The following is a 114,650-nucleotide window of genomic DNA, read 5'->3' as shown; positions in this document are numbered from 1 at the left end:
ATCAAGGCCGAGTCGGACCTCGTGGAGGTGGCGCGAGCCAAGGGGGGCCTGCCGGCCGCCTCGGAGACGTCCGGGGTGCAGTTCCGCTCCGGGCTGCTGGCGCTGGGCCGCAGGGTGCTGGCGGCGACGAAGTTCCACCGGATCATGCAGCCGATCGAGTTGTCGCTGCTCGCGCTGCTGGCCGCCGTCGCCGACGTTTTCATCGGCGACGTGCTGGCCACGAGGGTGCTGCTCATCGCCTGCTTCGTCGCGGCCTGTCTACAGGTTGTCCTGCATTTGGTCAGCATTCTCGCATCGAGGCGGCTGGCGTGATCTCATGTCGGAACCGGAGGCGCTCCCCGTCCGTCGTATTGATCGGACGTCCGCCGTTCGGTGGGGGTTCACCCCTGGTTCCGATACGCTTAGCTCCACCAATATCGATCAATAAGCAGACCAGCAGACTCGGTGATCATGAAAGAATGCTCCGCCCGTGCTCTCAACGCGTCAGGACGATGATTCGTTGAAGATCTCGTGCGTCATCCTCACCATGGGTAACCGGGTCGCGGAGCTGGACCGGGCAGTCGAGTCCGCCCTTCACCAGATCGACGGCGACGTCGAGGTGGTGATCGTGGGCAACGGAGCCGACGTGCCCGAGTTGACGGCGACGCCACCCGAGGGGTCGTCCGCGATCGTGAAAACGATCCGGCTCGACCAGAACACGGGCATTCCCGCCGGCCGCAATCGCGGCGTGGAGGAGTGCTCGGGTGACGTCGTGCTGTTCCTCGATGACGACGGCTGGTACGCCAACCAGAAGGTCGTCGCGCACGTGCGCGACCGTTTCGCCACCGAGCCGGACCTCGCGGTGATCTCCTTCCGGGTGATGGACCCCGAGGGCGGCATCGGCCAGCGGCGCCACGTCCCCCGCCTGCGGGCGGGCGATCCGCAGCGCTCCTCGCCGGTCACGACGTTCCTGGGTGGGGCGTCGGCCATCAGGCGGTCGGCGTTCCTCCAGGTCGGGGGCCTTCCCGAGCGGTTCTTCTACGCTCACGAGGAGACCGACCTGGCCTGGCGGCTGCTGGGCGAGGGCTACCGGATCGAGTACGACGCCGAGACGGTGATGTATCACCCGCAGGTGCCGCCGACGCGGCACGCCGAGTTCTACCGGCTCAACGCGCGCAACCGGGTCTGGCTGGCGCGCCGCAACCTGCCGTGGCCGCTGGCCGCCCTCTACCTGACCAACTGGGTCGTGCTCACCCTCCTGCGCGAGCGCGGGTCCGGGGTGGCGCTCAGGTCGTGGTTCACCGGGTTCTTCGAGGGGCTGCGCAACCCGGCGGGCGAGCGGCGGCCGATGGCCTGGCGGACGGCCTGGCGCATGGTCAAACTCGGCCGCCCGCCCATCGTCTGACCTCGCCCGGCGGGGTCAGACCTCCGCTGCCTCGCCGAAGATCATGGCGGCGTGCGCGACCGTTGAGCTGAACATGGCCCGCTTGGGCAGCCCCAGCTCGCTCAATTCCTTGGCCACGGGGTGGTTGCCCAGGCGGATCAGCGCGCCGCCGGGCCTGACCCGCGCGCCACGGGCGCGGACGGACCACGGGACGCGCCGCGTGATCCCGTCGCGATGCGTGTAGGCGTCCAGCGGCGCCATGGCCGTGGCGCCCGGCACGGGCACGCCCGGTTTGATCAGCATGTCGAGCACGAGCCGGCCGTCCTTGCGGAGAATGCACCGCTTATACGGCGAGCCGAGCCGCAGCTCGATGTCCGCCAGCTCCTTCGGGAACCCCCACAGCGTCCTGCCCGCCTCCAGCGTGAAGCGCTGGTCCACGGGCAGCCAGTGCACGAACACGCCCGCCTGCCGCAGATCCCCGAGCCCGGCCGCGCCGCAGACGCCAGGAGGGCGCACCAGGAAGGCCATGCCGAACTCGTGGTAGGCGTCGAGGTCGCCGTCGCGGTAGTCGACGAACAGCAGCACGCAGACGGCCTTGCCGGGCAGCGCCTCGGCCACGTCGAGGCCGGAGTAGGCGATGACGGCCCGGGCGGCGTCGGCACGCACCGCGTAGAAGGCGCTGCAGATCTCGGCGTCCCTCACCCGGACAGGCATGTTCACCATCCGGCCCTGGATCAGATGCGATGCCATGCTCCCAGTACATCAACCTCGAAGCCGTGTGACCATTCCGGCCCGGGTGTCGTCTAGGGGTGATGTGACAATCTCGACGACACGGGGGGCGCCATCATCGAGGAGCTGTATCGCGAGCATTGGCCGCTCGTGTGCGGGTTCCTCCTGCGCAGGACCCGTGACCCCCATCTGGCGGAGGACCTGGCTCAGGAGACCTTCGTCAAGGCGACCAGGGCGCTGCTGGGCTGGCGCGGCGAGAACCCGGCGGCCTGGCTGCTCACCATCGCCCGCAACGTCCTCATCGACCACGTCCGCCGCCGCCGCGCCGAATTCGCTTTACCTGACCCCGACGAGCTGGGCGTGCCCCCGCTCCACGTGGACTCCCTCGACGTGCGCGACGCCCTGGACCGGCTCCCCGAGCGGCACCGCAGGCTGCTCACGCTGGTCTACCTCGAAGGCTTCTCACTGGTCGAGGTGGCCGCGATGACCGGTGCGAAGCCCAGCACGATCAAGACCGCCGTGTGGCGGGCCAGGAACGCGTTCGCCGACCTCTACGGAGCCCAGCATGACCGATGATTTTCCCGAAATGCCGGACTTTGACCCGAAACTGACCAAGAAGGCCGTCCGGCGCGGCGTGCTCAGAACGGCCGCGATCGTGCTGGCCGTGCTCGCCCTCCTCGCGGTCGCGGTCACCGGCGGCTCGCACCTGGTGCAGACGCGCGGCGACCGGGAACAGCGCATGGCGGCCGTGCTCGGCACCGCGTTCAAGATGTACAGCCCGGCGTACCGGGTGTCGTTGGGCACCTGCTGCCAGACCACTCCCACCTCGATGTTCATGGAGGTGACCGCCGCCCCGCTGCGCCCCGTCGGCGCCGAATGGCCCGTCGGCGCCAACCGCTACACGATCGAGCAGAACCTCTTCGGCCGGGTGGGCCACCTGCCGCTGGGCAGCACGGCCAACACCAGGCTCTCCCAGTCCCTGTACGACGTCGGCACCAGCCTCGCCCGCAAGGACGCGGTCCGCAAGGTGCTCGCCCGGCTGCCCGGGGATCTCACGGCCCTGGCGGTCGTGGAGTTCGCGGAGCCGCTCCCCGAGGCCGAGTTGAAGGCCTTCATCACGACGCACAACACCTGCGTCGAACGGGTCTCCTACGAGCGCAGGCCGGGCTCGCTGTCGATCACATGGGGCTCCGACTTCTGGAGCGACGGGCTCTCTCCCGACCAGGCGAGGAAGATGATGGAGATGGACGGGTGTCACGGCGGGCTGCCGGAGTTCCGCGCGTGGGTCGGGCAGCTCCGCGACCACGACGAAGCCAACCTGCGCTCCTTCACCCTGTCCCTGGACCGGCTGCGCAAGGCGGCCGGTGACGGTCTCGCCTACGCCTACGTCGATCAGCTCAGCTCGGTCGAGAAGCTGCGCAAGGTCCTCGAGGACCCGCGCGTGCGCACGATCCGCCTCGCCGACGTCGCCTTCAACCTGGACAAGCCTTAGACGGCCAGGGCGTGCGCGGGCACCCCGGCCCACGATTCGGCGCGACTGACGAAGGCCGCCGCGTGGTCCGGCCAGTGGTGGCGCGTCCTGGCCTGCGCGTGGCCCAGCTCGCCCAGCCGGACCCGCCGCTCCGGGTTCTCCTTCAGGTCCAGTACGGCGTTCAGCACCGCGTCCACGTCCAGGGGCACCACGAGCCCGCACCCGGCGTTCTCGACCAGTGAGGCGCCCTGCGGGGTGGTGACGACCGGCAGCCCACGGCCCATGTAGTCCATGATCTTCGTGGGCAGGGTGCGCACGGTGTCGTCGGCCAGGGACAGGCCCGCCAGCGCGCCCTCGGCCATGCGCAGCGCGTGCCGGTTGGGCACGTAGCCGAACCAGTCGAGCAGCCCGACCCGCTGCGCGTCGCGCAGCAGCGGCCGCACGTCGGGGGCCGCGGCGCCGATCAGGTCCATCCTGACGCCGTGCGGGACCAGGCGCTCGGCCAGCCCGATCAGCTCGGACACGCCGCGCTCGCCCGACAGGCGGCCGATGTGCACGACCCTGGTGTCGCCGGGAGGAGGCGGGCTGGGCGAGACCAGGGTCGCCTCGGGCACCACCGCGGACGTGACCACCTGGTGGCGTCTTCCCGCCCGCGCGAACTGCCTGGGACTGACCTGCTCGCGCACGTCCCAGACGACCGGAGGGCGTCGGTAGGGCAGCGCGTGCAGCAACCGGTGGTCGTGCACGATGAGCAGGTCCGCGTCCCTCACGCCGCGTCTGAGCGCTCCGCGCGCCCTGCCGAGAGAGGCGCGGTGCGCCACGTCCACCGCCGCGATCCCCATGGCTGGGGTCACGTTGAAGTGGGTGAACGGCGCGACGTAAGTGACCTCGTGGCCCGCGTCGATCAGCGCCCTGATCTGCCGGTGCATGATCCGGGCGTCCTCGGGATGATGGACGGTCGTGGCGACACATGCGCGCATGTGTCGATGCTCCGCGCCTACCAGGTCAAAGGCGTTAATACGGGTAGAACGGCTGCTTAACTTCGCGAGGGGCGGCGATAGAGCCACGTCAGGCGCGGCTCCAGCACCCACTTGAAGACCTTGCGGGTTTCCGGCAGGCACAGCACGATGGCCAGCGCGAAACAGGTCGAACTGATCGCCAGCACGCCCAGCGGCCCGAACAGCCACGGGAACTCCAGCCAGCCCATCTCCTTGGCGATCAGCACGGGCACGCCGTGGAGCAGGTAGCAGTAGAGCGTTCGGGTACCGAGGTCGGTGAACCACGTCTCGCGCCTCGGCACCAGCGCCAGCACCGCGAAGCTCAGGGCCAGCGCGCACACCAGCAGGGCGGTGCGCAGGCCGAGGCCCATGTACCAGGACAGATCGAGGTCCTGGTAGCTGTTCTTGTAGTAGAAGGGGCCGAGCTTGGCCATGGGGGCGACGTAGATGGCCACCGCCGCCGCGGCGAGGATCGTGAACACCGAGGCGATCTTGATCCAGCGCCGGTTGAGCAGCTCGAAGTGCTCCGGCTGCATCACCAGGCCGATCACGAAGAACGGCATGAGACCGAAGAAGCGGTCCATGCTGAAGTCACCCGAGATCTGCGAGAACCCGGCGAACAGGTAGATCGCGATCGCCACCGGCACCGGGTACTTCATCCGCTTCCACACCGGTGTGGACAGCCGCCAGAACAGCAGCGCCAGCAGATACCAGTTGAGCCAGGCCGGATCGATGATCGTCAGGCTCCACTTCTGCCCGAGGGCGGTGCGGAGCGCGGCGTAGCCGACCTCGACGATCACGTACGGCACGACGAACGTGTCGACGAGCTTGTTGGTCTTGGCGTTGGAGTTCCAGAAATTTCTGGACAGGTAGCCGCTGATCAGCACGAACGCCGGCATGTGGAAGGTGTAGATGAAGATGTAGAGCGCTCGGGACGAATCGGCGGCCAGCGTCGGCACCAGCGCGTGCCCGGTCGGCACCAGCGCGATCAGGACGAACTTGACGTTGTCAAGGTACGGATCGCGCTTGCGCTGCTTGGGCGGCTCGGGCTCCTTCTTCGGCTCAGGGCGCTCGTCGCGCCGGTCGGCGGGCACCGCCGGAACCGGCTCTGTGCGCTCTCCCGGCGCCACCCCGTGGGGGTCGGCCGCCTCGCTCCAGAAGGCCTCCTCTGGCAGCGGCCAGCGGGCTCCGGTGTCGGCGGGGCCGTCACCTTCGGGGCTCCGCGGGGTCGTGACCGGTCGGGAGGATCTGGTGTCAGACACAGGGGGAAGTCGCTCAGCTTCGTTCGGGGCCGGGGAACACGACGAGAACGCGACGTGAATTCCACCTTACGGTGAGCTGTCGCGCTGCGTCGCCGACCCGCAACAGACTATCCCGCTCCTGAGGTTCCTGTCCCTCGTAGAGGTCAGAACGGCTGATTCCACAGGGAACTTGGAGCCTCAGGTGCAGGCGTTCTTCTGCTCGGACGCGGTGATCGTGCTCTGCTCGACGCTGTCGGGCAGCTTGGTCACCTTGACCCCGGCGAAGTCCTCGCCCACGACGAGCTGGATCACCGGAGTGCCCTTGGGTGCGGCTGCCGCCGTGGCGGGGGCGGCGGCGGTGTACGGCTGCGGGTTGGTGGCCGCGACCTTGCCCGCCGAGGGAGCGGGCTTGGGCGAGACGGCTCCGGCCAGCGTGCCGGCGTGGTCGGGGGCCTCGGCGATCGCCTTGGCGTAGTGGACCTCGCTCTTGGCCAGGCTCTGGCCGCCCGCGGCCTCGTAGTTGCCCAGGCCCACGACGTTGAAGCCCTGCTCGGCGAGCTGGTCGGCGACCTCGCGGGCCTTGCCCACGCTCTTGGTGCCGTTGAGCACCTGGACCTTCACCTGCTCGGGCTTGAGCGCGACCTTGGGCTTGGCGCTCGCGCTCGCGCTGGCCGACGGGGACGGGGCGGTCACCTCGGTGTCGGTCCTGATCGAGTTGAACAGCTGGCCGGCTTCGGGCTGCTTCCAGACCACCCGGTTTTCGTCAGCGGGGTCCGGAATCCACGGGATCGTGGTGAACTTGACCCCGCTGGCCGTCAACTGCCGCGCGCTCATCGCGATCTCGATCAGCTGCTGGGTGTCGTTGGCCAGGTCGGGGTCCATGGTGACCGAGGAGGCCGCGGCCGAGATGAAGTCCGTCAGCTTGCCCACGTCGGTGAGCAACTCGCTGCTGGTGGCCTTGCCGACGACCTTGCTCAGGAAGATCTGCTGACGCTTGATGCGCTGGATGTCGCTGCCGTCGCCGTACTTGCGCAGGCGCACGTAGCCCAGCGCTTTCTCGCCGTTGAGCAGGCTCTTGCCCGGCGGCAGGACGAGCTTGGACGCCTTGTCGTTGACGCCGGACTTCAGGCAGATCTCGATGCCGCCGAGCGCGTCGACGATGTTCTTGAAGCCGCTGAAGTCGACCTCGACGAAGTGGTCGATGCGGATGCCCGTGAGGGTTTCGAGCGTGGACATCGTGCAGGCGATGCCGCCGGAGCTGTACGCCGAGTTGATCATGTCTCGGCGCGGGGCCATCTCCTGCTTGGTGGTCTCGTTCTTGCACCGGGGGATCTGCACCATGGAGTCGCGCGGGAAGCTGATCAGGCGTGCCTTGTCCCTGTCGGGCGACAGGTGCAGCAGGATGATCGTGTCGGTGCGCTTGCCGCCCGCGTCGGCCGTCCTGGCGAGCTGCTGGCCGTACCTGGCGTTGCCGTCGCCCGCACGGGTGTCGGAGCCGACGAGCAGCACGTTGAGCGCACCGGTCTCGGGTGGGCGCGGGTTGATGATGTCGTTGTTGACGCTCTTCTGCTTGATATTGCCGAAGGCGTCGCGGTAGACGGTGTAGGCGGTCAGCGAGCCCGCGACCATGACCGCGGTCAGGCCGATGCTGACCCAGGCCAGCACCCGCATCTTGTTCTGGCCGCCGCCGTCGCCGCGGTGGCTGCGTGGCGGCCGGTCATCGGGTGGCGGAGGGGGAGTGGGCGGCCCGGCGGCCGCGGCTCTGCGAGCCATCCTGCTGCCCGGCTGCGTGGGGGCGGTTCTGTAATCGTGCTGCATGGAATGGGCTGTCGGCGCGCTCCTGTAGTCGCTCATACGCCCCCTAGCCTCACCTCTCGCGCCTGACGCGCCGGCTTGGTCGCTCCGCGCCACGAGACTAGGTCACGTATGGCGTTCCGGATGCCATGATCGTGAGTAACGGTCGTGATCCGGGTGTGATGTTTCCGCGGCAAAGCATACTCAGAGCCGGACATTGGGTGGAATATCATCGCCAAACTCTTTCTAGCTTCCGGACTGTTTCAGCACCCCAGGTCTGATGCTGAGAGCAGCCGCCAAACAGGCCAGGGGAACGGCCGGCAACACGTACCGATAGTCGAACTCGGCTGCCGCGGCTGGTGTGATCAGCAGTACCAGAGCCGCCGTCCAGGGCACCAGCCAGGCTGGAGATCCCGCGAGACGTACTGCGTCACGCCTGCGTACGACGGCCGCCACCGGGGGCACCAGGAGAATCACCAGCAGCACCGGACCGGGCAGCCGCGCCATGCTCTGGTAAGCCCTCAGCCACCCGGCATAAGGCTCGACGATCTGTGTACCAATCGCACCCTGCTCGTACAGCTTGGCATAGTCGGCACCCGTCTGGGCTGGATAGCGGCCGGGCGGCCCCGGAGGATTCACAGGAAACTCGTAGTACCCGTAGACCTCGGCATCGGGGTAGACCGGGCGGTCCCAGCGGAACGTTCTGGCCAGCTCGGTCAGCGTCGAAGCCGCGTAGTCGAGCGGCTGCTTGGTGATCGCCAGCGTCGCGAACCTGGCCGCCAGGTCGTCGTTCTGCTTCGTGAACGTGATCCCCGGCAGCAGCACCAGCGGCGAGTCCTGCGCCCAGATGTACTCCTGAGAGGGCGGGCGCTGCTCGGGAGGCCGAGGGTCGCACAGGACCCGCAGGTCCTGCGGCGGGTCCATCTTGGCGCAGTCGGCGAACGACATCGTGCGGGCGTACATGAAGACGCCGTTGGCGCCCACCAGGCCGACGCGCTGGTAGGTGGCGTAGAACCAGGCGCCGTAGGCGAGGATCGGCACCAGAGCCGCCGCGACCAGCACCCCGGCCAGCCCGACGCGCCTGCGCAGCACGAACCAGCCCGCCAGCACCACGATCAGCGGCTGCCCGACCGTCCTGGTGAGCGTCGCGGCCGCCAGCAGCAGGCCGATGGCCACGACCGTCGAGGGCCTGCTCGTCGTGCACAGCGCCACCGCCGCGGCCACCAGGAACATGAACAGCGTGTCGGAGACCAGCAGGTGCTCCAGCTCGATCTGGTACGCGTCGAGCAGCACCGGCACCGTGGCCAGCGTCGCCGCCCACCTGGGGGCGCGGGCGCGGCGGGCGACCCGGTAGATCAGCACGCCCGTCGCCAGTCCCAGCAGGTGTTGCGCTGCCGTCACCGCCCCGAAGCTGTGCAACGGCTCCAGGAGCTTCATGAACATCGAGTAGCCCGCCGGCCTGACCAGGTCGGGGCGGGGCCTGAAGACGGTGACGATGTAGGTGTAGGAGTCGGGGAACCACAGGGCGGGGCGGTAGCCGAGCATCGCCAGGGCGCGCAGGGCCGTGCCCAGGGCCAGGACCGCGAGGAACCAGCCGTGCCGCCTGGCCGCCGACCGGCTCAGGACGCCCATCCCCGCGCCGCGCGGCAGGCGGCGCCTGCCGCGGCCGGTCTTCGCGGGCTCGTACGCGCGAGCCTCCGACATCACCCGCACGTCCTCCCGGTTCCTCCGTCGCCCTCCGGCCACGTCGCGTACGCTACCCGCGTTTCCACCCACCCCATGCCTCAGCCTGTGGTCGAGGGGCGGCGCGGGTGGCCGGCGTTGGATACGCTCGCTCACCGATGGGACTCGATCGATCTGGCCGCGTGCTGGCCGCGCTCTCGGTGTTGCCCGCACTGGTCGTGGCGGGCTGGCTGCTGGCCGGGCTGCCGCTGCTGCTGTTCGGCTGGTTCGCGCCGCTGCCCGCCTTTCTGCTCGGGCTGCCCGTCATCGTGCTGCTGTGCCGGGCCGGGATGCCACGCCCAGACGGGGACGCGACCGGCCAGGTCGCAGAGCCGGCCACGTTCCGGCAGGTCGCCGGGGTGGTGGCGGTAGCGGTGACGGCGGGCGTGTTCAACGTGATCATGCACTCCGAGCAGCTCATCGTCCGGCGCGACCCCGCCACCTACGCCCAGTACGCCGCCTGGATCGCCCGCCACGGCTCGCTTCCGATCCCCGACCAGGCGGAGGCGTTCGGCGGCCAGGACCCGTGGCTGTTCTTCGACAGCGTCGGCTTCTACCGGGCCGACGGGTCGGTGGTGCCGCAGTTCATGCCGGGTCCGCCGATGTTGTTCGCGGTCGGCGACTGGCTCGGCGTGCCGTTCGCGGTGCCCGCCGTGCTGGGCGCGCTGGCGGTGCTGACGTTGGCCGGTGTCGTGGCGCGGCTGGCCGGGCCGAGGTGGGCGGTGACGGCGGCGGCGGTGTTCGCGGTGAGCATGCCGATCATCTACACCTCGCGCACCACGTTCAGCGAGATCCCGTCCTTGATCCTGCTGTTCGGCGGGCTGGCGCTGACGCACGACGCGCTCGCACGGCCTGGACGGCGGCCATGGCGGCACGGACTGCTGGCAGGGCTGGTGTTCGGGCTGGCCGTGCTGGTCCGGGTGGACGGGCTGCGCGACGTGCTGCCGGTGCTGGCGTTCGCCGGCCTGCTGATCGCGATGCGGCGCTTCGACAAGCCGCAGGGCAGGCTCGGGTTCCCGCTGCTGGCGGGGCTGGCGGCGGGCGTCGGCCTCGGGATGCTGGGGGCGTACCTGCTGGCCAAGCCGTACCTGAACTACCTGTCGGGCTCGGTCAGGCCGCTGCTGCTCATCTGCGCCGGCGTGCTCGTGCTCACGGCGATCGGCACGGCCGCCGCACCCGCGCTGTCCAGGATCAGGCTCCCCACGTGGGCGCCGGCGGCGGGGGCCGGGCTGGTCGTGCTGCTGATGGCCGCCCTGTACGTCCGCCCGTGGGTGCAGCACGTCACCCGGATCCCCACGAACGACGACGACCGGCGTACGGCCGCCATGATCGAGCAGACCCAGCAGGCGAACCGCCTGCCGATCGACGGCACCCGGCTCTACACCGAGGACTCCCTGCACTGGGTGATCTGGTACGTCGGCCTCGCCGTGGTCGTGCTGGCCACGATCGCCGCCGCGCTGCTCCTCCGCCGCCTGCTGCGTGACGGCACCCCCTTCGCCTGGCTGCTGCCGCTCGCGGTCGTCGGCTGGACGACCGTGACCACGCTGCTGCGGCCCGAGATCACCCCCGATCACCCGTGGGCCGCCCGCCGCCTGGTACCCATCGTGATCCCGGGGATGATCCTGCTCGCCGCGTACGGGCTGGCCTGGCTGCGGCGCAGGAGCGACCGGCGCTGGGTGACGGCGGTGGCCGTCGTGCTCGTGCTGGTGCCGCCGACCGTGACCTCGATCGGCACCGCGTTCACGCCGGTCGAGCGGGGCGAGGCGGCGGCGGTGGCGGCCATGTGCGCGAAGATCCCGGCGAACGCGTCCGTGCTGATCGTGGAGCGGGTCACAGGAGATCGTTACACCCAGGTCGTCCGTGGCATGTGCGACCGGCCGACGGCGCAGGTGAACCGCGAGAACGCCCAGACCGCGCCCGAGACGCAGGTGCGCCGGCTGATCGAGCGGGTGCGCGCTGCGGGCCGGGTGCCGGTCGTGCTGGCGGCCGAGGCCGGGCAGGTCTCGCCGTACGGCCCGGCCTCGCAGGTCGTGGGGCTGGTCACCCGGCAGGACGAGCGCTCGCTCGTCGAGGCCCCGAACGGCACCTGGTTCCTGCGTTCCAACGTTTGGATGGCCGTCGCCTGATTCCCATGTATGGGAGGGGCGGGCGAGGAGGTTCAGGTAAAAGATGGTCAAGTGTTGTCGTCGGTACGCTGGGCGACCCCTCCGAGACGCCCGGTGAGCCTGGTTGACAGGGGCGGACGGGGTTCGGCGGGCTGGCCGTTGAATGGGTCAGACTGGTGAAATCAACCCCAAATCAGGAGCTCCCGGTGGGGTGATGTGGACCCGGCTCTCAGTTGGGCAGAGTAACCTCGACCCCCGTGAGCACGCTTGAGACCCCCAAGAGTGGACCTGCCGTGGAAGAAGCGCCGTACGTCACCATCGTCCTCCCCTGCTACAACGAGCAGGATCACGTCATCGACGAAGTCGAGCGCATCACCAAGGCCATGGACTCGAGCGGCTACACCTACGAGCTCGTGGCCGTCGACGACTGCTCGACCGACGACACGCTGGCCAGGCTGAAGGAGGCCGCGCCCGACTACCCCCACCTGCGCGTGCGCGCCTTCCACCGCAACGGCGGCGCCGGCACCGTGCGGCGCATCGGCACCCAGGAGGCCAGGGGCGAGATCGTCGTCTGGACCGACGCCGACATGACCTACCCCAACGAGCGCATCCCCGAGCTGGTGCAGGTCCTGGAGAAGGACGAGGCGATCGATCAGGTGGTCGGCGCGCGCACCAGCGAGGAGGGCTCGCACAAGTTCCTGCGGGTGCCGGCCAAGTGGGTGATCCGCAAGGTGGCCGAGAAGCTGGCGGGCCAGCGCATCCCCGACCTCAACTCCGGGCTGCGGGCCTTCCGCAGGTCGGTGGCCAAGCCCTATCTGCGGCTGCTGCCCCCCGGGTTCTCGTGTGTGACGACGATCACGCTGTCGTTCCTGTCCAACCAGCACGACGTCTACTACCTGCCGATCGGGTACGCCAAGCGGGCGGGCAAGTCGAAGTTCAGCTTCGTGTCCGACGCCTACCGCTACATCCTGCAGGTGCTGCGGATGATCATGTACTTCAACCCGCTCAAGGTGCTCATGCCGCCCGCGCTGTGGCTGGTGGCGATCGGGGTCGTCAAGGGCGTGTGGGACATGGTCCAGCACCCGTTCTACTTCCCTGCCAACACCGTGATGATCTTCCTGTCCGGGTTGCTGATCGGGTCCGTGGCGCTGCTGGCCGACCTGATCGTGCGTTCGCGGGGAGAGTGAGCGTTGCGGATCGCGATCGTCGGCCCGACCTATCCGTACAAGGGGGGCGGGGCGCAGCACACCACCGAGCTGGCGCACCGGCTCAGCGCCCAGGGGCACGACGTGGTGATCGAGTCGTGGCGGGCGCAGTATCCATCCTTCCTCTATCCGGGGCAGCAGACGATCTCCACGCCTGAGGGGACGCCCTATCTGAACACCGTGCGCAAGCTCGACTGGCGTCGGCCCGACGGGTGGGTGGCGGCGGGGCGGCGGATGCGGTCGGCGGACGTGGTGGTGCTGGCGGTGCTGAGTCCGGTGCAGGTCCCGCCATATTTGGGGATTTTGGCCGGGATAGGGCGAAGAATCAGGACGATTGCTCTCTGCCACAACGTGCTGCCGCACGAGCGCAAACCGTACGACGAGCCCCTGATGAAAGCCCTGCTCAAGCGGGTCGACGGCGTGCTGACCCACTCCGAACAGCAGGCCGATCTGGCCAGAGGGCTGACGGACAAGCCGGTCGGCGTGGCCGCGATGCCGCCCCACCTGCCCTCCACCACGGCCGAGCGCTCCTCCCAGGTGCACAGGCGGCTGTTGTTCTTCGGCATCGTACGGCCGTACAAGGGGCTGGACCTGCTGCTGCGGGCGCTGCCCGACGGGGTCTTGCTGACCGTGGCGGGCGAGTTCTGGGGCGGGCTCGACGAGACGAAGGCGCTGATCAGTGAGCTGGGCCTGGACGAGCGGGTGGAGCTGCGCCCCGGCTACGTGGCCGCCGAGGACGTGCCAAGGCTGTTCGCCTCCTGCGACGCGCTCGTGCTGCCCTACCGCAGCGCCACCGCCAGCCAGAACGTCTGGCTCGGCCACGAGCACGGCGTGCCGGTGATCGCCACCCGCGTCGGCGCGCTGGCCGACCACGTCACCGACGGCGTCGACGGGCTGCTCGTCGAGCCGGACGACGCCGACGCGCTCCGCCGCACGATCGAGCGGTTCTACGCCTCCGGCGAGCCCGAGAGGTTGCGGTCGGGCGTCAAGGCGGTCGACCCCGAGCCGTTCTGGTCGGCGTACGCGGGGGCGCTGCTGGCCGTCTGACGGCGGCCCAGCAGGAACGCGATGCCTGCGGCCGCCGCGTCGGCCAGCGTGAACGCCAGCCGCGACACGATCGCCACCGCCAGCGCCACCGGCGTGCCGACGATCGGTCCGAGCACCAGCACCAGCGCGCCCTCCCTGACCCCGACGCCCGCCGGGACCACGACGGTGAGGATCCCGGTGGCCCACGCGAAGGCGTAGGCGCCGGTGGCGACGAGGTAGAGGTCCCATCGGCCGGCGACGAGCCAGATGTGCAGGCCGTAGACGAACCAGCCGAGCGCCGTCCACGCCACCGCGACGACGACCGTGCGGCCGGGCAGCACGCTCTCCAGCGGCTCCTTGCGGGCGATGCGCAGCGCCAGGTTGAGGCCCCAGGTCAGAACCTTCGGGTGCAGGCACACGATGATCACCGGCACGAGCAGCACGAGGTACCAGGCCTGCCGCACCGCCTCCAGCGAGCCCAGCGTCGCCGCGGCGATCGAGATGCCGACCCCGAGGTTGATCACCAGGCCCAGCGAGATCGTCGCGAACGTGCGCCGCGGCGGGCTGCCGTGGTCGCGCCCGAGGTCCATCATCGCCGCGTACGCCCACACGGCCCCGGGGATGTACTTGCCGAGCTGCCCCACGAACATGATCCGCCCGGCGATCCGCAGCGGCACCCGCGTGCCGAGCCCCGCCAGGATCTCGCGCCAGGCCACCAGCATGAAGAACTGGCCGGTCAGCACGGCGGCGAACGCCCCGAGCACCGCCCACGGCGACATGGCGGCCACGGCCCGCGTGGTCTCGTCCCAGTTTCTGGCCAGGCCGTAGCCCAGGAATGCGATCGCGACCAGGGCGAGGACGACGCGCAGCAGGCGGCGGAGCATTCGCTCAGGCTATGGGTTCTTCGACAGGTAAAGCCAGACGACAGACGAGACGAGTGCGATCGCGATCAGCGCGGCGATCGTGATCTTGAGTGCGCTGAACGGCCGATCGCCCTGGACCTCCCCGGTCACTCCGTTGATCAGCACCTGGTACGTCTTGCCGCCGAACACGTAGGTGCCGATCCACACCGGCAGCAGCACCAGCTTGAAGGCGACATCGGCGTACTGGGTGTCCACCCGGTGCACCCGCTGCACGTCACCGCCGATGTCCCGGCGGCAGTCGCTCTCGATGACCTGGTACATGACCGCCTTGGCCAGCTCCATGCCGCCCTGCGGCTCGATGTCGTGGCGCAGGCTGTGGTGTCCCGCCAGCCAGTTGGGGTCGAAAGGGACCGCCCGCTCCAGCGGCCACGGCTTCAGCTTGTCGAGCTGCTCGGGCGAGACGCGCGTCGTGGCCCGTACCAGGACGTCGTCGAAGAAACGCGACACGGTGCCGCTCGCGGGCCGCCAGATGGTCTTGCGCACGTTCCTGGTGGCGTTGTGCCCGTTGTGATTGACGTAGCTCTCTTTCGTCCAGTGGTGCCTGCCGCGTTGGCCGACGTAGTGGGAGACGGTGCCCGCGTCGAACGTCCAGTGCGGCAGGTACGTGCTCTTCATCGCCTCCGCCTCGGTCACCCGCTTGAGGCGGGTGGGGGCGAACCAGCGCGAGCGCACCCAGGCGCGCAGGGAACTGCGCGCGCCGTTGCGGTTCAGGCCGAAGGGCAGCACGGCCTCGGGGGCGATCTGGGCCCCGCCCGAGGTGTCGGCCACCAGCGGGGTGCCGCAGAACTGGCAGGCCCTGGACAGCGCGTCGCTCTCGGTGCGGGCGCCGCAGCCCGGACAGGTGAACTGGTGGGGCGCGAGGGTCTGGACGCGGGGCTTGGCCAGGAAGGCGTCGAAGGAGTGCTCGCGGATCTGGCGGGTGGGCGCGGCGATGCGCTGCTCGTAGCCGCAGTACGGGCAGCGCAGTACGGCGGTGCCGGGGGCGAACGCCACGCTCGCTCCGCAGCCCGCGCAGGGGTGGGCGGGGGTCTGGGTGGGGGAGGTCACGTCAGGTCCTTCCGACCGGCGCGGTTGTCTTTCAGGAGGGCGGGAGCGGGGGCGGCGTGTCGCGCAGGAGCGTGGCCAGTTCGGGGACGTCGCGCGCGGGCAGCCATTGGGGCATGCCGGAGCGCCACACCAGCGTGTCGGGGGTGAGACCGGCGGCGGGCAGGTCGGCGTCGTCGAACGGGCCGCGCTGCTCGCCGTCTACGCCGAGGAACCACCGGTCGGGCTGCGGCAGCGGCGGCGGTCCGCCCTGCCCGCCCCCAGGGTGTTGCGGTTGCGGGGCGCTCGGGCCGTGGGGGTGTTGCGGTTGTGGGGCCGGTTGGCCGTGGGGCTGCTGGGGTGGGGCGGGCTGGGCGTGGGGCTGCTGTGGTTGTGGGGTGGGCTGGGCGTGAGGAGGTTGTGGGGCGAGGGCGGCGGCCATGTGCTGGCCGGCGGCGATGCCCATGCCCAGCCCCATTCCCTCACCGGCCCCGTCCGCGTTCTCCAGGGCGTTGGCCGCCTGGAACCGCGCGTACTCCCCGAGATCCCCCACGATCCCCATCTGCGAGCGTTTGTCCAGCGCCTGCTCCACCTCGGGCGGCAGCGAGATGTTCTCGATCGTGAACGTGGGGATCGCCAGCCCGACCTTGGCCAGGTCGGCCGTCAGCACCTGCGCCAGCCGCTGCCCCATCTCGTGCTGGCCCGCGGCCAGGTCGAGCAGCGGCACCCCGGCCGTGGCCAGGGCGTGGGCGAGCCGGCCGACGACCAGTTGCCGCAGGTAGCCCTCGACCTCCTCGGTGCGGAAGCGCGGGTCCGTCCCGGCCAGCTCGCGCAGCAGGGCGGGAGCGTCGATCACCCTGGCCGCGTACGCGCCGAACGCCCGCAGCCGCACCGGCCCGAACTCCGGGTCGCGCACCATGACGGGGTTCTGCGTGCCCCACTTGAAGTCGGCGAACTGGCGGGTGCTGACGAAGTACACCTCGGCCTTGAAGGGGGAGTGGAAGCCGTACTTCCAGCCCTGCAGCGTCGACAGGATGGGCAGGTTCCTGGTCTCCAGCGTGTACGTCCCCGGGGGGAACGCGTCGGCGATCTGGCCCTCGTTGACGAAGACCGCGACCTGCGACTCCCGCACCACGAGCTGGGCGCCCATCTTGATCTCGTTCTCGTAGCGGGGGAAGCGCCATACCAGGGTGTCGCGACTGTCGTCGAGCCATTCGACGATGTCGATGAATTCGCCCCGGATCTTGTCGAACAGCTCCACTTGGCCCCCGATCGTCAGCTTTTGGCCAGGTGGGCCACCGTACCAAAGCCGATTGACGTCGCATTGGCGTAGAGGTCGGTACTGTGGGGACTCGTGGGTAAGCAACGCGTAGCGCAGCTCGAATACTCGGAGTTCCAGTCCGCCATGCTCGACGAGCAGAAGCGGAGACGGAAGGCTGCGAAGATCATCGCGGTGCTTGAGCACTTCCACGGGTCGCTCGGCGGGCTGACCGTGGGCGACGTGGGCTGTTCTGCGGGGTTCATCGCCGACGAGCTCGCGCAGGCCGGGGCCAAGCACACACTGGGCATCGACATCGACGTCCCCGGGCTTCGCAAGGCCGCCGACCGGTTCGGCGAGCGGGTGGCGTTCGTCTGCGGCGACGGTACGGCGCTGCCCTTCCCCGACGGATCGATCGACGTGCTGGTGTTCAACCACATCTACGAGCACGTGATCGACCCCGACGCGGTGGTGGCCGAGATGCACCGGGTGCTGTCCGACGACGGCGTGCTCTACCTGGGGCTGGGCAACCGGCTCGGGGTCATGGAGCCGCACTACAAGCTGCCGTTCCTGTCCTACCTGCCGCCCGCGCTGGCCGACCGCTACGTGCGGGCGTTCGGGCGGGCCGATCACTACTACGAGCGGTTCAGGACGCGGCGCGGGCTGCGCAGGATGTTGCGGGCCTTCCACGTGTGGGACTACACCTTCCCCGTGCTGGCCACGCCGACCAAGTTCGCGGGCGGCGAGTTGTTCCCCGGGCTGCCGGGGAAGGTGGTGAGGGCGGTGCTGGCCAAGACGCCGCGCGAGGTGCTCAGGCTGCTGCTGCCCGTGGTGCCGACGTATCTGTGGGTGGCCACCAAGACGCCCAGACCCCCGGCGGGGGCCGCGCTCCCGCAGCCGCCCGAGCGGGTCCGTCCGCTGTGACCGAGGTGGAGCAGCGCGAGGGCGCCGAAGCCGTGCCGCGCAGGTCGCCGCTCAGAAAGCTGCTGCGGTTCGGGTTCCTGGCCGTCGCACTCGGGTTCGGCGCCTACTTCGTGATCAAGCAGTGGGACGCCGTCGTCGCCGGGTTCGCGGAGCTGTCGTGGACCGCGCTGGCCGGGTCGCTGCTCGCCGTGATCGCGGCGCTGCTCGGCGCCATGCTCACCTGGCGTACCTTGCTGGCCGACCTGGGCTCGCCGCTGCCGCTGCGGGCCGGCGCGAAGGTGTTCTTCGTGGGTCAGCTCGGCAAGTACATCCCTGGCGCGCTCTGGCCCGTGCTCGCCCAGATGGAGATGGGCCGCGAGCTCGGCGTGCCGCGTTCGCGGAGCGCGGCGGCGTTCTTCCTGATGATGCCCGTCCAGCTCGCCACCGGCCTGCTCGTCACGGTGGTCACGCTGGGCTGGGACCGCTACGGCTGGCTGCTGCTGTTCATCCCGCTGCTGCTGGTCCTGCTCGAACCCAAGGTCATCAACACCGTCATCGGGTACGCCCTGCGCCGCCTCAAGCGCGAGCCGCTCGACCGTCCCCTCACCCGGCGCGGCATGCTGACCGCCTTCGCCTGGGCGCTGGCCGGCTGGGCCTGCTACGGCGCGCACCTCTACTTCATCGCCCCGCAGGGCGGCCCGCTGTTCGCGATCGGCGCCTTCGCGCTGTCGTGGTGCCTGGGCATCATGACCTTCGTCGTCCCGGCGGGCGCGGGCGTGCGGGAACTCGCGATGGTCACGGCTCTGGCGCCTCATCTGGACTCCGGCGCCGCGATCGCGGTGGCCCTTTCATCAAGGATTGTCATCGTCGCAGGGGACCTGATCTGCGCAGGCTTGGCGGGAATTGCGGCGCGCCGCGACTCGGTGTGATTTGGCCCACGATTTAGGGGACGCTGGTCATAAGCTGAAGTTCAGAGGGGGACACCAGATCCCACGTTGATCTTGAGGGGAGAAGATCTACGTAATGCCTCGTGTGCTCGTCGACGCCGCGGCGGTCCCCGCGGACCGCGGCGCGTTGATCAGATATGTGGACGGGCTCGTGGCCGCGCTCGACCGGGCCGGCGCCGACCTGGCCGTGGTCTGCCAGCGGGCGGAAGCGGAACGCTACCGGCTCCTTGCGCCGTCCGCGACGATCATTCCGGGCCCTGTGGCCATCACCAACAGGGCCGCCCGTCTCGCGTGGGAGCAGACCGGTCTGCCGCTGCTCGCCCGTCAGGCCGAAGCCGACGTGATCCACGCTCCTTACTACTCCATCCCGCTCAGCTCGGGCCTGCCGACCGTCGTGACGGTGCACGACGCCACCTGGTTCACCGAGCCCGACCAGCACAGCCCGAGGGCGTCGTTCTTCCGCTCGGCCACCCGCATGGCCGTACGCCACGCCCGGCGGGTGATCGTGCCGTCCAAGGCGACCAGGGACGAGCTGGTACGGGTGCTGGCCGCCGATCCGACCAGGATCGACGTGGCCTACCACGGCGTCGACCTGGCGCAGTTCCACCCGCCGAGCGAGGAGGAGATCCGCAGGGCCGCCATGAGATGCGGCCTGCACGGCCAGCCCTATGTGGCGTTCCTGGGCGCGCTCGACCCGCGCAAGAACGTTCCCAACCTGATCAGAGGCTTCGCCACGGCGGTGAAGACGCTGGAGAAGCCGCCGGCGCTGGTGATCGGCGGCGGCGTGCACGAGGACGACGTCGACGCCGCCTGCCGCGAGGTCGAGGCCACGGTGAAGGTCGTGCGGCCCGGGTACCTGCACGCGCCCGACCTGCCGGGGTTCCTCGGCGGCGCGCTCGTGGTGGCCTTCCCCTCGCGCGGCGAGGGGTTCGGGCTGCCGGTGCTGGAGGCCATGGCCTGCGGCGCGCCGGTCCTGACGACCCACCGCACCTCGCTGCCCGAGGTGGGCGGAGACGCGGTCGCCTACACTGAGCCCGACGCCGACAGCATCGCCCTGGCGCTCGGGCAGTTGCTCTCCTCCTCCGCGAGACGGGCGCAGTTGCAGGAGGCGGGGCTGGCCAGAGCACGTGAGTTCACGTGGGACGCCTCGGCGGAGGCGCACCTCAGCTCCTATCAACGCGCGATCGAATAGTTCGGTAACCTCACGGAGTGATGGAGAGCTCTTTGCCAGACCTCGAGGCGATCCTCCTGGTCGGGGGGCAGGGCACGCGCCTGCGTCCGCTGACACTGGGCACGCCCAAGCCGCTGCTGCAGACCGCCGGTGTACCTTTCCTGGCCCACCAACTGGCCCGCGCGCGATCGTTCGGCGTGCGCCGGATCGTCTTCGCGACCTCCTACAAGGCGGCGATGTTCGAGCCCGCCTTCGGTGACGGCGCGGCGCTCGGGCTCTCGCTCGAATACATCACGGAAGAGACGCCGCTCGGCACCGGCGGCGCGATCCGCAACGCCGCGGAGGCGCTCACGTCGGGGCCCTCCGATCCGGTGCTCATCCTGAACGGCGACATCCTTTCCGGTCACGACATCGGAGATCAGGTGCGCACCCATCTCGCGCGCCAGGCCGCTGTAACGCTCCATTTGACCGAAGTGGACGATCCGACCAGGTTCGGGTGCGTGCCGACCGACGAGGAGGGCCGGGTGACGGCTTTCCTGGAGAAGACGCCCAACCCGGTCACCAACCGCATCAACGCCGGGTGCTACGTCTTCACCCGCTCGGTGATCGACTCCATCCCGCGCGACGAGGTCGTGTCGGTGGAGCGGGAGACCTTCCCCGGGCTGATCGAGTCGGGCGAGCTGGTGCTCGGTTACGCCGACCGCACGTACTGGCTCGACGTGGGCACACCCACCGCCTACGTCCAGGGCTCGCGCGACCTGGTGCTCGGCCGGCTGGCCTCGCCCGCGCTGCCGGGGCCGACCGGCGAATACCTGGCGCTCGAAGGGGCCAGGGTGTCCCCGGAGGCCAAGGTCAGGGGCGGCACGGCGGTCGGCGCCAGAGCCGTGGTCGAGGCGGGCGCCTCGGTGGTCGGGTCGGTGCTGAGCGACGACTGCGTCGTCGAGGCGGGCGCGTCCGTGACCGACTCCGTGGTGGGGCAGGGCGCGCGGGTCTGCGCGGGCACGGTGGTGCGCGATGCGTTGATCGGCGACGGCGCCATCGTGGGGCCGGGCAACGAGCTGCAGAACGGCGTGCGGGTCTGGCCCGGCGTCGAGTTGCCGGAGAAGGCGCTGCGTTACTCCAGCGACGTCTGAAGGGTCTGACCTGCTGCCGGAGCGCGGCACACTGGATGGGTGAGGGAGCGTTGGTGGGCGCCTGACGGGCCGCTTGACGTGGGGCTGGCGTTGCAGCCGCACAAGCGCGGCGGCGGTGACCCCACCTGGCGCCAGAGCGGTGACGGCGCCGTGTGGCGCACGTCCAGGACGCCCGACGGGCCGTGCACACTCAGGGTGAGCGTCGAGGCCGGTCGTGTGCACGGGCAGGCGTGGGGGCCCGGGGCGGAGTGGGCGTTGGAGGCGCTGCCGGGGCTGCTCGGGGGCCTGGACAACATTTCCGGATTTATCGTCAAACACGAGGTCTTGGCGGAGGCCGTTCGGAAAAATCCTGGCTTGCGGATCGGGCGGACGGGCCGGGTCATGGAGGCCCTCGTCCCGGCCGTCCTTGAGCAGAAGGTCGTCGGACGCGAGGCGTGGCGCGCCTGGCGCTGGCTGCTCGACCGGTACGGGGAGCCCGCTCCCGGACCCGCGCCCGAAGGGATGCGGGTGATCCCCGAGGCCGCGGTGTGGCGGCAGATCCCGAGCTGGCACTGGCATCGGGCCGGGGCCGAGGCCGTCCGCGCCAGGACCATCGCGAACGCCGCCTGGCACGCCGGCAAGCTGGAGGCCGCGGCCACCACGGAAGAACTCGACCGGCTGCTGCGGGCGCTGCCGGGGATCGGGGTGTGGACGTCGGCCGAGGTGCGCCAGCGCGCCCTGGGCGACCCCGACGCCGTCAGCGTCGGCGACTTCCACCTGGCCAAGCTCGTCGGCTACGCCCTGACAGGGGAGAAGACCGACGATGAGGGGATGTTGCGGCTGCTGGAGCCGTATTTGGGGCATCGGCATCGCGCGACGCTGCTCGTGTGGCTCACGGGCCTGCGCCCGCCCGCGCGGGGGCCGAGAATGGCAGTACGCGACTACAGGTCCTTCTGACACACCGGTCTTCGGCCAGTGGTGCCTGCTGACACGCCTGCCCTGGGTGCGGGTGGCGAACTCAGCCCGTCGTACTGTGCCGTTATGAGTCTTGTCAGTGATACCGCTGTTCGCCGTGCTCTGGCCCGTGCCCGCGACGGCAAGGCCCTCGACGTCACCGAGGCCACCGTGCTGCTGCACGCCCGGGGCGAGCACCTCGACACGCTGCTCGAACACGCCTCGCGCGTCCGCGACGCCGGCCTGCGGGCGGTGGGCCGCGAAGGTGTCATCACCTACAGCAGGAAAGTGTTCATCCCGTTGACGAGGTTGTGCCGGGATCGCTGTGGTTACTGCACGTTCGCGACCGCGCCGCACAAGCTGCCCGCGCCGTTCCTGAGCCCCGACGAGGTGTTGGAGATCGCCAGGCAGGGCGCGGCGATGGGGTGCAAGGAGGCGCTGTTCACGCTGGGGGACCGGCCGGAGGACCGGTGGCACCAGGCACGCGAGTGGCTCGACGCGCACGGTTACGACGACACGCTGTCCTACGTGCGGGCCATGGCCGTCAGGGTGCTGGAGGAGACCGGGTTGCTGCCGCATCTCAACCCCGGAGTGCTGAGCTGGCGTGACCTGCAGCGGCTCAAGCCGGTCGCGCCGTCCATGGGGATGATGCTGGAGACGACCTCGCGGCGGCTGTTCGAGGAGAAGGGGCAGCCGCACCACGGCTCGCCGGACAAGGATCCGGCCGTACGGCTGCGCGTGCTGGAGGACGCCGGGCGTACGAACGTGCCGTTCACCACCGGGATCCTGATCGGCATCGGCGAGAGCGTCACAGAGCGCGCCGAGTCGATCTTCGCCATGCGGCGGGTGGCACGCGAGTACGGGGCGATCCAGGAGGTCATCGTCCAGAACTTCCGCGCCAAACCGGATACGGCCATGCGCGGGCTGCCGGACGCCGACCTGCGGGAGCTCGCGGCCACCATCGCCGTCGCGCGCCTGGTGCTCGGGCCGCGCGTGCGGCTGCAGGCGCCGCCCAACCTGGTGGACTCCGAGTACGAGCTCATGATCCGGGCGGGCATCGACGACTGGGGCGGGGTGTCGCCGCTCACCCCTGACCACGTCAACCCCGAACGGCCGTGGCCGCAGATCGACGACCTGGCCGCCCGCACGGCCGAGGCCGGGTTCGTGCTGCGGGAGCGGCTGACGATCTATCCCGAGTACGTGCTGGCGGGGGAGCCGTGGCTGGATCCCCGGCTGGCCGCTCACGTCGCCGCCCTGGCGGATCCGGAGACCGGGCTGGCCCGCGAGGACGCGGTGCTCGAAGGGCGGCCGTGGCAGGAGCCCGACGGCGGGTTCCCCCTGTCGGCGGGGCGGGTGGATCTGCACGTGGAGGTGGACACGTCGGGGCGTACGCATGACCGGCGCGACGACTTCGACCACGTCTACGGCGACTGGGACGCCCTGCGCGACCGCCTCGCCCCTGCCCAGGCCCCGGACCCCGCCACCGAACGCCCGCTCGCCCCACCGGCGAGCGGCCCGGCGTCCGACGGCGCGGTCTCCAGCGGCCCAGCGTCCAGCGGCCCAGCGTCCGGCGGCCCAGCGTCCGGTGGCGGGGTCTCCGGTGGCCCGGTCTCCGATGGCCTGGCGTCCGGCGGCATGGTGTCCGGTGGGGGGCCGACGCCTGGGGAGGTGCGGCAGGCGCTCAGGCGGGCCGAGGCCGACCCCGCGGGCCTGACGGACGCCGAGGCCGTGGCGCTGCTCAGCGCGGAGGGCCAGGCGCTGGACGAACTGGCGGCCATCGCCGACGACCTCAGGAGGCAGGCCGCGGGCGACGAGGTCACCTACGTCGTCAACAGGAACATCAACTTCACCAACGTCTGCTACACGGGCTGCCGCTTCTGCGCCTTCGCCCAGCGCAGGACCGACGCCGACGCCTACACGCTCAGCCTCGACCAGGTGGCCGACCGCGCCCAGGAGGCGTGGGAGGCGGGCGCGACCGAGGTGTGCATGCAGGGCGGCATCCACCCCGATCTGCCCGGCACCGCCTACTTCGAGATCGCCAGGGCGGTCAAGGCCAGGACGCCGGAGATGCACGTGCACGCGTTCTCCCCGATGGAGGTCATCAACGGGGCGAGCCGGACGAACCTCTCGATCGAGGACTGGCTGCACGCGGCCAAGGAAGCGGGCGTGGACTCGCTCCCCGGGACGGCGGCGGAGATCCTCGACGACGACGTGCGCTGGGTGCTGACCAAGGGCAAGCTGCCCGCCCGGGAGTGGGTCGACGTCATCTCGACCGCGCACAAAGTGGGCATCCCGACGACGTCCACCATGATGTACGGCCACGTCGACAACCACCTGCACTGGGTCAGGCACATCAAGCTGATCAGGCGCATCCAGGAGGAGACGGGCGGCTTCTCGGAGTTCGTGCTGCTGCCGTTCGTGCACACAAGCGCCCCCATCTACCTGGCGGGCATCGCCAGGCCGGGCCCGACGGCGCGGGAGAACCGGGCCGTGCACGCGCTGGCCAGGATCCTGCTGCACGGCGCGATCAAGAACATCCAGTGCTCCTGGGTGAAGCTCCGCGACGACCTGTGCCGCCAGGTGCTCCATGGCGGGGTGAACGACCTCGGCGGCACCCTGATGGAGGAGACCATCAGCAGGATGGCGGGCTCGGAGAACGGCTCGTACAAGACCATCACAGAACTGCGCGAGATGGTCGAGGTCACCGGCAGGCCGGTCAGGCAGCGCACCACCGAGTACGGCGTTCCCGGCGCGGAGCGGCTGCGCGCGTCGGAGGCGAGCGACGGCGTCTGCCGGAGCGTCAGGCGTGTCCTGCCGATGGCCTAGTTGTAACGTGTTCTAACTACGACTTGCGCCTGCTATGGGAGTGGCTGGGAGAATCGTCATCCCCCTGGAGAGAGGTTAACCGTGCGGTTGGGTCGGCACCGCGCCGCGCTGTCCCCCGAGCAGCGACGGAGGAAGGCGCTCCAACGCGGCATCCTGGCCGGGCTCACTGCGGTGGCCATCGTGGCGGGCGCCCTCGTCGTGGTGTTCGGCGGCGCCGGCCCGCTGTGCACCACACGAGAGCCTGTTCTGGTCAGCGTGGTCGCCGCGGTCGACGTGGCCCCCGCGGTCATGGAGGCCGCGGGAGGCTTCAACGAGACGAAGACGTCGGTGGGCGGGCGGTGCGTGCTGGTCCAGGTGACCGAACAGCCGCCGGCCACCGTCCTGCGTACGCTGATCGGCGACAGGGCGGGCGTGCTGCGCGAGCGCCCCGACGGCTGGATCGCCGACTCCTCCGCCTGGATCAGGCTGGCCCGCCAGCAGGGCGCTAGCGCGCTGCCCGCCGGTGAGAGCGTGGTGGCGACGTCGCCGCTGGTGTTCGCCACCCGCTCGTCGCTGGCGCAACGATTCTCCGTGGGAAAGACGGAGATGAACTGGCGGATGGTCTTCCCCTCGACCGTCCGCGGGCGGCTGACGCCCAACGCGGACGAGCCCGACATCGTCCGCGTGCCAGACCCGTCACTGGCCGGGGCGGGCATCGCGACCGTGGCCGCCGCCAGGGACGTCGTCGGCACCGGCCCAGAGGCGGACAAGGCGCTGACCGCGTTCGTCCGGTGGGCGCAGGCCGGCTCCGCGCCCGACTACCGCAGCATGCTGGCCGCCGTGGACGACCGCACGTTCTGGCAGCGCCCGGTCGTCATCGTCCCCGAGCAGTCGGTCCGGAACCGCAACCTGCGCCCCTCCTCCGACCCGGTCGTCGCGCTGCACCCGCGCGAGGGCACGATCAACCTCGACTATCCCTACGTCGTCACCGCCACCGACCCGACGGTCGCCGAGGCGTCCACGGCCTTCGCCGACTGGCTGAAGGGCCCCCGCGCCCAGGAGATCGTCCGGCGGGCGGGCTTCCGTTCCGGCGACGGCGTTCATGGCCCCATCTCGCCTGGGCCGCAGATCCCGTCCACGGCCCCGAAGACCAGGCAGTCGGTCTCGCCGCAGGACATCGACGAGGCGTTACGCGCCTGGAGCAGGCTGGCCCCGCCGACGAACATCCTCGTCCTGACCGACACCTCCAAACACATGGCCGAGCCGCTGAAGGGCGGCACCAGGCTGAGCGTGGCGCTGTCCGCGGCCAAGATCGGGCTGCAGCTGTTCCCCGACTCCACGCACATGGGCCTGTGGGAGTTCGCCGACAAGGTCGGGCGCGTCAAGGGTTACCAGGAGCGGGTCGGGCTCGGCCCGATCAACGAGCCGGAGACGGGCCAGGTGGTCCGCCGCGGCCGGCTCGACGAGCTGACCAGCACGATCACCGCCCATCCCAAGCTGGACAGCTCGCTCTACGACGCCATCCTCAGCGGCTTCCGCAAGGTGTCGGGCGACTACCGCGAGGAGATGAACAACACGCTCCTGGTGATCACGTCGGGCCGGGACGACGGCAAGGGCACGAACCTGGCCCAGCTCCTCGACCACCTGCGCCGCACCTGGAACCCCGACAAACCTGTTCAGATCATCGTCATCGCGTTCGGCAAGGGCGTGGACCGCGGCGGCCTGTCGCAGATCGCGGCCGCCACGAACGGCTCGCTGCACGAGGCCCAGGAGCCGGGGGAGATCATCGACGTGTTCCTGGGAGCCCTGGCCCGCAGACTCTGCCACCCCGCCTGCAAGCCGATGGCATAGAAAAAGGGGGCGCACCGGCGCCCCCTTTTCCGTTGCGGTTCAGACCAGCTGCCGGAGCGCGGAGACGCGAGGCGGTTCCTGGCCAGCGAGCGAGGTGCGGGCCTGAACGCAGCCGATCAACTGATCCGGACGTCGATGCAGGAGTAGAAGGCGTTGGCGGTGTCGGAGATGTTCCAGATCGCCAGGACCTTCTGCCGGCCCGAGTAGCCGGACAGGTTGACCGTGTGCGAGACCGTCGCCGGCGGCTGCTGGCCGTTGCCGTTGAACACGGCCACCCGCGTGTTGCCGATGTAGTACTCGTAGTTGAGCGTGGCGTGCCTGGCGGTGAACGTCCAGTTGAAGGTCACCGTCTTGCCTACCGACGCGACGGGCCATGGCTTGCTCTCGTCGCTGAGCTGCGCGAACCGTCCCACGTTGGCGTGGCAGCTTCGCAGTCCCTTCGGGCCTTCCACGCTCTGCGGCTCGTAGATGATGTCGCCGCAGTTGGACACCTTGCCCTGGGCGCAGTTGGCCTGTCGGCTCGGGGGTGAGTTCACGTAGCCGTGCGCGAACGCCGGCGCCGTGTTGAAGATCGTGGTGGCGATGGCGATCACCGCCACCGCCACCAATGTGAGCGTCCTTCTCATGGAGCAGCTCCTTTACATGGGGGGATAACTCAAATGTAAAGGAAACTTTCCTAACGGTAAATAGGGTGTTGACCGGCGTCGGAAGTGCCGGTCAGCGCGTGACGATGAAGTCCGCAGGGTCGCGCGGGGCACGATCGCGCGGCGGGGCGGCCGCGTGCCCGACGGCCACGCAGCCCATCGGGTCCCACGTGCCGGGCAGGTCGAGCACCTCGCGCACGACAGGGCGGCAGAACATCGTGGACGACACCCACGCCGAGCCGAGCCCCTCGACGGCGAGCTGGATCAGGAAGTTCTCCACCCCCGCGCCCGTGGCCACCACGAACATCTCCCGCTCCGAGGCGTTGCGCCGATCGTCCCTGTAGGTGTGGGAGCCCTCCATCACCAGGCACGGCACGACCAGGTAGGGCGCGTTGCGCAGCACGTCGCCGCGCCTGACGCGCTTGGCGATCGACTGCTCGGTGAACCCGTCGCCGCGCAGGTCCTCGATCCAGGCATCCCGCATCGCGTCGAGCAGTTTCGTCCTGGTCTCCGGCGACTCCACCAGCACGAACCGCCACGGGGTCGTGTGGTGCGGCGCCGGCGCGGCGATGCCCGCCGCCACCGCCCTGCGCACCGCCTCCCGATCGACTGGGAGGTCGGAGAACTCCCTGATGGTACGGCGGGCGAACACCACGTCGCGCGACCCGTAGCGGAACAGGTCTTCGTCGGCCGGCCGCACCAGGGGCCTGACCCCCGGGCCTTCGTCCTCGGTCACCAGGTGCGCCAGCCCGCGCACGATCGCGACGGGCACCCCGGCGAGCTTGCCCTTGACCAGTTCGGCCGCGCCCGCGATCTCGTCGGCCAGCGCCGTGACGGTGGCGTTGAGCGCGTTGCCGTAGCCGTCGAAGACGCCGCGGAAGTCGTCGAGCGGGCGCAGGCCGGCCACTCCGATGGCCACGTCGGTGAGCCCGTTGCGCCACGGCCGCCCGAACGTGTCGGAGACGATCACGCCCGCGTGCACCGGCAGGCCGCTCCTGAGGCGCCTGGCCGAGGCGTCGGGGTCCTCAGGCAGGAGCAGCACGGTGCCTGGCTCGGTGTTGGAGGCGTCCACGCCGGCGGCGGCCATGACGAAGCCATGGCGGGTCTGGGAGATCACGGTGTCGCCGCGCCTGGCGACCACGCGCTCGGTCTCGTCCTCGATGGCCTGTACGCGGTCGGGCGCCCGGCGGATCCGGCCCTCGGCCTTGCTCACGATCTTGGACGTGATGACGACGATGTCGCCGTCCCGCAGGTCGGCGTCTTTGAGCAGGGCGGCGATGTCGTCCCCCGGCCGCACCTCGCCGATGCCCGCCACGGCGATCACTTCCAGCCGCCCCGGCGTCTCCCCGCTCATCGACCCGCCCCTTCCGCACCCCGCATGACTTCCAGCACCTCTCGCATCGCCCCGGCGCCGCTCATCGCCCTGTCCCCGCGGACACTCCATGGCGAGCCTTTCCAGCCACCTGGGCGCCGTTCATCGGCCCGCTCCTTCCGCGCCCTGCGGACACTCCATGGCGAGCCTTTCCAGCCGCCTCGGCGCCGTTCATCGGCCTGTTCCTTCTGCGGTCGGCCGCAGGGGGCCTGGGGCCGTAGCCCCCCTTTGGGGGACGCGTGGCGGGGCCGGGCGGGTGGTCATCGGGTGAGCTCCAGGGCGAGGTTGAGGGCGGTGCGGGCGATGTCGGCGGCGGCGTCGGCGTCGTGCATGAGGATCGGCCGGGCCGGCACGCGTACGCCGTCGAGCGCCACCCCTTCGTCCTCCTCCGCCACCAGCCACCCGTCGATCAGCTCGGCCCCGTACAGTTCCAGGACGGCCTGGGCCGTCGTCTCCACCCCGATGGCCGTCAGGCAGGCGTCGGCCATGCCCCTGACCGGCGCCCCGCCGATGATGGGCGACACGCCCACGACGGTCTTGGGCAGCAGGGCGTCGCGGATGCCGGGAACCTGCAGGATCGTGCCGATGCTCACGACCGGGTTGGACGGCGGCAGGATGACCACGTCGGCCTGCTCGATGGCCTCCAGCACACCGGGCGCGGGCTTGGCGGTGTCGACCCCCACCAGCGCGAACGACTGGGCGGGCACGGAGGCGCGCAGGCGTACCCACCACTCCTGGAAGTGGACGGCGCGCCTGCCGTTCTCGTCGTCGATCACCACGTGCGTCTCGCAGCGGTCGTCGGTCATCGGCAGCAGCCGCACGCCCGGCTGCCAGCGCGTGCACAGCGCCTGGGTGATCTGCGAGAGCGGGTAGCCGGCCTCCAGCATCTGCGAGCGCACGATGTGGGTGGCGAAGTCGCGGTCGCCGAGCCCGAACCACTGCGGCTCCACGCCGTACGCGGCCAGTTCCTCCTTGACCACGTGGGTCTCCTTGGCCCGGCCCCAGCCCTGCTGCTCGTCGATGCCGTTGCCCAGGGTGTACATCACGGTGTCGAGATCGGGGCATACCCGCAGGCCGAACAGGGTGATGTCGTCGCCCGTGTTGCCGATGACGGTGATCGTGGCGTCGGGCGCGGTCGCGCGCAGGCCGCGCAGGAAACGGGCGCCGCCGATGCCGCCCGCGAGTGACACGATGTGCATGCGGACCAGTCTTTCACCGGTCTCTGACAACCCCGTCGCGGGAGGGGTTGCTTCGACTGTTTAAAGATGAACTACGCGGTTTTGTGATGTAAGAGGTTTCTGGGACTCCCGCCGGGCATGTCGGTGATGTGGCAAACTCCCTTCGGGCCAAAGGGTCCATTGGGGGTTGTTGTGAGCAAACTTGACGTAGCGCGGCTGAGGGAGCCGGCCGCCTGGATCATGCTCGTCGTGGGGCTGATGGACGTCGTGCTGGCGATCGGGAAGATCCTGATCAGCTCGACCTTCGGCTCCTCGTTCGCCGATCGTGCGGCCGTGAACTTCTTCGGCCTGACGAGCCCCGTCAACGTGGCGTTGCTGCTCGGGTCGGTGCTGCTCCTCACCAAGATCGGCGAACCGTCACCCAAGGCCAAGCCGGTCATGTACGGGGCGGCGGCCGGGCTGTTTCTGGCGACCGTGTTCGGCCTGCTGGCGCTGCTGGCCGGGCTCTTCGCGGGGAACGGGGGGTGGGGGACCATCCAGCTCGTGTTCCAGGGGGTGCCCCAGCTCGCGCTGGCCGCCATCGCGCTGGTCTACCTGCTTCCGCAGGTGCTGCCGGAACGGCCGGCCGCTCAGGTGTACCAGCCCCAGTTCGGTCAGCAGCCCCCGTTCTTCGGCCAGCAGTCGCAGCAGTTCGAGCAGCCCCAGCCCGGGTACGGCCAGCAGCCCCCCGCTTACGGCCAGCAGCCCGACTACGGCCAGCAACCTCCCGGTCAGCAGCCCCCCTTCGCACAGCAGCCGCCGTCGGGTCAGCAGCCGGGTTACGCGCAGCAGCAGCCTCCGTCCGGCCAGCAGCCGGGTTACGGACAGCAGCAGCCTCCGTCCGGCCAGCAGCCGGGCTATGGCCAGCAGCCCAGTTTTGAGCAGCAGCCCGGGTACGAGCAGCAGCAGCCGACCGGGCCGCAGCCCGGCTATGGGCAGCAGCAGCAGAGCTTCGGCGGTCAGCCCGAGCAGCCCGACCCGCAGGCCGCCTACGCCCAGCAGCAGCAGGAGCCGTTCCAGCAGCCGATCAGGGCCGCGCTGCCCGCCGCCCCCTCGGACCAGCGCCCGCCCGAGCAGCAGCCCGACCACGGCTACCAGCCGCAGAGCTTCGGCCAGGACCCGGCCTACGGCCAGCACCCCTACGCCCCGGCCGACACGGCCCCCGCCGCCCAGGACTACGCGACTCCGCCCGCCCAGGAGTACGCCACCCCAGCGGCCCAGGAGTACGCAACCCCCACGGCTCAGGAGTACGCCACCCCTCCGGCGGCTCCTGAATACGCCACCCCTCCGGCGGCTCCCGGGTACGCCACCCCGCCCGCCGAGTACCAGCCCGCCCCGTACGTCCCCGCGGACAGCCAGCCGAACATGTACGGCCAGCCGAGCCCGAACCCCTACGCGCCCCAGGCCAACGACCAGCAGAGCCCGTACGCCCCGCCCGCGGACCAGCAGAGCCCGTACGCGCCGCCGGACACCGCGCCCAACGCCTTCGCCGGCCAGCCCGCCTATCCGGGTGGCGAGACCGCCCCGAACGTCCCGTTCGCGGCCCCGACCCCGGAGCCCCCGCAGCAGCCCGGCTACGGCCAGAACGCCTTCGACCAGCAGAGCGGTCAGCCGTTCACCGGCTACTCCGGCCACGAGTACGGGGCCCCGCAGGGCTACCAGGAACCCGACCCGCCCGTCGACCCGCGCTCCCAGCAGCTCATGGACGCCTACCAGCAGGCGGAGACGTACCAGACCTCCTCCGGCCAGCACTCCATGCCCGGCGCCCAGCCGGAGCTGCGGGTTCCTGACTACTCCAGCGCCCCCGGGTCGTACGACCAGCCGTTCGGCCACCCGCAGCAGCAGCCCGCCTATGAGCCCCAGCAGGGTCAGTACCAGCCCGGCCACCAGGCCGCCCCCGGCTGGCCGGAGCCCCCGCCCCCGGGCGGTGTTGAGTCAACCATGCGAATCGGCGGCGGCACGTCATTCGGCGGCGATCAGCGCCGTCCCGGAGACGACCCGATCGACCCGACCGCCATATACACCCCCAATGAGCCACGCAGGTAACGGACCGGCAATGAACGGCTAGAGAGAAGGTGGGCCACGGGCGGGCGTCTTTCCCGCCCTGGTACGGTTCGGACCGCTGACAGCGTTGAACGAGCCAGGCCGGTGCCATGCGCGAAGGTGTCGGCCGGGTGCGAACATCACATGCCATGCACACCGGGGCGAGATCTGGTCTTTCCCCGGATACCCGCATGCCGCTTGACGTCGGCTACAGCACACGCGTGTAATTACAACCATGTTGTTACGCCTTCCAATGGGTGGGTAGTAAGGAAGGCGTCCATGGGGGGCTCCATTGCGGGCGGGCGGCAGGGAGGTGTGCAGTGACCGATCCGGTCATCGCACAGGATCAGCTTGACGCTGAAGAACTCGGTTGGCAGGAGCGTGCGTTGTGCGCGCAGACCGATCCGGAGGCGTTCTTTCCGGAGAAGGGCGGCTCCACCCGAGAGGCCAAGAAGGTCTGCCGATCGTGCGAGGTCCGTGCCGAGTGTCTCGAATATGCACTCGAGCACGATGAGCGGTTCGGCATCTGGGGTGGGTTGTCCGAGCGGGAGCGCAGACGGATTAAACGCCAGGCCGTGTAGGTATAGCCGGGAAGGGGTACGCGGGTCGCCCGTGTGCCCCTTCCCACCTGTTCGCAGGCGCCTCCGCCTCCTGGTCCAACCGGGTGAAACCGAACGACAGGAGGCCGCAATGACCGCGATCATCGGGGTCAGGACCGTCGCCGTCACCGACCAGAACCGTGCCGTCGACTTCTACGTCGGCATCCTCGACAAGCGGCCTCGTGATCGTCTGAAGGCGACCAGGAGGCGGCGGCCCCGACGGTGGTCCGGGGTGTCCCTAACGGCGGGGCCGTCCCAGGGGTGTTCCTAGCGGCGGTCGTCGTAGCCCGGGTCGACGGTCTCGGGGGAGAGGCCGAGGAGGGTGGCGACCTGTTCGACGACCGTGTCGTGGACCATGGCGCCCAGCATGTCGCGGTCTCGCGCACGTGCCTCAAGGGGACGCCGGTACACCACGACCGACGCCGGGCTCTGGCCGCTGGCCGCGTCGGCCCGTCCGAACGGGATCGGGTCGGAGCCCAGGCTCGGGCCGTCGCCCAGCTCGCTCAGCGGGGGCACCTCCTCCACCGCGAACTCCACGGCGGAAAGCTGGCGCTCCCACCGGGGCCGGAGCCGGTCGACGGCGTCGAGGACGAGGTCGTCGAAGCGTTCGCTGCGGGACTTGGCCATCGGGACGTGGGAGGGGGCGAGCGGGCCGCGGAGGCCGCGACCGTGGCGATCGCGCCGTCTGGGACCGCGCTTTGGAGTCACGCAGGCAAGTCTAGGGTGCCGGTCCGCCCGATCCGAGGAGTGGCGCCGCCTGCTTCCGTGAGTGATCCGCACAAGCGAGGGTTGCGTCACATACGCGGGGCGCGGAAAGGAGTTCCGTTGATCCCCCATGGGGAGGCGCAGGGAGTGGCGTCGGACGTTTCCTGGCTGGTCACGCGAGAATGGGCCGGAGGGGCGGCGCCATCGGGGCAGTTGGGTGGAAAGCCTGCGACAGGTGTCCGAATTGTGGCGACACGCTCGTTAAGAGTGCTCAGATAGTGGCGCCTCGCACTCTTACCAGATACGGTCCCTCCGTGAGCCCCGTCCGCCGCTGTTCCCGCACCGCCTGCAGCCAGCCTGCCGTCTTCACGCTCACGTACGTGTACGCCGACTCGACCGCTGTTCTCGGCCCCCTGGCGACGTACGCGGAGCCACACTGTTATGACCTGTGCGCAGAACATGCCGAGCGGCTGACCGCTCCCCGCGGCTGGGAGGTGGTACGGCTGCCGACGGACGGCGCCTCGCCCAGCTCCGACGATCTCGAGGCGCTGGCCAACGCGGTCAGGGAGGCCGCGCGGCCCGCGCCGTCCGGCAGCGGTGAACCGGTCGGCCAAGGGGTCGAGGTCGGCCGCCGCGGCCACCTGCGCGTTCTGAGGTCGGCTCAGCAGCATCGCGACCGGTAGGCTCGTTTTACACGGAGGAAACGACCTAAGGGCGGAGCTGGAGAGTGGGCGACCTCGCCAAGATCTTCAAGGCGTACGACGTTCGCGGGGTGGTTCCCGACGAGTTCGACGAGCAGACCGCCGAGGCCGTGGGCGCGGCCTTCGTCGAGGTGACCGGCGCGGAGTCGGTCGTGGTCGCGCATGACATGCGTGAGTCGTCCGTTCCGCTGGCCGCGGCCTTCGTCCGTGGGGCCCGTTCGCGCCGCGCCGACGTCGTGCACGCCGGGCTCGGCTCCACCGACCTGCTCTACTACGCCAGCGGCAGCCTCGGGCTGCCGGGCGTGATGTTCACCGCCAGCCACAATCCCGCCCGCTACAACGGCATGAAGATGTGCAGGTCGGGCGCGGTGCCCATCGGCGGCGACTCGGGGCTGAGCGAGATCCGCGACAGGGCCGCCGAGCTCGTCGGGGTGACGGCGGAGCCCGTCGGGTCCTTGATCGAGAAGGACCTGCTGTCCGGGTACGCCCACCACCTGCGCTCGCTCGTCGACCTGTCGGGCATCAGGCCGCTCAAGGTCGTCGTCGACGCGGGCAACGGCATGGGCGGCCACACCGTCCCCGCCGTGTTCGACGGGCTACCGATCGAGCTGGTCCCGCTCTACTTCGAGCTCGACGGCGAGTTCCCCAACCACGAGGCCAACCCGATCGAGCCGCAGAACCTCGTCGATCTCCAGCGGGCCGTCGTCGAGAGCGGGGCCGACATCGGGCTGGCCTTCGACGGCGACGCCGACCGGTGCTGGGTGATCGACGAGCGCGGCGAGTCCGTCTCGCCGTCGGCCATCACGGCGCTGGTCGCCGCGCGTGAGCTGGCCAAACACCCGGGCGCGACGATCATCCACAACCTGATCACCTCGCACGGCGTGCCCGAGATCGTGCGCGAGCACGGCGGGGTTCCCGTGCGCACACGCGTCGGGCATTCCTTCATCAAGGCCGAGATGGCCCGCAGGGACGCCGTCTTCGGCGGCGAGCACTCGGCCCACTACTACTTCCGCGACTTCTGGTTCGCCGACTCGGGGATGCTCGCGGCCATGCACGTGCTGGCCGCGCTGGGCGAGCAGGAGCGCGCGCTGTCGGAGACAGTCGGCGCCTACGCGCGCTACCACGCCTCCGGAGAGATCAACAGCGCCGTGGCCGACCAGGGCGAGGCGCTGCGGCGGGTCCGGGAGGCGTTCGCCGGGCGCGGTGAGTTCGACGAGCTCGACGGGCTGACCGTCACCGGTCCCGATTGGTGGTTCAATCTCCGGGCGTCCAACACCGAGCCGCTGCTCAGGCTGAACGCCGAGGCGGCCGACCAGACCAAGATGTCGGCGATCAAGGACGAGGTCCTCGCCATTGTGGGAAAGGTGACAGAGTGAAGATCGACGACTGGCTGCTGGAAATCCTGGCCTGCCCGGCGTGCAAGGCGTCGCTGCGTGCCGAGAGCGAGACAGAAGAGCTGGTCTGCACGGGTTGTGGCCTGATCTACCCGGTTCGCGATGACATTCCCGTCCTGCTCGTAGACGAGGCCAGGAAGCCGTGATCTGGGAGCCGGAGCGGCTCGACGACCAGCGTCACCTGAGTGAGGGCGATCCCGGCGGCATGCTGCCCGCGGTCGCGGCCTCGGCGGCGCACGTACGCACCGGCTACCGCACCGCCGTCGAGTCCCGTCTCGACCGCCTGGCCGATCACGGGCGCCCGCGCGCCATCGTGGTGGCGGGCATGGGCGGCTCCGGCATCGCCGGCGACATCCTGGCGGCGGCGGCCGGCAACGGCGCGCCGCTGCCGATCGTGACCCTGCGCTCCTACCAGCTCCCCGGCTGGGTGGGCGCCACCGATCTGGTCATCGCCGTGTCCGGCTCGGGCGACACCGAGGAGACGCTGTCCGTCGCCACCCAGGCCGTGCGGCGCGGCTGCTCGCTCCTCGGAGTGGGGCCCGCGGGCTCTGCGCTGGAGGCCATCGCCGTCCAGGCGTCCGCGCTCTACGTGCCGGTGCCGGTCACCGGCACGTCCAGGGCGAACATCTGGCTGCTCGCCGTCCCGCTGATCGTGGCCGCGGCCGAGCTGCGCTTCGTGCCGGCCGACGCCGAGTTGTTCGAGCGGGTGGCCAAGTCGCTGGAGGACATGGCCCACCGGTGCCGGCCGTCCAGCGAGTCGTTCATCAACCCGGGCAAGGCGCTGGCGCTCGATCTGGCCGAGAGCGTGCCGATGATCTGGGGGTCGTCGCAGGCGGCGGCCGTGGCGGCCTACCGGCTGGTCTGCCAGCTCGGCACGAACGCGAAATATCCCGCCGTCTACGGCGAGCTGCCGGAGGCCGATCACAATCTGGTGGAGGTTTTCGACGGGCCGCTGGCCGAGCGCGACATCTTCTCCGACACGGCCGGGCGCACGCTCAGGCTCGTCGTGCTGCGCGACGCCGAAGAGCATCCGCAGGTGACGCGGCGGCGCGAAACCTCGCTGAGGCTGGCCCGCGAGCGTGACGTGCCGGTCACCGAACTGGCGGCGGAGGGCACGCATCCGCTGGAGCGAATGGCCGGCCTCATCGCGCTCGGCGACTATGCCAGCACCTATCTGGCGCTGGGATACGCCATTGATCCGACCCCTGCGTCGGCGATCACGGAGATAAAGGCGAGAAATTCCCAATAGGATCCCCTTTTCAGGCCTTTGAATGTGATCTTTATGAGTGGAGAAGATCGGTGAGCGCGAGCGGCGGAACCAAGGCAATCATTGCGGCATTGACCGCGAACTTGGCGATCGCCGTCGCCAAGTTCGTGGCCGCGTTCTTCACCGGGTCCTCGTCGATGCTGGCTGAGGGCATCCACTCGGTCGCCGACTCGGGCAACCAGGTGCTGCTGCTGGTCGGCGGCAAGCGGGCGGCCAGGGCGAGCACCAGGGAACACCCGTTCGGCTACGGCCGCGAACGCTACTTCTACGCCTTCGTGGTGGCCGTGGTGCTGTTCACGATCGGCGCGGCGTTCTCCCTCTACGAGGGCGTTCACAAGATCAGCGATCCGCAGGGCGTGGATGCGCCGATCTGGGCGTTCGCGGTGCTGATCTTCGCGATCATCGCCGAGGGATTCTCCTTCCGCACGGCCATTCGCGAGTCGAACCTCGTACGCGGCAAGCAGTCCTGGATCTCCTTCATCCGCCGTTCCAAGTCGCCCGAGCTGCCGGTCATCCTGCTGGAGGACCTCGGTGCGCTGCTCGGTCTGGTCTTCGCGCTGTTCGGCGTGACGATGGCGGTCATCACCGGCGACGGCGTCTGGGACGGCGTCGGCACCCTGATGATCGGCGTGCTGCTGGCCGTGATCGCGGTCGTGCTGGCCATCGAGACCAAGTCGCTGCTGGTCGGCGAGGGCGCCTCGCCGGACATGGAGAACCAGATCAGGGCCGCCCTCGAAGGGGCGCCCGAGGTGGCGCGGGTCATCCACATGCGCACCCTGCACCTGGGGCCCGAGGAACTGCTGGTGACGGCGAAGATCGCGGTCGAGCACAACGACACGGCCGCCGAGGTCGCCCAGGGCATCGACGAGGCCGAGCGCCGCATCCGCGAGGCCGTGCCGATCGCCCGCGTGATCTACCTGGAACCGGACCTGGACCGGCAGCGCACCTCCACCGCGGGCACAACCTCGGCTTGAGAGGTCATGAACCCTCCTTCGTCGGGCCCATGTTTCCTGCTTATTGATGACCTCGACAAGCTCGGTCATGAGGCGAGGGGCGCCGGGTTGAGGCGGGGGAGCCGCAGCCGGCGCCGGAAGCGGCCCACGGTGATGAACGCCTCGGCCTGCAGCGCGGAGACCCCGATGCGCGGCAGGTCGCGGGCGTTCGGATAGATCACGAAACGCGGCTCCCAGATCGGCCGGAACTTGGCGTTGAACCGATACAGCGACTCGATCTGGAACCAGTGCGACAGAAAGATCAGCACGCCCCGCCAGGCACGCAGCACCGGGCCCGCGCCGAGGCGCTCGCCGCGGGCCAGGGCCGCGCGGAACATGGCGAAGTTCAGTGAGACCTGGGTGATGCCCAGGGACGGCGCGGCCTGCAGGGTCTTGACGATCAGCAACTCGTTCAGCCCGGGATCGGCGTCGTGGGCGCGGCGCATGAGGTCGAGCGAGGCGCCGCGCGGCCCCCACGGGACGAAGTGCAGCACGGCCTTGAGCTCGCCGTCCTTGGCGGCGGTGGCCACCAGGCAGTCGGTGTCGGCGGGGTCGCCGAAGCGGCCGAGCGCCATGGAGTAGCCGCGTTCCGTCTGGCTGCCCCGCCAGGCGTCGGCCGCCTGCCGCATGCCGTCCAGCTCCTCCTCGCTCAGGGCGGAGACGCGCTGGACCCGGCAGGTGTAGCCGGCGCGTTCCGTTCTGTTGACCATCTGGCGGACGTTGCGCATCGCGCGGCCCTCCAGCGTGAAGTCGGCGACCTCCACTATGGCCTCGTCGCCGATCTCCAGCGCGGACATCCCGGCCTCGCGCGTCCACACCTCGCCGCCGGTCTCGCCGCAGCCGATCACCGCGGGAACCCAGGCGTGCCTCCTGGCCTCGCCCATGAACACCTTGATCGCGGCCGGCCAGGCCTCCGGGTCGCCGATCGGGTCGCCGCTGGCCAGCATGACCCCCGCCACGACGCGATAGGCGATGGCCGCCTTGCCCGACGGCGAGAACAGCACGCTCTTGTCGCGCCGCAGCGCGAAGTAGCCCAGCGAGTCGCGCTCGCCGTGCCTGGACAGCAGCTCGCGCAGGCGCCGCTCGTCCTCCTCTGAGAGCTCCGCGACCGGCCGCGCGGGGCGCAGCGCCAGGTAGAGCGTGGTGACGGCGGTCAGCGTGCCGAGCGCGAGCAGCGAGAAGTAGACCAGGTCGGAGGCCCGCGCGCTGGTGAACGTGATCGGGCCCTCGATTCCCGCCAGGCCGAGCAGCACGTGTTCGAGCCGGTTGAGGACGGTCGGATGGCCCATGACGGACTGGTGCACGCTGACGATCAGGAAGCCGAGGCCGACGTCGATGGCGCAGAGCACGAGCAGGTTGCCCAGGGCCCGCCAGCGCGAGCGCGGATCGGGCAGCGCCGCGAACTCCCTGCTGCCCGCCACGAGCGCCGCCAGGAGGGCCAGGCTGATGAGCGCGGCGACGACGTGCTGGTGCAGGATGCTGATGGCGGCGCTCACCGGCAGCAGCACGACGACCGCGCGCCAGGCGCGCACCTTCCTCCTGCGCAGCGCGTGCGCGATCATCACCAGCAGGATGCCCACGACCAGCGAGGTCGCCCGTGCGACGGTGGTGACGATGCCCGGAAGAAGCTCGGACCACGCGCCAATCCTGCTCTGCCCGAAATGCGGGAGCACGGCCTTGGCGATGTCGAGCAGGCCGATCGTCAACGACGCGTAGCCGGCGGCCGAGGGGATCCACGAATGCTTCACGCTTGAGGATTGAAGACCCGGCGTAATCTGCGCGTTAACTTCCGGCTTACGGCCGGGCCTGTATTCCAGTCTCATGGACCTCACCTCGGTCGGGTTGACGCTCACGACGTCGGCGCTCGCGGTCGCCGCCGTCGTCGCCACGGTGTGGTTGTGGCCGAGGCTGAGCGCCAGGAGTTGGCGCGCGGTGACCGGCCGGGTGGGCGTGCTCGTCCTCTGCCAGGCGCTCACGCTGGCCGCGACCGGGCTGGGCGTCAACGCGTACTTCGCTTTCTACAGCTCGTGGGGCGATCTGCTCGGCACCGACACAGGGACGGCGCCGATCACGATCGCCGCCTCGGGTCTGCGGGTGCTGAGCAGTCGCACGGTGCCGGGCGGGCGGATCGAGCAGGTCATCCTGCCGGGGCCGACCACGCGGCTGAGCGAGGAAGCGTATGTTTTCCTCCCTTCAGCGTACTTCCGGGACACGACGCGGCGCTTTCCCGCGATCCTCTCGCTCACCGGCTACCCCGGCGATCCGCGCAACCTCATGACCCGGCTCGACCTGCCGGGACGAATGGCGAAGGCGATCGCCCTGCACCAGGTCCAGCCCACGATCCTGGTGATGACGCGGCCCAGCGTGGTGCTCCCGCGCGACACGGAGTGCGTGGACGTGCCGCGTGGGCCGCGCGTGCAGGCGTACTTCGCCGACGACGTCAGGCGCGACATGATCGAGCACTACCGGGCCGCGGAGGGGCGCGACTCCTGGGGCGTCCTCGGCGGCTCGACCGGCGGCTACTGCGCGCTCAAACTCGCGATGAGCCGTCCTGAGGCGTTCTCGGCCGCGGTCTCGCTCTCCGGCTACTACAAGACGATCGTCGACGGCACCACCGGCGATCTCTTCCGCGGGGACAAAGGGGTCGAACACCGCAACGACCTCATGTGGCGGCTGGCGAACCTGCCCGCGCCGCCCGTGAACGTGCTCGTCACCAGCAGCCGGAAGGGGGAGAGCAACTATGACGCGACCGAGCGGTTCCTGGCGGCGGTGAAAGCGCCGATGCGGGCGTCGTCGCTGATCCTGCCGAGCGGGGGGCACAACTTCAACACCTGGAACAGAGAGCTTCCCCAGGCGCTCCCGTGGCTGGCCCAGCAGCTCACCGTGCCGTGACGCCCTCACGCGCCGGCCGTTCGGCCGCCGGGCGGGCGCAGGAGGCGCAGAGCCTTCTCCTTCTCGAAGTCCAGGGCGCGGCGGGGCACCTGGATGCGGCCGATCCGCACCCCGAGGTCGCGCACGGCCGCCGCCACCGTGGGCTCGCTGAGCACCCGCAGCGCGAACGCCAGTTCGGCGGGAGAGACGTCGAACTGCTTCTCCAGCTCCACCCCCTGCGCCACGGCGGCCAGCTCTTCCGGTCCGAACCGCCGGTGGGCGCCCTGCTCCCGCACCGGCGGCAGCAGGCCGAGTGCCTCCCGGTATCGGAGCATTCGCGGGGACATGCCGAGCCGCTTGGCGGCTTCCGTGATGCGCATTCTTACATTCTTACGTCAGATTCACCGTTGTGTGGATGCGACCTGCACCGGACGCCGCCTAGACTCGTCCGCGACAACCATCCGTCAGCGCGAGGGGACACCCGATGGACTTCAAGGTCGCAGACCTTTCACTTGCCGACTTCGGCCGCAAGGAGATCCGGCTCGCCGAGCACGAGATGCCCGGCCTCATGGCGGTCCGCAAGGAGTACGCGGCCTCCCAGCCCCTTCGCGGCGCGAAGATCATGGGCTCCCTGCACATGACGATCCAGACCGCCGTCCTCATCGAGACGCTGGTCGCGCTCGGCGCCGAGGTCCGCTGGGTGAGCTGCAACATCTTCTCCACCCAGGACCACGCCGCCGCCGCGGTGGTCGTCGGCCCCAACGGCACCCAGGACGACCCACAGGGCGTCCCGGTGTTCGCCTGGAAGGGCGAGACGCTGGAGGAGTACTGGTGGTGCACCGAGCAGGCCCTCACCTGGCCTGACGGGGACGCCCCCAACATGATCCTCGACGACGGCGGCGACGCCACGCTCCTCGTGCACAAGGGCGCCGAGTACGAGAAGGCCGGCGCCGTCCCCGCCGCCACCGCCGAGGACCCGGAGGAGTGGCACGTCATCATCGACCTGCTCACCCGCACGGTCGGCGCCGACAAGAGGTGGACCCGGATCGCCGAGAGCATCAAGGGCGTCACCGAGGAGACCACGACCGGCGTGCACCGCCTGTACGAGATGCACAAGAACGGCCAGCTCCTCTTCCCGGCCATCAACGTCAACGACTCGGTCACCAAGTCGAAGTTCGACAACAAGTACGGCTGCCGCCACTCCGTCATCGACGGCCTCAACCGCGCCACCGACGTGCTGATCGGCGGCAAGGTGGCCGTGGTCTGCGGCTATGGCGACGTCGGCAAGGGCTGCGCCGACGCGCTGCGCGGCCAGGGCGCCCGCGTCATCGTCACCGAGATCGACCCGATCTGCGCGCTCCAGGCGGCCATGGACGGCTTCCAGGTGACCACGCTGGAGGAGGTCGTCGGCATCGCCGACATCTTCGTCACCACCACCGGCAACTTCAACATCATCACCGCCGCCCACATGGCGCAGATGAAGCACCAGGCGATCGTCTCCAACATCGGCCACTTCGACAACGAGATCGACATGGCCGGGCTCGCCAAGCTGCCCGGCATCGTCAAGAACAACATCAAGCCGCAGGTCGACGAGTGGGTCTTCGCCGACGGGCACTCGATCCTCGTGCTCGCCGAGGGCCGCCTGATGAACCTCGGCTGCGCCACCGGCCACCCGAGCTTCGTCATGTCCAACTCCTTCACCAACCAGGTGATCGCGCAGATCGAGCTGTTCGCCAAGACGGCCGAGTACCCGATCGGCGTCTACACGCTGCCCAAGCACCTGGACGAGAAGGTCGCGCGGCTCCACCTCGACGCCCTGGGCGTGAAGCTGACCGAGCTCAGCAAGGAGCAGGCCTCCTACATCGGCGTCCACATCGAAGGCCCCTACAAGCCCGACCACTATCGGTACTAAATCTGCGGGATCTCTGTCTCGTTCCCCAAGGCTCATCTCGCAGTGCTGCTGCACTTCAGGGTGTTGCTCCGGGAGGGGTTGCTGCTCCAGGAGGGCTTTCCCTCCCGGAGCCGCCCCTTTGGGGCGTCTAAGTCAAGTTTGTACGGCAGGCCAAGTTGCCCGCACGCGCCGTAGCCCCTTCCGTCTGTCATGGCCGGTCGTGAAGGCTCACGGGCCGGGCGCCGTGACGGAGCGTCTTCTTGGCCGTGTTCTTCGGTTGAAGGTTGGCCATGGATCTCTGGGAGAGCGGGGAGCGGCAGATTTCGTGGGCCGCCAGGTCGATGCCCGTGTTGACGGCGATCGGGGAGCGGTTCGCGCTGGAGCGGCCGCTCGAAGGGTTGAAGATCGCCGCCTGTCTGCACGTCACCGCCGAGACCGCCGTGCTGATGGGGGCGTTGAAGGCGGGTGGGGCCGAGATCGCGTTGGCCGCCTCCAACCCGCTGTCCACGCAGGACGACGTCGCTGAGGCGGTGCGGGCGTATGGGATCGCCGTGCATGCGCGGGCCGGGGTCGATCGGGCCACCTATTACCGGCATATCCATCAGGCGTTGGATCTCGGGCCTGATCTCGTGCTCGATGACGGGTGCGATCTGGTCAACATCCTGCACACCGAGCGGACCGACCTGCTGGAGCGGGTCAGCGGCGGCTGCGAGGAGACCACGACCGGGATCATCAGGTTGCGGCAGATGGCGGCCGAGGGCGCGCTCAGGTTCCCCGTCGTGGCGGTGAACGACACCCGGACCAAGCGCATGTTCGACAACCGGTACGGCACCGGGCAGTCGACGCTCGACGGCATCATGCGGGCCACCAACACCATGCTGGCCGGGCGGACCGTGGTCGTGGCCGGGTTCGGCTTCTGCGGGCGCGGGGTGGCCGAGCGGGCCAAGGGGTTCGGGGCGCGGGTCATCGTGACCGAGATCGACGCCGTCAAGGCCCTCGACGCCACCCTGCAGGGGTATGAGGTGCGGCCGATGGCGCAGGCCGCGCTGCTCGGCGACCTCTTCGTCACCGTCACCGGCAACCGCGACGTGATCAGGGCCGAGCACCTGTCCGTCATGAAGGACGGGGCGATCCTGGCCAACGCCGGGCACTTCGACGTGGAGATCGACGTGCGGGCGCTGGACGAGCTGGCCCACGACGTGCACCGCGGCGTGCGGCCCAACACCGACGAGTACGTCATGCCCGACGGTCGCCGCCTGCTGCTGCTCGCCGAGGGGCGGCTGGTCAACCTCACCGCCGCCGAGGGACACCCGGCCGCCGTCATGGACATGTCGTTCTCCGCCCAGGCCCTCGCCGTGGCCTGGCTCGTCGGCGAACGCTCCGACCTCGGTCCCGGCGTCTACGACGTGCCCGAGGAGATCGACCACGAGGTCGCCCGCCTCAAACTGGCAGCCACGGGCATCGGCATCGACACGCTCACCCCTGACCAGGAGGACTACCTCCACTCCTGGCGCATGGGCTCCTGACGCGCCGCCGGAGGACGGCGACTTTCCGGGGGCTACAGGGAGGACTGGAGTTCTTGCATGCGGCGGATCTCCGCCGTCTGCGTGATGCTGACGTCGCCGGCGAGTTCTTCGATGCGGATGTGGGAGCCGTTGGTCAGCACCTGCTCCGACATCTTGATGGCCCCCATGTGATGGTTGATCATGAGCTGGAGGAAGAGCCGGTCGAAGTCCGGGCCCTTGGCCGCCTTCAGCGACTCCAGTTGCTCCGGCGTGGCCATGCCGGGCATCCCGTCATGGGCGGCGTGATGGTCGGGCGCCTTCTGGTCCTGCTCCCGCAGCCAGGTCGTCATGAACTGGATCTCCGGCCCCTGGGCCGCCTTGATCCGCTCCGCCAGGCTCTTGAGCTGGGTCGAGCCTGCTCGGCTGGGCGCCAGCAGGGCCATGTCGAGTGCCTGCCGGTGATGGATGATCATGTCCTGGACGTACTTGATGTCGGCGGCGTTCGGGGTGGCGGAGGGGACGGCGGTGGCGGCCTCGGACGGTGAGAGCGTCTTGGCCTGCTCACCCGGCCGGCCGGGGGCGATCACTGGCGCGGTCGAGTCGGCCCGGGGGGCCTGCGGCGCGGTGGTGGAGGTGCATCCGGAAAGGGCGACGACCGTGGCTGCGATGACGATGAGCGCGACGCGCACCCAGCCTCCCTGACTGACTCGATGGAGAATGCGCACTCTAGAACATCACGCGGCGGATTAAAAGAGGGCGAACAGGAACAAAAATTGACAACTTGGTCGCTGGCGGCCGAGAGGGGAGAAACGCGACGATGACGTAGGTTTTATGCCCTCTTTATCGGAGGTTCCCGAGTGTTTACCCCCCGCAGGGCCCTCGTCCTGTTCGCGGCGGTCGTGGCGCTGGCGGGCGTCACGTTGCCCGCACAGGCGGCGGACATCCCGGCTCCCGGCGAGATCGTCATGAGCCCCAACATCAAGCACGTCACCAACGTGCCCAAGCCCCAGGCCCTTGCCGACATCAACACGGACATCGCCTTCCAGGGCGACTACGCCTATGTGGGCAACTACTCCGGCTTCTCCATCTACGACATCAAGAACCCGAAGCGGACCTCGGTGGTCAGCTCCGTCGTCTGCCCGGGCGGCCAGATGGACATGTCCGTCTACGGCAACCTGCTGTTCGGGTCGGTCGACTCCTCGCGCAACGACGACTCGTGCAACAGCACCTCGCAGAGCGCCTCGATCAAGGAGTCGTGGGAGGGCATCCGCATCTTCGACGTCTCCGACAAGGCCAACCCGAAGTACATCAAGTCGGTCGAGACGAACTGCGGCTCGCACACGAACACGCTGGTGCCCGACCGCAGGCGGGAGAACGTCTACATCTACGTCTCCTCCTACAGCCCGAGCGGCACGTTCCCGGACTGCCAGCCGCCCCACGACCTGATCTCGATCATCAAGGTGCCGCTGCGCGACCCGACGGCCGCGAGCGTGATCTCCACGCCGAACCTGTTCCCCGACGGGGGCTTCCCCGGCGTGCCGGGGAACTACCCGGACGGCAAGTCCGCCACGACGGGTTGCCACGACATCACGGCCTACCCGGAGAAGGGCATCGCGGCGGGGGCCTGCATGGGTGACGGCATCCTGCTCGACATCCGCAACCCGGAACAGCCCAGAGTCACCGCGACCGTGCGCGACGAGGCGAACTTCGCCTTCTGGCACTCGGCGACGTTCAACAACGACGGCACGAAGGTGATCTTCACCGACGAGCTCGGCGGCGGCAGCAGGGCGACCTGCAACGAGGCGATCGGGCCGAACCGGGGCGCCAACGCCTACTACGACATCAAGCGCGGCAAGCTCGAGTTCAGGAGCTACTTCAAGATCGCGCGTCACCAGGCCGACACGGAGAACTGCGTGGCCCACAACGGCTCGCTGATCCCGGTCAAGGGGCGCGACATCATGGTGCAGGCGTGGTACCAGGGCGGCATCTCCGTGGTCGACTTCACCGACTCGGCGCACCCGAAGGAGATCGCCTTCTTCGAGCGCGGCCCCGACAACACCGCTCCGGCGCTGAGCGGCGGCTTCTGGTCCGCCTACTACTACAACGGCTACATCTACGGCTCCGACTTCAACCTGGGCCTGGACGTGCTGAAGATCGACGACCCGCGGACGAACAAGGCCAACGGCGTCAAGATGCGCTCGCTGAACGCGCAGACGCAGGCCTCGTATCCCGAGTGGGGTCACGGGCACGACGACTGGTGAGCCACCGGTGACGCGGCGAGGGCCCTGGCGGGTTCTCGCCGCGTCCGAACCCGGCGCACTGTACGTCGGCATCCGACAGTCCGCAAGCCGTCATGTCATGAAATTTATTAACAACATGACATCTAGTGGACGGAGAGGGTTGGGTTAAGGATTCGGGTCACCTGTGTCTTCACAAGGACACATGTGATCAAGGAGGCTCCCGAGTGTCACATCCGCGCCGTGCTCTCGTACTGGCCGGGGTGGCCGTCGCCATGGCTCTGACGGCATTACCCGCGACGGCCGGCGACATCCCGCCGCCCGACACCGTTGTCACCAGCCCGAACGTGTCCCACGTCCTGAACATCCCGAAGCCCGCCCCGATCGCCGCCACGATCAACACCGACATCGCGTTCCAGGACGGCTACGCCTACGTCGGCAACTACGGCGGGTTCTCGATCTACGACATCAGGAACCCCAAGAAGGCCGCGGCCGTCAGCTCCGTCGTCTGCCCCGGCGGCCAGATGGACGTCAGCGTCCACGGAAACCTGCTGTTCACCGCCGTCGACTCCTCGCGCAGCGACGACTCGTGCAACAGCACCTCGCAGAGCGCCTCGGTCAAGGAGTCGTGGGAGGGCGTCCGGATCTTCGACATCTCCGACAAGGCCAACCCGAAATACATCAAGTCGGTCGAGACGGACTGCGGCTCGCACACCCTGACCCTGGTGCCGGGCAAGGGCGCCGACCGGAACAAGAACGTCTACGTCTACGTCTCGTCGTACCAGCCGGCCACGAACTTCCCCGACTGCCGGCCCCCGCACGACAAGATCTCGATCATCAAGGTGCCGCTCAGGAACCCCGCCGCGGCGGCGGTGGCGGCGACCCCGGTGGTCTTCCCCGACGGCGGCAACGAGACCCAGCCGGGGCTGCTCCTGCCGACCAGCGGCTGCCACGACATCACCGCCTACGCCGAGAAGGACATCGCGGCCGGCGCGTGCATGGGTGACGGCGTGCTGTTCGACATCTCCGACCGGCTGAACCCGAAGATCACCGCCAGGACCACGGACCCGAACTTCGCGTTCTGGCACTCGGCGACGTTCAGCAACGACGCCAAGAAGGTCGTCTTCACCGACGAACTCGGCGGCGGAGGGGCCGCGACCTGCAACGAGGCCACCGGTCCCACCCGGGGCGCGAACGCGATCTACGACATCTCGAACGGGCAGTTCACGTTCAAGAGCTACTTCAAGATCCCGCGCTACCAGGCCGACAGCGAGAACTGCGTCGCGCACAACGGCTCGCTGATCCCCGTCAAGGGCCGCGACATCATGGTCCAGGCCTGGTACATGGGCGGGCTGTCGATCTGGGACTTCACCGACGCCGCCCGTCCGAGGGAGATCGGCTACTTCGATCGCGGGCCCCGCGCGGACGGCGGCGGCGGTGGCATCTGGTCCGCCTACTACTACAACGGCTACATCTACGCCGCCGACTTCAACGAGGGGCTGGACGTCGTCAACATCACCGACCGGCTCACGAACAGCGCCAAGAACGTCCGAATTGACCGGTTGAACACGCAGACCCAGGAGTCGTACCGGAACTCGGGGCACGGCTGACCTGAACGGGCGCCCGCCTCGGTGACCGCGCTCACTGAGGCGGGGCGAACCCGCCCGGAGTCGCCTGCGGCGGCTCCGGAGCGGGCGCGCCGGAACCTCCCTGATGGGGCAGGGGAGGAGCGGCCTGGTAGCGGTTCGGCCGGTAGGTCCCGGGGACGGGCGGCGGAGGCTGGTTCCCGCCGGGAGCGGCGGGCTGCTGCGCCTGATAGGGGTTCGTGTCCGGCTGCGGTGAGTAGCCCGGTTGCGGTGAATAACCGGGCTGTGGTGAGTAGCTCGGCTGTGGTGAGTAGCCGGGCTGTGGTGAGTAGCCGGGCTGTGGTGAGTAGCCGGGCTGTGGTGAGTAGCCGGGCTGTGGTGAGTAGCCCGGTTGCGGTGGGTAGCCCGGTTGTGGCTGGTAGGGGCCTGCGCCCTGGTGGTGTGGCCGGGCGGTTCCGGCGCGTTGGGCGAAGCGGGCCTCCTCCCGCCTGCGGCGTTCGGCCAGGATGGCGCTCAGGTACGCCTGCGGCGGCACCCCCGCCGGGGCCGAGGGCGAGACGAACGCCGCCGTCTGGGTCGCGATGCGTACCCCCATCTCGTGCTGGATCTGCGGAGACAGGTCGTGCCAGCGCATGAGGAACTGACGGGCGGCGTTGGCCACGTCGTCGGGGAGCTGGGACAGCTCCAGCGTGGCCGCCCAGCCCACGAGCTGCGGCGGCATCATGATGATCTCCCGGTTGTCACGCGTCTCCCGGTCGGAGATCACGATGGTGCCCGCGAAGATGTCGCCGAGCCGCTTGCCCCGCTGCGAGACCAGCGAGGAGATGAGCGCCGGCGCCCCGGACAGCATCCAGAACTCCAGCACCCCCGCCAGCCCGCGGAACAGCGCCTGACGGAAGCGCTCGGGGCTGCCGTCGTCGCTGACGACCCGGAGCCCGAGCAGCAGTTTGCCAAGGCTGCGCCCTCGGCTGAGGGACTCGAAGATGACCGGATAGCCGACCATCACCAGCACGAGCATCACGAGCATGACGGCCGCGAACATGGCGGGGTCCGAGATGACGGCGAACGCCCCCAAGATCGAGTAAACGCCGCTCAGCACGATGATCTGGACGACCATGTCGATGACGATCGCCAGTGCGCGCGAGGGCATCTGCGCCACGCGCACTTCGACGACGACCGCGTCACCGGTCACAACCTCTGACATATGTGGAGCCTAACGGCTATGTCGCACTGATTGAGCGGCCAGAATGTTCGGGTGGACATCGATGCGTTCATCACAGCACACCGCCCCGTGTGGGACCGGCTCGACCATCTCGTGAACAAGCGATCGTCGCTGACGGGCGACGAGGTGGACGAACTCGTGGACCTCTATCAGCGGGTGGCGACGCACCTGTCCATCGTCCGCTCGTCGTCCAAGGACCAACTCCTGGTCGGGCGGCTGTCGGCGCTGGTGGCCAGGGCCAGGTCCGCGGTGACCGGGGCGCACACGCCGGCCTGGCGGGAGCTGGTGCGCTTCTTCACGGTGTCGTTCCCCGTGGTCGCCTACCGGGCGCGGTGGTGGTGGCTGGCCAGCACGCTCGCGTTCCTGGTGGTGGGCTCGGTGATGGCCACGTGGGTAGCGGGCAACCCGGAGGTCCAGGCGTCGATCGCCTCGCCCGACGAGATCACCCAGCTCGTCGAGCACGACTTCGCCGACTACTACTCCGAGAACCCGGCCGCCTCCTTCGCCAGCCGCGTGTGGATCAACAACGCGTGGGTCTCGGCACAGATGATCATCTACTCGGTCGTGCTCGGCCTGCCGATCCCCTACGTGCTCTACGCCAACGCCGAGAACGTCGCCGTCTCCGCCGGGCTGATGGCCTCCAGGGACAAGCTGGACATCTTCTTCGGCCTGATCCTGCCGCACGGGCTGCTGGAGCTGACCGCCGTGTTCCTGGCGGCGGGCGTGGGCATGCGCCTGGGCTGGACGGTCATCGACCCGGGCCCGCGCAAGCGGGTCGAGGCGCTGGCCGAGCAGGGGCGGGCCGTGATGAGCGTGGCGCTGGGGCTGGTCGTGGTGCTGTTCGTCTCTGGGCTGATCGAGGCGTTCGTGACGCCGTCCGGGCTGCCGACCGGGGCGCGGATCGGCATCGGGGTGCTCGCCGAGGTGGTCTTCCTCGCGTATGTGATCGTCTTCGGGCGGCGCGCTCTGCGCCAGAACGAGACCGGCGACGTCGAACGCGCCCCGGACGTCGCCCCGACCGCCTGAACCGGCGCGCACAACGCCCCAACCGCCCGCAAACAGGGCGTCGACTGCCTGAACCCGCGCGAAGAGCCCCGACCGCCTGAGCCGTCGTCCCGGCTCAGAGGCGGCCCGCGGCCTTCAGCGCCAGGTACGCGTCCGCGAGCGCGGGCGCGATGTCCTCCGGCGGCGCGTCCACGACCTCCACCCCGTGCCGCCGCAGCCTGGCGGTGATGCGCCTGCGCCCGAGCTGGGCGTGCTCGGCCGCCGCCGCGTCGTAGACCTCTTCGGCCGACCCCCGCAGACCCGCCATGGCCGTGACGCGCGGGTCGGACACCCCGGCCACCAGCACCAGGTGGCGCGAGGAGAGCTGGGGCAGCACCGGCATGAGCCCTTCGTCCAGGGCCGCGGAGTTGAGGTCGGTGAGCACCACGACCAGGCAGCGCCGCTTGGCCCGCGACAGGATGGCCGCCACCATGCCCTGCGAGTCGGCCTCGACCAGCTCGGCCTCGATCGGGGCCATCACGTTGACCAGTGACGACAGCAGTTCGGTGCGTGAAGCGCCGCCCACCCAGGCGCGTACGGCCCGGTCGTAGGCCAGGAAGTCCACCTGGTCGCCGGCCCTGGCGGCGAGCGCGGCCAGCAGCAGCGCGGCGTCCATCGACCAGTCGAGCCTCGGCCAGCCGGGCGCGGGCCGGGGGTCCGGCCTGACCAGCAGTCCGCCGCCGTTCGCCGTGGCCCCGGCCAGCGGGATCGGCGCGTCGCCGATGCGTCCCGCCGACGTGCGCCCGGTGTCGAGGACGATCAGCACGCGGCGGTCGCGTTCCGGACGCCAGGTGCGTACGACCACGTCGTGGCGGCGTGCCGTGGCCCGCCAGTCGATGGAACGCACGTCGTCGCCCACCACGTACTCGCGCAGCGAGTCGAACTCGGTGCCCTGGCCGCGGACCAGCGCCGGGTGTTGCCCGTCGAGCTCGCGGAGCCTGGCCAGCCTGGACGGCAGGTGCTTGCGGGACAGGAACGGCGGCAGCACGCGTACCGTCCACGGCGACTGGTGGCTGCCCTGGCGGGCGGCCAGGCCGAGCGGCCCGACCGAGCGCACGGTGACAGCCACGGACGACCGGTCGCCGCGCCTGGTCGGGGCGAGGGTCAGCACGATCTTGCGGCGTTCGCCGCGCGGCACGTCGAGCTTGGCGACGCGCGGGGTGAGGTTCGCGGACGGCGGCCAGGCGTCCCTGAGAGCGCCGCGTACGCGCCGGTTGCCCGGGTTCTCGACGATCAGCTCGACCGTGGCCTGTTGACCGAGGCGGACGAGCGTGTCGCCCGAGCGGTGCAGGCGCAGGGGGCGTACCGCGCCGGCGAACACCAGGTCCACGACGATCGCGGCGGCCAGCAGCAGGCACACCCCGGCCAGCGCGGGCCCTGGCTGCGGCGCGAACAGCACCACCACGATCCCCAGCGCCGCGAGCAGCCCCGCACGTCCCGTGAGAGCCATCAGCGCACCTCCGCCGCCGGGCGGTCGGCGAGTTCCGGAGCGTCGGTCGTCATGGCCATCAGCGCGGGACCGGGACAGAGGCCAGGATGCCGTCGAGCAGGCCGTCGGCGGTCGCGCCCTCAAGCTCGGCCTCGGGCCGGAGCTGGATGCGGTGCCGCAGCGCGGGCCTGGCCAGCGCCTTGACGTCGTCGGGCGTCACGTAAGCGCGCCCGGACAGCCACGCCCACGCCCGCGAGGCGGCCAGCAGCGCCGTGGCGCCCCGGGGCGAGACGCCGAGTTGCAGCGACGCGGACTGCCGGGTGGCGCGGGCCACGTCCACGATGTAGCCGAGCACCTCGGGCGCCACGTGCACCTGCGCGGCCGCCTGCCGTCCTGCCGCCAGGTCCTCGGCCGTGGCGACGGCCTTGACCTCCGACAGGTCGCGCGGGTCGAAGCCGCGGGCGTGCCGCTCCAGCACCGAGATCTCCTGCTCGCGCGGCGGCAGGGGCACGGTCAGCTTGAGCAGGAACCGGTCGAGCTGAGCCTCGGGCAGCTGGTAGGTGCCCTCGTACTCGACGGGGTTCTGGGTCGCGCACACCACGAACGGGTCTGGCAGCGGCCGGGCCGCGCCCTCCACGCTGACCTGCCGCTCCTCCATGGCTTCCAGCAGCGAGGCCTGCGTCTTGGGCGGGGTGCGGTTGATCTCGTCGGCGAGCAGCAGGTTCGTGAACACGGGGCCCTCGCGGAACTCGAACGCCGCCGTCTTCGCGTCGTAGATCAACGACCCGGTCACATCGCCCGGCATCAGGTCGGGGGTGAACTGCACCCGCTTGAAATCCATCGACAACGCCGCCGACAGCGTGCGGACCATCAACGTCTTGGCCACGCCGGGCACACCTTCGAGCAGCACGTGCCCCCTGCACAGCAACGCGATGACCAGCCCCGTCACCACCGCGTCCTGCCCGACCACGGCCTTGGAGACCTCGGCGCGCAGCGCGCCCAGCGCGTCTCTGGCCGCGTCGCCGGAGCCCGGCGTCCGGTAAGTCTCATCAACGTTCACTGACATGCCTTTCGATGGAGTCCAAGTATCCGGCCAGCCCGACGAGCCCCGCGTCGTCCGCCGGGGGCGGTCCGTACAGCGCCGCGCCGAGCTGGTGCGGGTCCTGTCCGGTGCGGGCGGCCAGGGCGGCCACGACCTCGTGCTGCCCGGCGCCCGAGCCGAGCCCGAGCCTGGGGGTGAGGCGGTCGATCGTGCCCGCGCGCAGCGCGTCGGCCGCCCGCCGCCTGGCGCGCCTGGCCCGGTAGAGCCGGCCGCGGCCCTCGACCGTCTCGGCCGCGCGGACGACGACGGGCAGCTTCTCCGTCACCACGGGGCCCAGCCGCCTGCCCCGCCAGAACGCGGTGACGGCCAGGGCGATGATCGCCATGTAGACGGTCCAGCGGATGTTGTCGGGCATCAGGTCGTACATCGACCGGCCGTCCTCGCCGGGCAACTGGCCCACGGGCGGGATCTCCGGGCGGACCAGCCAGGTCACGGGCCTGCCCGTGCCGATCAGGTTGAGCGCCAGCGCCGCGTTGCCGTCCTCGGCCAGGCGCAGGTTGGTCATGAAGCCGCCGTCGCCGACGACCGTGACGACGCTCCCCGCGCGCTCGGTCCTGATCAGCGTGTGCCCGTCGCCGGCCGGGTAGCAGCCGGCCGACCCCGGCGGGCCGGTGAAGGCGGCGCCGCCCATGAACGCGCTGCCCGCGGCCGTCGCGGCGGGCAGCGGGCATTCGGGCTCGCGCGAGCGGGGACGGGGTGAGCCGCCCTCGCCCGGCTCGCGGCGCACTCCGGGGGCCAGGGCGTCGAAGTCGCCGACGTCGCCGACGATCAGCCGGTCACCCGGGATCCCGGCCACGGCGTCGCCGTCGAAGAACGTCATGTCCGTGACCAGCAGCAGCCGCTCGCCCGTGGCGGCCTTCTCCAGCGCCGCCTGGACCGAGTCGACCCGGTCCACGGTGACGCCGCGGGCGCGCAGCAGCTCGGCCAGGCCCTTGGAGCCCGCCAGGGAGGTGTCGTCGGGGTCCAGGGGGCGTGAGGGGCCCCGCTGAGGGCCGAGCAGGACGCTCCCGACGGCGAGGAGGACGACGAGGAGGCCCACCAGCGCGATCATCCGGTTGGCGCGCCAGGTGGAGCGGACGGTGGGCGAGGTGGAACGGGACTCGCCGGTGGCCGGCGAAGGGGTGATCACGCTCATGGACGTCCTCCGCCGGGCGGACCCGCCATCGGGCCGCCCGGAGCTCCTGCGCCGACCGGGGTCAGCGGGGTGGGCCTGGCCTGGCGCAGGTTGTCGTCGAGCGTGCTCATCGCCTCGTAGGCGTCGCTGGTGCCGGGCGCCCCGCCGTAGGTCACGTCGTCGAACGAGCGCGCCGCGGCCGCCAGGTCGTCGGCGAACGCGGGCAGCGAGAGCGCCGCCTCCGCGGCCAGTTCGTCGGCCGTGCGTCCCGGCATGGTGTTCACCAGCGCGCGTTCCTCCAGGTCACGGGCGATGGCCCGCAGGCGTTCGCGGATGGCCTGGCTCCACTGGCCCTCGGCGGCCAGGCGTTCGGCGATCTGGCGGTGCTCTGCGGCGCTCATCGCCCGCTCGCCGTAGATGCCGCCCACGGGCAGCGCGCGCCTGCGCGCGGTCTTGCGGAGCTGCCACGAGATCAGGATGATCAACGAGAGGATGATCATCACGATGACCACGGCCGCGATGATCCCCCCAGTCGTGCCGCCGCCCGTCGCGGCGTCGACCAGGTCGCCGAGGAACTGCGTGAAGTACCGGTAGAGCCTGTCGGGCAGCGACTCGTGCGCATAGGCCGGTTTGAGGAGTTCCCGCGCGGCCTGGCGCGCGGCCTCCTCCCTGTCGATCGGGCTCACAGCTTGGCGGAGTTGGACGGGTGCCACAGGTCGTCGGCGGAGGAGTGCACCCAGCCCTGACGCTGCTGCTCGATGGCGGCGGTCTGCAGCACCAGGTCGAACGCCTCACTGCGCATGCGCCGGTCGGCGTAGAGCAGGCCGGCGACGCCGGCCTCGAACGGGTAGGTGAGCATCGCGCCGAGCGTGGCGCCGATCGCGATCAGCACGGCCGCGACGACGGCCGAGCCCACCGAGCCCGCCCCGAACATGCCGAATATCGTGCCCAGCAGCGTGAACGGCACCGACAGCAACCCCGCCACGAGTCCGACGAGCAGCGAGGTGAGCAGCATGATGCCGAGCACCCGCCAGAAGTCGCCGCTCACCAGGTGCCACGAGCGCCGCATGGCGTCGATCGGCCCCCTGCCCTCCAGGACGACGGCCGGAGAGGCGAAGGCGAAACGCGTCCTGAAGAACAGGTAGTAGCAGAAATAGACGAGCAGGAACAGGAGCGTCAGCCCGAGCAGCCAGAAGGCGCCGTCCCGTGAGGGCACGTTCATCGCGAGTGCCACGATGACCAGGATGAACACGATCAGAGGCACTGCCATGATGACCGTCATCAGCCCCACGACGCCGAACAGCGCGGGCATCCTGCCCTTGACCAGGTGCCAGGCCTCGCCCGCGGTGATGTTGCCGCCGAAGACTGCCCGGCCGAGAATGCGGGTCAGGATGCCGGTCAGCAGGGTGACGACGACGAACTGCACCGCGTAGGAGATCAGGGTGCCGCCGTACTGGGCGGCGACGCCGTACAGGCTGTCGAGTTCGGCGGCCCCGGGGGGCTGCGAGGGGTCGGCGAGCGTGCTGCCCATGGAGTCGATCACGAACGCCTGGCCGATGCTCAGCGGCACGGAGGTGAGCAGCGCGGCGATGGCCGACAGGCCGAGCACCGCCTTCGGGTTGGACCTGATGAGCTTGATCGTGCCGTCGAGGATGTCGCCGAGCCCGAGTGGGCGCAGCGGGATGATGCCCGGCCGGAGCACCGGCTGATGCGGCATATAGCCAAAACCGGGCTGAGGATGTGGTTGGGGCGGATATGGTGTTTGGGGCCCGGGCCCATAAGGCGGCTGTTGTTGCTGGGGAGGCCCGTAAGGTTGTTGTTGGGGCTGCCCGTATGGAGCCTGCTGCTCTGCGCCCGGCGCGGTCCACGGGGAGGCCGGCGGGGCGCTGAATGGCGGGGGCTGTTCGGCCGACCAGCCTGATGGCGTCTCGGGCGTGGGACCGTGACCGTCTGACATATCCCCAATCCTGGCACGCTGTGCGGGGGGTTGGTGTCACGGAGCGGATTCGTCGCATCATCTTGCCCGCATTCCCGGCGAATCTGGGCAAGGTTCGCGCCCGGGGATGGCCGAAAGTCGCTCTGTTACCGCAGACTTAGATTGTGATCGCAGGGGGGATCTAAAGTTTGCCTTTTGTAGGGCCCATGTCACACTCATGGGCCCGCCAAGGGTAACCTTCAGCGATCGTGCGGATATGTCCCACAATGCGTAGAACGAATGAGGGGCCATGAAAGGTCGCGTGCTGGTCGTCGACGACGACGCCGCTCTCGCCGAGATGCTGGGGATCGTGCTGCGGGGAGAAGGCTTCGAGCCGTCTTTTGTCTCAGACGGCGACAAGGCCCTCGACGCGTTCCGGGATACACGCCCGGATCTGGTGCTGCTCGACCTGATGCTGCCGGGGGCCGACGGCATCGACGTCGCGCGCAGGATCAGGGCGGAGTCGGGGGTTCCGATCGTCATGCTCACGGCCAAGAGCGACACGATCGACATCGTTCTCGGGCTGGAGTCGGGGGCCGACGACTACATTGTCAAGCCGTTCAAGCCGAAGGAACTGGTGGCCAGGGTGCGGGCGCGGCTGCGCCGTACCGATGAGCCGACCCCCGAGATCCTCCAGATCGGCGACATCACCATCGACGTGGCCGGCCACTCGGTCAAGCGGAGCGAGGAGACGATCAACCTCACGCCGCTCGAGTTCGACCTGCTCGTCGCGCTGGCCCGCAAGCCGCGCCAGGTGTTCACCCGCGAGGTCCTGCTCGAGCAGGTGTGGGGTTATCGGCACGCGGCCGACACGCGGCTGGTCAACGTGCACGTCCAGCGCCTCAGAGCCAAGATCGAGAAGGACCCCGAGCACCCCGAGATCGTGGTGACGGTTCGCGGCGTGGGCTACAAAGCCGGCCCGGCCTGATCCCCGCCCCTCCCCGCCATGCCCCCGACGAAGAAAAGGTCCCGCCGACGGACTTTCCGCCAGATTCTCGGCGGCGTTCGCCGGCGGGTGCGTCGCGCGGCCGGCAGGGCGCGCAGCGTATGGAGGCGCTCACTCCAGCTCCAGGTGGTCACCAGCACACTGGTGATCTCCGTGACCGTGGTCGTCGTGCTCGGGACGTTCCTGTTCGGCCAGATCAACAAGTCCGTCGTCGACAGCAGGCAGCAGGCCTCCGCCGGCGAGGCGTCGGCCGACCGGCTGCAGATCGCCGACGCGCTGGCCCTTGACCCGAGCGGCGAGAGCAACCCGGCCAACAGCGGGGAGAAGGGCGCGGCCAACCCGCTCGACGAGGTCATGGACGCCATCACCGGGTCGGGGGAGGACGGCTCCAAGAAGCGCTACGACGTGGTCATCTTCAACCCGACCACGCCGGGCCAGTCGAGGGCGTCCGGCAGCGTCGTGCCGATGAACGTGCCGCTGTCCACCAAGGGGAGGCTGCAGCGCAGCGTCAACAAGTTCGACTACGACGAGACCGTCGGGTCGATCGAGGAGATCAAGTTCGCCGGCACGAGCCAGGCCAGGCTCACGTACGTGATCGGCGGCATCGTGCACGTGCCGTCCACCGGGCTGACCTACGAGATCTACCACTTCTTCCCGTTCGACGCGGAAGAGGAGTTGCTGTCCAACGTCAGGCTCGCCATCGTCGTGGTGGGCATGGGGCTCGTCCTGCTGCTGGCCGCCATCGCCTACCTGGTCGCCCGCCAGGTCGTCACGCCCGTACGGCTGGCGCGCCAGGCCGCTGAACGCCTGGCCTCCGGCAAACTGGATGAACGACTCAAAGTGCGCGGCGAGGACGACCTGGCCCGCCTGGCGAACTCGTTCAACGAAATGGCCGCGAACCTGACGCTGAAGATCCACCAGTTGGAGGAGTTGTCGCAGGTGCAGCGGCAGTTCGTCTCAGACGTCTCCCACGAGCTGCGCACGCCGCTGACGACCGTCCGCATGGCCGCCGACCTGCTCTACGACGCCCGCGAGGACTTCGACCCGATGGCCGGCCGCTCCGCCGAGCTCATGCAGGCGCAACTGGAGCGGTTCGAGTCGATGCTGGCCGACCTGCTGGAGATCAGCCGCTACGACGCCGGCGCCGCCACGCTCGACCTCGACTCCGTGGACGTGCGCGACGTGGTGCTGCGGGCGATCGGCGACTCCGAGGCGCTGGCCGAGCGCCACTCCACCCGATTCGAGCTCAGGCTGCCCAACGAGCCGTGCATGGCCGAGATGGACAACCGGCGGGTCGAGCGGATCCTGCGCAACCTGCTGTTCAACGCCATCGAGCACGGCGAGGGCAGGGACATCGTGGTCACCGTGGGGGCCGACAGAGACGCCGTGGCCGTCGCCGTACGCGACCACGGGATCGGGCTGAAGACCGGCGAGGACACCATGGTGTTCGACCGGTTCTGGCGGGCGGACCCGTCGCGGGCGCGGACCATCGGCGGCACCGGGCTCGGGCTGGCGATCTCGCGCGAGGACGCCACGCTGCACGGCGGCTGGCTGCAGGCATGGGGGCAGCCAGGGGAGGGCTCGCAGTTCAGGCTGACGCTGCCCAGGACCGCCGGGGCCGACCTGAAGGGCTCGCCGCTGTCGCTGGTGCCGCCGGAGATCGAGATGCGCCGCACGTGGCGCGGCACCATGACGCCCGTGCTGTTGCCGGCGTCGGGGGACGGAGCCGACTACGGAACTGAGTTCGGGGCCGACTATGACGACGACTAGACGGGGCTGGGTCGCGTTCGTCCTCGTGGTGCTTGTGGCCCTGGTCGGCTCGGGCTGCACGGTGATCCCCCTGAGCGGCCCGAACACCCTCAGCGAGCCCGGCACGGGCGACCCGCTGACCAAGCCGTTCCAGCGGATGATCGCCCTGCCGCCCCAGCCCACCTGGGGGCCGGAAGAGGTCATCAAGGGCCTGCAGGCCGCCATGGCCGCCTACGCCGACGACCCGACGATCCTGCCGCAGTACCTGACCCCCGAGGCGCGCTCCAAATGGAGCCCCTCAGGGCCGGTGACGGTGATCGAGGACGCCTACGACTTCGCGTACCCGAGCGAGCGCGACGGCACCCAGACGGTGCAGAAGATCACGGTCAAGGGCCGCTGGGCGGCCAGCATCAAGGAGGACGACGCCTACGTCCCGACGGGCGGGGCCTGGGACCGCTCCTTCGAGCTCGTCAAGGTCGCCGACGGCGGTTACCGCGTCAGCTCGCTGCCCACCGGGCTCGGGCTCCTGCTGACCAACTCCGACGTGGCACGCGCCTACCGGGCCACCAACCTCTACTACGTCAGCGGCAACACCCCTGACCGGCTGGTCGTCGACCGCGTACGCCTGCGGCTGAAGCCGACCAAGAGCTTCGCCCAGATCATCCTCGAACGCCTTCTTGAGCAGCCCACCTCCGCCCTGCAGGGCGGCGCCGTGACCAGCAGTTTCCCGCAGGGCACCAAGGTCGAGTACGTGGTGTGGCGCGAGGAACGCGTCGTGGTCAACCTGTCCAGACCGCTCGATCCCCTCGACCCGTCCGCCAAGGCCGCCGTCAAGGCCCAGATCAGATACAGCCTCAACATGAACGAGGTCGCCAAGGGCCGCACCATCGACATCCAGGTGGACGGGGAGCCGTACTCGCTGGACCAGCCGGACACCGACGACCAGTGGCTGGAGGACGGCGACGCCGACCCCTACTTCGTCAGCAGAGGAGCCATCCAATACCTGGGCAAGGACGGCCCCGCCGGCACCGTCCCAGGGCCTGCAGGACAGGAACGCACCGGCTACCGCGACTTCGCCCTGTCCAAGGACAACAACGCCCTCGTCGCCGCCAGAACCTCCACCGGCATCTCCGTCGCGGGCCTGACGCAGGCCGGCCAGTGGCAGGAAGTGATCCAAGGGGACCTCACGGCGCCGTCGTGGCATCGGGACGGGTCGCTGTGGACGTTCGACCGCAAGAACGGCGCCGCACTGCGCTACGACCCGGCCGGCGGGCGGGGGCCAGAACGCGTCGAAGCCGAGGTCAAGCTCCAAGGGCTGGACGTCACCCGGCTGCGGATCGCCAGGGACGGGGTTCGGGTGGTGCTGTCCATCGGCGAGAACACCGTCCAGATCTGCGCGCTCGCGGGGAACGGGGCCGGGGCCAAGCTGGTGAACTTCCAGTCGCTCGCCACCACCGGGGAAGGGGAGCGGATCATCGACCTGGCGTGGGCGGACGACGAGCACCTGCTGATGCTGGTGGAGAGCGACGCCGGGCAGATTCTCAACCAGATCAACGTGGGGGACGGGGAGACGGTGGGGGTGCCGCTGAAGGACCGTCTGCAGTCGCTGGCGGGGTCGGGGGACCGGGTGCTGGCGTGGTCGCGTACGGGGTCCGGCGCGGACATCAAGTCCAAGATCGTCGAACTCAACCAGGACCGGCAAACCTGGACCCCCAAGGTCGAGTCCGACGCCAGCACCCCCCTCTTCCCCCTCGGCTGACCCTGCCCCCGCCCCCACCCCTGCCCCCGCCCCGCCCCACCCCTGCCTCCGCCCTTGTCCCTGCCCCTGCCGTTGCCCCCGCCCTTGCCCCCGCCTCCTCCCTGGCCTGCCCCAGCCCGTATGGCATCGTCGTCCCGGCCACGACCGGCTTGGTCCCGATTCCCCTGGCTCTCGGCTCGTCATCAGCCTCGGTTCTCAGGCGATTCCCGCCCCGCCCAAGAAACCTTCGGCGGGGCGGGAATTGTCGGTGGGGTTCGGCATCCTGGGCGCGTGCTCACCGCCGTACTCGACCTCGTCCTCCCCCAAACCTGCGCCGGCTGCGAGGCGAAAGGCGCGCGATACTGCGCGGCCTGCGTCGCCGAGTTGACCGCCGCCCCCGCGCGGCAGCCGCAGGAGTCGTTGCTGCCCGGGGTGCCCGACTGCTGGTCGGCGGCCCCGTACGAGGGGGCGGTGCGCAGGGCGGTGCTGGCCTACAAGGAGCGGGGCGCGGTGGCGCTGGCCGGGGTGCTGGCGGAGGCGGCGACGTTCACGGCGGTGACGGCGATCGCGAGCACCGGGGCGTGGCGGCCGCACGAGCGGGTGGCCGTCGTGCCGGTCCCGAGCTCACGGCGCACCCTCAGGGGCAGGGGGCACGACCCCGTGAGCCGGTTGGCGGGGTTGGTGGCCCGGCAGTTGCGGGCGTTCGGGTGGCGGGCGGAGCCGTGGACGGCCCTGAGACAGGCCAGGAGCGTGGCCGACCAGGCGGGCCTCAGCTCCACTCAGAGGGTCGCCAATCTGGCCGGGTCACACCGGGTGGCGATCAGCGCGAACGGCCCTCCAGCGCCCTGTGCGCTGCTCCTGGACGACATCGTCACCACCGGCGCCACCCTCCTTGAGGCCACGAGAGCCCTGGGCGCGGCCGGGGTGCGGGTGCCGTTGGCGGTGACCGTCGCCGCGACACGCCGAAGATCTTGAAATGATTGCGGTCACAGTGCGTAAAGAAAGATCCAAATCGCGGCCCTCACCTGGAGGTCACATGTCCCTTCCCATGCCGATGGGGCATAGCAGCTCAGTTAGCCAGAAGGCCGTACCCAAAAGGGTTGCCGATCGGTTAAATAGGGCACAGGGCACCCCGCGCGAGCCCGCAGAAAATCACGGAAAGTGATCCTTTGGCGGGGCCTCCGGCTGACATTCTCCCTGGATACGGATAGCGTTCTGACATGGCACCCGTTCGGGTCCGTGGTTGCGCAGGGTCGGTGTCCCCGGCTCTGCTAGCCGATGCCAGCCGCAGGCAAAACGGTCCACGTAAGGCGACTCTTTGTCGACCGATCACGGTGCGGCTTAGGGGTAAGTCCTGCCTTCCCGAGAGGTCAGATACCTCCCGTCAGAAGAGAAGGGCAGTAGTGGCGACAGAGCTGCGAGACCCTCAGCAGGCGAATGTGGGGTCGAAGACCAGGTCGGCCGGACGGGTGCCACCAGAGTCCCCGGTGACGCCGAGTCGGAAGAGGGTAACGGTGACAGAGAGGCAGACAGAAGACCTCGTCCGGCATGCACATCGTCGGGCGCTCTTGCTCAGTCGTTAGACCGAAAGGGGGCTGTTGCATGGACATCATCGTCAAGGGCCGGCACACAGGAGTGAGTGATCGGTTCCGAGACCACGTGACGACCAAGCTGGCCAGGATCGAACGTCTGGACAACAAACTCATCCGAGTTGATGTGGAGGTGTCGAAAGAACGCAACCCACGCCTCGCCGATCAGCGAGAGCGCGTCGAGCTCACCATTCACTCGCGAGGACCGGCCATTCGCGCCGAAGCCTCGGCCGACGACCGATTCGCAGCCTTCGACATGGCCCTCGACAAGCTGGAAGGCCGCCTCCGGCGGCTGGCCGACCGGCGCAAGGTTCACCACGGCAACCACGCCCAACCCTCGGTGGCGGAGATCACCGCGACGCTCCCCGGCGCCGCCGACCTCGCCCCGAAGACGGAGCCCTCCGTCCCCAAACAGGCCGAGCCTGCCGAGCCCGACGAGGACGAACTCCTGCAGCGCGACCAGCGCTACGACGACATCGTCCCGATCGAGATGGACGGCGAAGGGCCGCTCATCGTACGGGAGAAGTTCCACAAGGCCGAACCCATGACCATCGACCAGGCCCTGCTCGAGATGGAGTTGGTAGGACATGATTTCTACCTGTTCCGTGACAAGGAGAGCGGTCAGCCGTGCGTCGTTTACAGCAGACGCGGGTACAACTACGGCGTGTTGCGGCTAATAGAGCCCTGATCGCACGCTAAAAGATCTTCTCGACCACCCGAGGACCGCGGTGCACATGCCATCATGGCGGTTCAACGGCTCTGGCCCCCCGACGAGGAGGACACGTGAGCGAGCTCAGTCAGGTTCAGATGAGCGAGCGAAGCGAGGGAAAGGCAGTCGCGAGGCGCATCGAGGAGGCCTCGTGACCGAGTCTGGCGAGTCTGGCGAGGCCCGCACGTCAGAGAGCGAGCCGATCCGCGTGCTGATCGTTGACGATCACGAGCTGATCCGGCGGAGCCTGGCGCTGGCGCTGGCCGCCGAGCCCGACATCGAGGTGGTCGGTGAGGCGAGCGACGGGCAGGAGGCGGTCGAACTGGCCGATCGCCTCATGCCCGATGTCGCCCTCATGGACGTACGCATGCCGCGGCAGGACGGGATCGAGGCGACGAAGGGCATCAGGGCCTCCGTCCCGAGCACCCGGATCATCATGCTGACGGTGAGCGACGAAGAAGAGGATCTCTTCGAGGCCATCAAGGCGGGCGCCACCGGCTACCTGCTCAAGGACGTCCAGATCAACGACGTCCCTGCGGCGGTGCGCGGTGTGCACGAGGGCCAGTCGTTAATCAACCCGGCGATGGCGGCCAAGCTCATCAGCGAGTTCGCGAACATGAGCCGCAAGGAAGCCGAACGCCCGCCCCAGCTCCCGGTGCCCCGGCTGACCGACCGCGAGATGGAGGTCCTGCGGTTGGTGGCCAAGGGCATGAACAACCGCGAGATCGCCAAGCAACTGTTCATCTCCGAGAACACCGTGAAGAACCACGTCCGCAACATCCTCGACAAGCTGCAACTGCACTCGCGGATGGAAGCCGTGGTGTACGCGGTACGGGAACGCATGCTAGAGATCACGTAACGTTCCGGCAGCGGCAGCAGCGGCGATGGTGATGACAGCGGCGGTGGTGGCAGCGGTAGCAGGGGCGTCGGTGGGATTTGGCGTCGTATCTGCCGCAGGTGTGCCTGTCGGGGGCATGCCTGCTCGCGGACTCGCCCGCCTGCGGCTCAGGATTCCCACGTCCCGCCCTGCCTGAGGGCTTGCACGCCGAGGCTTTGGCCCAGGAGGCCCCTCGCTCGACCCAGCCCCGGACCGTGCCCGGCTCCTCACCCCTTGGGCCGCTCGCCTGATATCCGAACCTGACCGAAGCCTGAGCCCACCTGGACTGGATCACGGCTCCTAGTCGCGAGCTTGGGCCCGCGTTCGCAAGCCCGAGCCCGCAAGCCCGAGCCGTGGTCCTCCCAGCCCGGGTCCCGAACCGGCCAGGAACGGGTGTCGGTCTGGACCGGCCCGGGGGCTCCGAGTCCGGTCCGGGATCGGCTCTCGGAGCTGGGGCTACTTCGCCGTGTTGGGTGTGGTCAGTAGCGGGGCCAGCTCGGGTGGGTTGGCGAGTTCGACGCGGACGGCGTCGCAGCCCACCCACTCGGCCGCCGACCAGAGGGCCTCACGCAAGGCGTCGACCCACTTGGCGGGCGAGAGGCCGGGCTCCAGGCTGAGCCGCCTGATCACCAGCGTGCCGCCCTCGCGCGCCGGGTCGACGCGCCCGATGAGGCGGCCCCCGGCCAGCACCGGCATCGTGAAATAGCCGTGCACGCGCTTGTGCTTGGGGACGTAGAGCTCCAGCGTGTACGCGAAGTCGAAGACGCGCTCGGTGCGGCCCCGGTGCCAGATGAGGGAGTCGAACGGGGACAGCAGCGTCGTACGGTGACGGCCGCGCGGCTCGGACTCCAGCGCCACCGGGTCGGCCCAGGCGTTGGCCTGGCCCTTCTTGCCCGGCCAGCCCGTCACGGTCACGGGCACCAGCCCGGCGGCGCCGCTGAGGAGGACCTCGTCGAGGATCGCCGCGTAGCGGCCCTTGAGACGCAGGAAGTCGAGCAGGTCGGTCCTGTTGGCCACGCCCAGCGAACGTCCCGCGATCACCGCCAGCCGTGTCACGCACTCCTCGTCGGAGAGGTCTTCGGCCAGGAGGTCGGCGGGGACGACGCGTTCGGCCAGGTCGTACACGCGTCGCCAGCCGACGCGGCGGCTGCAGACCAGCTCGCCGATGTCGAGCAGGTACTCAAGGCCGATCTTGGAGTCTGACCAGTCCCACCAAGGGCCGCCGTTCTTGGCGCCGCCCACGTCGGAGGTCGTCAGCGGGCCTGACTCTCGAACCTGGTCGAGCAGCTTGTCCACGTCGTCGGGGACCTCGTGCCAGCGGTAGCGCCGCTCGCGGTAGGCCCTGCGCCGGAACGAGTACAGCGGCCAGTGCTCGATGGGCAGGATGCAGGCGGCGTGGCACCAGTATTCGAAGCTCTGGGCGGGGTTGTGCCAGTATGCGCGCTCCACCTTGGGCCTGCCGACGGCGCCGAGGCGGGCGTAGGCGACGAGCTCGTGGGAGCGGGCCAGGACCGAGATCGTGTCGAGCTGTACGGCGCCCAGCCTGCGCAGCATGGCGTGCACCCCGCCCTTGCGCGCGTCGGCCCCGATCAAACCCTGCGAACGCAGGATGATCCGCCTGGCCTCGTCGGCGGTGAGGTCGGTTGGGGCTGTCGGGAGGGTCATGTCTGCGAGTGGATACGGCGATGCATGCGAGAAGGCTAACGTCGCCCACCGACAGAATCGGGGGCCATACCCCTTGCCCCCTTGCCTCCTTGCCCCCTTGCCTCCAGGCCGAAGGCGGCCATCGGGGCTTGCGGCCAGTTGCGCAGCGGGGAGGGCGGGGCTGGACGGTGGCTTGAGGAGGGAGCGCCGTGGTGGAGGGGGCCAGTGCCGGGGAGAGCAGGGCGGGTGGCGGGTTGAGGAGGGCGATGCCGGGTGGCAGGAAGGGGAAGCCAGGAGGAGGGCCGGACGGCCAGGCTGGGGAGGGCAAGGGCCGGACCGGTGAGGTGCGGAGGGGGCGTCGAGGGGCGAAGAAGTGCGGGCGGGACGTACCAGGAGAGGGCGATGGGGGTGCCAAAGGAAGGCGCGTGGGATGTCAGCGGCGTCCGGGGAGCGGGCGGGGTGCCAGCGGTGCTCAGGAAGTGAGCGGGGTGTCAGCGGTGCTCAGGAAGTGAGCGGGGTGTCAGCAGCGCCCGGGGAGCGGGCGGGGATGTCGGCGGTGCTCAGGGAGTGGGTGGGAACCGCCGGGCGTGCGGGGCGTGGGGGAAGTTGTGTGGCTGGGCGGGTGGGAAATGGCGGTTGGTTTGCGTTGGGTATGGAAACGGCGGGCCACCGATGGGGTTCGGTGCCCGCCGCGTGAAGCGTGCGTCAGCGATGATCTTCAGCGCGCATGCCCACACGGGGCGCGTCGATCACGACGTCGGTGAAGATATCGAAGACGAGGGCGAGGACGCCCCCCACGACGAACACCCCGGCGCCGATCCAGACGAGGGTCCAGTTCGCGACGATCAGCCCGAAGCCGGCCACGATGCTGCCCACCACCATCACCGTCACCGCGAGCCACGAAGACGCGCGTCCGCCGTGGTTGCCGAGATTCTCCGCGTGCTCCGACTTCTTCTCCTCAACCATGACTTATCCTTCCTTTGCCGGTTATCCCGCTTCGGGTGCGAGCCGGCTTTCAACCGGCATACTCTCTGCCTTGCCCCCCATTCTCCCAGACGAGTACCGCGCCCTCGTCGTTGCGGTGGCTGCGTCTGGTTGCTGAACCGCCTACGATGGCAGGCGGGGAAGTTTGTCTCGGCCTCTCCATCCTGGCGGCGCCGCCGGGGTAGACCTGCGAGGAGCTTTACATAAAGTGCCAGCCATTCTCGACAAGATCCTACGTGCCGGCGAAGGCAAGATCCTGCGCAAGCTCAAGCGGATCGCAGACCAGGTCAACTCCATCGAGGACGACTTCACGAGCCTGTCCGACACGGAGTTGCGCGCTCTGACGGACGAATTCAAACAGCGCTACGCTGATGGCGAGAGTCTCGACGATCTGCTTCCTGAAGCGTTCGCGACCGTGCGTGAGGCGTCCCGCCGCGTGCTCGGTCAGCGGCCCTACGACGTGCAGATCATGGGCGGGGCCAACCTTCACATGGGCAACATCTCCGAGATGAAGACCGGTGAGGGCAAGACGCTGACGTGCACCCTGCCCGCCTATCTCAACGCGCTGTCCGGCAAGGGCGTTCACGTCGTCACGGTCAACGACTACCTGGCCAAGCGTGACGCCGAGACCATGGGGCGCATTCACCGCTTCCTCGGTCTCGAGGTCGGGTGCATCATCGGGGGCCAGCAGCCCGACGAGCGCCGCAAGCAGTACGAGGCCGACATCACGTACGGCACGAACAACGAGTTCGGCTTCGACTACCTGCGCGACAACATGGCCTGGTCGCTCGACGAGTGCGTGCAGCGCGGCCACAACTTCGCGGTCGTCGACGAGGTCGACTCGATCCTGATCGACGAGGCCCGTACGCCGCTGATCATCTCCGGTCCCGGCGAGCAGTCGGGCAAGTGGTACAGCGAGTTCGCCAAGATCGTGCCCCGCCTGCGCAGGGGCGTCGAGGCGAAGAACCCGGGCGAGGAGAGCACCGGCGACTACATCGTCGACGAGAAGAAGCGCACGGTCGGCGTCCTGGAGTCGGGCGTCGAGAAGGTCGAGGACTGGCTCGGCATCGACAACCTGTACAAGCCCGAGCACACCCACCTGGTCGGCTTCCTGAACAACGCGCTCAAGGCCAAGGAGCTGTTCAAGAAGGACAAGGACTACATCGTCGCCGACGGCGAGGTCCTGATCGTCGACGAGTTCACCGGCCGTATCCTCCATGGCCGCCGCTACAACGAGGGCATGCACCAGGCCATCGAGGCCAAGGAGAGCGTGAAGGTCAAGGACGAGAACCAGACTCTCGCCACGGTCACGCTGCAGAACTACTTCCGCCTCTACGACAAGCTGTCCGGGATGACCGGTACGGCGGCCACCGAGGCCAACGAGTTCCACCAGACGTACAAGCTGGGCGTCGTCCCGATCCCCACGAACCGGCCGATGATCCGCAAGGACCAGGCCGACGTGGTCTACAAGAACGAAGACTCCAAGTTCAACGCGGTGGTCGAGGACATCAAGGAGCGCTACGAGGCCGGCCAGCCGGTGCTCGTCGGCACCACCTCGGTCGAGAAGTCGGAGCGGCTGTCCAAGGCGCTCAAGCGGCGCGGCGTGCAGCACGAGGTGCTCAACGCCAAGAACCACGCCCGTGAGGCGTCGATCATCGCCGAGGCGGGCCGTAAGAGCGCCGTCACCGTCGCCACCAACATGGCCGGTCGAGGCACCGACATCATGCTCGGCGGCAACTCCGAGTTCCGCGCCGACCTCGAACTGCGCCAGCGCGGGCTCGACCCGGTCGAGACGCCGGAGGAGTACGAGAAGGCCTACCCGGAGGCGCTGGAGAAGGCGCGCGCGGCGGTCAAGGCCGAGCACGACGAGGTCACCCAGCTCGGCGGCCTGTACGTGCTGGGCACCGAGCGCCACGAGTCGCGCCGCATCGACAACCAGCTCCGCGGCCGTTCCGGCCGTCAGGGCGACCCCGGCGAGTCGCGCTTCTACCTGTCGCTCGGCGACGACCTCATGCGCCTGTTCAACTCGGCCAGGGTCGAGGTCATCATGACCCGCCTGAACATCCCTGACGACCAGCCGATCGAGTCCGGCATCGTCTCCAAGGCCATCGCCTCCGCCCAGCACCAGGTCGAGCAGCAGAACTTCGAGATCCGCAAGGAAGTTCTGAAGTACGACGAGGTCATGGACCGCCAGCGCAAGGTCATCTACGCCGAGCGTCTGCGCGTGCTGGAGGGTGCCGACCTGCACGAGCAGGTGCGCGGCTTCATCGGCGAGGTGATCGACGGCTACGTCCAGGGCGCCACCGCCGAGGGCTTCGCCGAGGAGTGGGACCTCGACAAGCTCTGGAAGGCGTTCGGCGAGCTCTTCCCGGTCTCGGTCAGGGCCGAGGACCTCATCGAGGAGGCCGGTGGGCGCGATCAGATGTCCGCCGAGTTCATCGTCGAGAAGGTCAAGGCCGACGCGCTGGCCGCCTACGACCGGCGTGAGGAGGAGTTCGGCCCCGAGACCATGCGCGACCTCGAGCGTCGCGTGATCCTGTCCGTCCTCGACCGCAAGTGGCGCGAGCACCTGTACGAGATGGACTACCTGCGCGAGGGCATCGGCATGCGGGCCTACGCGCAGAAGGACCCGAAGATCGAGTACGCCCGCGAGGGCTTCGAGATGTTCGCCGCGATGCTTGAGGGCATCAAGGAGGACTCCGTCGGGTTCCTGTTCAACCTTGAGGTCGAGGTGCAGGAGAACCCGATCGTCGAGGAAGAGGACGCGGCGCTGGCGGAGACGCGCTCGATCATCGCGCGCGGTCTGCGTGGGCCCGAGCGGCCCGCCGAACTCGAGTACTCGGCGCCCGGTGAGCAGGGCGACGTCGAGCACACCCGGGTGCGCACCTCCTCGGCCGAGCGGGCCGCCTACGGCAACGTCGAGCGTAACGCGCCCTGCCCGTGCGGGTCGGGCAAGAAGTACAAGCGCTGCCACGGCGACCCGAAGAACGCCGCCTGATCGTCAAAGCCCCTGCCCAGAAGGGCGGGGGCTTTCGCGTGGGGTTTCTACGCGGTCTCGAATTCGGTGCACAACCATTGCACGCCGCGCCGTTCCATGCGGATGGCCAGGACGCGGTCGCGGTCGCCGCAGTGCACGAGGACGCACATTTCCAGCGCCCCTTCCCGGGGCTCCTTCACGTGGAGGCTGCCGGCGAAAGGGGGGTGTGTCGTGTGCAGCATCCGCCCCGCGAGGATCAGTTCCCGGTAGGCGCGCTCGGTGAGCCTGTCGGCCAGCGACTCCGGTGGGCGGCGCCCGGAGAGCACTTCGGCGAGGGCCTGGCCGAAGTGGCGGAGCTTGCGCTCGTCGGGGACGGAGCCCGGCGGGCCCCATACCAGCGGGCTGGTACGAAGCGCCAGGGCGCCCTGGGTCTTGACGGGCGATTCCTCATGGGCAGGGGCTGTTGACACCGGTCCTCCATATGCCGTGGGGGTGAAGAGGCAATCGCTATAAGGAGTTTTCGGCTCGGCCGGGGAATGCGAAATGCTCCAGCTTCCTGGATCGCCGCCCGGATATGTCCCTTAAATGGGCGCAAGGCGGTCTCGAGTTGGATCCCCCTGGGCGGAGTCGAGGTAACGCGGCCGGCTAGGTTTCGCCCGCGTCGACGTCGGGCTCAGGTTCTCGGCCGGGGGTCAGGATGTTCAGCCTGCGGATCAGGAACGTGAAGACGACGTAGTACACCCCGCCGTAGATCACACCCAGGACGAGGATGCCGGCCAGGTTCGAGGTGTTGGCCTTGCTGGCGTTCAGCAGCAGGTCGAGCAGCCCTGCCGAGAAGCCGAAGCCGAGCTGGCCGCCGATCAGGGTCGTCACGGCCATGGACAGCCCCGTCAGGAGCGCGTGCACGACGAAGAGCGCGGGGGCGACGAAGATGAAGGCGAACTCCAGCGGCTCCGTGACGCCCGTGACGAACGAGGCCAGCCCCGCCGACAGCATGATGCCGCCCACGGTGGCGCGTCGGTGGGCGGGGGCCGCCCGCCACATGGCCAGGGCGGCGGCCGGCAGGGCGAACATCATGATGGGGAAGAAGCCGGCCATGAACTGGCCGGAGTGCGGGGCGCCGCCGAAGTAGCAGTTCCAGTCGCCGCCCAGCACCCGCCCGCCCACCTCGCACTGCGGCACCACGTACCAGACGACCGAGTTGACGAAGTGGTGCAGGCCGAGGGGGATGAGCAGGCGGTTGATCACGCCGTAGATGCCGGTCCCGACGGGGCCGATGGCGGCCAGGGCCTCGCCGGCGTGCCGGATCCACTCGCCGATCACCGGCCAGAGCCAGCCGAAGAGCACGCCGATGAGCAGCGCCACGATCGAGGTGATGATCGGCACGAACCTGCGCCCGCCGAAGAAGGCCAGCCACGACGGCAGCTTGATCCGGTGGAAGCGCTGCCACAGCACCGCGGCGACCAGGCCCATCATGATGCCGCCGAGCACTTTGGTGGGGTTCTGCAGGCCGTAGTCGATGATCTCCTTGACGCCCTGGCCTTGGACGGCCTTGATGACGACGGTGTCGCGGATGCCGGAGCCGGAGAACATGACCTTGGTGACCCGGTCGAAGACGAGGTAGCCGACCACGGCGGCCAGCGCGGTCGAGCCGTCGGCCTTGCGCGCGAAGCCGATCGCCACCCCCACGGCGAACAGCAGCGGCAGGTTCTCGAACAGGGCCGCCCCTGCGGCGGCCAGCACCGCGGCGACCTGGTTCATCCAGGCGAACCCTGCCACGTCCGCCAGGCCGCCCGGATCCCCACCGTTGGAGCCGAGCATGTCGGGCTGGCCGAAGCGCAGCAGCAGGGCCCCCGCGGGCAGCGCCGCGATGGGCAGCATCAGGGAACGGCCCAGCCGCTGGAGCACGGTCATCAGGCGAGCGAACGGCGAGGGCCGGGCGTCGGTGGTCTCGTTCACCGGGCTTTCCTCCGGGAGAGGGGATCGGGCCGTCCGGGGGTCGGGAACGGGCGACCGGCGGGGGAGGCCCTCAGCTCCGTCTGGCGGGCATTTCCAGAATCGTACGCAGCTGGTAGCGGTCGGCGCGGTACGTGGACACGCCCAGTTCCGCACAGGCGCCGCCCGAGAACGACCGGCGCTGCAGTAGCAGCACGGCCCCGCCGCGCGGCAGTTTCAGCAGGTCGGCGTCGCTCGGGTCGGCGATGCCGCCGTCGATGGTGAGCTCGCCGGCGTCCATGACGAGGCCGTAGCGGCTCTCCAACAGCCCGTACAGTGATTTGTCCGACAAATCGTGGGAGGCCAGATCGGGGGCGAACTTGACCGGGATGTGGGCCCGTTCGATGGACAGCGGCTCCCCGTCGGCCGTCCGCAGCCGCTCGATGAAGTGAACTTCCTCACCCGGCTGGATCCCCAGCTCCTTGGCCAGGTGGGCGCTGGCGCGGACGATCCGGCGATCGAGGTCGCGCGAGCCGGGGATCATGCCGCGGGCCCGCATGTCGTCGGTGAACGACGTCAGCTGCAGCGCCAGCTCGATCTTGGGCCGGGCGACGAACGTCCCCTTGCCGGGGACGCGGTGCAGGCGGCCCTCGGACACGAGATGGTCGACGGCCTGCCGTACGGTCATCCTGGACAGGCCGAAGCGCTGACAGAGCTCGCGTTCTGACGGGATCGCCGCGCCGATGCTCAGCTCGTCGCTGTCGATGAGGTCCAGCAGGATCTCGCGAAGCTGGAAGTACTTGGGCACCGGGCTGTCCGGATCGATGTGCGCCACGGATCCTCCCCTCGAACTGACCTTGGGCGATGGGCTATGGTTCGTACTGGTCTAGTCCGGACTAGACCACATATCGCGAAAGACGGTCAAGTCCGAGCCGCAATGAGTTGAAGGATGAGCCCACGATGACCACGAAGATGCGCAGCGAGATCGCCGAGCAGCCGGCCGCGCTGCGGGCCACACTGGACTCCCTGCTCCCGAGGGTCGACGAGGTGAGAGCGGTGGGCGAGCAGGCCCGCCAGCTTCTGTTCATCGCGCGTGGCACCTCTGACAACGCCGCAGTCTACGGCCGCTACCTGGTCGAATCGCACGCGGGGCGCCTGTCGGCGCTGGCCGCGCCGTCGATCGCGACCACGTACAAGCGCCGGCTGGACCTGGACGGTGTGCTGGCCGTGGCCATCTCGCAGTCGGGGCGGACCGAGGAGATCGTCGAGACGCTGGCCTGGGCCAAGGACTGCGGGGCCAGGACCGTCGGCATCACCAACGGCGGCCCGGACAGCCCGCTGGCGCAGGCCGCCGACGTGGCGCTGTGCACGGTCGCGGGGGAGGAGAAGGCCGTTCCCGCGACCAAGACGTACACGACGCAGCTCGCCGCGCTGGCGGTGCTCGCGCTGGGGCTCGGCGCCGACGTGGACGTGAACGAGCTGCGGCGGGTTCCCGACGCGGTGGAGAAACTCATCGCCGAGCCGGGGGACCTGGCGGCCGTGGTCGAAGGGCTGCTGGACAAGCCGGGTGTGGTGGTCTCGGGGCGCGGACTGGCGTTCTCGACCGCCCTGGAGACGGCGCTGAAGCTCAAGGAGGCCTGCTACCTGCACGCCATGGGGCTGTCGTACGCCGACCTGCTGCACGGCCCCATCGCGGTGGTCGACGCCGACACCCCGGCGCTGCTGGTCGCCGCCGAGAACAGCCCGACGCTGCAAGGGACGATCGCACTGGCCGAGCGGGTGGTGGCGGCCGGCGCGGCGGCGTACACGATCGGGGGCGGCACAGCGCTCGCACGGGCGGGCACGGCCGCGCTGAACGGCCCCGACCTGCCCGAGTGGGTGGCCCCGATGGGGCTCATCGTCCCGGGTCAGCTCCTCACCGAGGCGCTGGCCCGCAGGCTCGGCATCGACCCCGACTCGCCGCGCGGACTGAACAAGGTCACCCAGACCGATTGATCTGGAGAAAGCCGGCCACGGTTCTGCGGGCGCCCGCAGTTCGCATATCGAACGCCAGCGACAATTCATACTGGTCGAAAGAACCGAGGGAGGGGCCGGATGGCGGCCGATGCGAACGCGATCATCGCCGGGCTGGGCGGTGCCGGCAACATCATCGAGATAGAGCCCTGCATCACCCGCCTGCGTACGGAGGTGCACGACGCGTCCAAGGTCGACCAGGCCGCGCTCAAAGCGGCGGGCGCGCACGGCGTGATGGCCGCGGGAAACGTGGTTCAGGTCGTCGTCGGGCCGGAGGCGGACACGATCGCCAGCGACATCGAGGACCTCATCGGCTGAGGGCGGGTCCATGACGACTGTTCTCGCCCCGGTCGAGGGGGCGGCTGTGGGGCTGGCCGCCGTGCCCGATCCGGTGTTCTCCGCGGGCATGGTGGGGCCGGGGATGGCGGTCGATCCTCTGCGCGTGCCCGGGAAGGCCGTAGCCCCCATAGCTGGAAAAATCATGAAACTGCATCCGCATGCGTACGTCATCGTCGGGGACGACGGCAAGGGCGTGCTGGTGCACCTGGGCATCGACACCGTCCAGCTCAAGGGGAAGGGGTTCCGGCTCCTGGCGGCCGAGGGCGACCGGGTCATCGCCGGGCAGCCGGTCGTGGCCTGGGACCCCGCGGTGGTCGAGGCCGGCGGCCGCTCGCCGGTCTGCCCGGTCGTCGCGCTGGACGCCCTGTCCGAGTCCGTGACCGGGGTCGCCGAGGGCGCGGTGCACGCCGGGGACGAGCTTTTCCGATGGGAATAGGCAGGACTCGCGGTCGCCTGTGATCGTATCGACCGGAACGCGAGACAATGGGGGAGCCGCCGACTTTGATCGCGATCGGCTGGCGCACCCGGACAGGTCCGGCTGGTCTGGACCGGCACAGAAAGAGAGAGAGTCAATGGGCGAGCGCAAGGTCACCGTGGCCGCGGACGTCGGGCTGCATGCCCGTCCCGCGGCGACGTTCGTGCAGCGGGCCAAGCAGGCCCCCATGGACATCACGGTGGCGAAGACCAACGGCGAGGGCCCGGTCAACGGCAAGAGCATCCTCGCGATCATGGCGCTCGACGTCCGGCAAGGCGAAGACGTCGTGATTCGTGCTGAGGGCGACGGCTCGGACGAGATCCTCGACGAGCTGGCCGCGATCGCCAGTACGCCATGAACCTGCGGGGGGTGGGGGTCAGCCCGGGAATCGGGCACGGGCCCTCGTTCATCCTTGACGTCTTCGTGCCCGAACCCCCCGAGGGCGCCACCTACACCGGTGAGGCGGATCAGGAAAAGGAGCGCGCGATGGTCGCGCTCACGCAGGTCGCGGGCGAGCTGGAGGCCCGTGGCAACCAGGCGGGCGGCGAGGCCGAGGAGATACTCAAGGCCCAGGCGCTGATGGCCGAGGACCCCGGTGTGGTCGTGAAGGTGAGATCACTGATCGATCGCGGTCTGGCCGCCCCCAGGGCGGTCTTTGAGGCTTTCACGAAATATCGGGACGTGCTGGCCGGCTCGGGCGGCTACCTCGGCGAGCGCGCGGCAGACCTGGACGACATCAGGGACCGCGTGATCGCGCTGCTCAACGGGCAGACGCTGCCGGGTGTGCAGGGCGCGCCCGACGAGCCGTACGTGCTGATCGCCCGCGATCTCGCGCCCGCCGACACCGCGTTGCTGACCAAGGCCAGCGTCGCCGCCTTCGTCACCGAGGAGGGCGGCCCCACCAGCCACACGGCGATCCTGGCCAGGGCGATGGGCGTGCCCGCCGTCGTGGCCTGCCCCGGCGCGACCGGCATCCCGCCGGGTGTGCGGGTCATGGCCGACGGCACCTCGGGTGAGGTGCGCGTGGAGCCCGCGGAGTCCGACGTGGCCGAGGCGGTCGGCGCGGCCACGGCCAGGAGGACCGCCCTGTCCGCGGTCAGGGGCCCCGGCAGGACGGCCGACGGGCATCCGGTTCCGCTGCTCGCGAACGTCGGCGGCCCCGCCGAGTTGGCGGCCGCCGTCGACGCGGGTGCCGAGGGCGTCGGGCTCTACCGGACCGAGTTCCTCTTCCTCGACAGGATCGAGCCGCCGTCCGCCGAGGAGCAGCGGAGTGCCTATCGGGCGGCGCTGGAGGCGTTCCCCGGCGGCGACGTGGTCGTGCGGACCCTCGACGGCGGCGCGGACAAGCCGCTGGCGTTCCTGCCCGTGCCGGCCGAACCGAACCCGGCGCTGGGTGAGCGCGGCCTGCGTCAGTTCAGGAGGTTCCCCGAGGTGATGGAGGCGCAGCTCGGCGCGCTTGCGGCCGTCGCCGCGCAGGGGCTGCGGGTCATGGCGCCGATGGTGGCCACCGCCGAGGAGGCCGTCTGGTTCGCGCAGGCGTGCCGGGCCAAGGGCCTGCCGAGCGCGGGTGTGATGATCGAGATCCCGTCGGCCGCGCTGCGCGCCGCGCACCTGCTCGAACCTGTGGATTTCATCTCAATCGGCACCAACGATCTGGCCCAGTACGCCTTCGCCGCCGACCGCCAGGTCAGCGCCGTCGGGGTGCTGAACGACCCGTGGCAGCCGGCGCTGCTCGACCTGGTCGCCATGACCGCCGAGGCCGCGTCGTCGGCGGGCAAGCCGTGCGGGGTGTGCGGCGAGTCGGCCGCCGACCCGGCCCTGGCCTGCGTGTTCACCGGGCTTGGGGTCTCGACGTTGTCCATGGGGGCCGCGGCGCTGGCGGCCGTACGCGCCGCGCTGGCCGCGCACACGCTGGAGCAGTGCCGCAGGGCGGCCGAGGCCGCGCGGGCACAGGTGACGGCGGCCCGGGCGCGGGTGGCGGCCCGCGCGTACCTGCCGGGACTCGGCCGGCTGGGCCTGTAAACCAGGACGTTTCGGCAAGATCGCGGCTCCGGGCGGGTCGTCAGATGGATACCTTTGGAGGCATGCTTCGACGGATCGGTACGGCAGGACTCCTGGTGGCCGCGCTCACGGCGTGCGGCATTGGCGACGGCCCGGCGGGGGCCACCCCGACGGGCGGCAAGGCCGCACCGCCCGCGCCCACCACGCCGGCCGCGCCCACCACGCCCGCGTCGCGGCCCCCGGCGAACACCGTCGAGCGCGTCTTAGCGAAGATGAGCCTTGAGGAGAAGGTCGGCCAGCTCTTCATGCCCGTCCTGTACGGCGCCTCGGCCGAGGCGGCCTCGGGCGAGAACCAGGCCAGGTACGGCGCCCAGACCCCGGCCAAGGTGATCGCCAAATACCACCTGGGCGGTGTGATCCTCTTCCCGCACAACGTCAAGAGCACCCGCCAGGTCGTCGGCCTGACCAACGGCATGCAGCGGGCGGCGGGGAAGGTCCCGATGCTGATCGCCACCGACCAGGAGAACGGCCTGGTGTCCCGGATGTCCGCGTTAATGACGGACTTCCCCGGCGCGTCCGAGATCGGGGCGACCAAGGACCTCATGTTGTCGCGGGAGGTGGCCAAGGCCACCGGCACCGAGCTGCGCGCGCTCGGCGTCAACCTCGACTTCGCCCCTGTCGCCGACGTGAACATCGACCCGCGCAACCCCGTCATCGGCAGGCGGGCCTTCGGCGACGACCCGGCCAGGGTGGCCAAGATGGTCGCGGCGGCGGTCAAGGGGTTCAAGGACGCCAAGATCGCCGCGACCGCCAAGCACTTCCCCGGCCACGGTGACACCTCCGTGGACAGCCACACGGGCCTTCCGGTGATCAAGCACACCAGGGCCCAGTGGGAGCGGATCGACGCGCCGCCGTTCAAGGCCGCCATCGAGGCCGGGGTGGACGCCGTGATGAGCGCCCACATCGTCTTCCCCAAGCTCGACTCGTCGGGCGACCCGGCGACGCTGTCCAAGACCATCCTGACCGGCCTGCTCAGGAAGAAGCTCGGCTTCGACGGCGTGATCTCCACCGACGCCCTCAACATGGAAGGGGTGCGCAAGAAGTACAACGACGGCGAGATCGCGGTGCGCGCCGTGCTGGCCGGGGCCGACCTGCTGCTCATGCCGAACGACCTGCCCAAGGCCCACCACGCGGTGCTGGCGGCGGTCAAGTCGGGCCGCATCTCCAAGCAGCGCCTCGACGAGTCGGTCACCCGGCTGCTCACGCTCAAGCAGTCGAAGGGGCTGCTGATCAAGGCGCCCGTGGCCTCGGCCGACGAGGCGGCCGGCGTGCTGCGCTCCGCCGGGCACCGCAAGCTGGCCGCCCGCGCCGCGGGTTAGTGTGAGCCGTGCAGCCCGCTGGCGATGAACATCGCCGCGAGCATGGCGAACAGGAACGCCTGCAGGAACTGGATCAGCAGCTCCAGCGCCGTCATCAGGATCGTCATGAGCACGCCCAGCACTCCGAGACCTACACCGAGCGGGCTGAGCTCCTCGAACAGGAACCAGAAGCCCACCGAGCTGAAGAAGGCCACGATGATGTGGCCGGCGAACATGTTCGCGAACAGCCGGATGAAGTGGGTGAACAGTGAGCTGAGGAACACCTCGGCGAGGATCAGCGGGGCGTAGATGCCGTACGCCCAGCGGGGCAGGCCCGGCAGGTGCACCACGCCGTGCAGGTAGCCGCGGACGCCGTGGTGCCGGACGCCGAGGTAGACCTTGATGGCGTACACGGTGACTGCGAGCACCGCCGGGAAGGAGATGTTCGCGGCGACGGGGAACTGGATGAGCGGGAAGAGGCCCATCAGGTTCCAGACGAGCACGGTCAGGAAGATCGTCAGGAGGAGGCCCATCCAGCGCTCGGCGTCCTTGCCGAGGTGGGGCCTGGCGATCTGGTCGCGTACGAACACGTACGTGTATTCGCCGATGCTCTGCCACCCGCGTGGCACGATCTTCGGCTTGGCGAACGCGGCCCAGCACACGGCCATGACGATGACCGAGCTGAGCAGGGCGAGCAGTACCGGTTTGGTGAACCATTCCGGCCCGCCGGGAATGATGGGGGCGAACTGGAACAGTTCCAGCCCGGGGGCCTGCCACTGTTCCGGTGAGGTGATCAGGATCGTCGTCCGCACGGCGGTCCCTTCTGGGTAGCGAGCTAACGCTGGAAAACCACCCTAAAGGGATAAATCGGACGCCTTTTATTCGGGTTATATCCCCAAATAAAACGGCTGGCCCGGTGGAAAAGCCGTTTCAGGGACGCTCTACCCTAGAACGATGGTTACGGGTGTGCTCATCGACTGGGGCGGGGTGCTGACGACCAGTTTGTCCGACTCCATCGCGCGCTGGATCGCGGCGGATCGGATCGACGGCGACCACTACCGCGAGGTCATGCGCGAGCTCATCGACCACGCCTACCGCGAGGGGAACGGCGAGAACGCGATCCACGCCCTGGAACGCGGCGAGATCGACGGGCCCTCGTTCGAGCGCGACCTGGCCGCCCGGCTGCTGACCCTGGACGGTGCGCCGCCGGTGGCCGAAGGGCTGCTGGAGCGGATGTTCGCGGGGTTCGAGCGGGTCGATGCGATGTACGACATGCTCCGCGACGTACGTGTGAACGGGGTGAAGACGTGTTTGGTATCCAACTCCTGGTCCAACACCTACCCCCGCGACGACTGGGACGAGGTCTTCGACGCGGTCGTGATCTCCGGCGAGGTCGGCATGCGCAAGCCCGAGGCCCGCATCTTCCACCACGCGCTCGACCGGATCGGGCTCGCCGGTGAGGAGTGCGTGTTCGTCGACGACATCGAGGCCAACATCCTGGCCGCCCGCGCGCTCGGCATCGCCGGCATCCACCACCGCGACGCGGACACGACCATCGCGGAGCTCGAATCCCTCCTCCGTCTGACGCTGCGACGGGCATGATCTATACGTGGGCCTGTTACTAGCGGTGCCCGTGCGACTCTGAAAGGTTCGTCATGCGCGTCTATCTGCCGTGCACTCTTCCGGTTCTGGCCGCCGCGGTCCAGGCGGGGGAGCTGGGCCCGGCCCCACTGACCGGCTACGCGGTGACCCCCGCGCTGACCGAGTGGTACGCCTCGGGCGACACCGAGGAGCTCGAATACGTCGCGCTCACGGAGGCGGCCCGAGCCTCGCTGCGCCTGCTGGCCGCCGACGGCGCCGAGGCCGCGCCCAGGCGCGTGGTGGTGGCGGCCGAGGTGCCGGAGGGCTCGGTCAAGGCGAGCGCCGATCCGGCCGAACGCGGGAGGGTGCGCCTGGCGGATCCGGTCCCGCTGGCCAAGGTCGCCTCGGTGCACGTGGACGACCTCGACGCGGTGTCCGACATCGAGGCGGCGATCGCCGCGCTGCCCGCCGCCGACGACGGCGACGACGACGCCCGGTTCACGGTGGACGGAGCCGAGGCGCATGAGCTCATGTGGTACGCGACGCAGGAGATCCCGGATTTGTGGCCATAGTGATATAGGTCATACTTCCTGACTTACTCGACTCGGCATGGTTCGCTGACATTAGGGTCCCGACCCAGCACACACTGTCTCTGAAACGAGGAGTCGGTCCCAAGTGAAGCTTCGAGCTGTGGCGACCGCGATCGGGGTGGCGGCGTCGGTCGTCCTCATCGCCGGGTCCCCCGCCCACGCGCAGGCCGGACCCAAGCAGCGCTACGACCACAAGGACCCCTACAAGGCGGGCTGCGCGAGCACGTCCCGCGTGGTCGAAACCGCGAAGCTCAAGAGCCCCATGCGCGAGGAGTGGGGAACTGTCTCCCTCATGTGGTCCAGAAAGTGTCAGACCAACTGGATCAAGGTCAAGACCAGCGCCAAGGTCACCGGAACCATCAATCTGTACACGCAGGACCGCAGGAGCGACAGCTTCAGCTTCAAGAAGGGCAACCGCGGCGTGCACTGGGGCGACATGCTCTGGGCCAATGACATGTGCGCCTGGGGCAGCGTCACGGTCCAGCAGAACGGCGGCCGAGGCGGCCAGTACGCCACCGGTTCCACCGGAATGGACGCGGCCTGCAACTGACCTTCGCGGGGGCCGTGACCGACCGGTCGCGGCCCTCTGCCGTTCACAGAGATGTCACAGCTGCCCAGTAAGCTAGGCGCGACATGACGAAGCACATTATCTGGGATTGGAACGGCACGCTCTTCCACGATATCGACGCCGTGGTCGGAGCAACCAACGAGGTTTTCAAGCCGTACGCGCTGCCCGTGATGACCGCCGACGGCTTCCGCGCGGTCTACACCCGGCCCATCTGGGTCGCCTATGAACGCATGCTCGGCCGTCCCCTGGCCGAGGGCGAGTGGGAACTGCTCGACAACGGGTTCCACGAGCACTACTTCCGGCTGAGCGACGTCTGCGGGCTGGCCGCCGACGCCGAGCTCGTGCTGACGAGCTGGACGGGCACCCAGTCGCTCTGCTCGATGGCGCCGCACGCCCACCTGGTGCCCAAGGTCGACTCGTTCGGCATCACCCGCCACTTCACCCGGATCGACGGGCTGCTCGGCGGCACCGGCGGCGAGAAGGCCGCCCACATGACCCTGCACATCGAGGCCATCGGCGTGGACCCCGGCGAGGTCCTCGTGATCGGCGACAGCGTGGACGACGGGCTGGCCGCCAAACACGTGGGAGCCAAGGCCGTGCTGTACACCGGGGGGATGACGACGCGGGCCGAGCTGGAGAGCACGGGGCTGCCGGTCGTCGACACCCTCGCGGAGGCCCTCGACCATGCCTGAGCGCGCTTGAAATCGCTCAGGCGGAGCCTTGAACGCGGCGCCGGCCGTACCCTTTGAGGGAACCCCCCAGGAGGCTGCCATCAACCGCCTTGTGCTCTGGAACGTCGACCTGACGCTCGTCGACGTCGCCATCGTGACCCGTGACGCCTACGCCGAGGCGTTCCGCATCGTGACCGGGCGTCCGCTCGTCAAGCTCGTGCCCCCGCTGGGGCGGCCCGACTCCGAGATCGTCTTCGAGACGCTCGCGGTGAACGGCATCGTGGCCGAGGACGACCATCTGCCCCGGTTCCTGTCGGCCCTGGCCATCGCCTTCGCCGACCGGCGCGGGCGGCTGGCCAAGGAGGGCCGCATGATGTCGGGGGCCAAGGACGCGCTCAAGTCGGTGTCCAGGCTGGATGGCGTGGTCCAGACGGTGCTGACCGGAACGATCAAGAGCAACGCCGTGCACAAGCTGAAGGCGTTCGGGCTCGACAAGTACATCGACTTCGACCTGGGCGGTTACGGCGAGGAGGTCTACCCCAAGGCGACCCTGCTGCAGGTGGCCCAGGGGCGGGCCAAGCAGCGGCTCGGAACCGCGTTCACGGCCGCCAACACCGTGGTGATCGGTGACTCGACGCGCGACGTGCAGGCCGCCAAGATCGGCGGGGCCATGATGATCGGGGTGGCCTCCGGGCGGTCGATGGCGGCCGAGCTGCGCGAGGCGGGGGCCGATCTGGTTCTGCCCGATCTGTCCAACGCCTCAGAAGTGGTCGCCGCCGTCTCGGGCCTCACCTCCCCGATTCCGCACAAGTCCCGCTGAGCCTTCGAACACCGGCCGACGCGCCTCACGGCCGGTCCGGCTGGGTCAGCCGTTCGGCGAGCACCCAGGTGCCAGGGCCCTGGCGACCGCCTGGGCCGGGATGGACCTTGACGTTGTCGGCGGTGACCTGCCCGCCGCAGTGGGGGCAGGTGACCAGCGGGGTGAACAGGTTGCCGCACGGCCGGTGCTCAAGCAGAGCCGGAGGGCCTTCCGTGAGCCCGGCCCACTGGTTGCCCCACGCCATCAGGGCCATCAGCACGGGGACGAGGTCGCGGCCCGCCTGAGTGAGTTCGTACTCGTGGCGCGCAGGACGCTCCTGGTACCGGCGTCGTTCGAGGATCCGCTGCGCCACGAGCTGGTCGAGCCGGGCGGTCAGCAGGTTGCGGGAGATCCCGAGGTCGGTCACCAGGTCGTCGAAGCGGCGGACGCCCAGGTAGACGTCTCGGATGATGAGGGGCGTCCACCAGTCCCCCACGATCTCCAGGCTGCGGGCGATCGCACAGCTCATCTCGGCGAAGCTGGTCCTGCGCATGCCGTCGAGCATAGAGGGTTGCCTCATTGAACGCACCCGAGTAGCTTCGACCCAAAGGAGAGTTCAATAAGAAAACCCTCAAGGAGGGGAAGGTATGCCGTTCGTCGAGGTGTTCGTCCCGCGCGGCGCGCTGCGCGAGGACCAGCGGGCCACCCTGTCAGAAGAACTGGTCGCCGAGGTCATGCAGGTGGAGGGCGCCCCGGACACCGAGGCCGCAAGATCCATCTCCTGGCTGGTCTTCCACGACGTGGACGCCTGGTCCGTCGGCGGGGCCGCGGTGCCGGCCGATGAGCCCGCCAGGTACGTCGTCCGCGTCAGCGTCCCTGAAGGCTCCCTGGACGACGACAAACGCGCCGAAATGGTTCGCCGGGTCACCGCGGTGCTGGCCAAGGCCGACGACGACCCCGACCGGCTCTACGCCGAGCCCTCCGCGTGGGTGCATCTCATCGAGATCCCTGACGGCAACTGGGGAGCGTTCGGCCGCGTCGTCCGGCTGCCCGACATCATCGACTACGTCATCGGGCAGCCCGCCTGATGAGCCGGTGCCATAGGTGTCCAATGTTGATATGTCGGCTTTAGGGATATAAATCTAGATATAGTTGCTGGTCATGGACCTGGTCCGGCACCTGCGCTATTTCACCGTGGTGGCGGAGGAACTCCACTTCGGCAACGCCGCTATCCGGCTCGGCATGGCGCAGCCGCCGCTCAGCCAGCGCATCAAGCGCCTGGAGGAGGAGCTCGGCGTGCGGCTGTTCGACCGCTCGGCCCGCCAGGTCCGGCTCACCGAGGCGGGCCGGTTGCTGCTGGGCGAGGCCCGCGAGATCATCACCAGGGTGGACCGGCTGCACGAGCTGGCCAGGCACGGCGGCGGCGCCGTGCTGAAGGTCGGCGTCCCGCCCGACCTGGCCGCCGCCGTGATCGCCGCCCTGGTCGCCGGCTTCCGCGAGACCAACCCCGAGGTGCGCCTCGCGCCCGCCGAGATCTGGACCGCCGACCAGGTGACGGCCCTGGCGGAGGGCACGATCGACGTCGGCCTGGTACGCCATCCCGTCTCCGCGCCCGGGCTGCGCTTCGGCCAGGTCCTGGTGCAGCCGCAGGGCGTGCTGCTGGCGGCCGGCGACCCGCTCACGAGCGTCGGCGAGGTGCATCTGGCCGACCTGGCGGGCCGGGAGCTGCTGATGCCGCCGAAGGAGGGTGAACCCGGGCTGCACGCCGAGACGCTGTCGGAATGCCGCCGCCACGGCTACGTGCCCGCGCAGGTGCACCAGGGCGCCGGGCTCGGGCTGGTGCTGGCCGGGGCGGCGGTGGCGTTCGGGCCGAAGGTGGAGCAGCCAGGGCTGGCCTGGCGGCCACTGCTAGGCTCGCCGATCGCGTGGCGGGTCTCCATGGCCTGGCGCGTGGCGACGGCCGCGGTCAGCGACTTCTCGGCCGTGGCCGTCCGGACATTGAAGGGGAGCGCCGGGATGACGGACGAAGGCGCCACGCCCGCGCGGCGGGTCAGCCGCAGGCCGGGGATGCTGGCATGACCCCTTCTGATTTCACCGGACCCGACTTCGACGCGCTGTTCCGCGCCGCCGGCGTGACCGGCTGGCTGTTCGCGAGCGACATCGACTCGGGACGGGAGCTGGGCCACGGGGCCGACGAGCCGCTGCCCACGGCCTCGATGTTCAAGGTGCCGCTGCTGATGGCCTTCTGCAGGCAGGCCGACGCCGGGCTGCTGGACCCTGCGGAGCGGGTGACGGTGACCGAGGCGGACCGGGTGTCGGGGCCGACGGGGATCTCGGCCATGCTCGACGACGTGACGATCTCGCTGCGCGACATGGCGTACCTGATGATCGCGGTGAGCGACAACAGCTCGGCCGACAAGCTGCTGGCCAGGGTGGGGCTCGACGCGGTCAACGCCATGCTGACCGGCTTCGGGCTGGAGCGGACCAGGCTGTGGTCGGGCTCCAGGTACCTGGTCGAGAGCCTGAGCGTGGACGCCGGGCACGGGTGGCCTTTCCTGGACCCGGAGGACATCGTCCGGATGAGCGCGCTCGACCCCGCCCGCGCCAACTCCAGCACCCCGCGCGAGATGGCCGCGCTGTTCGGGATGATCTGGCGCGACGAGGCGGCCTCCGCGCAGTCGTGCGCCTGGATGCGCGCCGTGCTCAACATGCAGGTGTGGCCGCACCGGCTGGCCTCCGGCTTCCCGTACGACGACGTCGCGGTCAGCGGCAAGACCGGCACGCTGCCGACGTTGCGCACCGAGTCGGGCGTGGTGGAGTACCCCGACGGCGGGCGCTACGCCGTGGCCGTCTTCACCCGATCCTTCAGCACCGCGCTCAACCAGCCGCGCGCCGACGCGGTGATCGGCACGGCCGCGCGTATGGCGGTGGACCACCTACGGAGATAGCAAGGTATGTGGGGAGTCAGGTATGACTTTCCCTTGGTCTGGCGACAGGATGGTGCACATGGTTGCTGAGGGCACGCTTCTCTGGGAGCCGAGTGACGAGATCGTGGCGGCGGCGCGGTTGACCCGCTACATGGAGTGGGCGGGCCGCTCAGGAGCCTACGAGGACCTGTGGCGGTGGTCCGTCGACAGCCCGCGGGAGTTCTGGGCGTCGATCTGGGAGTACTTCGACGTGATCGGCGAGCGGGGCGAGGGCCCCGTGCTCGACGGGACGATGCCGGGCGCCACCTGGTTCGCCGGCAGCTCGATCAACTACGCCGAGAACGCGCTGCGCCGCGAGACGGGCACCGCCGTCGTGTTCGTCTCGGAGGAGGGCGGCAGGCAGGAGCTGACCTGGGCCGAGCTGCGCGACGAGGTCGCCCGCGTACGGGCGGGCCTGGTGCGTCTGGGCGTCGGGCGCGGTGACCGGGTGGCCGGTTACCTGCCGAACATTCCGCAGGCCCTGATCGCCTTCCTGGCCACCGCCTCGCTCGGCGCGATCTGGTCGGCGGGCTCGCCCGACTTCGGGGTGCCGAGCATCGTCGACAGGTTCAGGCAGATCGAGCCCAAGGTGCTGATCGCGGTCGACGGCTACCACTACAACGGCAAGAGCTACGACCGTTCGGCCGCCGTCAACGAGATCGCCGCCGAGCTGCCCTCCTTGCGCGCCACCGTGTGGATCCCTTACCTGACCGCCGCCGCCGAGGGTCGCGCCCCCCAGCAGGCCGAACCCACGCCGTCGAACAGCCGGGAACTGCCGCACGGCGAGGTGATCGGCTGGGAGGGGCTGCGGGCCGAGGAGGGGCCGCTGGAGTTCGAGCGGGTGCCGTTCGACCACCCGCTGTGGATCCTCTACTCCAGCGGCACGACCGGGCTGCCCAAGCCGATCGTGCACGGGCACGGCGGCGTGGTGCTGGAACACCTGAAGTCGCTCGCCTTCCACCAGGACCTGGGGGAGGGAGATGTGTTCTTCTGGTACACCACCACGGGCTGGATGATGTGGAACTACCTCGTCGGCGCCCTGCTGGTGGGGGCCACACCGGTGCTGTACGACGGCTCGGCCACCTTCCCCTCCGCCGCCGCGCTGTGGCGGATCGCCGCCTCTGAGGGAGTGACCTACTTCGGGGTGGGGGCGCCGTACATCATGGCCTCGCAGAAGGCCGGCATCCACCCGGAGGGGCTGGACCGGCTGCGCGGCGTCGGCTCGACCGGGGCGCCGCTGCCGCCCGAGGGGTTCGCCTGGTTGGCGGAGGAGCTGCCGGGCGTCCCCCTGGGGTCGTTCTCCGGCGGCACCGACGTGTGCACGGGGTTCGTCGGGGCGACCATGCTCCATCCGATCAGGGCGGGCATCATCCCGTGCCGGGCGCTGGGTGCGCGGGTGGAGTCGTTCGACCCGAGTGGCAAGCCGGTCGTCGGTGAGGTGGGCGAGCTGGTGCTGACCCAGCCGATGCCGTCGATGCCGGTGATGTTCTGGAACGACCCCTCCGGCGCGCGGTACTTCGACAGCTACTTCGACGTCTACCCGGGCGTGTGGCGGCACGGCGACTGGATCAAGATCAACGAGGACGGAAGCTGCGTGATCTACGGGCGTTCCGACTCGACGCTCAACCGGGGCGGCGTCCGCATGGGCACCAGCGAGTTCTACCGGGTCGTCGAGCGGTTCGAGGAGATCGCCGACAGCCTCGTGATCGACACGGGGCAGCTCGGCCAGGAGGGCAGGCTGCTGCTGTACGTGACGCTCGTCGAGGGCGCCACGATGTCCGAGCGGCTCGAACGCGACCTCTGCGCCGCCCTGCGCAGGGAGCTGTCACCTCGCCACGTGCCCAACGAGATCCACGCCGTCCCCGGCATCCCCCGCACGCTGTCGGGCAAGAAGCTGGAGGTGCCGGTACGCAAGATCCTGCTGGGCACGCCGGTCGAGGAGGCGGCCAACCCGGACGCCATGGCCAACCCCGAGGTGCTGCGCCACTTCAGTCCGTGACAACGATCAGAACCGGCCGCGCGGCACGACCAGGCCCGTTTCGTAGGCGGCGACGACCGCCTGCGTCCTGTCGCGCAGGCCGAGCTTGTTCAGCACCCGGCTCACGTGCGTCTTGACCGTCTCCTCCGTGACCACCAGCCGGGCCGCGATCTCCGGATTGGACAGCCCCTCCGCCACGAGCCTGAGCACCTGGGTCTCGCGCGGCGTGAGCGCCGACAGCGCCGCGACCGGGGCGTCGGACCTCGGGCCCAGCCGGGCGAACTCGCTGATCAGCCGCCTGGTCACCCCCGGGGCCAGCAGCGCCTCGCCGGCCGCGATCACGCGTACCGCGTCGAAGAGGCGTTCGGCGGTGACGTCCTTGAGCAGGAAGCCGCTGGCGCCTGCGCGCAGCGCGTCGTAGACGTACTCGTCGAGGTCGAACGTCGTCAGGATCAGCACACGCGGCCCGCCGGCCAGCAGCCTGGTGGCCTCGATGCCGCCCATGCCGGGCATGCGCACGTCCATCAGGACGACGTCCGGCGACAGCTCGCCGCAGATCCGCACCGCCTCGGCCCCGTCGGCGGCGGTGCCGACGACCTCGAAGTCGGGCTGGGTGTCGAGCAGCTCGGCGAACCCCGTGCGCACGACCAGGTGATCGTCGGCGATGACGACGCGGACCTTCATCCGGTGCTCTCCTCCCGTCCCGGCAGGCGGGCCTCGACGCGGAACCCGCCGCCGGTCGCGGGGCCGGTACGCAGTTCGCCGCCGAGCGCGGTGGCGCGCTCGCGCATGCCTGACAGGCCATGGTGGTGGGCGTCGCCGCCGCCGTCTGTGGGCGGTCCCGGGCCGTTGTCGCGGACGAGCACGCGCAGGTCGTCGCCGGTGTAGTCGAGCTCCACGTCCACGGCCGCGCCCGGCGCGTGCCGCCGCGCGTTCGTCAGCGCCTCCTGGATGATCCGGTACGCGGCCAGTTCCACGCCGGGATCCAGCTCCACCGGCGCACCCCGCAGGGTGAGCCGGGTGCTCGTCCCCGAGGCCGCCCGCGACTCGTCGAGCAGTTCGTTGAGCTCGTGCAGGCGCAGCCCCGGCTGGGGGCGCCAGGTCGCGGCCGACTCGTCGGCGTCTTCACGCAGCACGCCGAGCAGCCGCCGCATCTCGGTCAGCGCCGCCCTGGCGGTGTCGCCGATCGCCAGCAGCCGTTGCGCCCCGGCCTCCGGCATCCCGGGGACGGCCAGCCGGGCGGTCTCCGCCTGCACGGCGACCATGGAGATGTGGTGGGCGACCACATCGTGCAGCTCGCGGGCGATGCGGGCACGCTCGCCGCGGGCGGTGTGCTCAAGCAGGCTGTCGGCGATGACCTGCCGGGCGGCCGTGTCGGCCACGGCCTGCGCCCGCGAGCGCCTGGCGATCCCGGCCAGCGCCGCCACCGGCGCCAGACAGGCCAGCAGGAACACAAGCGCGGGCAACCGCACGCCCTCGGGACCGTCGAGCCCGAACGCCCGCGGCCTGCCGCCCACTTCGAGCGCCACCGCCAGCACCGGGAACGGCACGGTGACCAGCACGGCCGTCGCCTGCGACCTGTGACGGCCCAGCCGGTAGCCGGCGACGAGCTGCGCGACCAGCCCGGCCGTGGTCAGCGTGTGGAAGGCGGTCGCCGACAGCAGGCCCGCCCCGCACAGCACGAGCGCGGCCAACGTCGGCTGCGTCCACAACAGGGGCAGCGGCAGCGTGGTCGCCAGCGCGAGCAGCGGGATGATCACGGTGCCATCGTCGGCCGCGGGCCCGGGCGGGATCGGCACGCCGACCGGCACGGCCTCGGTCTGGCTCAGCGCGGGCAGGCCCCCGGACCGCGCCACCGACTCCACCACCGCGAGCAGCGCCAGCAGCACCCCGGCCACGACAGGCCCGTACGGGCTCAGCGCGGCCTGGACCCTTCGCACCCTTTCCACAAAGCCCATTGTCAGGGGCGTAAGGGTCGGTCGGCATCCCTCGTGGGAGTGACGCCGGGTAGCTGACGCCAGTGACCGCCGGAATCGCTCGGCCGCGTGACGACCGCACCGGGGGCCGCTGCCTAATGTGCCTGTCGTGGAAGCAACCATCGAAGTCAGCGGGCTGCGCAAGCGGTTCGGGCAGACACGGGCGCTGGACGGGATGACGTTCGGCGTGCAGGCCGGGCAGGTGACCGGGTTCGTCGGGCCCAACGGGGCGGGCAAGTCCACCACGATGCGGGTGGTGCTCGGCCTGGACGCGGCCGACGAGGGCACGGCGCTGGTGGGCGGGCGGCCGTACACGAGCCTGACCAGCCCCCTGCGTCACGTCGGCGCGCTGCTGGACGCGGGGGCCCTGCAGCCGAGCCGCACCGCCCGCAACCACCTGCTGTGGCTGGCCCACTCCCAGGGATTCGCCGCCGCACGCGTGGACGAGGTGATCGACCTGGTCGGGCTGGGGACAGTGGCCAGACGGAAGGCGGGCGGGTTCTCGCTGGGCATGCGCCAGCGGCTCGGGATCGCCGCCGCGCTGCTCGGCGACCCGCCGGTACTCATGCTGGACGAGCCGTTCAACGGCCTCGACCCCGAAGGCATCGTGTGGATCCGCGGCCTGCTGCGGTCGCTGGCCGCCGAAGGGCGGGCCGTGCTGGTCTCCAGCCACCTGATGAGCGAGCTCCAGGACACCGCCGGCCACCTGGTCGTGGTCGGCAGAGGCAAAGTAGTGGCCGACACCAGCGTGGCCCGGCTGATCGAACGCGCCTCCGACGGCCTCGTCGCGCTGCGCACCACGGCACGCTCGGAGGCCATGTCGGCGCTGGCCCACGCCGGGGCCACCGTGAGCGCCACGGGGCCCGACACGCTCACCGTCTCGGGGCTGACGGCCCAGGACGTCGTAGGCGTGCTCAACGCGCGCGCGGTGCCGTTCTCCGAGGTGTCCGCCCACCGGGCCACGCTGGAGGAGGCGTACCTGGACCTCACCAGAGACGCGGTCGAGTTCAAAGGGGCCGCCCGGTGAGCGGCTTCGCGCGGCTGTTGCGCGCCGAATGGACCAAGCTCCGCACCGTCCGCGGCTGGACGGCGGGGACAGTCGCCGCGGCGCTGCTCGTCACGGTGCTCGGGCTGTTGTTCGCCAATGCCAGCCATTCGTCGTGCAGCAACGGCCCGGTCGAGGTGCCCTGCCCCGCCCCGCTGATCGGGCCGGGCGGCCAGGCCGTCGATGACCGCTTCTACTTCGTCCACCAGCCGCTGGACGGCGACGGCGCCATCACGGTGCGGATCACCTCCATGACCGGCCAGATCCGCCTGCCCGACTCCACCCCCGGCCTCAGGAACGTCACCGCCGGCGTCGTGCCGTGGGCCAAGGCCGGAGTCATGGTCAAGGAGAGCACCAAGCAGGGCTCCCCGTACGCGGCCGTGATGCTGACCGGCGACCACGGCGTACGGATGCAGCACAACTTCACCGAGGACGTGGCGGGCAAACCGGGCAAATCCCCGCGCTGGCTGCGGATCACCCGCACCGGCGACACGATCACCGGCGAAGAGTCCGCCGACGGCCGGCGGTGGACCACGGTCGGCACGGCCCGCCTGGCCGGGCTGCCGTCCCGGGTCAGGATCGGGCTGTTCGCCGCCTCCCCCGGGGATCTGCGGGTGTCGCGCAACGCCATCGGCGGGTCCGTCTCCGCGGACCGCTTCGCCGAGGTCACCGCCATCATGGACCAGGTCGGCGTGCGCGGTGCGGCGACCGGCAGGTCGTGGAGTCGCGACGACATCGGCGTGTCGTACGAGCTCGACGGCGTCACGCCGCACCACCCCGGCGGTCTCGCCAGATCCGGTGGCACCTTCACCATCACCGGAGTCGGCGACATCGCGCCGACTCCGGGCGGCTCCCGCGTGGAGAACACCCTGATCGGCCTGGTCGTCGGGCTGATCGTGATCCTGGTCGTGGCGGTGCTGTTCGTCACGGCCGAGTACCGGCGGGGGCTGATCCGCACGACGCTGACCGCCAGTCCGCGTCGCGGCCGGGTGCTCGCGGCCAAGGCCGTCGTGATCGGCGCCGCCGCCTTCCTGTCCGGGCTGGTGGCCGCGGCCGTCACGGTCCTGGCCGGGAAGAGGATTCTCAGCGGCAACGGCATGCACCTGCTCCCGTTGTCGGCGCTCACCGAACTGCGGGTGATCGTCGGCGCGGCCGGGCTGTTCGCCGTCTCCGCGGTGCTCGCCCTGGCGCTGGGGGCGCTGCTGCGGCGCAGCGCCATCGCGGTCATCGCCGCCGTCGTGGCGGTGATCCTCCCGTACGTGCTGGGGGTCGCCTCCATCCTGCCCGAGGAGGTGTCGGAGTGGCTGCTGCGGCTGACTCCCGCCGCCGGGTTCGCGGTCCTGCAGAGCGTCCCTGAGTACGCGCACGTGCTCGGGCACTACGCCCCGGTGGCCGGCTACTACCCGCTGCCGCCTTGGGGCGGGTTCGCGGTGACGTGCGCTTACGCCGGGCTCGCCCTCGCCCTGGCCGCGGTCCGGCTGCGCGAGGAGGACGGGTGAGGCGGGAGTTGCGGGCCGAGTGGACGAAGGTGCGGACCGTGGCCGGGCCCGGGTGGTTGCTGCTCGCGCTCGTCGTGCTGACCGTGGGGGTCGGCGCCGTGGCGGTCAACGCCGTCACCTGCGCGTCGGCGGGGTGTGGTCAGGACGCGATCCGGCTCGGCCTCGTCGGCGTCCAGGTCGGGCAGGCCATGGTGGCGCTGCTGACCGTGGTCGCGGTCTGCGGCGAGTACGGGTCGGGGATGATCAGCACGAGCCTGGTCGCGGTGCCGCGCCGGGTCACGCTGCTGGCCGCCAAGGCGGGCGTGGTCACCGGGCTCACGGCGGCCGGGGGGAGCGTGGCGGTGCTCGGGTCCCTGCTGGTCGCGGGGGTGCTGTTGCCGGAGAGCGGGTTCACTCCGTCGCACGGCTACCCGCCGCTGTCCCTCGCCGATGGGCCCACGTTGCGGGCCGCCGCAGGGTCGGTGCTCTACCTGGTGCTGATCGCCCTGCTCAGTCTGGGGGTCGCCGCCGCCGTGCGCGACTCCGCCGTCTCCGCCGGAGTCGTGCTCGGGATCCTCTACCTGCTTCCGCTGGCCGTCCGGCTGGTCTCCGACGAGGACACGCAGCGGATGCTCTGGCGGCTCGCGCCCACCAACGCCGGGCTGACCGTCCAGGCCACCACGGATCTGGCCGTCCTGCCGATCGGGCCTTGGGAGGGGATCGGCGTGCTCGCCTGCTGGACCGCCGCCGCCCTTCTTGCGGGCGCGCTTCTCCTACGCACCCGCGACGCCTGACCCCGTTTTGCGGGACATCACCCTAATAAAGTGAAATGCCAGTATTTGGTGGAACCTATTGGGCTGGCTGGGTTTTTGATGGACAAGACCGTTTATGGGAGGTGGGTTATCGGCTATCTGGGTAGGCGTTGATTTATGAGGATAAAAGTGCGCGGAATTGTTGCTCTCGCTGTCGGCTGCGGCCTGCCCCTCCTGGCGACGCCTCCCACCAAGGCCGCTTCCGCCAAGGCGGTCGACACCGGAACCGGACCCGCCGACACCACGCCCGCCGAGACCGGGCCCGGCGACACCACGCGCACTCGGACCACACGTACCGGGACCGTGCCCGCCGGGACCGGGCCTGCCGACACCACGCGCACTCGGACGACGCGTACCGGGACCGTGCCTGCCGACACCACGCGCACCGGGACCGGGCCTGCCGAGACCACGCCTACCGAGACCACGACCGCCAGGACCGCGCCCGCCAAGGCGGAGATGGTTGTGCTCAGGCCGGGGGACCGGGGTGCGAATGTTCTGCTCCTGCAGCGTAAGTTGCGCCGTGGCGGCTACTACTTCGGCAACGTGAACGGGGTCTACGACGACCAGACCAAGTTCGCGGTGTGGGCGTTCCAGAAGAAGCGGCGGCTGAGGCCGCAGGGGGCGGTCGGGCCGGGGATCCTGCGGGCGCTGGAGCGTCCTGCGCGCAACCGTCCGCTGGTCCCCACGGGCGCCGACAACAGGGTGGAGATCGACCTGCGCAACCAGCTCCTGACCGTCTACCGGCAGCGCCGCCCGGTGCTGATCAGCCACATGTCCACCGGCGCGGAGCGGAGTTACTGCGAGAACGGCCACTGCGGCAACGCCGTCACGCCGGTGGGGGACTTCCGCGTCACCAAGCGTTCGCCCGGCTGGAGCACGGGGCCGCTGGGCGCGATGTACAACTCGCTCTACTTCGTCGGCGGGATCGCGATCCACGGCTCGACCAAGGTGCCGCTGACGCCGGCCTCGCACGGGTGCGTGCGCATCCCGCTGACGACCTCCGTGCGCCTGTACAGGATGGTGCAGGTCGGTGAGCCGGTGTACGTGCGCGGCAAGGCCTACACGCCCTGAGGGAGCCGGAAGAGCCGGTCGGGGTCGTACGTGGCTTTCACCTCGGCCAGCCGCGCCGCGTTCGGCCCATAGTACGCACTTCGCCAATTCGCTAATTCAGCATCAATATAGTTCACGTAGGCGTGGTTCCCGAAATATGGGGACATGTCGGAGTGAATTCCGCGGAGCCAGCTCCGATCCATGCCTTCCTGGTAATACTGCACACTGAAAAGGGCCGCCCGATGGGGAAAGGCCGTCTCCGCCGGTCCGACCCGGCCGATGGCCCCTCCCATGGCGTCCATGAGCACGGAGTGCCGCCCGCCCCGACGTACCCCGTTCACCAGCGCCCGCACCCCGTCCGCGGGCAACGGCCGGTACGCCAGGTGCGACTTCGCCGAGAACGCCGTCCGAGGTTTGCGCCGGCACTGGGCGACCGACATCGACGAGCAGCCGCCCATGATCTTCATGGCGTCCAGATGGGAGACCGACCGGAGGTAACGCGACGACGGCCGTCCGACCTTGGCGACCAGCGGGGTCAGCAGCCGGTCGAGCGACGAGGGGCGTCCCGCGTACGTGCCGGTGATCTGCACGTCGAGCCCGCCCGCCGACCGCGTCAGGTGCAGCGTGGACCACAGCTCGTCCGGCGTGGAAGGCCCCCACGACTGCCACTCGCGCAGCGCCGCCCCCGCCCCGGCCCACGGCCAGTGCAGGGAGAACACGGTGAGGTCGCGCGCCGCGTGCGTCCTGAACGTGAAGGACACGGCCACGCCGAAGTTGCCGCCGCCACCGCCCCTGCAGGCCCAGTAGAGCCCGGCGTGCCGCCGGGCGTCGCAGGTCAGCAGCCGCCCGTCGGCCGTCACGACGTCCACGGAGTCGAGGACGTCGCAGGTGAGCCCGTGCTGCCTGGACACCGTCCCGAGCCCGCCGCCCAGCGTGAGCCCGCCGATGCCGACCGTGGGGCAACTGCCGGCGGGGATGCTCACGCCGTGGTGGAAGAGCCGGTCGTAGACGTCGATCAGCTTGGCGCCCGCGCCGATCACGGCCCGGCCGCCCGCGTAGGCGACCGAGTTCATCCCGGACACGTCGATCACCAGCCCGGAGCCGGTGGACCAGCCCGCGTAGGAATGGCCGCCTGACCGGGTGGTGACGGGAACGCCGTTGGCCCGCGCGAACGCCAGGCACGCCGACACGTCGGCCGCGCTGGCACAGTAGGCGACCCCGCCCGGCCTGACACGGTCGAAAGCGGGGTTGTACAGGCGGCGAGCGCCGTCGTACCCGGCGTCGCCCGGCAACACCAACGTCCCCGCCAAGCCTCTCCTGAGCCTGGCCCAGTTGGGCGGCGGCGCGGAGAGCGCCAGCGGGGCGAGCGCGGCGGCGTGCAGGAAGTTCCGGCGGTCCATGGCGCCTCCCATCGGTGATGAGACGGCCGGCTGAGCCGCCAGGTTGGTCACATCCTCATCACCCGGCCGTGCCTCCGAGCGGAGTGGGCACCCGGGTCAGCCGGGGCACGCTCGTTCCGGCCTTCTTGAGCACGCCGTCCTTGACCAACCGCAGCGGCGACCCGTTCGGCTTGGGCGGCGGCCCGCCGTGCCCGTCGGAGGTCTGGGCGAGCCGCAGGGCCAGCGCCGGGCACATGTCGACGGCCCGCCGCGCCTCTTTGGCCATGAAGGCGGGGACGTTCCTGAAGGAGGGGAACCCGTAGTCGTCCAGTTCGACGAACTCCGGCAGCAGGTGCGCGCAGAGCCCGTGCCCCTGGCAGCGGGACCAGTCGACCTCCAGCCGGTAGTCGGGCTCGGCCTCGTACTCGGGCATCGGCAGCACGCCGCGGACGGGCCTGTCGCACGAGCCGTGCTCCAGGTGGTTGGCGATCTCGGTCTCGAACGAGTCCAGCGCCGACAGCACGAACTTGGCCGTGCCGTCCGGGTGGAAGCACGCGCCGCGCCGTTCGACCAGGCGGACGGAGCGCCGTACCGCGTCGACCGAGCCCGTGCCCTCGACGAGGGCGTACATGGCCCTGGCGATGTCGGGCAGGCCGAGGCGGCAGGGGCCGCACTGGCCCGCCGACTCGGCCGCGAGGTAGGCGGCGACCCTGGCGGCCTCGCCGAGCGAGCACGTGGACTCGCCCAGCGGGACGATGATGCCGGCGCCGAGGGTGGCGCCGGCCCGCTTCATGCCCTCGCGCGAGAGCACGGCCGTCTCCACGGCCTCCGCCGACAACCACGCGCCGTGGTATCCGCCGATGAGCACGCCGTCGCCGATCTCCGCCTCGCACAGTCCGAGCACGTCGGCCAGGTAGGTGCCCGTCGGCGCCTCGATGACCGCGCCGTTGGCCGCGCCGCCGCTGACGGTGAGCAGGATCGTGCCCGGCTCCTTGCTCGTGCCGACCTCGGCGTACTTGGCCGGGCCGAGCTCGGCCAGCAGCGCGAACTGGGCGTAGGTCTCCGTGTTGGACAGCAGGGTAGGCAAGCCGTCCACGCCGCTGGTGGCGGCGCGCTTCTTCCTGCCGGGCGGGATGCCCTCCTCGCCGTTCACGGCGCGCACGAGCGCCCCGCCCTCTCCTGAGATGAACCGCTCCTTGATGCCGACCACGCGGATCGGCACGCGGCTCTCGGCGCCGCCCGACACGTTCGCCGCCCGGCGCTCGGCCACGGCGGCGGCCACGTTCAGCTCGGCGACCTCGCCTCCGGCCGTGGCGACGACCACCTCGCGGGCGCCGAGCGCCTCTGCCGCCAGCACCGCCCCGTCGAGCACGAGATGCGGGTTGCGGGTCAGCAGCATGGCGTCCTTGGAACTGGCGGGTTCGCCCTCCGCGCCGTTGACCAGCACGACGCTCTCGCCCGAGCCGGCCGCGTCGGCCACGGCCCGCAGCTTGCGCGCGAACGGGAAGGCCGCGCCGCCCCGCCCGCGCATGTCCACCTCGTTGATGTGGGAGATGAGCTCCTCCAGCTCACGCGGCTCTGGAAGGCCGTGGAGCGTACGGTGGGCGGGCAGGTCCAGCCGCCGGGTGTGGTCGAGCCCGGCGGTCAGCCGGGCCGGACCCATGCGTAGCACCCGTGGCACCCTGGCCGGGATCACGATCGCTCCTGGGCAACTGCGAGCAGGCTCATCCGGCCTCCTGGTCTGTCCGCCGGACGGGCGGCGCGCAGTTTCCGCCCCTCCGGTCTCTTCGTCCGGGAGAGGTGCGCGGTCATCCCGCCTCCCGGTATCTGCGCCGAGCCTCGGCGAGGCTCACAGGTGCATTGCCTCCCGCCGCGGCGGCGACCTTCTGCGGGCGTTGCGCCGGCATGGGCCGTTCCGTGGGCATGGGCCGTTCCGCGGGTACGCCCATCGCGGCGGGCGCCGTCGCCGCGGGGCCTTCGATTCGTTCTGTGACGATCGGCGGCCGGCGGACGGTGGCCAGCACGCGTACGATCAGCGCACCGCCGACCGCCGCCAGACAGGCCACGTAGGACCAGGCCACCCATCCGGCCGGTGGCCGGCCGGCCGTCAGTCCGTGCATGATCGCGATCGGCCAGGCCAGGTACGCGGCGGAGTGCAGGACCCGCCACACCCACGGCCTGGTTCTGATCGCGAAGCGCCCCCTCATCATTCCCGTGAACACGGCCACGAGCATCAGCTCGAAGGCCAGTGCGCCCATCCCCACTTCCAGCCGGGCTACGGGCAGAACCGCTGCCCCCAGCGGCACGTGCCCCAGGCTGATCATGAGGGAGATGTGCGTGAGCAGGGAAATCATTCCACCGAGCGCGGCCGCCCGGTGCGCGAACTGGGCTCTGACCCTGTTGGCCGGCGACAGGAAGACGCGTTCGGTGGTGAGCAGTCCGAACGCGACCGTCGTGGTCAGCAGCACCAGAGCGCCGACTCCCGCGTAGAACTCGAGGAAGCTGACCCCTCGGCCGAGCAGCGCGATGCCGCGCTCTGTCCTGGTCAGCGCGAACGCCGACAGCAGGACGGCCATGATCAAGGCGCTCGTCCCCAGCCGGACGTTCCTGGTGTCCAGCTTGGTGGGGGCGTGCCGGGGGTGGCGTCTGTGGAGCATCTGTTTCCCTCCAAGGTCGAGTGAGGGTGCGACTCGGAAGGTGAGCGCCCCGGGGGGTGAGGGCAGTACAGATCAGCAACGGCGGCCCCGGTTGATGCACGAGACGACGGTCTGCATCAGACGATCGGGCATCACGTTGGCGAAGTCGCCGTGGTCGGTGATCGGGTCGTGCTTCTGTTCTGGGAAGGAGTCCACGGCGTACGACGGTCCCTGGGGAACGCTGTACGCGAGGGTCATGCGCAGAGCCGGGGTCGGCCGGGTTCCTTGCGGACAGGCGCCGTTCTGACCGGGGAAGACCACGTGGTCACGGTGATCGGCGCTGTCGGAGTTCTGGCCGTCCCAGCAACTGGGGAAGTTCAGAATACGAAGAACTTCGCTGCCGCGCGGGCAAAGCGCGTACTTGTCGGGACTTATGCGATTTTGGAATCCCGAGCGGCTCCAGCCGGCGCCGCCGTTCGTGGCCGCCTTGGCGGCCGCGGCCACGCGCCCGGATCTCATGCGTGTCTCCTGTTGTCGACCGCCATCGCGACAGGTGGCGCGGGTGCGGGCGTCGGAGGTTCGGGCAACTCGTTGTGGTCGACCAGGCCCGTGGATTCCAGGAGCGTCATGTGCCTCATGACGAAGTTGATGCCTTCTTGGGCGAATTTCCTGATATCCGAGTTGCGGGTCCCCGCCCGCACGGCTGCCACGACGGTGAAGACCTTGCCGTGCGCGGCACGCAACAGGTTCGCGAAGTCCTTGTCGAAAGCGGGGCCGCTCTCCGCGGCCAGCTGGGCCATCCAGCGCTGCTGGTCGGGGTTCGGCTCGTCTGGGAGGGCCACGCCCAGTTTCTTGGCCGCCTGGACGGTCAGGGCGTCCAGCTTCTTGTGATCTTCCATGATCAGCCGGCCGACCTCTTTGACCCGCTGGGACTCGGCGCGGGTGCGCGCGTAGTCACCGGCGGGCATCTCCCAGAGGCCCGCCTGCCGTACTTTGACCAGCAGATCCCGGTCGGCGGCCGTGACCGGGCCGGACGACGTGTCCGTCGACTGGGCTGCCGTGGGATCGATCGAAGGTGGCATCACCAGCACAATCGTCACCGCCGCCGCTACGACGAAGCCGCCGAGCATGAACAACTCGCCGCGCAAAAGCCTGTGCATGGTCGGAGATACGCGGGCATCCTGGGTCAGGTTCACTCATGGCCGGAGATAGTTAGAAATGACTGGAGTTATCTAAGTGGCTACCGCTGAGATAACGAAGGTGTAAAGATGTGCCCCGTGCTAGGTCACCTCGACGGCAGGTTCGAGAGTGCGGAAGCCGAGGCGGAGCATCGCATCGCGGTGCTTTACCAGGAGTTCGGCGGCCCTCTGCTGCGACACGTCCGTAAATCGACAGGTAACGACCTCCAGTGGGCCGAGGATGTGGTGCAGGAGACGCTTGTCAGAGCCTGGCGTAACTCGGCAAGGCTGCAATGGGAACCAAGCCTCATATGGGCGTGGCTACTGACAGTGGCCCGCCGTATCGTTATCGATGGACGTCGACGTAAGAGCGTCCGGCCTCACGAGGTCGAGCCGCCCGAAGTCGACATGATGGCGGTGCCTGACGGCTCGGAGCGTGCCCTGTCGGCGATCGTCGTCGCCGACGCGCTTCGCAGCCTGTCCGAAGAACACCGCGAAGTCATAGAGCAGACCTACCTCCGAGACCGTACGATAAGTGAAGCGGCGGAGATTCTGGGGATCCCGCCGGGCACGGTGAAGTCCCGCCTCTACTACGGGATCCGGGCTCTCCGTGAGCAGTTGCGGGACAAGGGGGTAGCCGGCTGATGCATGACGGGGTGGCCGCGTACGTCCTCGGTGTCCTCGACGAAGAGGAGCACGAGGCGTTCGAACGCCACCTCGACACGTGCAAGCGGTGCCAGGCGGAGTTGATCGAGTTCGCCGAGCTCCCAGAGCAGCTCGACGAGCTCAGGAACGCCCCCTCTGCCTCCGGAGACGACCCCCCTAGGTCGATGTCACGTTGACGTCTATGCCCTTTTCGGGTGGTATCGGAACGGCGAGGCATGGCCCGGTGCACCACGCCGGGTGGTTTCAGGGGGAGGTGTTCGGTGGGCATCGACGGTGATGCGCCCGGTCCCCCGCATCGGCAGTTCGGCGAGGAAGGCGGCCGGCTGTCGTACGGAGGCTACCTCTGCCTGCCCGAGCTCCTCGCTCAGCAGCGGCCCCAGTCGAACGCGCCGGACGAGCTGCTGTTCATCACCATTCACCAGGTCTACGAGCTGTGGTTCAAACTGCTGCTCCACGAGCTGGAAGGCGCCCGTGAGGCCATGTTCGCGGGCGAGCTGTGGCGCGCCCGCCACGTGTTCCGGCGGGTGCACGCGGTGGAACGGGTGCTGATCGAGCAGATCGAGGTCCTGGAGACCATGACGCCCCAGGATTTCCTGGAGTTCCGGTCGCAGCTGGCGCCGGCGAGCGGCTTCCAGTCCGTGCAGTTCCGCGAGATCGAGTTCCTGTCGGGCCTGAAGGACGAGCGCTATCTCGGCAGCTTCCGGCACGCCAGCGACACGGAGCTCGCCAGGCTGCGCCGCAGGCTGGGCGAGCCGACGCTGTGGGATGCTTACCTCACCGCCCTCGCCCGGCGTGGCCTGGCGGTCTCCGACGAGGAGATCATGGCCTCGCTGCTGGCTGTGGCAAGAGATCGCAGGTCCTACGACGACCTGTGGCAACTGGCCGAAGACCTGCTGACCCACGACGAGACTGCCGCCCAGTGGCGGATGCGTCACGTCCAGATGGTCGAACGCCAGATCGGCACCAAGTCGGGCACCGGCGGCTCGACGGGCGCCCCCTACCTGCGCGGTCGAACCCGCCTGCACTACTTCCCACTGCTGTGGGAACTTAGGGCCTGGCTATGACAAGCCATGCCGAACCCTCACAAAGGAGTGAGAGCGAAATGTCGCTCGACGAGGCCAAGGATGAGCTGCTCCAGCGCGCCGCGGAGCGCTGCGCGGCCGGCAATGATCATGTGAACCCGGAGGAGGCGCTGTCCTTCCTGCGGTTCTACTATCGCCATGTCGCGCCGGAGGACCTGCTCGACCGCAACCCCGTTGACGTGTACGGCCCTGCGATGTCGCAGCGGAAACTGGCCGAGGTCCGCCCCCAGGGCAGGGCGGTCGTCCGGGCCTACACCCCCACGTTGGACGAACACGGCTGGGACCCCGGCCACTCGGTGGTCGAGGTGGTCACCGACGACATGCCGTTCCTGGTCGACTCCGTCACGATGGAGCTCGACCGGCACGACCTGGGCATCCACCTGGTGGTCCACCCGCAGATGCGGGTCCGCCGCGACATGACGGGCCGGATGCTGGTCCGCGGCCAGGAAGAGGTCACCGGCCAGATCCTGGTCGAGTCGTGGATGCACATCGAGATCGACCGGCAGGCCGACCCCGAGGTGCTGAAGACGCTGGAGGCCGACCTGCAGCGGGTGCTCACCGACGTGCGCCACACGGTCGAGGACTTCAGGAAGATGCGGGCGCTGGCCGTGCAGACCGCGGAAGACCTGAGCATGAACCCGCCGCCGCTTGAGCCCGCCGAGGTCGAGGACAGCCTCGACCTGCTGCGCTGGCTCGCCGACGGGCACTTCACCTTCCTCGGTTACCGCGAGTACCGCCTTGAGCACACCGACGAGGGCGAGACGCTGCGCGCCCTGCCCGGCGCGGCGCTGGGCATCCTGCGCGACGACAAGGTCGGCTCCGACAGCTTCTCGGCGCTGCCCGCCGAGGTGCGGGCCAAGGCCCGCGAGAAGCAGCTCCTGATCATCACCAAGGCCAACTCCAGGGCCACCGTGCACCGGGCGACCTACCTCGACTACATCGGGGTCAAGATGTTCTCGCCCGAGGGCGAGGTGATCGGGGAGCGGCGCTTCCTCGGCCTGTTCACGCACGTGGCCTACAACGAGTCGATCTCCAGGATCCCCGTGTTGCGCCGCAAGCTGGGCGAGGTGCTCGACCAGGCGGGCCTGACGCCCGACAGCCACGACGGCAAGGACCTCATCGAGATCCTGGAGACCTTCCCGCGCGACGAGCTGTTCCAGACCTCGATCGAGCAGCTCCTGCCGATCGCGCTGGGCGTGCTGCGGCTGCGCGAGCGCAAGCAGGTCAAGCTCTTCCTGCGGCGTGACGACTACGGCCGCTACATCTCGTGCCTGATCTACCTGCCGCGCGACCGCTACACCACCAAGGTGCGGACGAAGATGGAGGAGGTCCTGCTCAAGGCCCTGGGCGGCAAGAGCCTCGACTACAGCGCCATGATCGGCGAGTCGGTGCTGGCCCGGCTGCACGTGGTCGTGCGGGGCGAGCGGGGCAAGCAGCTCCCGCCGCCGGGCGTGAACCTGGAGGAGCTGGAGTCGCGCCTGGCCGCGCTGGCCCGCTCCTGGGAGGACGACCTGGCCACCGCGCTGGGCGAGCGGGCCTCCGAGGAGGAGGCGCCCGCGCTCATCAAGCGCTACGCCTCCGCCTTCCCCGAGGGCTACAAGGCCGACTTCGCGCCCAAGGTCGCCGTGGTCGACCTGCGCCGCCTGGAAGAGCTCGTCGCCGCCGGCGACGACCAGCAGGTGAAGATCAACCTCTACGAGCCGTACGACGCGAGCGACGGCGAGCGGCGGCTGAAGATCTACAAGATCGGCTCGCCCATCTCGCTCTCCCACGCGCTGCCGCTGATCCAGCGGCTCGGCGTCGAGGTCGTGGACGAGCGCCCCTACGAGATCGACCGCGACAACGACCCCGCCACCAAGAACGCCTGGATCTACGACTTCGGCCTGCGGTACACCCCGTCGGACGAGATCGACAGGAACGAGTTCAAGCGGCTCTTCCAGGAGGGCCTGAGTGCCCTGTGGCGGGGGCGGGTGCAGGCCGACAACTTCAACGCCCTCATCCTGCGGGCCGGGCTGACCTGGGAACAGGTCGAGATCCTGCGGATGTACGCCAAGTACCTGCGCCAGGCCGGGAGCACGTTCTCGCAGCTCTACATGGAACGGGTGCTGACGGGGAACGTGCGGCTGTCCCGGCTGCTCGTGCGGCTGTTCGAGGCCAAGCTCGATCCGCGGCGGGGCGACGACGTGCGGATCGATCTCGTGGACGCGCTGAACGAGGAGATCCTGGGGGCGCTGGACGAGGTGGCCTCGCTGGATGAGGACCGGATCCTGCGGGCGTACCTGGAGATGATTCATGCGACATTGCGCACCAATTTCTTCCAAACGGTAGATGGGGTGCGTAAACCGTACATATCGCTCAAGTTTGACCCGCAGGCCATCAGCGTGCTGCCTTTGCCGCGGCCGAAGTTCGAGATTTTCGTGTATTCGCCCAGGGTCGAGGGTGTGCATCTGCGTTTCGGGAATGTGGCGCGGGGCGGTCTTCGCTGGTCGGACCGGATGGAGGATTTCCGGACGGAGATCCTGGGGCTGGTCAAAGCACAGATGGTGAAAAATACCGTTATTGTGCCGACTGGGTCCAAGGGCGGATTTGTCGTAAAGCGTCCGCCTACGTCCGGCTCGCGCGAGGACCTGCTCGCCGAGGGCGTGGCCTGCTACCGGACGTTCATCTCCGGGCTGCTCGACGTCACCGACAACCTCGTCGACGGCAAGATCGTGCCGCCGCCCGACGTGGTCAGGCACGACGGCGACGACCCCTACCTCGTCGTCGCGGCCGACAAGGGCACCGCGACCTTCTCCGACATCGCCAACGGCGTCGCCAAGGACTACGGCTTCTGGCTCGGCGACGCCTTCGCCTCCGGCGGCTCGGTCGGCTACGACCACAAGGCCATGGGCATCACCGCCCGCGGCGCCTGGGAGTCGGTCAAGTACCACTTCCGCACCATGGGCGTGAACGTCCAGACCACCGACTTCACCGTGGCCGGCGTCGGCGACATGTCCGGCGACGTGTTCGGCAACGGCATGCTGCTGTCGCGGCACATCCGGCTCGTGGCCGCCTTCGACCACCGGCACATCTTCGTGGACCCGGCGCCCGACGCCGCCCGCTCCTTCGCGGAACGGCAGCGCCTGTTCGAGCTGCCGCGCAGCTCGTGGGAGGACTACGACGAGAAGCTGATCTCGTCCGGCGGCGGCGTCTTCCCCCGTACGGCCAAGTCCATCCCGATCAACCCCCAGATGCGCGAGGCGCTCGGCATCCCGGCCGGGGTGACGTCCCTGGCCCCGAACGACCTCATCAGCGCCATCCTGCGCGCCCCGGTCGATCTGTTCTGGAACGGCGGCATCGGCACCTACGTCAAGGCGAGCTCCGAGTCCCACCTGGACGTGGGCGACAAGGCCAACGACGCGCTGCGCGTCAACGCGGGCGAACTGCGCTGCAAGGTCGTCGGCGAGGGCGGCAACCTGGGCCTCACCCAGCTCGCCCGGATCGAGTTCGCCCTGAACGGCGGGCTGGTCAACACCGACTTCATCGACAACTCCGCCGGAGTCGACACCTCTGACCACGAGGTGAACATCAAGATCCTGCTCGACCAGGTCGTCCGCGACGGCGAGCTGACCGACAAGCAGCGCAACCAGGTCTTCGCCTCCATGACCGACGAGGTCGCCGACCTCGTGCTGCGCGACAACTACGCCCAGAACGTGGTCCTGGCCGGCGCCACCGCCCAGGCGGTGGATATGCTCCACATCCACGCCCGCTACCTGCGCCGCCTGGAGCGGGACGGCCTGGTCAACCGGGAGCTGGAGTTCCTGCCCTCGGACAAGACGCTGGCCGAACGCCGCCAGGCCAGGCTCGGACTGACCGCCCCCGAGTTCTCCGTGCTGCTGGCCTACACCAAGCTGGTGGCCGACGCCGAGCTGCTCGGCTCCGACCTGCCCGACGAGCCGTACCTGGAGTCGTGGCTGGTGTCCTACTTCCCGTCGGCGCTGCGAGAGCGTTTCCGCCCGTACATGGACGCGCACCCGCTGCGCCGCGAGATCATCACCACCTGCGTGGTGAACGAGCTGATCAACTCCATGGGCACCACGTTCATGCACCGCTTCGGCGAGGAGACCGGCGCCTCCACGCCCGACATCGTGCGGGCCTACCTGGTGGCGCGCGAGGTGTTCGACCTGCCGTCCTTCTACCGGGCCGTGGAGTCCCTGGACAACCAGGTCGACACCGCCACGCAGATCGCCATGCTCCTGGAGGCCCGCAAGCTCGCCGAGCGCGGCACCCGCTGGCTCCTGGTCAACCGCCGGCCGCCGCTGGACCTGGCCGGATCGGTGAGTTTCTTCATGAAGGGCGTCAACGGGCTCGTCCCGCACATCCCCAAGCTGCTCACCGGGCCCGACCTGGCCGCCTACGAGGAGCGCCGCGACTCCTTCGTCGCCAGGGGCGTGCCGCAGGAGCTGGCCGAGCGGGTGGCGGGCATGGTGCCCGCGTACTCGACGCTGGACCTGGTGGAGATCGCGTCCCTGACGGGCCGCCCGGCCGGCGAGGTCGCCGAGGTCTACTTCGACCTGGCCGATCGCCTGCAGCTGGCCCGGCTCAGGGAACGCATCATCTCCCTGCCCAGGGACAACCGCTGGAACTCCATGGCCCGCTCGGCCCTGCGTGACGACCTCTACGCCGCCCACGCCTCGCTGACCCAGGACGTGCTGGCCCACAGCACGCCAGGGCTGTCGCCGGAGGAGCGGCTGGCCCACTGGTCCGAGGCCAACTCGGCGGCGGTGTCGCGGGCCAGGCAGACGCTGTCGGAGATCTGGGAGAGCGACCACTTCGACCTGGCCACGCTCTCGGTCGCCCTGCGCGCGATCCGCACCCTGGTGGCCGCCAGCAACCTCCCCCACACGGAGGCGTAACGGGCTTTGGGCGGTCCCGGGTTCCGGGACCGCCCAGGGGCTACCAGTCCTGGGTGGAGAGCGTTTCCCGGGTGCGGGAGAGCAGCTCGCCCCGGTCCACGCCCGCCAGCGCGAGCGCCCGGGGCACGGTGCCCACCTCCGCCTCCAGAACGCCGAGCAGCAGATGCGCCGGCCGCAGATCCTTCTTGCTCGCGGAGGCGGAGAACCCCCGTTCGAGCGCGAGCCGGGCAGAAGCCCCCACACCGATCGGCCGCCCGGGATCGGGGGTGGCGGGGGGAACGTTGAAGGCGGCGCAGGAAACTCCGACCGCACGAAGGCTGTGCTCGAACTCCCGCTCCAGAGCCTCACGGATCGCCCGCCGATCGAGCCCCGAGGAGGTCAGGACCCGGTGCGCGGCGGTGCCCTCCTGGGCGGCGATGCCGAGGAGAAGATGGTACGCCTCGACCGCCGCCGACCCGTCGGCCCTGGCCTCGGCCTCCCCATGATCCATGATCGAGTCGATGTAGTGGCCGATAGCGTTCACTGTCGTCTCCTCAGCGTGACGCCCGCGGCGATGAGCCGCTTGGCGTGCTTCTTGTGGACCGCCTGGCGCGTGATCCCCAGCGCCTCGGCGACCTGCGGCCAACTCCAGCCCGCCCGCATCGCCTGCTCGACGGCGGCGTCCTCCATCTGGTCGGCCAAACGACGCAACGCGACCACGGCCGCCAGCGCGTCGGCGGGCTCCTGGGGAACGGGAATGTCATCAGCCGGCATGCCAGCAACTTTAGTTGCCAACTCCGCCGGCAAGTCAGCGAAGAAGACGGCCGAGAATACGCGTCGTCACGGTGCGCGACCCGTGAGCCTTCACAACCGGCCATGAGGGGCGGAAAGGGATTACGGCGCGTGCGGGTTCGTTTGCTCGCCGTAAAAGAACCAAAAGAGAAGCATCGCGGACGGCAAAAGAAAAATCACGTACCGGAAGCGCGCGTGATGCCGCCGTCGTGGGCGAGGACGGTGGCGGGGGCCGGGGCGGACAGGGGCGGGACGGCGGTGGCGTACTGGTGGGTTTCCACGAGGCGCAGGGAACGGCGCAGCACCGCCGTGCTGATCGCCCAGCGCGCCGACTCCGGCACCGGGATGTAGTCGTCCTCGGCCGTCTTGGTGGTCGTGGTCGTCGTGCGCGACAGCGAGTACTGGATCAGCGCCCCGCCCCCCTTGGTGCGCAGCGCGTACACGGGGAAGTTGTCGGCGCTGAAGATCGAGTCGTAGCTGAACCCGTTGGTCTTGGCCTGCTCGCGGAAGTCGGCGATCTGCTCGGCCACCTCCGTCGTGTAGGGCCCCGGCGCGAGCAGCCCGGCCGTGACCCCCGCGGTGCCCGTCTCGGCCACGCTGGCGTGCACGGGCCCCATGAACTGCGGGCTGATCGTGACGGCCTTGTCGTCGGGCGCCACCGACGTCGCGTAGCCGTCGGCGTCGAGCTCGATGTCGGGCATCTTCTGCCCGGGCAGGAGCTGGGCGGCCGAGCTGAGCCGCCAGCGGTCGGACTTGGTGAACGTCAGCAGCGTCGGCTGCCCGTTGCGCGTCGTCAGCGCGCTGAACCAGGGCGCCTGCTCGCCGGTCTTGAACCTGGGCACCAACAGCGTCGGCGCCCCCCACTGGTAGCGGGGCGGCGCGTAGTCGGTGGACAGGTAGGCGGCCACGGTCAGAGACAACTGCCCGCCCGACATCAGGTCTCTCACCATGTCGAGCCGGCCCTGCAGATCGCTCTCGACCCGCAGCAGGTCGTCGGAGACGGTGATCCTGTGGAACTCCTCGGCGGCCTCCTCGTGGGTGAGGCCCGGCGCGCTCGGCGACGGTGAGGGCGAGGCGGACACGGCGGAAGCCGACCTGGTGGACCCTGTTTTGGCATCGCCAGTGCAGGCGGTCGCCGCGGCCAGGAAGCCGATGGCGAGCGCCAGCGCTCCCCGCCGACCGTATGCACGCACGTTGCCATGTTATTCGGGCCCGCGAGGGTCGCGTACCCTAGGGAAACGTGGCAGGCATCGATCCGGCAGAAGAGATCAACGAGCTCGCGGGCACACTGCGCAGCATCCAGGACGTGCTCGACCTCGACGCGATGCGTAAGCAGATCGAGGAGCTGGAGCAGCAGGTTGCCGCGCCCGACCTCTGGGACGACCCCGACCAGGCTCAGAAGGTCACCAGCAAGCTCTCCCATCTGCAGGGCGAGCTCAACCGCGTGGAGTCCGTCGCGCGGCGCCTCGACGATCTGAGCGTCCTCTACGAGCTCGCGGCCGAGGAGGGCGACGACGACACGCGCGCCGAGGCCGACAAGGAGCTTGAGTCGCTCAAGTCCGACATCGGCGCCATGGAGGTGCGCACGCTGCTGTCGGGCGAGTACGACGCCCGAGAGGCGCTCGTCACGATCAATTCCCAGGCCGGTGGCGTCGACGCCGCCGACTGGGCCGAGATGCTGCTGCGGATGTATCTGCGGTGGGCCGAGCGCAAGGGCTACGGCACCGAGGTCTACGACACCTCCTACGCCGAAGAGGCCGGCATCAAGTCGGCCACGTTCGCGGTCAAGGCCCCCTACGCCTACGGCACGCTGCGTGGCGAGCACGGCACCCACCGTCTGGTCCGCATCAGCCCGTTCGACAACCAGGGCCGCCGGCAGACCTCCTTCGCCGGCGTCGACATCGTGCCCGTCGTCGAGCAGACCGACCACATCGACATCGTCGAGGACGACCTGCGCGTCGACGTCTACCGGTCGAGCGGCCCCGGCGGCCAGGGCGTCAACACGACCGACTCGGCCGTGCGCATCACGCACCTGCCGACCGGCATCGTCGTCTCCTGCCAGAACGAGCGCTCGCAGCTGCAGAACCGGGCCAGCGCCATGGCCGTGCTCCAGGCCAAGCTGCTGGAGCGCAAGCGCCAGGAGGAGGCCGAGAAGATGTCGGAGCTGCGCGGCGCCTCCACCACGTCATGGGGCACGCAGATCAGAAACTACGTCCTGCACCCCTACCAGATCGTCAAGGACCTGCGTACGGGCACCGAGGCAGGCAACCCGTCGGCCGTGCTCGACGGCGACCTCGACGGGTTCATCGAGGCCGAGATCCGCTGGATGCGCCGCCAGGAGTCGGAGGCCCAGGCCTAGGAGCAGGCCCGGCCCAGGCCGGCTAGAGCCCGCTCAGGTGGTCGACCACCAGGGTCAGCAGGAGCAGGACGACCAGCAGCAGGGCGATGAGAGCGGGCGACAACCCGGCGAAGCCGTGGCGGTGCAGTCGCTCTCTGTTGGCGCGACAAACCGGACAGCGTCCCTCGATCACGGGGTGGGCGCACTGCGCGCATACGAGGTGTTGGCAACTCATGACAGCCCCAAGTCTAGCCGCACAATCGTTTTGTTTCCGTTATGGACGTTCCATGCCAGTCTTCCCCCTAGACTGTCGTCTGGCCAATCGGAACGTCGATCATCAGTAAAGACCACGTCCCCGATTGGTCGGCGGCGGGAAGTGGGCATGTGCCACCCTCGCTTCCGTCCTGACCCCTAGACTGGCATGCCGTGATGCTCTCGTGATCCATTTCGATAATGTCATCAAGGTCTACGCGAACCAGAACCGGCCCGCTCTCGACCACGTATCCGTAGACGTGGACAAGGGCGAGTTCGTGTTCCTCGTCGGTCCTTCGGGATCAGGCAAGTCCACGTTCCTGCGCCTGATCCTCAAAGAGGAGCGGCCCAACTCCGGGGCGATCCATGTCGCCGGCAAGGATCTGGCCCGGCTCTCCAACTTCAAGGTGCCGCACCTGCGCCGCCGCATCGGCTGCGTGTTCCAGGACTTCCGGCTCCTGCCGAACAAGAACGTCTATGAGAACGTGGCGTTCGCCCTGGAGGTCATCGGCAAGCCTCGGCGCTTCATCCGCAAGGTGGTGCCCGAGGTCATCGAGCTGGTCGGCCTGGAGGGCAAGGCCCACCGCATGCCCGACGAGCTTTCAGGTGGCGAGCAGCAGCGCGTCGCCATGGCCCGCGCGTTCGTCAACCGGCCTATGATCCTGCTGGCCGACGAGCCCACAGGCAACATCGACCCTGCGACGAGCATCGGCATCATGAAGGTGCTCGACCGCATCAACCGGACTGGCACCACGGTCGTCATGGCCACGCACGACGCGGCCATCGTCGACTCCATGCGCAAGCGTGTGGTGGAGCTGGAGGACGGCAAGATCGTCCGTGACCAGTCGCGTGGCGTATACGGCCAGGCGTACTGACAGGGAGCTGCAGACTTAACATGCGGGCGAATTTCATCTTCTCCGAGGTCTGGATCGGCCTCCGTCGCAACCTGACCATGACGATTGCGGTGATCATCACCGTGATGGTCGGCATGGCGATGCTGGGCGTCGGCTTGCTGATCAACACGCAGGTCGGGCTGATGAAGAACTTCTGGGACGACCAGGTCGAGGTCTCGGTGTTCCTCTGCACCAAGGGATCCGCAATCCCCGCGTGCAACGGCAAGGCCGTCACGCCCGCACAGTCGAAGGCGCTGAAAACGCACATCGAGAACACGCCGGGCGTCAAGGAAGTGCTCTTCGAGGACCAGGCCGCCGCGTACAAGAACTTCCAGAAGGCCTACGAGTCGAACGAGGCCTTCGTGTCCGCGACCAAGGTCGAGGACATGCCGCAGTCGTTCCGGGTCAAAGTGGTGAACCCGGATAACTATGGCAATGTCCTCCAGGCCGTGCAGGGGCAGCCCGGCGTCTCGTCGGTGGTCGACCAGGCGCAGCTCATCACGCCGTTCTTCGAGATGCTCGACAAGCTGGCCTTCGCCTCGCTCGCGGTCGCGATCACGCTGGTGCTGGCCGCGGCCCTGCTGATCGGCAACACGGTCCGGCTCTCGGCGTTCAACCGGCGCAGGGAGACGGGCATCATGCGGCTGGTCGGCGCCTCCAACTTGTACATCCAGCTCCCGTTCGTCATGGAAGGCGTCATCGCCGGTCTGATCGGCGGCGTCTTCTCGGCGATCATCCTGATCGTGACGAAGGTCTTCCTCTTCGAGGAGCTGGCCAACTCCGGCTTCTTCGGGCGCGGCCAGATCGGCTGGAACGACGTGGCGCAGACGATCACCATCACCATGGCCATCGGTGTCGTGATCTGTGTCCTGGCCTCCTTCGTGACGCTGCGCCGCTACCTCAGGGTGTAGCAGCCGTGCTCATGGGATCACCTCGCCCCGGTCGCCGGTAAAGTCGAAGCATGCCACGTGAGACCGGGCGGAAGGTCATCGCCCAGAACAAGCGTGCTCGGCACGATTACCACGTCGAGGACACCTTCGAGGCTGGTCTCGTGCTGCAGGGCACCGAGGTGAAGTCGCTCCGCGAGGGCCGCGCCTCGCTCGTCGACGGCTACGCCAGCATCGACGGGCACGAAGCGTGGCTGCTCAACGTGCACATTCCCGAATACTCCCAGGGCACGTGGACCAACCACGCGGCCCGGCGCAAGCGCAAGCTGCTGCTGCACCGCAAGGAGATCGACAAGCTCGCCGCCAAGACCAAGGAGGGCGGGCTGACGATCGTGCCGCTGTCGCTGTACTTCAAGGACGGCAAGGCCAAGGTCGAGATCGGGCTCGCCCGAGGCAAGAAAGACTGGGACAAGCGTCAGTCGCTGGCGGAGCAGCAGGCCAAGCGGGAGATGGCCCGCGCGCTGCGGCACCGCAACCGATGAAAGGCCGGCAGCTCAAGCGATGAGACGCGCCCGCCGCACTTTGGCCGCGACCGCCACACTGGCGATCGCGTGCACCACCCTGACCGGCTGTTTCGAGGAGCCGTCACCGCACGACGCGGTGCGCGACTTCCTCGTCGGCTGGCAGTCCGGAGATTACGACCTGGCCGCGGGGCGCACCGACGGCGACGTGGCCAAGGTCCGCAAGGCGCTGGCCGACACCAAGCTGGAGCTCGACGCGGCCTCGTTCCGCTTCGAGATCAAGAGCCTCAGCATGACCGGCGAGGAGTCCAAGGCCGACTTCCACGCCGAGGTCGACCTGGGCGAGAACAACCCGCTGTGGGAGTACGAAGGCGTCCTGCCGCTCCACCTGGTCGACGGGGCGTGGAAGGTGCGCTGGTCGCCTTCCGTGCTGCATCCGCAGCTCAAGGAGGGGCAGCGGTTCGCGGTCGACAGCGTGCCGAGGTCGCGCCAGCCGGTGACCGACAGGAACAACGATCCGCTGCAGAGCGACACCATTCTCTATGTCGCCGGTGTCTACCCGTCGCAACTCGGCGGCCAGGCCGAGTCCGTGGTCGCCAAGCTGTCCGAGGCCACCGGCTACGCCCAGGACCGGCTGCTGAGCCGCATCCGGTCGTCGCCGCCCGACAGGTTCGTGCCGCTGGTCACGTTCGGACGCTCGCGCTTCCCGGCGGTGCAGGCGAAACTCGAGGCGATCACGGGGATCAAGGTGCAGCCGCAGAAGCAGCCCGTCAACCCCGACGCGCCCAAGCAGATCGTGGGCAGCGTCGGCGCGCTCACCCCCGAGACCGAGCAGGAGCTCGGCGGCCCGCAGCGGGCCGGCGACTCGGTCGGCAGGAGCGGGCTGCAGCAGGCCTACCAGAACTACCTGACCGGCTCCACCCAGACCAAGGTCATCACCCTTGACCTGAAGACCGGCAAGCAGGTCGCGCAGCTCATGGAGTGGCCCGGCCGGCAGAACATCTCCGTCCAGACCACGATCGACCGCAAGATCCAGCAGGCGGCCGAGCAGGCGGTGGCCGACAGCCAGGCCAGCGCCATGGTCGCGGTGCAGGCCGACACCGGGGAGATCAGGGCGGTCGCCACCAAGGGCATGCACCAGGAGAAGGACGCGCTGGCCGGCAAATATCCGGCGGGCACCGCCTTCTCCATCGTGGCCGCCGACGCGCTGCTCAAGAACAAGGTCAGCACCAAGCAGCGGCTGGCCTGCCCGCAGGAGCGCACGGTCGGCGGCGCCAAGTTCGTGCATGTCGGGCAGATGACCGGCACGACCACGTCTGCCACGTTCCAGGAGCAATTCGCCAAGGGCTGCGTGACCGCGCTGGCCTCGCTGGCCCGCCGCGTCACGGCCGCCGACCTGACCGAGAGCGCCAAGGCGTTCGGTTTGGGGCAGCCGTGGCGGCTGCCGCTCAAGTCGTTCAGCGGGGGCATGCCCGCGCTGTCCAGCGACGCCGACAAGGCCAAGGCCATCGCGGGCCAGAACGTCGAGGTGAGCCCGCTGAGCATGGCGCTGGTGGCCGCGGCGGTCTCCTCAGGCACCTGGCGCCCGCCCGTGCTGGTGACCAACCCCACCACGCCCGACCCGACGGCAGAGGTGGTGCCGGCCGCGCAGCCAGGCCCGGTCCCCGTCGACGCGCGGATCCGCAAGGAGCTGACCACGATGATGCGGGCAGGCGCGGCCGGCACGAACGCCCAGGCGGGCAAGGGCAGGGTCTACGGCGTGACGGCGACGGCGGGCGACCAGATGACCTGGTTCGTGGGCTGGCAGGGTGATGTGGCCATCGCGGTGTTGTCCAAGAACTACAACGCGGGAGCGGTGGCGGGCGGCTTCTTCTCAGCCCTCCACAACTCTCCGTGAAAATCTCTTAACCCGGAGCAACCATCCGGGGCTCCCAGGGCGTCTTACTGAGTGACTGGGCCCGCTCGGGGGGTTGCGGATCCAGTCGCCGTGATGAGATCAGGACTTCATCTCGGGGGAAGTCCTGCCGTCCGGACCGGCTCGACCCTGCCGGTCGGCCCCCGGGAGCGCGAGCTGCTGTGCCGTGCTCCCGGGGGTTTCGCCATGAGGAATTAAGTTGGCGTTGAGGGCGTTGATCGATGTAGATTCATGTTGCTCGTCTTCCTCGCGGAGGGCGTGTTGACAATTGCACAGGGGGTGACTGGCTTCGACTTCGGTCTTGCAAGCCAGGTGAAGCGGGCCGAGGACTGCGGACATAACCTCGTTAATCCTGTGACCGCAAACTACAAGTGCCAATTCCAAGCGCACTGTGGTCGGCCAGGACACCCTGGCCCTCGCTGCCTAAGTAGCGAAACCACTGTCAGCCCGGGAGTGCCTTCGGCCCGGTGTCTGGCATCGTTAGAAGGCTCAACCGATCGACCCGGCCACGGGGGAGATCGGGAAATCAAACAGTGGCTGAGCCCGTCGGCGACTCGCCTGCGTGATCGCCGGGGCTGAGAAAAGCACAGCAGGCTGCGCCCGGAGAAGCCCTGACTTGGGATTGAAGGACGCGGGTTCGATTCCCGCCACCTCCACCCCTTTCGAACCGCCCCTGTCCTGCCGAAACGTCGGCGGGGCAGGGGCGGTTCGCGTTGTGGAGCGGGGTTTGCCGGAAGCGCGCAGGGGCATGTCGGCGGGGATGGCGTGAGGTGCCGTGGGTGCACCGCATCGGGGGGAGGCGACTGTCATGCCGCTCGTCAACGTGAAGGTCATCGAGGGCGTGTTCAGCGACGCCCAGAAGGCCGAGATGGTGGAGAAGCTGACCGACGTGATGGTCGCCATCGAGGGTGAGAACCTGCGCTCTTTGACCCTGGTCATCATCGAGGAGGTCAAGAGCGGCGATTGGGGCGTCGGCGGGAGGCAGGTGACGGCCGCGGCAGCAAAGGCCCTGGCCGCGGGTGCGCCACCCGGTTGACCCACCCGTCCGCCCTTCCCCGTCAGCCCCAGACGGCGCCTGCCGGCTCCTTGATGGTGGCGTTGATGCGGTTGAAGAAGTTGGTCATCGCGATTGTCAGGATGATCGCCGAGAGCTGTTTGTCGTCGAAGTGGTCGGCGACCTTGTCCCAGACGTCGTCGGCGACGGCGTCGCCCGACCGGTCGGCCAGCCGGGTGACGGCCTCGGCGAGCGTCAGCGCGGCCCGTTCGACGTCGCTGTAGTACGGCGCTTCGCGCCAGGCGGCCACGTTGCCCACGCGTTCATCAGACTCGCCCGACTTCTTCAGGTTGTGGACGTGGGAGTGGACGCAGGCGCTGCAGCCGTTGATCTGACTGGCGCGCAGGGAGACGATCTCCAGCAGTTCCTGAGGGACCCCGCCCGCGTAGATGCCCTTGAAGATGGCCTGGAACCCGTTGGTGACCTCGGGGAGGACGAAGGCCGGGTTCTTCATACGTGCTTCCATGACTGAGATGTCCTTTCTTGCCGCGTTGAGCTGCGAATTCAGCATGGGCGGTGGAGTTGATACATTCGCGATGCGTCCGCGATGGGCGTTCTATGTGGTTTGTGGGAGGCGGGAGTGGGCGTTCGGTTCGCCCTCCTTGGCGCGGTCCAGGTGGTGGCCGACGGACGGGAGCTCACCGGTCTGGCGCCGCGGCACCGTGCGGTGCTGGCGTACCTGCTGCTGCACGCCCGCACCGTGCTCACCGTCGAGCAGCTGATCGACGCGCTGTGGGGCCCGACGCCGCCCGACACGGCCCGCGCGCAGATCCAGGCCGCCGTCACGACCATCCGCCGGGTGCTGCGCGGGGCTGGAGCGGCGCAGCGGCTGGCGACCAGGGCGGGCGGGTACACGATCGACCCCGAGTGGCTCGACGTGGAGGAGTTCGCCCGCCAGGCGGCCCAGCGGGACGACGACCCGGATGCCGCCGCCCGGCGGCTACGCGACGCGCTGGCCCTGTGGCGGGGGCAGCCGCTGGCGGACCTGCACGCCGACTACGTGGAAAGCGCCAGGAACCGGCTCGAACAGCGGCGGCTGGCCGCGTTCGAGAGCCTGGCGGAGGTCGAACTGTCGCTGGGCAGGCACGAGGACCTGATCGACGAGCTGTCCGCGTACGTGACGGCGCATCCGCTGCGGGAACGGCTCTCCGGCCGGCTCATGCTCGCCCTGCACCGCGCCGGGCGGCAGGCCGAGGCGTTGTCGGTGGCAAGGACGTTCCGCGAGCGGCTGGTGGAGCAGCAGGGGCTGGACCCGGGACGCGCGTTCGCGGCCCTGGAGCAGTCCATCCTCCGCGACGATCCTGACCTGCGGGTCCAGCCGGCCGACGAGCCCGTACGGGAGCCGCGGCGGCGGGCGAACTACCTGCCGTACGACATCCCCGACTTCGCCGGCCGGGCAGGCGAGCTGGAGCGGATCGCCGGGTCGGGGCCGGCGATCATGACCATCGACGGGATGGCGGGCATCGGGAAGACGGCGCTGGCGATCCACGCCGCGCACCGCCTGGCGGACCGCTACCCCGACGGGCAGCTCTTCGTCGACCTGCGGGCGCACACCGCGGGGCAGCAGCCGCTCGACGCCGCGGCCGCGCTGGAGACGCTGTCGCGCCAGCTCGGCGTGCCGGCCGAACGCATCCCCGCCTCGCTCACCGCACGGGCGGCGCTGTGGCGGGCCGAGCTCGCCACACGCCAGGTCGTGATCGTGCTGGACAACGCCGCCGACACCGACCACGTACGACACCTGCTGCCCGGCGCGTCCGGCAGCCTCGTCCTGATCACCAGCCGCCGCCGGCTGGTCGACCTCGACGGCGCCCACGCGCTGTCCAT

General features: G+C 69.7%; 105 protein-coding genes and 1 other RNA gene (2 of these 106 running past the window's edge). 66 read left to right on the top strand and 40 right to left on the bottom strand.

What is annotated here, in order from left to right:
* Both ACFOY2_RS30395 and ACFOY2_RS30390 read left to right on the top strand, forming a co-directional pair.
* Positions 1–312: the 3' end of a CDP-alcohol phosphatidyltransferase family protein gene (locus tag ACFOY2_RS30395; RefSeq protein ID WP_379531520.1), read on the top strand. The gene continues 456 nt to the left of window position 1, outside the view; the window shows 312 of its 768 coding nt (coding positions 457–768); its start codon lies off the left edge, out of view; it ends in the stop codon at positions 310–312.
* 187 nt (positions 313–499) lie between these two features.
* Positions 500–1,384, top strand: coding sequence for a glycosyltransferase family 2 protein (locus ACFOY2_RS30390; RefSeq protein ID WP_379531545.1), 885 nt, complete (start codon positions 500–502; stop codon positions 1,382–1,384).
* A 15-nt stretch (positions 1,385–1,399) separates the two neighbouring features.
* On the opposite strand, the gene ACFOY2_RS30385 is transcribed toward ACFOY2_RS30390, so the two are convergent.
* On the bottom strand, positions 1,400–2,113 hold the full coding sequence (locus ACFOY2_RS30385; RefSeq protein WP_379531519.1) for an acetoacetate decarboxylase family protein: 714 nt from the start codon (positions 2,111–2,113) through the stop codon (positions 1,400–1,402).
* 93 nt (positions 2,114–2,206) lie between these two features.
* On the opposite strand from ACFOY2_RS30385, the gene ACFOY2_RS30380 reads away from it, so the two are divergent.
* Together ACFOY2_RS30380 and ACFOY2_RS30375 are read left to right on the top strand one after the other, a co-directional pair.
* The gene (locus ACFOY2_RS30380; RefSeq protein WP_379531544.1) at positions 2,207–2,668 is read left to right on the top strand and encodes an RNA polymerase sigma factor; all 462 of its coding nucleotides are present in this window, start codon (positions 2,207–2,209) and stop codon (positions 2,666–2,668) included.
* Positions 2,658–3,584, top strand: coding sequence for a hypothetical protein (locus tag ACFOY2_RS30375; protein WP_379531518.1), 927 nt, complete (start codon positions 2,658–2,660; stop codon positions 3,582–3,584). The genes ACFOY2_RS30380 and ACFOY2_RS30375 overlap by 11 nt, the downstream gene beginning before the upstream one ends.
* Here ACFOY2_RS30375 and ACFOY2_RS30370 read toward each other — a convergent pair.
* From ACFOY2_RS30370 to ACFOY2_RS30355, 4 genes are all read right to left on the bottom strand, one after another.
* On the bottom strand, positions 3,581–4,543 hold the full coding sequence (locus ACFOY2_RS30370; protein WP_379531517.1) for a glycosyltransferase: 963 nt from the start codon (positions 4,541–4,543) through the stop codon (positions 3,581–3,583). The genes ACFOY2_RS30375 and ACFOY2_RS30370 overlap by 4 nt on opposite strands.
* A 56-nt stretch (positions 4,544–4,599) precedes the next feature.
* Complete coding sequence (locus ACFOY2_RS30365; protein WP_379531516.1) at positions 4,600–5,823, bottom strand: acyltransferase family protein; 1,224 nt, start codon at positions 5,821–5,823, stop codon at positions 4,600–4,602.
* A gap of 177 nt (positions 5,824–6,000) precedes the next feature.
* A complete protein-coding gene (locus ACFOY2_RS30360) occupies positions 6,001–7,656 on the bottom strand; it encodes an LCP family protein (protein ID WP_379531515.1) in 1,656 nt (551 codons plus the stop codon).
* Between the two features lie 186 nt (positions 7,657–7,842).
* Positions 7,843–9,342, bottom strand: a complete 1,500-nt coding sequence (locus ACFOY2_RS30355) for a hypothetical protein (RefSeq protein WP_379531514.1) — start codon at positions 9,340–9,342, stop codon at positions 7,843–7,845.
* 95 nt (positions 9,343–9,437) lie between these two features.
* Here ACFOY2_RS30355 and ACFOY2_RS30350 point away from each other — a divergent pair, with 95 nt between their 5' ends.
* The 3 genes from ACFOY2_RS30350 (at position 9,438) to ACFOY2_RS30340 (ending at position 13,675) form a co-directional block, all read left to right on the top strand.
* Entirely contained in the window at positions 9,438–11,444 is a 2,007-nt protein-coding gene (locus tag ACFOY2_RS30350) for a glycosyltransferase family 39 protein (RefSeq protein WP_379531513.1), read from the top strand.
* Between the two features lie 236 nt (positions 11,445–11,680).
* Complete coding sequence (locus tag ACFOY2_RS30345; protein WP_379531512.1) at positions 11,681–12,610, top strand: glycosyltransferase family 2 protein; 930 nt, start codon at positions 11,681–11,683, stop codon at positions 12,608–12,610.
* A gap of 3 nt (positions 12,611–12,613) precedes the next feature.
* A complete protein-coding gene (locus tag ACFOY2_RS30340; protein WP_379531511.1) occupies positions 12,614–13,675 on the top strand; it encodes a glycosyltransferase family 4 protein in 1,062 nt (353 codons plus the stop codon).
* Here ACFOY2_RS30340 and ACFOY2_RS30335 read toward each other — a convergent pair.
* Genes ACFOY2_RS30335 through ACFOY2_RS30325 form a run of 3 tightly spaced genes read right to left on the bottom strand, consistent with a single transcriptional unit; the run spans position 13,576 to position 16,861 of the window.
* Positions 13,576–14,538, bottom strand: coding sequence for a lysylphosphatidylglycerol synthase transmembrane domain-containing protein (locus ACFOY2_RS30335; protein WP_379531510.1), 963 nt, complete (start codon positions 14,536–14,538; stop codon positions 13,576–13,578). The genes ACFOY2_RS30340 and ACFOY2_RS30335 overlap by 100 nt on opposite strands.
* Positions 14,539–14,547: 9 nt before the next feature.
* On the bottom strand, positions 14,548–15,624 hold the full coding sequence (locus tag ACFOY2_RS30330; RefSeq protein WP_379531509.1) for a hypothetical protein: 1,077 nt from the start codon (positions 15,622–15,624) through the stop codon (positions 14,548–14,550).
* 31 nt (positions 15,625–15,655) lie between these two features.
* Complete coding sequence (locus ACFOY2_RS30325; protein ID WP_379531508.1) at positions 15,656–16,861, bottom strand: SPFH domain-containing protein; 1,206 nt, start codon at positions 16,859–16,861, stop codon at positions 15,656–15,658.
* A 93-nt stretch (positions 16,862–16,954) separates the two neighbouring features.
* On the opposite strand from ACFOY2_RS30325, the gene ACFOY2_RS30320 reads away from it, so the two are divergent.
* The 7 genes from ACFOY2_RS30320 (at position 16,955) to ACFOY2_RS30290 (ending at position 26,601) form a co-directional block, all read left to right on the top strand.
* Positions 16,955–17,782 (top strand): class I SAM-dependent methyltransferase, encoded by an 828-nt coding sequence (locus tag ACFOY2_RS30320; protein ID WP_379531507.1) that lies wholly within the window; start codon positions 16,955–16,957, stop codon positions 17,780–17,782.
* Positions 17,779–18,690 (top strand): lysylphosphatidylglycerol synthase transmembrane domain-containing protein, encoded by a 912-nt coding sequence (locus ACFOY2_RS30315; RefSeq protein WP_379531506.1) that lies wholly within the window; start codon positions 17,779–17,781, stop codon positions 18,688–18,690. The genes ACFOY2_RS30320 and ACFOY2_RS30315 overlap by 4 nt, the downstream gene beginning before the upstream one ends.
* Before the next feature lie 94 nt (positions 18,691–18,784).
* Complete coding sequence (locus ACFOY2_RS30310) at positions 18,785–19,900, top strand: glycosyltransferase family 4 protein (protein ID WP_379531505.1); 1,116 nt, start codon at positions 18,785–18,787, stop codon at positions 19,898–19,900.
* Positions 19,901–19,932: 32 nt separating this feature from the next.
* A complete protein-coding gene (locus ACFOY2_RS30305; RefSeq protein ID WP_449290146.1) occupies positions 19,933–21,012 on the top strand; it encodes a sugar phosphate nucleotidyltransferase in 1,080 nt (359 codons plus the stop codon).
* A 39-nt stretch (positions 21,013–21,051) separates the two neighbouring features.
* Positions 21,052–21,948, top strand: coding sequence for a DNA-3-methyladenine glycosylase family protein (locus ACFOY2_RS30300; RefSeq protein WP_379531504.1), 897 nt, complete (start codon positions 21,052–21,054; stop codon positions 21,946–21,948).
* 84 nt (positions 21,949–22,032) lie between these two features.
* On the top strand, positions 22,033–24,771 hold the full coding sequence (locus tag ACFOY2_RS30295) for a bifunctional FO biosynthesis protein CofGH (RefSeq protein ID WP_379531503.1): 2,739 nt from the start codon (positions 22,033–22,035) through the stop codon (positions 24,769–24,771).
* Positions 24,772–24,852: 81 nt separating this feature from the next.
* Positions 24,853–26,601 carry a substrate-binding and VWA domain-containing protein gene (locus ACFOY2_RS30290; protein WP_379531502.1) on the top strand — a complete coding sequence of 583 codons (1,749 nt, stop codon included), beginning with the start codon at positions 24,853–24,855 and terminating at the stop codon, positions 26,599–26,601.
* A 116-nt stretch (positions 26,602–26,717) separates the two neighbouring features.
* On the opposite strand, the gene ACFOY2_RS30285 is transcribed toward ACFOY2_RS30290, so the two are convergent.
* From ACFOY2_RS30285 to cofD, 3 genes are all read right to left on the bottom strand, one after another.
* Positions 26,718–27,227, bottom strand: a complete 510-nt coding sequence (locus tag ACFOY2_RS30285) for a lytic polysaccharide monooxygenase auxiliary activity family 9 protein (RefSeq protein WP_379531501.1) — start codon at positions 27,225–27,227, stop codon at positions 26,718–26,720.
* A gap of 91 nt (positions 27,228–27,318) precedes the next feature.
* Positions 27,319–28,599 carry a coenzyme F420-0:L-glutamate ligase gene (locus ACFOY2_RS30280; protein ID WP_379531500.1) on the bottom strand — a complete coding sequence of 427 codons (1,281 nt, stop codon included), beginning with the start codon at positions 28,597–28,599 and terminating at the stop codon, positions 27,319–27,321.
* Between the two features lie 278 nt (positions 28,600–28,877).
* Entirely contained in the window at positions 28,878–29,816 is a 939-nt protein-coding gene (gene cofD / locus ACFOY2_RS30275; RefSeq protein ID WP_379531499.1) for a 2-phospho-L-lactate transferase, read from the bottom strand.
* Positions 29,817–29,987: 171 nt separating this feature from the next.
* Between cofD and ACFOY2_RS30270 the strand changes: the two genes are divergently transcribed.
* From ACFOY2_RS30270 to ACFOY2_RS30260, 3 genes are all read left to right on the top strand, one after another.
* Positions 29,988–31,880: a hypothetical protein gene (locus ACFOY2_RS30270; protein WP_379531498.1), complete on the top strand. Its 1,893-nt coding sequence runs from the start codon at positions 29,988–29,990 to the stop codon at positions 31,878–31,880.
* Between the two features lie 317 nt (positions 31,881–32,197).
* Positions 32,198–32,458, top strand: a complete 261-nt coding sequence (locus tag ACFOY2_RS30265; protein ID WP_020546325.1) for a WhiB family transcriptional regulator — start codon at positions 32,198–32,200, stop codon at positions 32,456–32,458.
* 109 nt (positions 32,459–32,567) lie between these two features.
* A complete protein-coding gene (locus ACFOY2_RS30260) occupies positions 32,568–32,747 on the top strand; it encodes a hypothetical protein (protein WP_379531497.1) in 180 nt (59 codons plus the stop codon).
* On the opposite strand, the gene ACFOY2_RS30255 is transcribed toward ACFOY2_RS30260, so the two are convergent.
* Positions 32,744–33,184 (bottom strand): metallopeptidase family protein, encoded by a 441-nt coding sequence (locus ACFOY2_RS30255; protein ID WP_379531496.1) that lies wholly within the window; start codon positions 33,182–33,184, stop codon positions 32,744–32,746. The two genes, ACFOY2_RS30260 and ACFOY2_RS30255, sit on opposite strands and share 4 nt — an antisense overlap.
* A gap of 311 nt (positions 33,185–33,495) precedes the next feature.
* Here ACFOY2_RS30255 and ACFOY2_RS30250 point away from each other — a divergent pair, with 311 nt between their 5' ends.
* Genes ACFOY2_RS30250 through ACFOY2_RS30230 form a run of 5 tightly spaced genes read left to right on the top strand, consistent with a single transcriptional unit; the run spans position 33,496 to position 37,517 of the window.
* Positions 33,496–33,864 carry a DUF3499 domain-containing protein gene (locus ACFOY2_RS30250; protein ID WP_355370988.1) on the top strand — a complete coding sequence of 123 codons (369 nt, stop codon included), beginning with the start codon at positions 33,496–33,498 and terminating at the stop codon, positions 33,862–33,864.
* A 44-nt stretch (positions 33,865–33,908) separates the two neighbouring features.
* The gene (locus ACFOY2_RS30245; RefSeq protein ID WP_379531495.1) at positions 33,909–35,258 is read left to right on the top strand and encodes a phosphomannomutase/phosphoglucomutase; all 1,350 of its coding nucleotides are present in this window, start codon (positions 33,909–33,911) and stop codon (positions 35,256–35,258) included.
* Positions 35,255–35,422: a Trm112 family protein gene (locus ACFOY2_RS30240; protein ID WP_357812081.1), complete on the top strand. Its 168-nt coding sequence runs from the start codon at positions 35,255–35,257 to the stop codon at positions 35,420–35,422. The genes ACFOY2_RS30245 and ACFOY2_RS30240 overlap by 4 nt, the downstream gene beginning before the upstream one ends.
* Positions 35,419–36,525: an SIS domain-containing protein gene (locus ACFOY2_RS30235; RefSeq protein WP_379531494.1), complete on the top strand. Its 1,107-nt coding sequence runs from the start codon at positions 35,419–35,421 to the stop codon at positions 36,523–36,525. The genes ACFOY2_RS30240 and ACFOY2_RS30235 overlap by 4 nt, the downstream gene beginning before the upstream one ends.
* A 50-nt stretch (positions 36,526–36,575) precedes the next feature.
* Positions 36,576–37,517 carry a cation diffusion facilitator family transporter gene (locus tag ACFOY2_RS30230; protein ID WP_379531493.1) on the top strand — a complete coding sequence of 314 codons (942 nt, stop codon included), beginning with the start codon at positions 36,576–36,578 and terminating at the stop codon, positions 37,515–37,517.
* 65 nt (positions 37,518–37,582) lie between these two features.
* Here ACFOY2_RS30230 and ACFOY2_RS30225 read toward each other — a convergent pair whose 3' ends face one another.
* Complete coding sequence (locus tag ACFOY2_RS30225) at positions 37,583–39,283, bottom strand: phosphatidylglycerol lysyltransferase domain-containing protein (protein ID WP_379531492.1); 1,701 nt, start codon at positions 39,281–39,283, stop codon at positions 37,583–37,585.
* 73 nt (positions 39,284–39,356) lie between these two features.
* Between ACFOY2_RS30225 and ACFOY2_RS30220 the strand changes: the two genes are divergently transcribed.
* On the top strand, positions 39,357–40,427 hold the full coding sequence (locus ACFOY2_RS30220) for an alpha/beta hydrolase (protein WP_379531491.1): 1,071 nt from the start codon (positions 39,357–39,359) through the stop codon (positions 40,425–40,427).
* 5 nt (positions 40,428–40,432) lie between these two features.
* On the opposite strand, the gene ACFOY2_RS30215 is transcribed toward ACFOY2_RS30220, so the two are convergent.
* On the bottom strand, positions 40,433–40,786 hold the full coding sequence (locus ACFOY2_RS30215) for a MerR family transcriptional regulator (RefSeq protein ID WP_357812071.1): 354 nt from the start codon (positions 40,784–40,786) through the stop codon (positions 40,433–40,435).
* Between the two features lie 104 nt (positions 40,787–40,890).
* Here ACFOY2_RS30215 and ahcY point away from each other — a divergent pair, with 104 nt between their 5' ends.
* Positions 40,891–42,318, top strand: coding sequence for an adenosylhomocysteinase (gene ahcY, locus ACFOY2_RS30210; protein ID WP_379531490.1), 1,428 nt, complete (start codon positions 40,891–40,893; stop codon positions 42,316–42,318).
* Positions 42,319–42,587: 269 nt separating this feature from the next.
* A complete protein-coding gene (locus tag ACFOY2_RS30205) occupies positions 42,588–43,823 on the top strand; it encodes an adenosylhomocysteinase (protein WP_379531489.1) in 1,236 nt (411 codons plus the stop codon).
* 32 nt (positions 43,824–43,855) lie between these two features.
* Here ACFOY2_RS30205 and ACFOY2_RS30200 read toward each other — a convergent pair whose 3' ends face one another.
* Positions 43,856–44,491 carry a DUF305 domain-containing protein gene (locus ACFOY2_RS30200; RefSeq protein ID WP_379531488.1) on the bottom strand — a complete coding sequence of 212 codons (636 nt, stop codon included), beginning with the start codon at positions 44,489–44,491 and terminating at the stop codon, positions 43,856–43,858.
* Positions 44,492–44,659: 168 nt separating this feature from the next.
* Between ACFOY2_RS30200 and ACFOY2_RS30195 the strand changes: the two genes are divergently transcribed.
* Positions 44,660–46,063, top strand: a complete 1,404-nt coding sequence (locus ACFOY2_RS30195; protein ID WP_379531487.1) for an LVIVD repeat-containing protein — start codon at positions 44,660–44,662, stop codon at positions 46,061–46,063.
* A 203-nt stretch (positions 46,064–46,266) separates the two neighbouring features.
* Positions 46,267–47,649 (top strand): LVIVD repeat-containing protein, encoded by a 1,383-nt coding sequence (locus ACFOY2_RS30190; RefSeq protein ID WP_379531486.1) that lies wholly within the window; start codon positions 46,267–46,269, stop codon positions 47,647–47,649.
* 31 nt (positions 47,650–47,680) lie between these two features.
* Here the strand turns inward: ACFOY2_RS30190 and ACFOY2_RS30185 are convergent, their stop codons facing one another.
* A complete protein-coding gene (locus ACFOY2_RS30185; protein WP_379531485.1) occupies positions 47,681–48,829 on the bottom strand; it encodes an RDD family protein in 1,149 nt (382 codons plus the stop codon).
* Positions 48,830–48,880: 51 nt separating this feature from the next.
* Between ACFOY2_RS30185 and ACFOY2_RS30180 the strand changes: the two genes are divergently transcribed.
* A complete protein-coding gene (locus tag ACFOY2_RS30180; protein ID WP_379531484.1) occupies positions 48,881–49,873 on the top strand; it encodes a stage II sporulation protein M in 993 nt (330 codons plus the stop codon).
* 94 nt (positions 49,874–49,967) lie between these two features.
* Here ACFOY2_RS30180 and ACFOY2_RS30175 read toward each other — a convergent pair whose 3' ends face one another.
* From ACFOY2_RS30175 to ACFOY2_RS30155, 5 genes are read right to left on the bottom strand one after another with little or no spacing between them, the layout of a single operon-like run.
* On the bottom strand, positions 49,968–51,341 hold the full coding sequence (locus ACFOY2_RS30175) for a DUF58 domain-containing protein (RefSeq protein WP_379531483.1): 1,374 nt from the start codon (positions 51,339–51,341) through the stop codon (positions 49,968–49,970).
* A gap of 58 nt (positions 51,342–51,399) precedes the next feature.
* Positions 51,400–52,380 (bottom strand): AAA family ATPase, encoded by a 981-nt coding sequence (locus ACFOY2_RS30170; RefSeq protein ID WP_379531482.1) that lies wholly within the window; start codon positions 52,378–52,380, stop codon positions 51,400–51,402.
* Positions 52,370–53,557, bottom strand: coding sequence for a DUF4350 domain-containing protein (locus ACFOY2_RS30165; protein ID WP_379531481.1), 1,188 nt, complete (start codon positions 53,555–53,557; stop codon positions 52,370–52,372). Before ACFOY2_RS30165 ends, ACFOY2_RS30170 begins: the two co-directional genes overlap by 11 nt.
* Positions 53,554–54,222 (bottom strand): DUF4129 domain-containing protein, encoded by a 669-nt coding sequence (locus ACFOY2_RS30160; protein ID WP_379531480.1) that lies wholly within the window; start codon positions 54,220–54,222, stop codon positions 53,554–53,556. The genes ACFOY2_RS30165 and ACFOY2_RS30160 overlap by 4 nt, the downstream gene beginning before the upstream one ends.
* A complete protein-coding gene (locus tag ACFOY2_RS30155; protein ID WP_379531479.1) occupies positions 54,219–55,253 on the bottom strand; it encodes a glycerophosphoryl diester phosphodiesterase membrane domain-containing protein in 1,035 nt (344 codons plus the stop codon). Before ACFOY2_RS30155 ends, ACFOY2_RS30160 begins: the two co-directional genes overlap by 4 nt.
* A 508-nt stretch (positions 55,254–55,761) precedes the next feature.
* Between ACFOY2_RS30155 and mtrA the strand changes: the two genes are divergently transcribed.
* The 6 genes from mtrA (at position 55,762) to ACFOY2_RS30125 (ending at position 63,101) form a co-directional block, all read left to right on the top strand.
* Positions 55,762–56,439 (top strand): MtrAB system response regulator MtrA, encoded by a 678-nt coding sequence (gene mtrA, locus ACFOY2_RS30150; protein WP_379531478.1) that lies wholly within the window; start codon positions 55,762–55,764, stop codon positions 56,437–56,439.
* Positions 56,440–56,457: 18 nt separating this feature from the next.
* Entirely contained in the window at positions 56,458–58,227 is a 1,770-nt protein-coding gene (gene mtrB, locus ACFOY2_RS30145; RefSeq protein WP_379531477.1) for an MtrAB system histidine kinase MtrB, read from the top strand.
* Positions 58,214–59,965 (top strand): LpqB family beta-propeller domain-containing protein, encoded by a 1,752-nt coding sequence (locus ACFOY2_RS30140; RefSeq protein WP_379531476.1) that lies wholly within the window; start codon positions 58,214–58,216, stop codon positions 59,963–59,965. The genes mtrB and ACFOY2_RS30140 overlap by 14 nt, the downstream gene beginning before the upstream one ends.
* A 270-nt stretch (positions 59,966–60,235) precedes the next feature.
* On the top strand, positions 60,236–60,919 hold the full coding sequence (locus ACFOY2_RS30135) for a ComF family protein (protein WP_379531475.1): 684 nt from the start codon (positions 60,236–60,238) through the stop codon (positions 60,917–60,919).
* Between the two features lie 627 nt (positions 60,920–61,546).
* Positions 61,547–62,221: a ribosome hibernation-promoting factor, HPF/YfiA family gene (gene hpf, locus ACFOY2_RS30130; protein ID WP_379531474.1), complete on the top strand. Its 675-nt coding sequence runs from the start codon at positions 61,547–61,549 to the stop codon at positions 62,219–62,221.
* 172 nt (positions 62,222–62,393) lie between these two features.
* Positions 62,394–63,101, top strand: coding sequence for a response regulator (locus ACFOY2_RS30125; protein WP_379531473.1), 708 nt, complete (start codon positions 62,394–62,396; stop codon positions 63,099–63,101).
* A gap of 474 nt (positions 63,102–63,575) precedes the next feature.
* Here the strand turns inward: ACFOY2_RS30125 and ACFOY2_RS30120 are convergent, their stop codons facing one another.
* Both ACFOY2_RS30120 and ACFOY2_RS30115 read right to left on the bottom strand, forming a co-directional pair.
* On the bottom strand, positions 63,576–64,784 hold the full coding sequence (locus ACFOY2_RS30120; protein WP_379531472.1) for a winged helix-turn-helix domain-containing protein: 1,209 nt from the start codon (positions 64,782–64,784) through the stop codon (positions 63,576–63,578).
* A gap of 684 nt (positions 64,785–65,468) precedes the next feature.
* Positions 65,469–65,729: an HGxxPAAW family protein gene (locus ACFOY2_RS30115; RefSeq protein ID WP_379531471.1), complete on the bottom strand. Its 261-nt coding sequence runs from the start codon at positions 65,727–65,729 to the stop codon at positions 65,469–65,471.
* A gap of 226 nt (positions 65,730–65,955) precedes the next feature.
* Between ACFOY2_RS30115 and secA the strand changes: the two genes are divergently transcribed.
* Positions 65,956–68,745 (top strand): preprotein translocase subunit SecA, encoded by a 2,790-nt coding sequence (gene secA / locus ACFOY2_RS30110; RefSeq protein WP_379531470.1) that lies wholly within the window; start codon positions 65,956–65,958, stop codon positions 68,743–68,745.
* Positions 68,746–68,792: 47 nt separating this feature from the next.
* Here secA and ACFOY2_RS30105 read toward each other — a convergent pair whose 3' ends face one another.
* The 3 genes from ACFOY2_RS30105 to ACFOY2_RS30095 all read right to left on the bottom strand — a co-directional run bounded on the left by ACFOY2_RS30105 (position 68,793) and on the right by ACFOY2_RS30095 (position 71,494).
* A complete protein-coding gene (locus tag ACFOY2_RS30105; protein ID WP_379531469.1) occupies positions 68,793–69,194 on the bottom strand; it encodes an Rv3235 family protein in 402 nt (133 codons plus the stop codon).
* Positions 69,195–69,369: 175 nt separating this feature from the next.
* On the bottom strand, positions 69,370–70,683 hold the full coding sequence (locus tag ACFOY2_RS30100) for a PTS transporter subunit EIIC (protein ID WP_379531468.1): 1,314 nt from the start codon (positions 70,681–70,683) through the stop codon (positions 69,370–69,372).
* Positions 70,684–70,753: 70 nt separating this feature from the next.
* Positions 70,754–71,494: a GntR family transcriptional regulator gene (locus tag ACFOY2_RS30095; protein WP_379531467.1), complete on the bottom strand. Its 741-nt coding sequence runs from the start codon at positions 71,492–71,494 to the stop codon at positions 70,754–70,756.
* A gap of 125 nt (positions 71,495–71,619) precedes the next feature.
* Here ACFOY2_RS30095 and ACFOY2_RS30090 point away from each other — a divergent pair, with 125 nt between their 5' ends.
* From ACFOY2_RS30090 to nagZ, 6 genes are all read left to right on the top strand, one after another.
* Positions 71,620–72,654, top strand: a complete 1,035-nt coding sequence (locus ACFOY2_RS30090; protein ID WP_379531466.1) for an SIS domain-containing protein — start codon at positions 71,620–71,622, stop codon at positions 72,652–72,654.
* Positions 72,655–72,753: 99 nt separating this feature from the next.
* Positions 72,754–72,990, top strand: a complete 237-nt coding sequence (locus tag ACFOY2_RS30085; RefSeq protein WP_379531465.1) for a glucose PTS transporter subunit EIIB — start codon at positions 72,754–72,756, stop codon at positions 72,988–72,990.
* Between the two features lie 10 nt (positions 72,991–73,000).
* Positions 73,001–73,447 (top strand): PTS sugar transporter subunit IIA, encoded by a 447-nt coding sequence (locus tag ACFOY2_RS30080; RefSeq protein ID WP_379531464.1) that lies wholly within the window; start codon positions 73,001–73,003, stop codon positions 73,445–73,447.
* Between the two features lie 136 nt (positions 73,448–73,583).
* Complete coding sequence (locus ACFOY2_RS30075) at positions 73,584–73,844, top strand: HPr family phosphocarrier protein (protein ID WP_357812021.1); 261 nt, start codon at positions 73,584–73,586, stop codon at positions 73,842–73,844.
* Positions 73,841–75,508 (top strand): phosphoenolpyruvate--protein phosphotransferase, encoded by a 1,668-nt coding sequence (gene ptsP, locus ACFOY2_RS30070; RefSeq protein WP_379531463.1) that lies wholly within the window; start codon positions 73,841–73,843, stop codon positions 75,506–75,508. Before ACFOY2_RS30075 ends, ptsP begins: the two co-directional genes overlap by 4 nt.
* Positions 75,509–75,570: 62 nt before the next feature.
* Entirely contained in the window at positions 75,571–76,866 is a 1,296-nt protein-coding gene (gene nagZ, locus ACFOY2_RS30065; protein WP_379531462.1) for a beta-N-acetylhexosaminidase, read from the top strand.
* Here the strand turns inward: nagZ and ACFOY2_RS30060 are convergent.
* Complete coding sequence (locus ACFOY2_RS30060) at positions 76,863–77,657, bottom strand: F0F1 ATP synthase subunit A (protein WP_379531461.1); 795 nt, start codon at positions 77,655–77,657, stop codon at positions 76,863–76,865. The two genes, nagZ and ACFOY2_RS30060, sit on opposite strands and share 4 nt — an antisense overlap.
* A gap of 142 nt (positions 77,658–77,799) precedes the next feature.
* On the opposite strand from ACFOY2_RS30060, the gene ACFOY2_RS30055 reads away from it, so the two are divergent.
* The 5 genes from ACFOY2_RS30055 to ACFOY2_RS30035 all read left to right on the top strand — a co-directional run bounded on the left by ACFOY2_RS30055 (position 77,800) and on the right by ACFOY2_RS30035 (position 81,075).
* A complete protein-coding gene (locus ACFOY2_RS30055) occupies positions 77,800–78,447 on the top strand; it encodes an HAD family hydrolase (RefSeq protein ID WP_379531460.1) in 648 nt (215 codons plus the stop codon).
* Positions 78,448–78,500: 53 nt separating this feature from the next.
* Positions 78,501–78,998 carry a DUF6912 family protein gene (locus ACFOY2_RS30050; protein ID WP_379531459.1) on the top strand — a complete coding sequence of 166 codons (498 nt, stop codon included), beginning with the start codon at positions 78,501–78,503 and terminating at the stop codon, positions 78,996–78,998.
* Between the two features lie 103 nt (positions 78,999–79,101).
* Positions 79,102–79,566 (top strand): DUF2690 domain-containing protein, encoded by a 465-nt coding sequence (locus tag ACFOY2_RS30045; protein ID WP_379531458.1) that lies wholly within the window; start codon positions 79,102–79,104, stop codon positions 79,564–79,566.
* An 83-nt stretch (positions 79,567–79,649) separates the two neighbouring features.
* A complete protein-coding gene (locus ACFOY2_RS30040; RefSeq protein WP_379531457.1) occupies positions 79,650–80,276 on the top strand; it encodes an HAD family hydrolase in 627 nt (208 codons plus the stop codon).
* 91 nt (positions 80,277–80,367) lie between these two features.
* Positions 80,368–81,075 carry an HAD family hydrolase gene (locus tag ACFOY2_RS30035; protein ID WP_379531456.1) on the top strand — a complete coding sequence of 236 codons (708 nt, stop codon included), beginning with the start codon at positions 80,368–80,370 and terminating at the stop codon, positions 81,073–81,075.
* A gap of 25 nt (positions 81,076–81,100) precedes the next feature.
* Here the strand turns inward: ACFOY2_RS30035 and ACFOY2_RS30030 are convergent, their stop codons facing one another.
* On the bottom strand, positions 81,101–81,634 hold the full coding sequence (locus ACFOY2_RS30030; RefSeq protein WP_379531455.1) for a winged helix-turn-helix transcriptional regulator: 534 nt from the start codon (positions 81,632–81,634) through the stop codon (positions 81,101–81,103).
* A 67-nt stretch (positions 81,635–81,701) separates the two neighbouring features.
* Here ACFOY2_RS30030 and ACFOY2_RS30025 point away from each other — a divergent pair, with 67 nt between their 5' ends.
* The 4 genes from ACFOY2_RS30025 to ACFOY2_RS30010 all read left to right on the top strand — a co-directional run bounded on the left by ACFOY2_RS30025 (position 81,702) and on the right by ACFOY2_RS30010 (position 86,019).
* Entirely contained in the window at positions 81,702–82,142 is a 441-nt protein-coding gene (locus tag ACFOY2_RS30025; RefSeq protein WP_379531454.1) for a tautomerase family protein, read from the top strand.
* A 73-nt stretch (positions 82,143–82,215) separates the two neighbouring features.
* Positions 82,216–83,133 carry a LysR family transcriptional regulator gene (locus tag ACFOY2_RS30020; protein ID WP_379531453.1) on the top strand — a complete coding sequence of 306 codons (918 nt, stop codon included), beginning with the start codon at positions 82,216–82,218 and terminating at the stop codon, positions 83,131–83,133.
* Complete coding sequence (locus ACFOY2_RS30015) at positions 83,130–84,002, top strand: serine hydrolase (protein WP_379531452.1); 873 nt, start codon at positions 83,130–83,132, stop codon at positions 84,000–84,002. The genes ACFOY2_RS30020 and ACFOY2_RS30015 overlap by 4 nt, the downstream gene beginning before the upstream one ends.
* 58 nt (positions 84,003–84,060) lie before the next feature.
* A complete protein-coding gene (locus tag ACFOY2_RS30010; protein ID WP_379531451.1) occupies positions 84,061–86,019 on the top strand; it encodes an acetoacetate--CoA ligase in 1,959 nt (652 codons plus the stop codon).
* A gap of 6 nt (positions 86,020–86,025) precedes the next feature.
* Here ACFOY2_RS30010 and ACFOY2_RS30005 read toward each other — a convergent pair whose 3' ends face one another.
* Together ACFOY2_RS30005 and ACFOY2_RS30000 are read right to left on the bottom strand one after the other, a co-directional pair.
* Positions 86,026–86,682, bottom strand: a complete 657-nt coding sequence (locus ACFOY2_RS30005; RefSeq protein WP_379531450.1) for a response regulator — start codon at positions 86,680–86,682, stop codon at positions 86,026–86,028.
* Positions 86,679–87,947 (bottom strand): sensor histidine kinase, encoded by a 1,269-nt coding sequence (locus ACFOY2_RS30000; protein WP_379531449.1) that lies wholly within the window; start codon positions 87,945–87,947, stop codon positions 86,679–86,681. Before ACFOY2_RS30000 ends, ACFOY2_RS30005 begins: the two co-directional genes overlap by 4 nt.
* Positions 87,948–88,083: 136 nt before the next feature.
* On the opposite strand from ACFOY2_RS30000, the gene ACFOY2_RS29995 reads away from it, so the two are divergent.
* The 4 genes from ACFOY2_RS29995 (at position 88,084) to ACFOY2_RS29980 (ending at position 92,380) form a co-directional block, all read left to right on the top strand.
* Entirely contained in the window at positions 88,084–89,001 is a 918-nt protein-coding gene (locus ACFOY2_RS29995; RefSeq protein ID WP_379531448.1) for an ATP-binding cassette domain-containing protein, read from the top strand.
* A complete protein-coding gene (locus ACFOY2_RS29990; protein WP_379531447.1) occupies positions 88,998–90,518 on the top strand; it encodes an ABC transporter permease subunit in 1,521 nt (506 codons plus the stop codon). Before ACFOY2_RS29995 ends, ACFOY2_RS29990 begins: the two co-directional genes overlap by 4 nt.
* Positions 90,515–91,291 (top strand): ABC transporter permease, encoded by a 777-nt coding sequence (locus ACFOY2_RS29985; protein WP_379531446.1) that lies wholly within the window; start codon positions 90,515–90,517, stop codon positions 91,289–91,291. Before ACFOY2_RS29990 ends, ACFOY2_RS29985 begins: the two co-directional genes overlap by 4 nt.
* Before the next feature lie 147 nt (positions 91,292–91,438).
* On the top strand, positions 91,439–92,380 hold the full coding sequence (locus ACFOY2_RS29980) for a L,D-transpeptidase family protein (protein WP_379531445.1): 942 nt from the start codon (positions 91,439–91,441) through the stop codon (positions 92,378–92,380).
* On the opposite strand, the gene ACFOY2_RS29975 is transcribed toward ACFOY2_RS29980, so the two are convergent.
* The 5 genes from ACFOY2_RS29975 to ACFOY2_RS29955 form a co-directional block, all read right to left on the bottom strand.
* Positions 92,368–93,759, bottom strand: coding sequence for an FAD-binding oxidoreductase (locus ACFOY2_RS29975; protein WP_379531444.1), 1,392 nt, complete (start codon positions 93,757–93,759; stop codon positions 92,368–92,370). The two genes, ACFOY2_RS29980 and ACFOY2_RS29975, sit on opposite strands and share 13 nt — an antisense overlap.
* Positions 93,760–93,817: 58 nt before the next feature.
* Positions 93,818–95,434 carry an NADH-ubiquinone oxidoreductase-F iron-sulfur binding region domain-containing protein gene (locus ACFOY2_RS29970; protein ID WP_379531443.1) on the bottom strand — a complete coding sequence of 539 codons (1,617 nt, stop codon included), beginning with the start codon at positions 95,432–95,434 and terminating at the stop codon, positions 93,818–93,820.
* A 112-nt stretch (positions 95,435–95,546) separates the two neighbouring features.
* On the bottom strand, positions 95,547–96,395 hold the full coding sequence (locus tag ACFOY2_RS29965; protein WP_379531442.1) for a hypothetical protein: 849 nt from the start codon (positions 96,393–96,395) through the stop codon (positions 95,547–95,549).
* Positions 96,396–96,467: 72 nt separating this feature from the next.
* Positions 96,468–96,893: a DUF1996 domain-containing protein gene (locus ACFOY2_RS29960; RefSeq protein WP_379531441.1), complete on the bottom strand. Its 426-nt coding sequence runs from the start codon at positions 96,891–96,893 to the stop codon at positions 96,468–96,470.
* Entirely contained in the window at positions 96,890–97,534 is a 645-nt protein-coding gene (locus ACFOY2_RS29955) for a DUF4142 domain-containing protein (RefSeq protein WP_379531440.1), read from the bottom strand. The genes ACFOY2_RS29960 and ACFOY2_RS29955 overlap by 4 nt, the downstream gene beginning before the upstream one ends.
* Positions 97,535–97,651: 117 nt before the next feature.
* Here ACFOY2_RS29955 and ACFOY2_RS29950 point away from each other — a divergent pair, with 117 nt between their 5' ends.
* The 4 genes from ACFOY2_RS29950 (at position 97,652) to ACFOY2_RS29935 (ending at position 104,195) form a co-directional block, all read left to right on the top strand.
* The gene (locus ACFOY2_RS29950; RefSeq protein ID WP_379531439.1) at positions 97,652–98,197 is read left to right on the top strand and encodes a sigma-70 family RNA polymerase sigma factor; all 546 of its coding nucleotides are present in this window, start codon (positions 97,652–97,654) and stop codon (positions 98,195–98,197) included.
* The gene (locus ACFOY2_RS29945) at positions 98,197–98,394 is read left to right on the top strand and encodes a zf-HC2 domain-containing protein (protein WP_379531438.1); all 198 of its coding nucleotides are present in this window, start codon (positions 98,197–98,199) and stop codon (positions 98,392–98,394) included. The genes ACFOY2_RS29950 and ACFOY2_RS29945 overlap by 1 nt, the downstream gene beginning before the upstream one ends.
* Positions 98,395–98,478: 84 nt before the next feature.
* Positions 98,479–99,282, top strand: a complete 804-nt coding sequence (locus ACFOY2_RS29940; protein ID WP_379531437.1) for a tryptophan 2,3-dioxygenase — start codon at positions 98,479–98,481, stop codon at positions 99,280–99,282.
* A gap of 38 nt (positions 99,283–99,320) precedes the next feature.
* Positions 99,321–104,195 carry an NAD-glutamate dehydrogenase gene (locus ACFOY2_RS29935; protein ID WP_379531436.1) on the top strand — a complete coding sequence of 1,625 codons (4,875 nt, stop codon included), beginning with the start codon at positions 99,321–99,323 and terminating at the stop codon, positions 104,193–104,195.
* Positions 104,196–104,235: 40 nt separating this feature from the next.
* On the opposite strand, the gene ACFOY2_RS29930 is transcribed toward ACFOY2_RS29935, so the two are convergent.
* From ACFOY2_RS29930 to ACFOY2_RS29920, 3 genes are all read right to left on the bottom strand, one after another.
* Positions 104,236–104,718 carry a Clp protease N-terminal domain-containing protein gene (locus ACFOY2_RS29930; protein WP_379531435.1) on the bottom strand — a complete coding sequence of 161 codons (483 nt, stop codon included), beginning with the start codon at positions 104,716–104,718 and terminating at the stop codon, positions 104,236–104,238.
* A complete protein-coding gene (locus tag ACFOY2_RS29925; protein WP_357811966.1) occupies positions 104,715–104,948 on the bottom strand; it encodes a hypothetical protein in 234 nt (77 codons plus the stop codon). Before ACFOY2_RS29925 ends, ACFOY2_RS29930 begins: the two co-directional genes overlap by 4 nt.
* A 194-nt stretch (positions 104,949–105,142) precedes the next feature.
* Positions 105,143–106,159 carry a hypothetical protein gene (locus ACFOY2_RS29920; protein ID WP_379531434.1) on the bottom strand — a complete coding sequence of 339 codons (1,017 nt, stop codon included), beginning with the start codon at positions 106,157–106,159 and terminating at the stop codon, positions 105,143–105,145.
* 47 nt (positions 106,160–106,206) lie between these two features.
* On the opposite strand from ACFOY2_RS29920, the gene prfB reads away from it, so the two are divergent.
* Positions 106,207–107,325, top strand: a complete 1,119-nt coding sequence (gene prfB, locus ACFOY2_RS29915; RefSeq protein ID WP_379531433.1) for a peptide chain release factor 2 — start codon at positions 106,207–106,209, stop codon at positions 107,323–107,325.
* A gap of 22 nt (positions 107,326–107,347) precedes the next feature.
* On the opposite strand, the gene ACFOY2_RS29910 is transcribed toward prfB, so the two are convergent.
* Positions 107,348–107,539 (bottom strand): hypothetical protein, encoded by a 192-nt coding sequence (locus ACFOY2_RS29910; RefSeq protein ID WP_379531432.1) that lies wholly within the window; start codon positions 107,537–107,539, stop codon positions 107,348–107,350.
* A 202-nt stretch (positions 107,540–107,741) separates the two neighbouring features.
* On the opposite strand from ACFOY2_RS29910, the gene ftsE reads away from it, so the two are divergent.
* The 6 genes from ftsE to ACFOY2_RS29880 all read left to right on the top strand — a co-directional run bounded on the left by ftsE (position 107,742) and on the right by ACFOY2_RS29880 (position 112,808).
* Entirely contained in the window at positions 107,742–108,431 is a 690-nt protein-coding gene (gene ftsE / locus ACFOY2_RS29905; RefSeq protein WP_357811958.1) for a cell division ATP-binding protein FtsE, read from the top strand.
* A 20-nt stretch (positions 108,432–108,451) separates the two neighbouring features.
* On the top strand, positions 108,452–109,360 hold the full coding sequence (gene ftsX / locus ACFOY2_RS29900; RefSeq protein ID WP_379531431.1) for a permease-like cell division protein FtsX: 909 nt from the start codon (positions 108,452–108,454) through the stop codon (positions 109,358–109,360).
* A 50-nt stretch (positions 109,361–109,410) separates the two neighbouring features.
* Positions 109,411–109,878 (top strand): SsrA-binding protein SmpB, encoded by a 468-nt coding sequence (smpB, locus tag ACFOY2_RS29895; protein WP_357811954.1) that lies wholly within the window; start codon positions 109,411–109,413, stop codon positions 109,876–109,878.
* 19 nt (positions 109,879–109,897) lie between these two features.
* The gene (locus ACFOY2_RS29890; RefSeq protein ID WP_379531430.1) at positions 109,898–111,754 is read left to right on the top strand and encodes a penicillin-binding transpeptidase domain-containing protein; all 1,857 of its coding nucleotides are present in this window, start codon (positions 109,898–109,900) and stop codon (positions 111,752–111,754) included.
* Positions 111,755–112,047: 293 nt separating this feature from the next.
* Positions 112,048–112,431: a transfer-messenger RNA gene (ssrA, locus tag ACFOY2_RS29885) on the top strand.
* Positions 112,432–112,580: 149 nt separating this feature from the next.
* Positions 112,581–112,808 (top strand): tautomerase family protein, encoded by a 228-nt coding sequence (locus tag ACFOY2_RS29880; RefSeq protein WP_379531429.1) that lies wholly within the window; start codon positions 112,581–112,583, stop codon positions 112,806–112,808.
* A gap of 22 nt (positions 112,809–112,830) precedes the next feature.
* Here ACFOY2_RS29880 and ACFOY2_RS29875 read toward each other — a convergent pair whose 3' ends face one another.
* On the bottom strand, positions 112,831–113,292 hold the full coding sequence (locus ACFOY2_RS29875; protein WP_379531428.1) for a carboxymuconolactone decarboxylase family protein: 462 nt from the start codon (positions 113,290–113,292) through the stop codon (positions 112,831–112,833).
* A 114-nt stretch (positions 113,293–113,406) separates the two neighbouring features.
* Here ACFOY2_RS29875 and ACFOY2_RS29870 point away from each other — a divergent pair, with 114 nt between their 5' ends.
* Positions 113,407–114,650, top strand: partial view of an AfsR/SARP family transcriptional regulator gene (locus ACFOY2_RS29870; protein ID WP_379531427.1) — the 5' portion only. It continues 1,606 nt past the right edge of the window; the window shows 1,244 of its 2,850 coding nt (coding positions 1–1,244); the start codon lies at positions 113,407–113,409; the stop codon falls past the right edge of the window.

Origin of the sequence: Nonomuraea purpurea (assembly GCF_042650645.1) — a bacterium.
GTDB classification, from domain to species: domain Bacteria; phylum Actinomycetota; class Actinomycetes; order Streptosporangiales; family Streptosporangiaceae; genus Nonomuraea; species Nonomuraea purpurea.
Note: the sequence above shows the minus strand (reverse complement) of the source record. Positions and strands in the feature narration are given on the sequence as shown.

What these genes read in the sequence shown, in the direction of transcription:
- ACFOY2_RS30385 (WP_379531519.1), bottom strand. Translation starts at nt 2,113, where the DNA reads ATGGCATCGCATCTGATCCAGGGCCGGATGGTGAACATGCCTGTCCGG.
- ACFOY2_RS30375 (WP_379531518.1), top strand. Translation starts at nt 2,658, where the DNA reads ATGACCGATGATTTTCCCGAAATGCCGGACTTTGACCCGAAACTGACC.
- ACFOY2_RS30370 (WP_379531517.1), bottom strand. Translation starts at nt 4,543, where the DNA reads ATGCGCGCATGTGTCGCCACGACCGTCCATCATCCCGAGGACGCCCGG.
- ACFOY2_RS30360 (WP_379531515.1), bottom strand. Translation starts at nt 7,656, where the DNA reads ATGAGCGACTACAGGAGCGCGCCGACAGCCCATTCCATGCAGCACGAT.
- ACFOY2_RS30350 (WP_379531513.1), top strand. Translation starts at nt 9,438, where the DNA reads ATGGGACTCGATCGATCTGGCCGCGTGCTGGCCGCGCTCTCGGTGTTG.
- ACFOY2_RS30335 (WP_379531510.1), bottom strand. Translation starts at nt 14,538, where the DNA reads ATGCTCCGCCGCCTGCTGCGCGTCGTCCTCGCCCTGGTCGCGATCGCA.
- ACFOY2_RS30310 (WP_379531505.1), top strand. Translation starts at nt 18,785, where the DNA reads ATGCCTCGTGTGCTCGTCGACGCCGCGGCGGTCCCCGCGGACCGCGGC.
- ACFOY2_RS30295 (WP_379531503.1), top strand. Translation starts at nt 22,033, where the DNA reads ATGAGTCTTGTCAGTGATACCGCTGTTCGCCGTGCTCTGGCCCGTGCC.
- ACFOY2_RS30285 (WP_379531501.1), bottom strand. Translation starts at nt 27,227, where the DNA reads ATGAGAAGGACGCTCACATTGGTGGCGGTGGCGGTGATCGCCATCGCC.
- ACFOY2_RS30280 (WP_379531500.1), bottom strand. Translation starts at nt 28,599, where the DNA reads ATGAGCGGGGAGACGCCGGGGCGGCTGGAAGTGATCGCCGTGGCGGGC.
- cofD (WP_379531499.1), bottom strand. Translation starts at nt 29,816, where the DNA reads ATGCACATCGTGTCACTCGCGGGCGGCATCGGCGGCGCCCGTTTCCTG.
- ACFOY2_RS30260 (WP_379531497.1), top strand. Translation starts at nt 32,568, where the DNA reads ATGACCGCGATCATCGGGGTCAGGACCGTCGCCGTCACCGACCAGAAC.
- ACFOY2_RS30220 (WP_379531491.1), top strand. Translation starts at nt 39,357, where the DNA reads ATGGACCTCACCTCGGTCGGGTTGACGCTCACGACGTCGGCGCTCGCG.
- ACFOY2_RS30215 (WP_357812071.1), bottom strand. Translation starts at nt 40,786, where the DNA reads ATGCGCATCACGGAAGCCGCCAAGCGGCTCGGCATGTCCCCGCGAATG.
- ahcY (WP_379531490.1), top strand. Translation starts at nt 40,891, where the DNA reads ATGGACTTCAAGGTCGCAGACCTTTCACTTGCCGACTTCGGCCGCAAG.
- ACFOY2_RS30205 (WP_379531489.1), top strand. Translation starts at nt 42,588, where the DNA reads ATGGATCTCTGGGAGAGCGGGGAGCGGCAGATTTCGTGGGCCGCCAGG.
- ACFOY2_RS30185 (WP_379531485.1), bottom strand. Translation starts at nt 48,829, where the DNA reads ATGTCAGAGGTTGTGACCGGTGACGCGGTCGTCGTCGAAGTGCGCGTG.
- ACFOY2_RS30175 (WP_379531483.1), bottom strand. Translation starts at nt 51,341, where the DNA reads ATGGCTCTCACGGGACGTGCGGGGCTGCTCGCGGCGCTGGGGATCGTG.
- ACFOY2_RS30165 (WP_379531481.1), bottom strand. Translation starts at nt 53,557, where the DNA reads ATGAGCGTGATCACCCCTTCGCCGGCCACCGGCGAGTCCCGTTCCACC.
- ACFOY2_RS30155 (WP_379531479.1), bottom strand. Translation starts at nt 55,253, where the DNA reads ATGCCGCATCAGCCGGTGCTCCGGCCGGGCATCATCCCGCTGCGCCCA.
- mtrA (WP_379531478.1), top strand. Translation starts at nt 55,762, where the DNA reads ATGAAAGGTCGCGTGCTGGTCGTCGACGACGACGCCGCTCTCGCCGAG.
- mtrB (WP_379531477.1), top strand. Translation starts at nt 56,458, where the DNA reads ATGCCCCCGACGAAGAAAAGGTCCCGCCGACGGACTTTCCGCCAGATT.
- ACFOY2_RS30140 (WP_379531476.1), top strand. Translation starts at nt 58,214, where the DNA reads ATGACGACGACTAGACGGGGCTGGGTCGCGTTCGTCCTCGTGGTGCTT.
- hpf (WP_379531474.1), top strand. Translation starts at nt 61,547, where the DNA reads ATGGACATCATCGTCAAGGGCCGGCACACAGGAGTGAGTGATCGGTTC.
- ACFOY2_RS30120 (WP_379531472.1), bottom strand. Translation starts at nt 64,784, where the DNA reads ATGACCCTCCCGACAGCCCCAACCGACCTCACCGCCGACGAGGCCAGG.
- ACFOY2_RS30115 (WP_379531471.1), bottom strand. Translation starts at nt 65,729, where the DNA reads ATGGTTGAGGAGAAGAAGTCGGAGCACGCGGAGAATCTCGGCAACCAC.
- ACFOY2_RS30090 (WP_379531466.1), top strand. Translation starts at nt 71,620, where the DNA reads ATGACCACGAAGATGCGCAGCGAGATCGCCGAGCAGCCGGCCGCGCTG.
- ACFOY2_RS30085 (WP_379531465.1), top strand. Translation starts at nt 72,754, where the DNA reads ATGGCGGCCGATGCGAACGCGATCATCGCCGGGCTGGGCGGTGCCGGC.
- ACFOY2_RS30080 (WP_379531464.1), top strand. Translation starts at nt 73,001, where the DNA reads ATGACGACTGTTCTCGCCCCGGTCGAGGGGGCGGCTGTGGGGCTGGCC.
- ACFOY2_RS30075 (WP_357812021.1), top strand. Translation starts at nt 73,584, where the DNA reads ATGGGCGAGCGCAAGGTCACCGTGGCCGCGGACGTCGGGCTGCATGCC.
- ptsP (WP_379531463.1), top strand. Translation starts at nt 73,841, where the DNA reads ATGAACCTGCGGGGGGTGGGGGTCAGCCCGGGAATCGGGCACGGGCCC.
- nagZ (WP_379531462.1), top strand. Translation starts at nt 75,571, where the DNA reads ATGCTTCGACGGATCGGTACGGCAGGACTCCTGGTGGCCGCGCTCACG.
- ACFOY2_RS30055 (WP_379531460.1), top strand. Translation starts at nt 77,800, where the DNA reads ATGGTTACGGGTGTGCTCATCGACTGGGGCGGGGTGCTGACGACCAGT.
- ACFOY2_RS30050 (WP_379531459.1), top strand. Translation starts at nt 78,501, where the DNA reads ATGCGCGTCTATCTGCCGTGCACTCTTCCGGTTCTGGCCGCCGCGGTC.
- ACFOY2_RS30040 (WP_379531457.1), top strand. Translation starts at nt 79,650, where the DNA reads ATGACGAAGCACATTATCTGGGATTGGAACGGCACGCTCTTCCACGAT.
- ACFOY2_RS30030 (WP_379531455.1), bottom strand. Translation starts at nt 81,634, where the DNA reads ATGAGGCAACCCTCTATGCTCGACGGCATGCGCAGGACCAGCTTCGCC.
- ACFOY2_RS30025 (WP_379531454.1), top strand. Translation starts at nt 81,702, where the DNA reads ATGCCGTTCGTCGAGGTGTTCGTCCCGCGCGGCGCGCTGCGCGAGGAC.
- ACFOY2_RS30020 (WP_379531453.1), top strand. Translation starts at nt 82,216, where the DNA reads ATGGACCTGGTCCGGCACCTGCGCTATTTCACCGTGGTGGCGGAGGAA.
- ACFOY2_RS30015 (WP_379531452.1), top strand. Translation starts at nt 83,130, where the DNA reads ATGACCCCTTCTGATTTCACCGGACCCGACTTCGACGCGCTGTTCCGC.
- ACFOY2_RS30010 (WP_379531451.1), top strand. Translation starts at nt 84,061, where the DNA reads ATGGTTGCTGAGGGCACGCTTCTCTGGGAGCCGAGTGACGAGATCGTG.
- ACFOY2_RS30005 (WP_379531450.1), bottom strand. Translation starts at nt 86,682, where the DNA reads ATGAAGGTCCGCGTCGTCATCGCCGACGATCACCTGGTCGTGCGCACG.
- ACFOY2_RS29975 (WP_379531444.1), bottom strand. Translation starts at nt 93,759, where the DNA reads ATGGACCGCCGGAACTTCCTGCACGCCGCCGCGCTCGCCCCGCTGGCG.
- ACFOY2_RS29965 (WP_379531442.1), bottom strand. Translation starts at nt 96,395, where the DNA reads ATGCTCCACAGACGCCACCCCCGGCACGCCCCCACCAAGCTGGACACC.
- ACFOY2_RS29960 (WP_379531441.1), bottom strand. Translation starts at nt 96,893, where the DNA reads ATGAGATCCGGGCGCGTGGCCGCGGCCGCCAAGGCGGCCACGAACGGC.
- ACFOY2_RS29955 (WP_379531440.1), bottom strand. Translation starts at nt 97,534, where the DNA reads ATGCACAGGCTTTTGCGCGGCGAGTTGTTCATGCTCGGCGGCTTCGTC.
- ACFOY2_RS29945 (WP_379531438.1), top strand. Translation starts at nt 98,197, where the DNA reads ATGCATGACGGGGTGGCCGCGTACGTCCTCGGTGTCCTCGACGAAGAG.
- ACFOY2_RS29935 (WP_379531436.1), top strand. Translation starts at nt 99,321, where the DNA reads ATGTCGCTCGACGAGGCCAAGGATGAGCTGCTCCAGCGCGCCGCGGAG.
- ACFOY2_RS29925 (WP_357811966.1), bottom strand. Translation starts at nt 104,948, where the DNA reads ATGCCGGCTGATGACATTCCCGTTCCCCAGGAGCCCGCCGACGCGCTG.
- ACFOY2_RS29910 (WP_379531432.1), bottom strand. Translation starts at nt 107,539, where the DNA reads ATGAGTTGCCAACACCTCGTATGCGCGCAGTGCGCCCACCCCGTGATC.
- ftsX (WP_379531431.1), top strand. Translation starts at nt 108,452, where the DNA reads ATGCGGGCGAATTTCATCTTCTCCGAGGTCTGGATCGGCCTCCGTCGC.
- smpB (WP_357811954.1), top strand. Translation starts at nt 109,411, where the DNA reads ATGCCACGTGAGACCGGGCGGAAGGTCATCGCCCAGAACAAGCGTGCT.
- ACFOY2_RS29890 (WP_379531430.1), top strand. Translation starts at nt 109,898, where the DNA reads ATGAGACGCGCCCGCCGCACTTTGGCCGCGACCGCCACACTGGCGATC.
- ACFOY2_RS29880 (WP_379531429.1), top strand. Translation starts at nt 112,581, where the DNA reads ATGCCGCTCGTCAACGTGAAGGTCATCGAGGGCGTGTTCAGCGACGCC.
- ACFOY2_RS29875 (WP_379531428.1), bottom strand. Translation starts at nt 113,292, where the DNA reads ATGGAAGCACGTATGAAGAACCCGGCCTTCGTCCTCCCCGAGGTCACC.